General features: G+C 48.7%; 102 protein-coding genes and 2 tRNA genes (1 of these 104 running past the window's edge). 89 read left to right on the top strand and 15 right to left on the bottom strand.

Going from position 1 to position 115,343, the window contains the following annotated elements; all coding sequences use genetic code 11:
- From DW642_RS05285 to holA, 3 genes are all read left to right on the top strand, one after another.
- Nucleotides 1-855: the 3' portion of a GerMN domain-containing protein gene (locus DW642_RS05285; protein ID WP_055227346.1), read on the top strand. 69 nt of this gene lie to the left of the window's left edge; the window shows 855 of its 924 coding nt (coding positions 70-924); the start codon falls outside the window, past its left edge; its stop codon occupies nt 853-855.
- Complete coding sequence (locus DW642_RS05280; RefSeq protein WP_117509510.1) at nt 852-3,125, top strand: DNA internalization-related competence protein ComEC/Rec2; 2,274 nt, start codon at nt 852-854, stop codon at nt 3,123-3,125. Before DW642_RS05285 ends, DW642_RS05280 begins: the two co-directional genes overlap by 4 nt.
- 71 nt (nt 3,126-3,196) lie before the next feature.
- Nucleotides 3,197-4,180, top strand: a complete 984-nt coding sequence (holA, locus tag DW642_RS05275; RefSeq protein ID WP_117509509.1) for a DNA polymerase III subunit delta — start codon at nt 3,197-3,199, stop codon at nt 4,178-4,180.
- A 169-nt stretch (nt 4,181-4,349) separates the two neighbouring features.
- On the opposite strand, the gene rpsT is transcribed toward holA, so the two are convergent.
- A complete protein-coding gene (gene rpsT, locus DW642_RS05270) occupies nt 4,350-4,613 on the bottom strand; it encodes a 30S ribosomal protein S20 (protein WP_022462214.1) in 264 nt (87 codons plus the stop codon).
- 181 nt (nt 4,614-4,794) lie between these two features.
- On the opposite strand from rpsT, the gene gpr reads away from it, so the two are divergent.
- From gpr to DW642_RS05180, 18 genes are all read left to right on the top strand, one after another.
- The gene (gene gpr, locus DW642_RS05265) at nt 4,795-5,682 is read left to right on the top strand and encodes a GPR endopeptidase (protein ID WP_055218620.1); all 888 of its coding nucleotides are present in this window, start codon (nt 4,795-4,797) and stop codon (nt 5,680-5,682) included.
- Nucleotides 5,683-5,705: 23 nt separating this feature from the next.
- A complete protein-coding gene (locus tag DW642_RS05260) occupies nt 5,706-7,112 on the top strand; it encodes a stage II sporulation protein P (protein WP_242991128.1) in 1,407 nt (468 codons plus the stop codon).
- Nucleotides 7,113-7,223: 111 nt separating this feature from the next.
- Complete coding sequence (gene lepA / locus DW642_RS05255) at nt 7,224-9,038, top strand: translation elongation factor 4 (protein ID WP_117509508.1); 1,815 nt, start codon at nt 7,224-7,226, stop codon at nt 9,036-9,038.
- A gap of 88 nt (nt 9,039-9,126) precedes the next feature.
- Nucleotides 9,127-10,260, top strand: a complete 1,134-nt coding sequence (hemW, locus tag DW642_RS05250) for a radical SAM family heme chaperone HemW (RefSeq protein ID WP_117509507.1) — start codon at nt 9,127-9,129, stop codon at nt 10,258-10,260.
- 124 nt (nt 10,261-10,384) lie between these two features.
- Nucleotides 10,385-13,213, top strand: coding sequence for an excinuclease ABC subunit UvrA (gene uvrA, locus DW642_RS05245; protein WP_117509506.1), 2,829 nt, complete (start codon nt 10,385-10,387; stop codon nt 13,211-13,213).
- A 168-nt stretch (nt 13,214-13,381) separates the two neighbouring features.
- On the top strand, nt 13,382-14,380 hold the full coding sequence (locus DW642_RS05240) for a rod shape-determining protein (protein ID WP_117509505.1): 999 nt from the start codon (nt 13,382-13,384) through the stop codon (nt 14,378-14,380).
- 6 nt (nt 14,381-14,386) lie between these two features.
- Nucleotides 14,387-16,642 (top strand): SF1B family DNA helicase RecD2, encoded by a 2,256-nt coding sequence (gene recD2 / locus DW642_RS05235; RefSeq protein ID WP_117509504.1) that lies wholly within the window; start codon nt 14,387-14,389, stop codon nt 16,640-16,642.
- Nucleotides 16,643-16,708: 66 nt separating this feature from the next.
- Complete coding sequence (locus tag DW642_RS05230) at nt 16,709-17,428, top strand: ComF family protein (protein ID WP_158554980.1); 720 nt, start codon at nt 16,709-16,711, stop codon at nt 17,426-17,428.
- Nucleotides 17,429-17,517: 89 nt separating this feature from the next.
- The gene (locus tag DW642_RS05225) at nt 17,518-17,949 is read left to right on the top strand and encodes a hypothetical protein (RefSeq protein ID WP_117509502.1); all 432 of its coding nucleotides are present in this window, start codon (nt 17,518-17,520) and stop codon (nt 17,947-17,949) included.
- The gene (locus DW642_RS05220; RefSeq protein ID WP_117509501.1) at nt 17,946-19,106 is read left to right on the top strand and encodes a hypothetical protein; all 1,161 of its coding nucleotides are present in this window, start codon (nt 17,946-17,948) and stop codon (nt 19,104-19,106) included. Before DW642_RS05225 ends, DW642_RS05220 begins: the two co-directional genes overlap by 4 nt.
- A gap of 56 nt (nt 19,107-19,162) precedes the next feature.
- The gene (gene cdaA, locus DW642_RS05215) at nt 19,163-20,050 is read left to right on the top strand and encodes a diadenylate cyclase CdaA (RefSeq protein WP_330410111.1); all 888 of its coding nucleotides are present in this window, start codon (nt 19,163-19,165) and stop codon (nt 20,048-20,050) included.
- Nucleotides 20,047-21,363 (top strand): CdaR family protein, encoded by a 1,317-nt coding sequence (locus DW642_RS05210; RefSeq protein ID WP_158554979.1) that lies wholly within the window; start codon nt 20,047-20,049, stop codon nt 21,361-21,363. The genes cdaA and DW642_RS05210 overlap by 4 nt, the downstream gene beginning before the upstream one ends.
- Nucleotides 21,364-21,374: 11 nt before the next feature.
- Nucleotides 21,375-21,647: an HPr family phosphocarrier protein gene (locus tag DW642_RS05205; RefSeq protein WP_022462230.1), complete on the top strand. Its 273-nt coding sequence runs from the start codon at nt 21,375-21,377 to the stop codon at nt 21,645-21,647.
- A 12-nt stretch (nt 21,648-21,659) separates the two neighbouring features.
- Nucleotides 21,660-22,760: a UDP-galactopyranose mutase gene (glf, locus tag DW642_RS05200; RefSeq protein ID WP_117509499.1), complete on the top strand. Its 1,101-nt coding sequence runs from the start codon at nt 21,660-21,662 to the stop codon at nt 22,758-22,760.
- A gap of 127 nt (nt 22,761-22,887) precedes the next feature.
- Nucleotides 22,888-23,988, top strand: a complete 1,101-nt coding sequence (locus DW642_RS05195; protein WP_158554978.1) for an LCP family protein — start codon at nt 22,888-22,890, stop codon at nt 23,986-23,988.
- A gap of 191 nt (nt 23,989-24,179) precedes the next feature.
- Nucleotides 24,180-26,783, top strand: a complete 2,604-nt coding sequence (locus tag DW642_RS05190) for a L,D-transpeptidase family protein (protein WP_117509497.1) — start codon at nt 24,180-24,182, stop codon at nt 26,781-26,783.
- A gap of 111 nt (nt 26,784-26,894) precedes the next feature.
- Nucleotides 26,895-27,776: an ATP-dependent sacrificial sulfur transferase LarE gene (larE, locus tag DW642_RS05185; protein WP_330410110.1), complete on the top strand. Its 882-nt coding sequence runs from the start codon at nt 26,895-26,897 to the stop codon at nt 27,774-27,776.
- Nucleotides 27,773-28,285 carry a dihydrofolate reductase gene (locus DW642_RS05180; protein ID WP_055218639.1) on the top strand — a complete coding sequence of 171 codons (513 nt, stop codon included), beginning with the start codon at nt 27,773-27,775 and terminating at the stop codon, nt 28,283-28,285. Before larE ends, DW642_RS05180 begins: the two co-directional genes overlap by 4 nt.
- A gap of 81 nt (nt 28,286-28,366) precedes the next feature.
- Here DW642_RS05180 and DW642_RS05175 read toward each other — a convergent pair whose 3' ends face one another.
- Nucleotides 28,367-29,515 (bottom strand): toxic anion resistance protein, encoded by a 1,149-nt coding sequence (locus DW642_RS05175; protein ID WP_117509496.1) that lies wholly within the window; start codon nt 29,513-29,515, stop codon nt 28,367-28,369.
- Between the two features lie 73 nt (nt 29,516-29,588).
- The gene (locus DW642_RS05170; protein ID WP_117509495.1) at nt 29,589-30,941 is read right to left on the bottom strand and encodes a 5-bromo-4-chloroindolyl phosphate hydrolysis family protein; all 1,353 of its coding nucleotides are present in this window, start codon (nt 30,939-30,941) and stop codon (nt 29,589-29,591) included.
- Between the two features lie 246 nt (nt 30,942-31,187).
- Between DW642_RS05170 and DW642_RS05165 the strand changes: the two genes are divergently transcribed.
- Genes DW642_RS05165 through DW642_RS05155 form a run of 3 tightly spaced genes read left to right on the top strand, consistent with a single transcriptional unit; the run spans nt 31,188 to nt 35,139 of the window.
- The gene (locus DW642_RS05165; protein ID WP_117509494.1) at nt 31,188-32,306 is read left to right on the top strand and encodes a DUF362 domain-containing protein; all 1,119 of its coding nucleotides are present in this window, start codon (nt 31,188-31,190) and stop codon (nt 32,304-32,306) included.
- Between the two features lie 18 nt (nt 32,307-32,324).
- Nucleotides 32,325-33,317 carry an alpha/beta hydrolase gene (locus DW642_RS05160; RefSeq protein WP_117509493.1) on the top strand — a complete coding sequence of 331 codons (993 nt, stop codon included), beginning with the start codon at nt 32,325-32,327 and terminating at the stop codon, nt 33,315-33,317.
- A 13-nt stretch (nt 33,318-33,330) separates the two neighbouring features.
- Entirely contained in the window at nt 33,331-35,139 is a 1,809-nt protein-coding gene (locus tag DW642_RS05155) for a DUF6320 domain-containing protein (protein WP_117509492.1), read from the top strand.
- Nucleotides 35,140-35,258: 119 nt separating this feature from the next.
- Here DW642_RS05155 and DW642_RS05150 read toward each other — a convergent pair whose 3' ends face one another.
- Nucleotides 35,259-35,690: a MerR family transcriptional regulator gene (locus DW642_RS05150; protein ID WP_055227315.1), complete on the bottom strand. Its 432-nt coding sequence runs from the start codon at nt 35,688-35,690 to the stop codon at nt 35,259-35,261.
- Between the two features lie 244 nt (nt 35,691-35,934).
- On the opposite strand from DW642_RS05150, the gene DW642_RS05145 reads away from it, so the two are divergent.
- From DW642_RS05145 to DW642_RS05105, 9 genes are all read left to right on the top strand, one after another.
- Entirely contained in the window at nt 35,935-36,903 is a 969-nt protein-coding gene (locus DW642_RS05145; protein WP_022462067.1) for an AraC family transcriptional regulator, read from the top strand.
- 319 nt (nt 36,904-37,222) lie between these two features.
- Nucleotides 37,223-39,220 carry a beta-galactosidase gene (locus tag DW642_RS05140; RefSeq protein WP_158554977.1) on the top strand — a complete coding sequence of 666 codons (1,998 nt, stop codon included), beginning with the start codon at nt 37,223-37,225 and terminating at the stop codon, nt 39,218-39,220.
- Nucleotides 39,221-39,244: 24 nt separating this feature from the next.
- Nucleotides 39,245-40,897, top strand: a complete 1,653-nt coding sequence (locus DW642_RS05135) for a sensor histidine kinase (RefSeq protein WP_117509490.1) — start codon at nt 39,245-39,247, stop codon at nt 40,895-40,897.
- Between the two features lie 16 nt (nt 40,898-40,913).
- A complete protein-coding gene (locus DW642_RS05130; RefSeq protein ID WP_117509489.1) occupies nt 40,914-41,648 on the top strand; it encodes a response regulator transcription factor in 735 nt (244 codons plus the stop codon).
- A 95-nt stretch (nt 41,649-41,743) separates the two neighbouring features.
- Nucleotides 41,744-43,291 (top strand): ABC transporter substrate-binding protein, encoded by a 1,548-nt coding sequence (locus DW642_RS05125; protein WP_022462071.1) that lies wholly within the window; start codon nt 41,744-41,746, stop codon nt 43,289-43,291.
- Between the two features lie 71 nt (nt 43,292-43,362).
- On the top strand, nt 43,363-44,283 hold the full coding sequence (locus tag DW642_RS05120; RefSeq protein WP_022462072.1) for an ABC transporter permease: 921 nt from the start codon (nt 43,363-43,365) through the stop codon (nt 44,281-44,283).
- A 19-nt stretch (nt 44,284-44,302) separates the two neighbouring features.
- Nucleotides 44,303-45,196 carry a carbohydrate ABC transporter permease gene (locus DW642_RS05115; protein ID WP_022462073.1) on the top strand — a complete coding sequence of 298 codons (894 nt, stop codon included), beginning with the start codon at nt 44,303-44,305 and terminating at the stop codon, nt 45,194-45,196.
- A 21-nt stretch (nt 45,197-45,217) separates the two neighbouring features.
- Nucleotides 45,218-47,533, top strand: coding sequence for a beta-glucosidase family protein (locus DW642_RS05110; RefSeq protein WP_117509488.1), 2,316 nt, complete (start codon nt 45,218-45,220; stop codon nt 47,531-47,533).
- Nucleotides 47,530-48,894: an alpha-L-fucosidase gene (locus DW642_RS05105; RefSeq protein WP_022462075.1), complete on the top strand. Its 1,365-nt coding sequence runs from the start codon at nt 47,530-47,532 to the stop codon at nt 48,892-48,894. Before DW642_RS05110 ends, DW642_RS05105 begins: the two co-directional genes overlap by 4 nt.
- An 82-nt stretch (nt 48,895-48,976) precedes the next feature.
- Here the strand turns inward: DW642_RS05105 and DW642_RS05100 are convergent, their stop codons facing one another.
- From DW642_RS05100 to uxuA, 4 genes are all read right to left on the bottom strand, one after another.
- On the bottom strand, nt 48,977-50,230 hold the full coding sequence (locus DW642_RS05100) for an HlyC/CorC family transporter (RefSeq protein ID WP_117509487.1): 1,254 nt from the start codon (nt 50,228-50,230) through the stop codon (nt 48,977-48,979).
- A gap of 238 nt (nt 50,231-50,468) precedes the next feature.
- Entirely contained in the window at nt 50,469-51,863 is a 1,395-nt protein-coding gene (uxaC, locus tag DW642_RS05095) for a glucuronate isomerase (RefSeq protein WP_117509486.1), read from the bottom strand.
- Nucleotides 51,864-51,880: 17 nt separating this feature from the next.
- Nucleotides 51,881-53,515 (bottom strand): mannitol dehydrogenase family protein, encoded by a 1,635-nt coding sequence (locus DW642_RS05090; RefSeq protein ID WP_117509485.1) that lies wholly within the window; start codon nt 53,513-53,515, stop codon nt 51,881-51,883.
- 15 nt (nt 53,516-53,530) lie between these two features.
- Nucleotides 53,531-54,607 carry a mannonate dehydratase gene (gene uxuA, locus DW642_RS05085; RefSeq protein WP_117509484.1) on the bottom strand — a complete coding sequence of 359 codons (1,077 nt, stop codon included), beginning with the start codon at nt 54,605-54,607 and terminating at the stop codon, nt 53,531-53,533.
- A gap of 678 nt (nt 54,608-55,285) precedes the next feature.
- On the opposite strand from uxuA, the gene DW642_RS05080 reads away from it, so the two are divergent.
- From DW642_RS05080 to DW642_RS05035, 9 genes are all read left to right on the top strand, one after another.
- Nucleotides 55,286-56,524, top strand: a complete 1,239-nt coding sequence (locus DW642_RS05080) for a glutathione S-transferase C-terminal domain-containing protein (RefSeq protein WP_117509483.1) — start codon at nt 55,286-55,288, stop codon at nt 56,522-56,524.
- A gap of 102 nt (nt 56,525-56,626) precedes the next feature.
- Nucleotides 56,627-57,550: a transporter substrate-binding domain-containing protein gene (locus tag DW642_RS05075; protein WP_117509482.1), complete on the top strand. Its 924-nt coding sequence runs from the start codon at nt 56,627-56,629 to the stop codon at nt 57,548-57,550.
- 95 nt (nt 57,551-57,645) lie between these two features.
- On the top strand, nt 57,646-58,146 hold the full coding sequence (locus tag DW642_RS05070) for a GNAT family N-acetyltransferase (RefSeq protein ID WP_117509481.1): 501 nt from the start codon (nt 57,646-57,648) through the stop codon (nt 58,144-58,146).
- 15 nt (nt 58,147-58,161) lie between these two features.
- Nucleotides 58,162-58,914 (top strand): amino acid ABC transporter permease, encoded by a 753-nt coding sequence (locus tag DW642_RS05065; RefSeq protein WP_117509480.1) that lies wholly within the window; start codon nt 58,162-58,164, stop codon nt 58,912-58,914.
- Entirely contained in the window at nt 58,901-59,659 is a 759-nt protein-coding gene (locus tag DW642_RS05060) for an amino acid ABC transporter ATP-binding protein (protein WP_022462084.1), read from the top strand. Before DW642_RS05065 ends, DW642_RS05060 begins: the two co-directional genes overlap by 14 nt.
- 35 nt (nt 59,660-59,694) lie before the next feature.
- The gene (locus DW642_RS05055) at nt 59,695-60,813 is read left to right on the top strand and encodes a M20/M25/M40 family metallo-hydrolase (RefSeq protein WP_117509479.1); all 1,119 of its coding nucleotides are present in this window, start codon (nt 59,695-59,697) and stop codon (nt 60,811-60,813) included.
- A gap of 356 nt (nt 60,814-61,169) precedes the next feature.
- On the top strand, nt 61,170-62,144 hold the full coding sequence (locus tag DW642_RS05045) for a 1-aminocyclopropane-1-carboxylate deaminase/D-cysteine desulfhydrase (RefSeq protein WP_117509477.1): 975 nt from the start codon (nt 61,170-61,172) through the stop codon (nt 62,142-62,144).
- A complete protein-coding gene (locus DW642_RS05040; RefSeq protein ID WP_117509476.1) occupies nt 62,141-63,088 on the top strand; it encodes a glycosyltransferase family 2 protein in 948 nt (315 codons plus the stop codon). The genes DW642_RS05045 and DW642_RS05040 overlap by 4 nt, the downstream gene beginning before the upstream one ends.
- Nucleotides 63,085-64,305: an ATP-binding protein gene (locus DW642_RS05035; protein ID WP_117509475.1), complete on the top strand. Its 1,221-nt coding sequence runs from the start codon at nt 63,085-63,087 to the stop codon at nt 64,303-64,305. Before DW642_RS05040 ends, DW642_RS05035 begins: the two co-directional genes overlap by 4 nt.
- A 95-nt stretch (nt 64,306-64,400) precedes the next feature.
- Here the strand turns inward: DW642_RS05035 and DW642_RS05030 are convergent, their stop codons facing one another.
- Together DW642_RS05030 and DW642_RS05025 are read right to left on the bottom strand one after the other, a co-directional pair.
- Nucleotides 64,401-64,718, bottom strand: coding sequence for a hypothetical protein (locus tag DW642_RS05030; protein WP_226906320.1), 318 nt, complete (start codon nt 64,716-64,718; stop codon nt 64,401-64,403).
- A 45-nt stretch (nt 64,719-64,763) separates the two neighbouring features.
- Nucleotides 64,764-64,991: a hypothetical protein gene (locus DW642_RS05025; protein WP_117509474.1), complete on the bottom strand. Its 228-nt coding sequence runs from the start codon at nt 64,989-64,991 to the stop codon at nt 64,764-64,766.
- Between the two features lie 150 nt (nt 64,992-65,141).
- Here DW642_RS05025 and DW642_RS05020 point away from each other — a divergent pair, with 150 nt between their 5' ends.
- The 9 genes from DW642_RS05020 (at nt 65,142) to DW642_RS04980 (ending at nt 73,389) form a co-directional block, all read left to right on the top strand.
- Entirely contained in the window at nt 65,142-65,597 is a 456-nt protein-coding gene (locus DW642_RS05020) for a putative ABC transporter permease (RefSeq protein ID WP_158554976.1), read from the top strand.
- A gap of 28 nt (nt 65,598-65,625) precedes the next feature.
- Entirely contained in the window at nt 65,626-67,575 is a 1,950-nt protein-coding gene (locus DW642_RS05015) for a fructose-1,6-bisphosphatase (protein WP_117509472.1), read from the top strand.
- A gap of 100 nt (nt 67,576-67,675) precedes the next feature.
- A complete protein-coding gene (locus tag DW642_RS05010; protein WP_022462093.1) occupies nt 67,676-68,725 on the top strand; it encodes an L-threonylcarbamoyladenylate synthase in 1,050 nt (349 codons plus the stop codon).
- Between the two features lie 2 nt (nt 68,726-68,727).
- Entirely contained in the window at nt 68,728-69,186 is a 459-nt protein-coding gene (locus DW642_RS05005; protein WP_055218690.1) for an arsenate reductase/protein-tyrosine-phosphatase family protein, read from the top strand.
- A complete protein-coding gene (gene rpiB, locus DW642_RS05000; RefSeq protein ID WP_055218692.1) occupies nt 69,183-69,626 on the top strand; it encodes a ribose 5-phosphate isomerase B in 444 nt (147 codons plus the stop codon). The genes DW642_RS05005 and rpiB overlap by 4 nt, the downstream gene beginning before the upstream one ends.
- 24 nt (nt 69,627-69,650) lie before the next feature.
- Nucleotides 69,651-70,280: a uracil phosphoribosyltransferase gene (gene upp / locus DW642_RS04995; protein WP_117509471.1), complete on the top strand. Its 630-nt coding sequence runs from the start codon at nt 69,651-69,653 to the stop codon at nt 70,278-70,280.
- Between the two features lie 43 nt (nt 70,281-70,323).
- The gene (locus DW642_RS04990; RefSeq protein ID WP_022462096.1) at nt 70,324-70,812 is read left to right on the top strand and encodes a deoxycytidylate deaminase; all 489 of its coding nucleotides are present in this window, start codon (nt 70,324-70,326) and stop codon (nt 70,810-70,812) included.
- Nucleotides 70,813-70,906: 94 nt separating this feature from the next.
- Nucleotides 70,907-71,806 (top strand): AraC family transcriptional regulator, encoded by a 900-nt coding sequence (locus DW642_RS04985; protein WP_055227269.1) that lies wholly within the window; start codon nt 70,907-70,909, stop codon nt 71,804-71,806.
- A gap of 113 nt (nt 71,807-71,919) precedes the next feature.
- A complete protein-coding gene (locus tag DW642_RS04980) occupies nt 71,920-73,389 on the top strand; it encodes a glycoside hydrolase family 30 protein (RefSeq protein WP_117509470.1) in 1,470 nt (489 codons plus the stop codon).
- 75 nt (nt 73,390-73,464) lie between these two features.
- On the opposite strand, the gene DW642_RS04975 is transcribed toward DW642_RS04980, so the two are convergent.
- Nucleotides 73,465-74,874 (bottom strand): AI-2E family transporter, encoded by a 1,410-nt coding sequence (locus DW642_RS04975; RefSeq protein WP_158554975.1) that lies wholly within the window; start codon nt 74,872-74,874, stop codon nt 73,465-73,467.
- Nucleotides 74,875-75,015: 141 nt separating this feature from the next.
- On the opposite strand from DW642_RS04975, the gene DW642_RS04970 reads away from it, so the two are divergent.
- Nucleotides 75,016-76,344, top strand: coding sequence for a CCA tRNA nucleotidyltransferase (locus tag DW642_RS04970; protein ID WP_117509468.1), 1,329 nt, complete (start codon nt 75,016-75,018; stop codon nt 76,342-76,344).
- Between the two features lie 72 nt (nt 76,345-76,416).
- Here DW642_RS04970 and DW642_RS04965 read toward each other — a convergent pair whose 3' ends face one another.
- Complete coding sequence (locus tag DW642_RS04965) at nt 76,417-78,282, bottom strand: beta-N-acetylhexosaminidase (protein ID WP_117509467.1); 1,866 nt, start codon at nt 78,280-78,282, stop codon at nt 76,417-76,419.
- A 248-nt stretch (nt 78,283-78,530) separates the two neighbouring features.
- Here DW642_RS04965 and DW642_RS04960 point away from each other — a divergent pair, with 248 nt between their 5' ends.
- The 11 genes from DW642_RS04960 to DW642_RS04910 all read left to right on the top strand — a co-directional run bounded on the left by DW642_RS04960 (nt 78,531) and on the right by DW642_RS04910 (nt 89,383).
- Nucleotides 78,531-79,508, top strand: coding sequence for a phosphotransferase (locus DW642_RS04960; RefSeq protein WP_117509466.1), 978 nt, complete (start codon nt 78,531-78,533; stop codon nt 79,506-79,508).
- 241 nt (nt 79,509-79,749) lie between these two features.
- Complete coding sequence (locus DW642_RS04955) at nt 79,750-80,022, top strand: HU family DNA-binding protein (RefSeq protein WP_022462103.1); 273 nt, start codon at nt 79,750-79,752, stop codon at nt 80,020-80,022.
- Between the two features lie 10 nt (nt 80,023-80,032).
- Nucleotides 80,033-80,272 (top strand): RNA-binding S4 domain-containing protein, encoded by a 240-nt coding sequence (locus DW642_RS04950; protein ID WP_022462104.1) that lies wholly within the window; start codon nt 80,033-80,035, stop codon nt 80,270-80,272.
- 87 nt (nt 80,273-80,359) lie between these two features.
- The gene (yabP, locus tag DW642_RS04945) at nt 80,360-80,638 is read left to right on the top strand and encodes a sporulation protein YabP (RefSeq protein ID WP_330410109.1); all 279 of its coding nucleotides are present in this window, start codon (nt 80,360-80,362) and stop codon (nt 80,636-80,638) included.
- A 2-nt stretch (nt 80,639-80,640) separates the two neighbouring features.
- Nucleotides 80,641-81,048 carry a spore cortex biosynthesis protein YabQ gene (gene yabQ / locus DW642_RS04940; protein WP_117509465.1) on the top strand — a complete coding sequence of 136 codons (408 nt, stop codon included), beginning with the start codon at nt 80,641-80,643 and terminating at the stop codon, nt 81,046-81,048.
- A 100-nt stretch (nt 81,049-81,148) separates the two neighbouring features.
- Complete coding sequence (locus DW642_RS04935) at nt 81,149-81,478, top strand: FtsB family cell division protein (RefSeq protein ID WP_022462107.1); 330 nt, start codon at nt 81,149-81,151, stop codon at nt 81,476-81,478.
- Nucleotides 81,479-81,552: 74 nt separating this feature from the next.
- On the top strand, nt 81,553-83,034 hold the full coding sequence (locus DW642_RS04930) for a SpoIIE family protein phosphatase (RefSeq protein WP_055218705.1): 1,482 nt from the start codon (nt 81,553-81,555) through the stop codon (nt 83,032-83,034).
- A gap of 15 nt (nt 83,035-83,049) precedes the next feature.
- Nucleotides 83,050-84,471 (top strand): tRNA lysidine(34) synthetase TilS, encoded by a 1,422-nt coding sequence (tilS, locus tag DW642_RS04925; protein ID WP_055227252.1) that lies wholly within the window; start codon nt 83,050-83,052, stop codon nt 84,469-84,471.
- Complete coding sequence (gene hpt / locus DW642_RS04920; RefSeq protein ID WP_022462110.1) at nt 84,468-85,004, top strand: hypoxanthine phosphoribosyltransferase; 537 nt, start codon at nt 84,468-84,470, stop codon at nt 85,002-85,004. The genes tilS and hpt overlap by 4 nt, the downstream gene beginning before the upstream one ends.
- Before the next feature lie 9 nt (nt 85,005-85,013).
- Entirely contained in the window at nt 85,014-86,876 is a 1,863-nt protein-coding gene (ftsH, locus tag DW642_RS04915) for an ATP-dependent zinc metalloprotease FtsH (RefSeq protein WP_117509464.1), read from the top strand.
- 416 nt (nt 86,877-87,292) lie between these two features.
- A complete protein-coding gene (locus DW642_RS04910; RefSeq protein WP_117509463.1) occupies nt 87,293-89,383 on the top strand; it encodes an alpha-glycosidase in 2,091 nt (696 codons plus the stop codon).
- A 126-nt stretch (nt 89,384-89,509) separates the two neighbouring features.
- On the opposite strand, the gene DW642_RS04905 is transcribed toward DW642_RS04910, so the two are convergent.
- Together DW642_RS04905 and DW642_RS04900 are read right to left on the bottom strand one after the other, a co-directional pair.
- A tRNA-Leu gene (locus DW642_RS04905) sits at nt 89,510-89,595 on the bottom strand.
- A gap of 3 nt (nt 89,596-89,598) precedes the next feature.
- Nucleotides 89,599-89,680: transfer RNA gene (locus tag DW642_RS04900), tRNA-Tyr, on the bottom strand.
- Nucleotides 89,681-89,860: 180 nt separating this feature from the next.
- Here DW642_RS04900 and DW642_RS04895 point away from each other — a divergent pair.
- The 16 genes from DW642_RS04895 (at nt 89,861) to guaA (ending at nt 104,871) form a co-directional block, all read left to right on the top strand.
- Nucleotides 89,861-90,670 (top strand): FAD binding domain-containing protein, encoded by an 810-nt coding sequence (locus DW642_RS04895; RefSeq protein ID WP_117509462.1) that lies wholly within the window; start codon nt 89,861-89,863, stop codon nt 90,668-90,670.
- Nucleotides 90,670-91,140 (top strand): (2Fe-2S)-binding protein, encoded by a 471-nt coding sequence (locus tag DW642_RS04890; protein WP_022462114.1) that lies wholly within the window; start codon nt 90,670-90,672, stop codon nt 91,138-91,140. Before DW642_RS04895 ends, DW642_RS04890 begins: the two co-directional genes overlap by 1 nt.
- Nucleotides 91,137-93,476: a xanthine dehydrogenase family protein molybdopterin-binding subunit gene (locus tag DW642_RS04885; protein ID WP_117509461.1), complete on the top strand. Its 2,340-nt coding sequence runs from the start codon at nt 91,137-91,139 to the stop codon at nt 93,474-93,476. Before DW642_RS04890 ends, DW642_RS04885 begins: the two co-directional genes overlap by 4 nt.
- A complete protein-coding gene (locus DW642_RS04880) occupies nt 93,467-94,084 on the top strand; it encodes a nucleotidyltransferase family protein (RefSeq protein WP_117509460.1) in 618 nt (205 codons plus the stop codon). Before DW642_RS04885 ends, DW642_RS04880 begins: the two co-directional genes overlap by 10 nt.
- A 96-nt stretch (nt 94,085-94,180) precedes the next feature.
- Nucleotides 94,181-94,762 (top strand): xanthine phosphoribosyltransferase, encoded by a 582-nt coding sequence (locus tag DW642_RS04875; RefSeq protein ID WP_055218716.1) that lies wholly within the window; start codon nt 94,181-94,183, stop codon nt 94,760-94,762.
- A gap of 12 nt (nt 94,763-94,774) precedes the next feature.
- The gene (locus DW642_RS04870; protein ID WP_022462118.1) at nt 94,775-95,026 is read left to right on the top strand and encodes a hypothetical protein; all 252 of its coding nucleotides are present in this window, start codon (nt 94,775-94,777) and stop codon (nt 95,024-95,026) included.
- 185 nt (nt 95,027-95,211) lie between these two features.
- Entirely contained in the window at nt 95,212-95,892 is a 681-nt protein-coding gene (locus DW642_RS04865; RefSeq protein WP_147326099.1) for an ATP-binding response regulator, read from the top strand.
- A 225-nt stretch (nt 95,893-96,117) separates the two neighbouring features.
- Nucleotides 96,118-97,215, top strand: a complete 1,098-nt coding sequence (locus tag DW642_RS04860; protein WP_055227238.1) for a glycoside hydrolase family 172 protein — start codon at nt 96,118-96,120, stop codon at nt 97,213-97,215.
- Nucleotides 97,216-97,493: 278 nt separating this feature from the next.
- Nucleotides 97,494-98,267, top strand: a complete 774-nt coding sequence (locus DW642_RS04855) for a polyphosphate polymerase domain-containing protein (RefSeq protein ID WP_117509458.1) — start codon at nt 97,494-97,496, stop codon at nt 98,265-98,267.
- Nucleotides 98,268-98,553: 286 nt separating this feature from the next.
- Complete coding sequence (locus tag DW642_RS16755; RefSeq protein WP_330410108.1) at nt 98,554-98,787, top strand: hypothetical protein; 234 nt, start codon at nt 98,554-98,556, stop codon at nt 98,785-98,787.
- The gene (locus DW642_RS16750) at nt 98,759-99,007 is read left to right on the top strand and encodes a hypothetical protein (protein WP_330410107.1); all 249 of its coding nucleotides are present in this window, start codon (nt 98,759-98,761) and stop codon (nt 99,005-99,007) included. The genes DW642_RS16755 and DW642_RS16750 overlap by 29 nt, the downstream gene beginning before the upstream one ends.
- The gene (locus tag DW642_RS04845) at nt 99,007-101,040 is read left to right on the top strand and encodes a carbohydrate-binding domain-containing protein (RefSeq protein ID WP_117509457.1); all 2,034 of its coding nucleotides are present in this window, start codon (nt 99,007-99,009) and stop codon (nt 101,038-101,040) included. Before DW642_RS16750 ends, DW642_RS04845 begins: the two co-directional genes overlap by 1 nt.
- Nucleotides 101,041-101,190: 150 nt before the next feature.
- A complete protein-coding gene (locus tag DW642_RS04840) occupies nt 101,191-101,691 on the top strand; it encodes a GreA/GreB family elongation factor (protein WP_022462124.1) in 501 nt (166 codons plus the stop codon).
- Between the two features lie 28 nt (nt 101,692-101,719).
- Nucleotides 101,720-102,199, top strand: coding sequence for an S-ribosylhomocysteine lyase (locus DW642_RS04835; RefSeq protein WP_022462125.1), 480 nt, complete (start codon nt 101,720-101,722; stop codon nt 102,197-102,199).
- A 90-nt stretch (nt 102,200-102,289) separates the two neighbouring features.
- On the top strand, nt 102,290-103,168 hold the full coding sequence (locus tag DW642_RS04830; protein ID WP_117509456.1) for an aldose 1-epimerase family protein: 879 nt from the start codon (nt 102,290-102,292) through the stop codon (nt 103,166-103,168).
- Between the two features lie 158 nt (nt 103,169-103,326).
- The gene (gene guaA / locus DW642_RS04820; RefSeq protein WP_117509454.1) at nt 103,327-104,871 is read left to right on the top strand and encodes a glutamine-hydrolyzing GMP synthase; all 1,545 of its coding nucleotides are present in this window, start codon (nt 103,327-103,329) and stop codon (nt 104,869-104,871) included.
- 190 nt (nt 104,872-105,061) lie between these two features.
- Here guaA and DW642_RS04815 read toward each other — a convergent pair whose 3' ends face one another.
- Complete coding sequence (locus DW642_RS04815) at nt 105,062-105,589, bottom strand: helix-turn-helix domain-containing protein (RefSeq protein WP_117509453.1); 528 nt, start codon at nt 105,587-105,589, stop codon at nt 105,062-105,064.
- Between the two features lie 322 nt (nt 105,590-105,911).
- Between DW642_RS04815 and DW642_RS04810 the strand changes: the two genes are divergently transcribed.
- The 10 genes from DW642_RS04810 (at nt 105,912) to DW642_RS04765 (ending at nt 115,082) form a co-directional block, all read left to right on the top strand.
- Nucleotides 105,912-106,091 carry a DNA-binding protein gene (locus DW642_RS04810; protein ID WP_117509452.1) on the top strand — a complete coding sequence of 60 codons (180 nt, stop codon included), beginning with the start codon at nt 105,912-105,914 and terminating at the stop codon, nt 106,089-106,091.
- A gap of 20 nt (nt 106,092-106,111) precedes the next feature.
- Nucleotides 106,112-107,212, top strand: a complete 1,101-nt coding sequence (locus DW642_RS04805) for a site-specific integrase (protein WP_117509451.1) — start codon at nt 106,112-106,114, stop codon at nt 107,210-107,212.
- Nucleotides 107,196-107,519 (top strand): plasmid mobilization protein, encoded by a 324-nt coding sequence (locus DW642_RS04800; protein WP_117509450.1) that lies wholly within the window; start codon nt 107,196-107,198, stop codon nt 107,517-107,519. Before DW642_RS04805 ends, DW642_RS04800 begins: the two co-directional genes overlap by 17 nt.
- Nucleotides 107,516-108,646: an AAA family ATPase gene (locus DW642_RS04795; RefSeq protein WP_117509449.1), complete on the top strand. Its 1,131-nt coding sequence runs from the start codon at nt 107,516-107,518 to the stop codon at nt 108,644-108,646. The genes DW642_RS04800 and DW642_RS04795 overlap by 4 nt, the downstream gene beginning before the upstream one ends.
- A 100-nt stretch (nt 108,647-108,746) precedes the next feature.
- Nucleotides 108,747-108,980, top strand: a complete 234-nt coding sequence (locus tag DW642_RS04790) for a complexin-2 (protein ID WP_117509448.1) — start codon at nt 108,747-108,749, stop codon at nt 108,978-108,980.
- Between the two features lie 105 nt (nt 108,981-109,085).
- Nucleotides 109,086-109,289 carry a hypothetical protein gene (locus DW642_RS04785; protein ID WP_242991127.1) on the top strand — a complete coding sequence of 68 codons (204 nt, stop codon included), beginning with the start codon at nt 109,086-109,088 and terminating at the stop codon, nt 109,287-109,289.
- Between the two features lie 170 nt (nt 109,290-109,459).
- Nucleotides 109,460-110,752: a plasmid recombination protein gene (locus tag DW642_RS04780; protein WP_117509605.1), complete on the top strand. Its 1,293-nt coding sequence runs from the start codon at nt 109,460-109,462 to the stop codon at nt 110,750-110,752.
- A gap of 188 nt (nt 110,753-110,940) precedes the next feature.
- Entirely contained in the window at nt 110,941-112,077 is a 1,137-nt protein-coding gene (locus DW642_RS04775) for a penicillin-binding transpeptidase domain-containing protein (RefSeq protein WP_117509446.1), read from the top strand.
- A 436-nt stretch (nt 112,078-112,513) separates the two neighbouring features.
- The gene (locus DW642_RS04770) at nt 112,514-113,860 is read left to right on the top strand and encodes a reverse transcriptase/maturase family protein (protein ID WP_117509445.1); all 1,347 of its coding nucleotides are present in this window, start codon (nt 112,514-112,516) and stop codon (nt 113,858-113,860) included.
- A 97-nt stretch (nt 113,861-113,957) separates the two neighbouring features.
- Complete coding sequence (locus DW642_RS04765; protein WP_117509444.1) at nt 113,958-115,082, top strand: DUF6602 domain-containing protein; 1,125 nt, start codon at nt 113,958-113,960, stop codon at nt 115,080-115,082.
- The last annotated feature ends 261 nt before the right edge of the window (nt 115,083-115,343 follow it).

Below are 115,343 nucleotides of genomic sequence, written 5' to 3'. Positions count from 1 at the left end.
AGCCAGAAGGAGTCGGCGTATCACCTGTACTGCCTAGACAAAACCGGCACAACACTGGTGCAGGAGCCGTATGAACCAAAAGAAGGAACGGATCAGAAACTGATCAAGGAGCTGGTTGACGCGCTGCAGGAGAAACCTGCCAAGGACGGAAACCAGGCACTTCTTTCCAATGGGATTTCCATCAAGACATATACGCTGGAGAACGGGCTCCTTACGCTGAACTTAAGTGGAGAGTACGGAGAGCTTGCGCGGCCGCAGGAGGTTTTGGTGCGTGCAGGACTGGTGCGTACCTTTGTGCAGGTTCCGGAGGTGGAGCGCGTGACGCTTCTGATTGACGGGGATCCGTTAAAGGATTCCAAAGGACGCGAGATCGGAACGATGACGGCGGACAGCTTTCTGGAAAATTCCGGAAGGGAAATTTATCAGTATCAGTATGCGACGCTGACACTGTATTTTGCAAATGAAGCAGGCGATCATCTTGTGAAGGAGACGCGGCGGGTGCCGTACAGCACGAACATTCCGCTGGAGCGGGTCGTGGTGGAGCAGCTGATGAAGGGACCGAAAGAAGACGGCCATTATGCAGTGCTGCCGGATACGATGAATGTCTTAAGTGTCACGACATCCGATCGGATTGCCTATGTGAATTTTGACAAATCTTTTAAGGATTCTGCGCTTTCGAGTGTGGCGGAGCAGATTCCGATTTATGCGGTGGTGGATTCCATCACGGCGAACTGTAAGGTGGATAAGGTGCAGTTTTCCATCAACGGAGAGAGCGATGTAACCTTCCGTGAAACGATGAAACTCAATCAGTTCTACGAGGAAGACCTGTCTTATCTGGAGGAAAAAGATACATGAGAAAACGGCCCATGTGCCTGGCGTGTCTTGGATTCATGCTGGTGCTTGTGCTGCTGCGGATTGCGGGCGTGCCTCTTGGCACGCCTTTTTCTGACCCCAAATACGAAAACAAAGCGCAGCAGGGCAGGAAGGTGTGGATTGCAGGGACAATTGAAACGTATGAGAAAAAGAGCAGCAACAACGGGTATGTGCTGCGCGGGGAGGGAAGCAAAGGGAAAATTTATCTGCTCGCAAAGCGGGGAGATCTGCCGGTCGGAGCCGCTGTGCGGGTGTACGGAACTGTAAAAAAGCCGGAAAGCCCGCGCAATCCGGGGATGTTTGATGAGAAAACATATTATGAGGGAAAAGGCTGTGCGTTCTACGTGATTTCGGAGCGGGAGGAAGTTGTGGATGTCGGGCGGTGGAATCTCGGCGAAGCGCTCCGGCTGGAGCGGGAGCGGTGCTGTGCCGTTTTAAAAGAAATGATGCCGGAGGAGGAGGCAGGTGTGCTTTCTGCGATGCTGCTCGGGGAACGGTCGGAACTCACGGAGGAGACGTATCTGGCGTATCAGCAGAGCGGTCTGCTGCACCTGATTTCCGTTTCCGGCATGCATCTGATGCTGCTCGGCATGGCACTCCGACGGCTGCTGATGGCGCTGCATCTGCCGAAAACTCCCGCGTCTCTGGCGGCGGCCGCCGGTATGGTGCTGTATGGCATGTTTACCGGCAGCGGAACGGCGACCGTGCGTGCAGTGGTGATGTTTGCAGTGCGGATGGGAGCTGTCGCAGTGGGAAGGACGTATGATTCCTTAAGTGCGCTCTCTCTTGCGGCAATTCTGATGCTGGCAGAAAACCCCTCGTATCTGGAGCAGAGCGGGTTCTGGCTTTCGTTTGGAGCAGTAACAGCCATTTCCGGGGTTTATCCGGTTCTGGCGGGGGAGAAGGCGGAACGGAAGAGACGCGGGGAAAAAACGGGGCTGGAAAAACTTGCGGCGAAAGGGAAAGAGGCTGCGATGGTGTACCTTTCCCTGCAGCTTGTCATGATCCCGCTGCAGGCGTGGTATTTTTATGAGATTCCGCTCTTTGCGTTTCTGCCGAATCTGTTTGCAGGAGCTGTCATGACGGCGGTGCTGCTGACGGGTGCTGCGGGGCTTCTGGCGGGACTGGCAAGCGTGAAAGCGGGAAGTGTTGTTCTGCTTCCGGCGCGGTTCCTGCTCACACTTCTGCGGCAGATGACAGCGGCGGTCGCACAGATTCCGGGAAATGTGTGGATCTGCGGTCAGCCGGAAAAATGGCAGATGGCAGGATATGGAATCATTCTGACCGGTCTGCTGGTGATACTGTATGTGCGAAAACGAAAACGGGAGATGAATCCGGATGGGGCAAAACGAAAAGGTGCGCAGGCACGAAGGCGGGAGCGGATGCTCTTTGGTATTACCATGTTTTTTGCCTGTGTTCTGCTTTTTTACCGTCCCCGGGAAACGTTTTCCATTACAGCGCTTGACGTCGGCCAGGGCGATTCGCTGGTGGTGGAGAGCGGCCGTTTTGTGATGCTGAATGACGGCGGGAGCAGCAGTGCGTCTGCGATCGGGGAAAAAAGGATTCTCCCATATCTGAAACAGCGCGGCATTGCCGCTCTTGATGCCGTTGTTATCACGCACCCGGACGCAGATCACACGAACGGAATCCTCGAACTGCTGGAGCTGATCGGGGAGCAGAAAACGGCGCTTCGCATCCGCCATCTGTTCCTGCCTGTGTGGATGAAAGGAAGCGAAAAAGAAAATCCTTTTATTTTAGCCGCACAAAAAGCGGGAATTATGGTAGAATATCTAAAAAAGGGAGACGAGATCCGTGCAGGAGAACTCACCGTATCGGTACTTCATCCGGGAGCGGGCGAAGACTATACGGGAGAGGAAAACGCCGGAAGTGTTGTATTACAGCTTTCCTGCGGTGCCTGCCGCGCACTTCTGACGGGAGATCTGGAGGGAAGCGGAGAAGAAGAGGTCCTGGGGGCGGCAGAGCGGTGCCAGATTTTAAAGGTGGCGCACCACGGCTCGAGAAATTCAACGAGCGAGGCATTTCTGAACCGCATACAGCCGCAGATCAGCCTGATTTCCTGCGCGTGGCCGGGACGGTACGGCCATCCGCACCGGGAGCTGCTGGAGCGGCTTCGTGCCTGCAAAAGCCATATCTACGGAACACCGGTGGATGGAGCCGTGACAGTACAGCTGAAGCGTGACCGCCTGGCGGTTCATGGATACCGGTCGGATGTGGAATTTCCCGTCTCCTGAATGGTCAAAAGCTCCGGCTGCTGCGGCACTGCGCAAACGTGCTTCTGCCGGAACGAAAGAAAGAGGATGGAATGAAAAGCATTTTAGAAGATATCAAAACGCAGAATTTTAAGCAGGCCTACCTGCTCTACGGAGAAGAAGCCTATCTGAAGCATCAGTATAAAAACAAGCTGAAAAACGCACTGCTGCCGGAGGACGACACGATGAATTTCTCCCGCTTTGAGGGAAAAGGAACCGAGATTCCCAAAGTGATTGACCTTGCGGAGACGATGCCGTTTTTTGCGGACCGCCGTGTGATTCTGCTGGAAAATACAGGATTTTTCAAAAACAAAGCCGACGCGCTGGCAGACTACATGGGATCCCTGCCGGATTATCTGGTGCTGATCTTCGTGGAGGAGGAAGTCGATAAGCGGAACCGTATGTACAAGGCGGTGCAGAAGCAGGGAAGAGCAGTGGAATTTGCTCGTCAGGACGAAAAGACGCTGATGACCTGGGTACTCGGCATGATGAAAAAAGAGGGAAAAAAGATCACGCGCCAGGATATGGAAGATTTTCTGGAAAAGACGGGCGCGGATATGGGAAATATCTCGCAGGAGCTGGAAAAACTGCTCAGCTATACGATGGGAAGAGATGTGATCACGCGGGCGGATATCGAGGCAGTCTGCACAACGCAGATTACGAACCGGATTTTCGAGATGATCCGCGCGGTAACGGAGAAGAAGCAGCGGAAAGCGCTCGATCTGTATCAGGATCTGCTGGCTTTAAAGGAGCCGCCGATGCGGATTCTCTTTCTGCTGGCACGCCAGTTCAATCTGCTGCTGCAGGTCAAAGAGCTGCTGGCAGAGCACTGCGATCAGGCGACGATCGCAAAACGGACGGGACTGCAGAGCTTCGTTGTGCGGAACTATATTCCCATGTCGCGCCAGTATGCGGCGGAGGAATTAAAAGCGGCGGTCAATGACTGCGTGCAGATGGAAGAGGACGTGAAGACGGGAAAAATTTCCGATCTGCTGAGCGTGGAGCTGCTGATTACGAAATACAGCAGGGCGGCGTAAGAGCAGAGTTTTCTAAAAAGAACAAGGCGTATCGGCCAGTTTTCCTGTACCGGTACGCCTTGTTCTGTGTTTATCAAAAGATCTGTCGCGGCGCACTCTTTTGGTAAGCATAAAAAAAGAACCCAGCCACATGACGGTATGACTAAGTTCTCTTTGGTTTATATCTTTATTATGCGATTGAGTTTACAGCTTTGCTCAGATTGGATACTTTTCTGGCAGCGTTGTTTTTATGATAAACGCCCTTAGAAGCAGCCTTGTCGATGGTAGAGATCGCATTTACTAATGCAGCAGCAGCAGCCTCTTTATCGTTTGCAGCAACAGCAGCATCTACTTTTTTCATAGAAGTCTTAACTGCAGAACGGATTGCTTTGTTGCGGTCTGCCTTTGTCTGATTTACCAGGATTCTTTTCTTTGCGGATTTAATGTTAGCCAAACTGTACACCTCCAATATTTTTAAAATTAATGTGATTTAAGGGATGTTATTCAATGGAACAGACACGGGCGCTCCACTGAAACATGCTTTATTATCCTATAATATTTCGCATGTTTTGTCAATACATATTTTTGAAAAAAATGCAAAAACTACAACAAAAATACAGGAGAAGGAGAAAAGTATGATAGGAAAGTATAGGATGCGGACAGACCTGGCGATGGAGAATCAGGAAAAATTTGAGAGGGACCATGTGGAGATCTCCGGGGTCGAGATTGAGAAGAAGAAAAGAAAGGCGGAAATTCAGACAACCATTGTGAAAATCACATCGGAGCAGGGTGCAAAAATGATGGGAAAGCCGAAAGGGACGTATGTGACGATCGAAGCGCCGCTGCTTTTGACGGCAGACGAGGAGGAGAGCCGGAAAGCGGCGGAGGAGTTTTCCCACTGTCTGATGGAAATGGTGCCGGAAGCGTGCGGATCCGTTCTTGTGGCCGGCCTCGGCAACCGCGGCATCACGCCGGATGCGCTCGGGCCGGAGACGGTGGAGCAGCTTAACGTTACGCGCCATCTGGTGCGCACCTACGGAAAGAAGGGCCGGGAAGTGAGTGCCCTTGCTCCCGGCGTTATGGCACAGACGGGCATGGAGGCAGTGGAAATCCTGCGCGGAACGGCAGAACAGACCCATCCAGATGTGATTCTCGCCGTGGATGCCCTTGCCGCATGCAGTATTCACCGGCTGAACTGTACGATCCAGCTTGCCGACACCGGAATCTGGCCGGGCTCGGGCGTCGGAAACCACCGCAATGCCTTAAATCAGGAGACGCTTGGCGTGCCGGTCATCGGAATCGGTGTGCCGACCGTTGTAGGGGCAGGAACGATCGTCCACGATGCCGTCGCAGGTGTTCTGGAATCGCTGGAGGAGTCCGAGATGGATGAATTTCTGGGAGAAGTCATTTCACCGGCGCTCGAAAGCCTTTACGTGACGACAAAAGAGATCGACGAGATGGTCCGCCGCCTGGCCGGGGTTCTTGCGGCAGGTATGAATCAGGCATTTTCCGGGGAACTGTAACATATCATGAATATGGTGATAATATGTGGAATGCCAGGCGAAATGGACGATGGTTCGGATGGGGATGTCTTTTCCTGTCCTGCAGTATACTGCTGTTCCGCAGTGCAGCGGTTCTCCGGAAAAATCATTTCTTAGAGGGGAAAGTTCTGCTGCAGCGGGCGGCAGCACAGGCGGAGCAGTTATCCGTGGATGTGATGATGCCGCTTCTTTTTTATGACGGAAAAGAGGACGGAAGGGGATGGATGGAAAATCTCCTCGCGGCAGTGCGGGATCAGATACCGGCGCTTCGGGAGGGAAGCACGGCAGAAAATACGCTGTCTGCCGGGACAGAAGCAGCGGAAACGGATACGGCGAAGCAGGATTCGAATCCGGGACCGGGAGCAGAAAGAGGGCAGACAGAATCGAAGGAGCAGGGAACTGAGGAAGATCAAAAGGATGGAACTCAAAAAGATGAAACTCAAAAAGATGGAATGGAAATCACGGAGGCGGAGCAGACGGAAACAGGAATCACAGAACCGGCAGCCGGAGAGTCGGCATCAACGGCAGAACCCGAAGCGCCGCAGTCTGTCCCGGAGGAGACCATCGAAACCGGCGGCGCACCGCGTGAGATTCTCTACCCGGAGGCCGACACGATTCAGGAGACAATTTCCCCTGACCTTCTTGCTGACCCGCAGGCGCTCCTGAACCGCTTCTTCGTTGTCGATCCCAACACTTCGGTCCTGCCGGGCGAGATCGACGGCAGCACCCTGCTCGGAAAAGACCTGACCCTGCCGGAAAATGCCGAAGGCCCGCAGATTCTGATCTATCATACCCATTCGCAGGAAACCTTCGCCGATTCCCGTCCGGGAGAAAGAGCGGACACGGTAATCGGCCTCGGTGATGATCTGCAGGAGCTTCTGGAAAAGCAGTACGGATACGAAGTGCTTCATATTACAGAGGCATTTGACATGAAAGAAGGCTGTCTCGAGCGGAGCCGCGCCTACAACTACGCGGAGCCGGTCATCGCAGCGGCGCTGGAAGAACACCCGTCCATTCAGGTCGTGATCGACCTGCACCGGGACGGGGTCAATGGTTCAAAACGTCTTGTGACAGAAATCAACGGAAAGCCGACCGCGCAGATCATGTTTTTCAACGGCCTTTCCCGCACGAAAGAAAGCGGCGAACTGACAAGCCTGCCAAATCCGTATCAGGCGGAAAACCTTGCATTTTCCTTTCAGATGGAGTATGAGGCAAAACAGTATTATCCCGGCTTTTCGCGCTGTATCTATTTAAAAGGCTACCGCTACAACCTCCATCTCCGCCCGAGATCTGTTCTTCTCGAGGTTGGTGCGCAGACGAATACGGTCGAGGAGGTGAAAAATGCAATGGGGCCGTTTGCGGATATCCTGCATAAGGTTCTGTCGGGCAAAAGTCCGGCATCAGGCGGATAAATTTATCTTGCTTTTTTGAGTGGAATTTCGTATCATACAAAATAGACAGATTGCGGGAGTACGAAATATGAAGCAATCTGGTATCGTAGGGAAAAAGCAGGAGGAAAAAACTTGTCAGGAATAGATCAGAGTAAAATTCGTAATTTTTGTATTATTGCCCATATCGACCATGGAAAATCAACCCTTGCGGACCGTATTATTCAGAAAACAGGCCTTTTGACCGAGCGTGAGATGCAGGATCAGGTGCTGGACAATATGGATCTGGAGCGTGAGCGCGGCATCACGATCAAGGCACAGGCAGTCCGTACCGTATACAAAGCGGCCGACGGCGAGGAGTACATTTTAAACATGATTGACACCCCGGGCCATGTTGACTTCAACTATGAGGTTTCCCGAAGCCTTGCCGCATGCGACGGCGCGCTGCTCGTTGTCGATGCATCGCAGGGTATCGAGGCGCAGACCCTTGCCAACGTCTACCTCGCCCTTGACCATGACCTGGATGTGTTCCCTGTCATCAACAAAGTAGACCTTCCAAGCGCCGAGCCGGACCGTGTAATTGCAGAGATCGAGGATGTCATCGGACTGGAAGCGCAGGATGCTCCGCGGATTTCCGCAAAAACCGGCCTGAACGTGGACGAGGTGCTCGAGCAGATCGTACAGAAAATTCCGGCACCGGAAGGTGATCCGACGGAACCGTTAAAAGCACTGATTTTCGACTCCGTCTACGATGCATACCGCGGCGTCATCATTTCCTGCCGTGTGATGGAAGGAAGCGTGAAAAAAGGAACGAGAATCCGCATGATGGCGACAGGCGCTGTCGAGGAAGTTGTCGAGGTCGGCTACTTCGGCGCAGGCCGTCTGATCCCGTGCGACGAGCTCTCCGCCGGAATGGTAGGCTATATCACCGCCAGCATCAAAAACGTGCGCGACACCCGCGTGGGTGATACCGTGACCGATGCTGACCATCCATGTGCAGAAGCACTGCCGGGCTACAAAAAAGTCAACCCGATGGTATACTGCGGCATGTACCCGGCCGACGGCGCACAGTACGGCGATCTGCGCGACGCGCTGGAAAAACTGCAGTTAAACGATGCATCCCTCTTCTACGAGCCGGAGACATCGGCAGCACTGGGCTTTGGCTTCCGCTGCGGTTTCCTTGGACTGCTTCACCTGGAAATTATTCAGGAGCGCCTGGAGCGTGAGTACAATCTGGATCTCGTGACGACCGCACCGAGCGTTATCTATAAGGTTCACAAAACCGACGGAACCGTCATTGACCTGACCAACCCGTCGAATCTGCCGGACCCGTCCGAGATTGATTATATGGAAGAGCCGCTGGTAAAAGCAGAGATTATGGTGACGACCGACTACATTGGACCGATCATGGAGCTCTGCCAGCAGAGACGAGGCCAGTATCAGGGAATGGAATACATGGAGACGACGCGTGCGATGCTTCATTACCATCTCCCGCTGAATGAGATTATCTACGATTTCTTTGATGCTTTAAAATCCCGCTCCAAAGGTTACGCGTCATTCGACTACGAGCTGCTCGGCTATGAGAGAAGCGAGCTTGTAAAACTCGATATCCTCGTCAATAAAGAAGAAGTGGATGCGCTGTCCTTCATCGTATTCGAGGGATCTGCCTACGAGCGCGGAAGAAAGATGTGCGAGAAGCTCAAAGAAGAGATTCCGCGGCAGCTCTTCGAAATCCCGATCCAGGCGGCTGTCGGATCGAAGATTATCGCCAGAGAAACCGTCCGCGCGATGCGCAAAGACGTCCTCGCCAAGTGCTACGGCGGCGATATTTCCCGAAAGAAGAAGCTGCTGGAGAAGCAGAAGGAAGGTAAGAAGCGGATGCGCCAGGTAGGAAACGTGGAGATTCCGCAGAAAGCCTTTATGAGCGTGCTGAAACTGGATGAAAATTAAGAAATAAAAATGAGACCGGCCTGTCGGCGCCGCCTGCTGTTGCGGGAGCGCAGGGGCCGGTCTTTCGATCGTACGGAGGAAAAGCAGAATGAATAAAAAAAGAAAACCACTGGAACTCTATGTGCATATCCCGTTCTGCATCCGGAAATGCGCCTACTGTGATTTTGTCTCGGGACCGGGTACGAAGGCAATGCAGAAGGAGTATGAAGAGGCTCTGCTGGCAGAAATCGATGCGGCGGAAGAGGCGGCGGAAAGGGAAGTAATTACTGTCTTTTTCGGCGGCGGAACACCATCCGCGGTAGAGGCCGGAATGCTCGCCCGTGTGATGGAAAAACTGCGGAGCAAGTACGTTTTTTCAGAGGATGCCGAGATCACGCTGGAGGCCAATCCGGGAACGCTGGATGTGGAAAAACTGAAATGTTACAGGAAGAGCGGCTTCAACCGGATCAGTATCGGCTGTCAGTCGGTTCACGATGAGGAGCTGAGACGGCTGGGAAGAATCCACACGTTTGCGGAATTTCAGGAGAGTTTTGCACTGGCACGGGATGCCGGGTTTGCGAATATCAACGTGGATCTGATGTCAGGTCTGCCGGAGCAGAGTGAAAAGAAATGGGAAGAGAGTCTTCGGACGATCGCGGAGCTTTCTCCGGAGCACATTTCCGCCTACAGCCTGATCGTGGAGCCGGGAACCCCGTTTGCGGAGCAGAAACTGGATCTGCCGGATGAGGACACAGAACGCGAAATGTATGCCAGAACGGCGGAAATCCTCGCAGAATACGGCTTTTTCCAGTATGAGATTTCCAATTATGCAAAGCCGGGCTTCGCATGCCGCCACAATATCGGCTACTGGAAAAGGACGGATTATCTGGGGTTCGGGCCTTCCGCGGCATCGTTATTCGGAAACCGCCGGTGGACGAACACGGCAGATCGATCTTTGTATCTGAAAGCGTGCGGAGCACTGGAAAAGATCCGTGAGGATGAGGAAATTCTTTCCCAGCAGGATGCCATGGAAGAATTTATGTTTCTCGGCCTTCGAATGACACAAGGGATCTCGACGGCGGAGTTTGAGGAGCAGTTTGGAAAGGAGATCCATGCCGTATACGGCGGGGTTCTGAAGAAATACGAAGCGATGCATCTTTTACAGGAACACAGCGGGCGTCTGGCTCTGACACGCGATGGGATTTCCGTCAGCAATGTGATTCTGGCAGATTTTCTGCTGTAAAAAGATGATAAAGAAATAGAACAAATGTTTGCATAACGCACGGCGGTGTGCTATAATGGGAGAAAACGAGACAAGATTCCTGTCCCTGTCCGGACAGGGATTCCAATTAATAAGAGGAACAGTTATGGCAGAGAAAAAAGAGTTTATCAGAATACGGGGAGCCAGGGAGAACAACCTGAAAGCACTGAATGTCGATATCCCCAGAAACCAGTTTGTTGTATTTACGGGCCTCAGCGGTTCAGGAAAGAGTTCGCTTGCGTTTGACACGATCTATGCGGAGGGCCAGCGGCGGTACATGGAGAGCCTTTCCTCCTACGCGCGCCAGTTCTTAGGACAGATGGAAAAACCGAATGTGGACAGCATCGAAGGCCTGCCGCCTGCTATTTCGATCGATCAGAAATCGACGAACCGGAACCCGCGTTCCACCGTCGGAACCGTGACGGAGATTTACGATTACTTCCGTCTTCTGTACGCGAGAATCGGTATTCCGCACTGTCCGAAGTGCGGAAAAGTCATCAGCCGCCAGTCGGTGGACCAGATGGTCGATCAGATCATGGCACTCCCGGAGCGGACGAAAATCCAGCTTCTCGCGCCGGTTGTGCGCGGCCGCAAGGGAAGACACGAAAAGGTGCTCGAACAGGCAAAACGCAGCGGCTATGTCCGCGTGATGATCGACGGCAGCCAGTATGAGCTGTCCGAGGAGATCACGCTGGATAAGAACCTGAAACACAACATTTCCATTATTGTGGACCGTCTTGTAGTCAAACCGGACATTGAGAAACGTCTGACGGATTCCGTCGAGAACGTACTGGATCTGGCGGACGGCCTTCTGGTGGTCGACACGATGGACGGAAATCAGCTCAACTTCAGCCAGAGCTTTTCCTGCCCGGACTGCGGCATCAGCATGGAGGAGATTGAGCCGAGAAGCTTTTCCTTCAACAACCCGTTCGGCGCCTGCCCGAGCTGTGCCGGCCTTGGCTACAAGATGGAGTTCGACGAGGATCTGATGATTCCGGACAAGACCGTATCCATCGCAGACGGAGCCATCACCGTGCTCGGCTGGCAGTCCTGCACGGACAAATCGAGCTATACGAGAGCCATTCTCGATGCGCTCGCAGAGGAGTACGATTTTTCCCTTTCCACTCCGTTCTGTGAATATCCGAAAAAAATCCACGATATCCTGATTTACGGAACGAACGGAAAATCCGTCAAGGTGCATTACCGCGGTCAGCGCGGCGTCGGTGTGTACGATGTGGCTTTTGAGGGGCTGATCAAAAATGTAGAGCGCCGCTACCGTGAGACCGGATCGGATTCTACAAAACAGGAATACGAAACCTTCATGCGTGTGACCCCGTGCCAGGCGTGCCATGGCCAGCGTCTGAAACCGACGTCGCTTGGTGTGACGGTCGGAGATAAAAATATTTTTGAAGTAACATCCCTTTCCATCGACAATCTGCAGAAGTTTATGCAGAACCTCGAACTCTCCGAACAGCAGCTGCTGATCGGAAAGCAGATTTTAAAAGAGATCCGTGCGCGTGTGAGCTTCCTTGCGGATGTCGGATTAAACTATCTGACCCTGGCGCGCGGAACGGCATCGCTGTCCGGCGGTGAGGCGCAGAGAATCCGTCTGGCAACGCAGATCGGCTCCGGCCTTGTCGGTGTCGCCTATATTCTCGACGAGCCGAGCATCGGTCTTCACCAGAGAGACAACGACAAACTTCTCGCGACGCTGAAACATCTGCGTGACCTCGGAAACAGCCTGATCGTCGTGGAGCACGACGAGGATACGATGCGCGCCGCTGACTGCGTTGTCGATATCGGCCCGGGAGCCGGTGAGCACGGCGGAGAGCTGGTGGCGATCGGAACAGCGGAAGATCTGATGAAAAATCCGAATTCCATCACCGGAAAATACTTAAGCGGAGAGCTGAAAATTCCGGTTCCGTCTGAGCGCAGAAAGCCGACGGGCTGGCTGAAGGTAGTCGGAGCAAAAGAGCACAATCTGAAAAATATCAACGTGAATTTCCCGCTCGGTGTCATGACCTGCGTGACCGGAGTCTCCGGATCGGGAAAGAGTTCCCTTGTCAATGAAATTCTGTACAAACGGCTGGCAAGAGATCTGAACCGTGCGCGGACGATTCCGGGTGCACACAAAGACATCATCGGTATGGAACAGCTCGATAAGGTCATCGACATCGACCAGTCCCCGATCGGAAGAACACCGCGTTCCAATCCGGCAACGTACACAGGTCTGTTCGATCAGATCCGCGACCTGTTTGCGGCAACGCAGGATGCCAAGGCGCGCGGCTACAAGAAGGGAAGATTCAGTTTTAATGTGAAGGGCGGCCGATGCGAGGCCTGCGGCGGCGACGGTATCCTGAAGATCGAAATGCACTTCCTGCCGGATGTCTATGTGCCGTGTGAGGTCTGCCATGGAAAACGGTACAACCGTGAGACACTGGAAGTAAAATACAAAGGAAAGAGCATCTACGATGTGCTGAATATGACGGTCGAGGAGGCACTGGAATTCTTCAGGCCGGTACCGTCGATTTTCCGGAAATTACAGACCCTGTACGATGTCGGCCTTTCCTACATCCGACTCGGCCAGCCGTCCACCACGCTGTCCGGTGGAGAAGCGCAGCGTATCAAGCTCGCAGCAGAGCTGAGCCGCCGCGGCACGGGAAAAACGATCTACATTCTCGACGAGCCGACGACGGGACTTCATTTTGCGGATGTCCACAAACTGGTGGAGATTCTGCACCGCCTGTCCGAGGGCGGAAATACCGTCGTTGTTATCGAACACAATCTGGATGTCATCAAGACGGCGGACTATATTATTGATATCGGACCGGAGGGCGGAGACGGCGGCGGAACCGTGATTGCGTGCGGAACGCCGGAGGAAGTGGCCAAGAGCCCGGTATCCTACACCGGAAAATATGTCGAAAAATATCTCTAAAAAATCCTTTCCATTTTAAAAGGGATTGTATATAATAAGAAGCGGGTTGGGTTCAGAACACATTCGATCCTTTTGTGTTTCGGGTGTTTTGAACCCGAACTTATTCTATACAAATTTCAAACAGATTAAAATAAAGAAAAATAAAAGAGAACAGGAAAGGGGATTACTATGGCTGCAACGACCGATATCGGAATTGATCTGGGGACGTCCAGCATCCTGGTCTATGCCAAGGGAAAAGGCATTGTATTAAAGGAGCCGTCCGTAGTTGCGTATGATAAAGATGCAGATAAAGTACGGGCAATTGGAGAAGAAGCGCGTCAGATGATTGGACGGACACCGGGCAATATTATGGCGGTCCGGCCCATGCGGCAGGGCGTGATCACGGACTTTCTGATCACCGAGCGCATGCTGCGCTACTTTATCCAGAAGGCAATGGGAAGAAGAGCATTCCGGAAACCGAGAATCAGCATCTGTGTGCCGTCCGGTGTGACGGAAGTAGAGCGGAAGGCTGTGGAGGAGGCAACGTACCAGGCGGGAGCCCGGGAAGTGCTGATCGTGCCGGAGCCGGTGGCAGCGGCAATCGGATCCGGAATTGACATTACGAAACCATGCGGAAATATGATCGTGGACATCGGCGGAGGCACGACGGATATCGCTGTGATCTCGCTTGCGGGAACCGTTGTTTCTAATTCGGTCAAGATTTCCAGTGAGACATTTGACCAGGATATCATCCGCTATGTACGGAAAACATACAACGTATTTATCGGAGAACAGACCGCAGAGGCAGTGAAAATCCGGATTGGTTCCGCTTATCCGCGGGCCGAGGAGAAAACGATGGAGATCAAGGGAAGAAACGTCATCACCGGACTTCCGGCGACGATTACGGTTTCCTCCGACGAAATCCGAGGTGCCCTTGTCCAGACGACAAACCAGATTGCGGACGCGATCTGTGCCGTGCTGGAAAAAACGCCGCCGGAACTGGCATCCGATGTTTCCGACCGCGGCATTATCCTGACCGGAGGCGGCAGTCTCCTTGCCGGAATGGACGAGCTGATCCAGGAGCGGACCGGCATTAATACCGTGACAGCAGAAAATCCGGCGAGCGTCGTTGCGCTTGGAACCGGCCAGTACCGCGAAGTGATGAATGAATTTGAAAGCCAGTTTTGATAAAAGATGAGTGAAAAAGAAAAAGTAGAAGGCTACGTAGAACACATTATTTTCCGAAATGAGGAGAACGGCTATACCGTCCTGAATCTGAGCATGAAGGGGCGCGAGCTGACATGCGTCGGCACGCTTCCGATGATCGGAGAGGGCGAGCTGATCGAGGCTTCCGGAGATTATATTGAACATGCTGCCTATGGAAAGCAGTTCCGCATTGAATCCTATGAGACAAAAGTTCCACAGGATTCTGTTGCATTGGAGCGGTATCTCGGTTCCGGTGCGATCAAAGGAGTCGGTGCGGCGCTGGCGGCAAGAATTGTGCGCCGCTTCGGTGACGATACGCTTCGGATCATCGAGGAAGAGCCGGAGCGCCTCGCGGAGGTAAAGGGAATCAGCGAGCGGAAAGCGCGTGAAATTGCACAGCAGGTGGCAGAAAAAGCCGAAATGCAGAATGCGATGATTTTCCTCTCGGGATATGGCATTGCACTGAATCTCGGTGCAAAGATTTATCAGCAGTACGGGGACAATGTGTACCGGATTTTAAAGGAAAACCCGTATAAAATGGCGGAAGATATCGCAGGCGTGGGATTTCGGACGGCGGATGAGATTGCCGGAAAAATCGGGATTGCCGTGGACAGCGAATTCCGCATCAAGAGCGGTCTTTCGTATGTGCTGAATCAGGCGACGGCAGAAGGCCATGTCTATCTGCCGGAACCGGTGCTGCTTCGGAGAGGGCAGGAACTTCTCGGCGTAGAACCGGAGCGGATGCAGAAATCTCTGCAGGATATGGCAATCGACAAAAAAGCGGTCATCCGCGAGCTCCCGGCCGAACGGGAAGGGGATGAGCCGCTGCGGATTGTGTACGCCAGCCAGTATTATTATCTGGAACTGAGTACGGCGCGCATGCTGCATGAGCTGAATATTACATGCGAGGAAGACCGTGAGGCAATCGAAAAGCGGATCGGAAAGATCGAGAAAAAATATCAGATCGAGCTGGATGAGATGCAGAAGACGGCAGTCGTTGAGGCGGCATACAGCGGTCTTATGATCCTGACCGGAGGTCCCGGAACCGGAAAAACGACGACCATCAATGCGATGATCCATTATTTTGAGGCAGAAGGCCTCGACATTTTCCTGGCAGCGCCGACCGGAAGAGCGGCGAAACGAATGACAGAGGCAACTGGCTGTGAGGCATGCACGATCCATCGTCTTCTGGAACTGACGGGAAATGTGGATGATTCCTCGGCAAATGTGCATTTTGAGCGGAACGCAGATAATCCGCTCGACGCGGATGTCATCATCATTGATGAGATGTCGATGGTTGATATCCACCTGATGCATGCCCTTCTTTCCGCGATTGTGCCGGGAACAAGGCTGATCCTGGTGGGAGACCAGAACCAGCTTCCAAGTGTCGGCCCGGGCAGTGTCCTCCGGGATCTGATCCGTTCGGAATGCTTTCCGATTGTCTGCCTGACACACATTTTCCGGCAGGCATCCCAGAGCGATATTGTTGTCAATGCACATAAGATCCATAATGGGGAAGAGGTTATACTGGACAATAAGAGCAAAGATTTCTTCTTTTTGAAACGGTACGATGTCAACGTGATCTGGAAAGTGCTGGTGACGCTGGTGTCCCAGAAACTGCCGCGTTATGTGGATGCCCGCCCGCAGGATATCCAGATTCTGACTCCGATGCGGAAAGGTGCACTCGGCGTGGAAAATCTGAATCAGATTCTGCAGAAATACCTGAACCCGCCCGCACCGGACAAAGCCGAGCGGGAAAATGGAGGTAATATCCTCCGCGAGGGCGACAAGGTCATGCAGATCCGCAACAATTACCAGATGGAGTGGGAAATCCGCGGCATCAACGGAATCGTGGCGGAGCGCGGTATGGGTGTATTCAACGGAGACCTCGGCATGATCCGGAGTATCAACCCGTATACCGAGGTGATCACCGTGGAGTTTGAGGAAGGAAAATTCGCAGACTATACGTTCAAACAGGCGGACGAGCTGGAGCTCGCCTACGCCACAACGATACATAAAGCGCAGGGAAGCGAGTACCCGGCGGTTGTGATTCCGCTGCTCGGCGGCCCGCGCATGCTGATGACGCGGAATCTTTTGTATACGGCCGTGACGAGAGCCAGAAAGTGCGTCACCATCGTCGGAAGTGATGTGACATTCCAGGCAATGATCGGAAATCATATCGAGGCGAACCGGTATACAACGCTCGCCAGAAGAATCTGGGAAATGCAGGAAGAAAACGCGTAAACACGTTTTTCCGGGGCATGGATGCGGCTGCATCCGGCAGAGTGGATAAGGGAAAGCGCAGGTTACATGAAAGAAAAAAATAAAACAGGAAACTGGCTTTTAAACGCAGTTTATCCGAGACGATGTCCCATCTGTGACGGACTGCTGTCACGTGAGGAACTGTATCTATGCCGGAATTGTGTGGAAAAGATCCATCCGATTCTGGGCGCGCGGTGCAAAAAATGCGGGAAACCCGTGGGCAGTGAGGAAGAGTTCTGCCGGGACTGCAGCAGAACGAGGCACAGCTTCGACCGCGGTTTTGCGCCGTACGGTTACCACGGGGAACTTGAGGCTTCCCTGATGCGGTTCAAATATCATGAACGGCAGGAATACGCCGGATTTTATGCTCACGCGGCGTTTTTCTATGTGGGAAAGCAGATCCAGAGAAGAAATCCGGAGGTGCTCGTTCCGGTGCCGCTTCATCCGGCAAGACAGCGGCAGCGCGGCTACAATCAGGCGGAGGTATTTGCAGAAAAGCTGGCAGAAGAAATGGAACTTCCCATGAATGCCCGCCTGATCCGCCGTGTGAAAAAAACAAAACGCCAGAAAGAGCTTGGTCCCGCCGAGCGGCGGAAAAACCTGGAGGGAGCTTTTGCATTGGCAAAGCCGGGACAGATGAAATACTGCCGGATTCTTCTGGTAGATGACATTTTCACAACGGGAAGCACGGTTGATGCCATTGCGTCACTGTTGAAAGTGAATGGAGCAGAACAGGTGGATTTTGTTTGTGCGGCAATTGTAAAATAGTGTGTGAATATTTTGAGAATAGCTTTCCAATATCGGAAACATATGGTAAAATAAACATAATTTAGAACGGGAAGAGGAGACCAAGAGGCATGTTGGACGAAAAAAGGATTCGTCAGATGACAAAACTGGCTTTTTTCGAAAAAAAAGAAGAAAAAAATGCCTTACGAATCGGCCGCTATTTTCGGAGTGATTACATCGGAAAAGAGCTTCTGAAAAATTTTTTTCTGGCTTCCATCGGATACATTCTGGTACTTGCGGTTGCAGTCTTATATCATATTGAATGGTTGGTGGACGAGATAGACACAATCGACCTGCAGTTTGCAGCAGGGTGTCTGATCGCGTCCTATCTGTGTTTTCTGGCAGTCTATTCCATTGCCGTGTATGTGATCAGCACGATCCGTTACCAGGGAGCACAGAAAAAGCTGAAATGGTATGGAAAAGAGCTGGATGACCTGCAGAACATATATGAGGAACAGGAAAAAAGCGGGAAGAAATCCGGGCGCAGGAGGAAGGAAACATGACAGTATTGATCGAACTGAAAGAAAAATTAAAAGAGTTTTACGGCTCCTGCAGCGGAATCGTACTTCCGATTGTGAAATTTCTGCTCGCTCTTGCTGTATTTCGTGGTATTAATTCCAATCTCGGCTATCTGAAGATGCTGAACAGCATGTATGTGGTATTGATTCTGTCACTGATCTGCGCCATCCTGCCATTGAATGGAATGGTTTTCCTTGCAATGCTGGTGATCATCGGCCACTGCTTTGCACTTCACATGGTAGTCGCGGGTCTTGCGGCGCTGGTTCTGCTGGTGCTCTGGTTTCTATATCTTCGCTTTGTGCCGAAGGATGCGCCGGCACTCCTTTTGACACCGCTCGCATTCTGGCTTCACGTGCCATCTGCCGTTCCGGTTGCCTATGGTCTTGCCGGCACGCCGCTCTCTGCATTTTCAGCAGCCTGCGGTGTCGTTGTCTACTATATGTGCGACATGATTCACGGAAAAATGGAGCCGCTGCTTTATGCGGCGGAAGCACCGGAGATCACGGCAGTCGTACAGGAATTTTTCAACGGCCTCTTCCGCAATGAGGAAATGCTGCTGGTTCTGATCGCCTGCGCACTGACCGTACTTCTTGTCAATGCAATCCGCCACAGCAGTGCGGACTATGCATGGCAGATTTCCATTGTGGCAGGTTCGGTTGCCTATGCGGTTATTATGATTGCCGGAAGCCTGGCACTGGACGTACAGATTGCACTCCCGATGGTTCTGATCGGGGCGGCGGCCGGCTGTCTGGTTGGATTTGTTCTGGAGTTTTTCCTGTTCGGTGCAGACTACACCCGGACAGAATACCTGGAATATGATGACGACGATTATTATTACTACGTAAAAGCCGTTCCAAAATTCAATGTGACAAAGGCACAGCGCTGTGTGACTTATATTCGGAATGAAAAGAAAAAAGAACCGGATCTGACAGACGAGGAACTCGATGCTCTGGCAAATCTTGGACATACAGAAGAATCCGGGAACAGCAGGGATCTTGATGAGATCGAGGAAAAAGAAGAAATAGAAGAAATAAACGAAACAGAAGAAATTCAGGAAGAAGAAATTCCGCCGCTGGACGAGGGCGATTATCAGGATGTGGATTATAAGAGCATGCTGGAGGACACCTTAAAGGATCTTTAAAAGAATTTTGAAAATCAGAAGAAAACCGGCCGGGGGAAAAGAAAGGAAGTGACAGTGTGCGTGGCGTGTGGAACTGGATTGTCACAAGAACGGCAGACTACGGGCTGCCAAAACAAATTGAACTGATTGATATTGTGCAGATTCTGCTCATTGCATTTTTCGTCTATCACCTGATCCGCTGGCTGCAGAATACAAAGGCCTATACGCTGATGAAAGGTATTTTTCTGATTGGTGTCTTTGTCATCATTGCAAACGTGCTGAAAATGCAGACGATTCTGTGGCTGTTCGGAAACATCGGCGGGGCGGCGATCACAGCGGTTGTAATTATCTTTCAGCCGGAGCTTCGAAGAGTGGTCGAGCAGATTGGAGAAAAGAATCCGCTGTCTGCCATTTCTTTTGCGAGCGGCCAGGAGGAAAATGAACGGTTCAGTGACAAAACCATCAATGAACTGGTAAGGGCCAGTTTTGAAATGGGAGAAGTAAAGACCGGAGCGCTGATCGTCATCGAAAAGACCATCACCCTGGAGGAATATGAAAAGACCGGAATCCCGATTGACGGCGTTCTGACCAGCCAGCTGCTGATCAATATTTTCGAACACAATACGCCGCTGCACGACGGAGCCGTGATTGTACGGAACAACCGTGTCACGGCAGCAACATGTTACCTGCCGCTGTCCGACAACATGGATCTGAACAAGAATCTTGGAACACGCCACCGTGCAGGTGTCGGCATCAGTGAGGTGACGGATTCCTTTACGATTATTGTCTCCGAGGAAACCGGAAATGTGTCGTATGCTTCCGGCGGAGAACTCCACACGGCAGTAACACCGAGCGACCTTCGGGAGCAGCTTCACAAAATCCAGAAGCTCGCGAAAAAACCGGAAGAGAAGAAAGGATGGCATATCCGCGGAATGCGTCAGAAAGTGGAGGGAGAGAAGAAATGAAAAAGAAAATTCTGAAAAAGCTTCTGAACAATCTCCCTTTGAAAATTCTTTCTATCCTGATTGCCATTGTAATCTGGTACGTTGTGGTCAGTGTGAATGACCCGATTGTGAAAGAGCGCTTTGATGTCCCCGTGCAGGTGACCAATGAAGCCTACATCGCAGCCGGAAAGAAAACATACCAGATTGCGGAGGAATACCAGACGGTCACGGTTACTGTCACGGACAACAACTCGGTTGTCAGCCGGCTGAAGGCATCGGATATCACCGTCACGGCCGATCTGACCCAGATTGTGACGATGGATACAAACCCGGTTTATGTGCCGATCAAGGCAGCGTGCTCCATGGTAAAACAGGAAAAACTGAGCACAGTGACAGCAACGATCCCTGTGGAAATCGAGGATGTGGACAGCGAAAAATTCCCGATCACAATTGACGCAGGAAATACGAAACCGGCAAAAGATTACGAAGTGGGAACGATGACTTCCGATCCGGAGAGCATCACCATTTCCGGCCCGACGTCCCTGATCAATAAGATCAGCAGTGTGGTGGCAAAAGTAGATGTAACCAATATGCGGAATTCCGGAACCGTCACGGCGGATCTGATGATTATTGATAAAAACCAGGATGAGATGCCGGAATCCCAGATGGAATTTTTGAATTTCGACAGCGGCTCCCCGCAGGTGGATGTGGATATTGAACTGTGGCGCCGTGTATCCGGTATTAAGCTGAGTGCACTGTACAGCGGAACTCCGGCAGACGGCTATCAGATTAAAAATATCTATACCACGCCGGAGGAAATCACCGTTGCCGGATCCGAGGAGGCACTTGCAAAGCTGGCGGATGAAGGCAATACGATTGAAATTCCGGAAGACTATACCTCCGTTGCAGGACAGCGCTCCGATGTGGAGACGACGGTTGACTTAAGCGATGTTCTCGCCGATGTGACAGATCTGAAAGTATCTTCCAGTTCGTCTGCATCCGTTACCGTTCACGTAACGGTTATGCCGAATGAGAGCAGGGAATTTGAACTTGATGTCGATCAGATCGAGACGGGCAATCTTCAGTCCACTTATACCGTTCTGTATGATCAGACACAGCTTGCAATCCGCATTAAAGCATCGGACAAAAATCTGGCCAAATTAGATACTTCCCAGATCAACGCATCCATAGATCTGAATGGAATGGGTGTCGGGGATTACGAGGTACCGGTAAAAATCACACTGCCGGATGGCTATGAGCTCGTAGACAGTGTCAAGACAACGATTCATATCAAAGAAAAAGCAGTAGCAAATAAAACGACAGGAACAAATTAGGAGGGAAACCAATGGTAAGCGGAAAAGTGACCGTGAAAAATCCAACCGGCCTTCATCTTCGCCCGGCCGGAACCCTGTGCAAACAGGCGATGCAGTTTAAATCATCTATTACATTCCACTACGGAGATGGAAATACAGCAAATGCAAAGAGCGTCTTAAGCGTCCTTGGCGCATGCGTCAAATGCGGAGACGAAATCGAGCTGTTCTGCGAGGGAGAGGACGAGGAGGAAGCTCTGCAGTTCCTTGTCAATTCCATCCGGACGGGACTTGGGGAAGAACTGTAAGGAGAAAGAACAATGAAGAAATATGATTATGTTCTGGTTGGCGCCGGTCTGTATTCCGGAGTGATTGCTTATCTTGCCGGTCAGACAGGGAAAAGCTGTCTTGTACTGGAACGAAGAGATCATACAGGCGGAAATATTTACTGCGAAGAAATCGATGGAATTCATGTACACAAGTATGGAGCGCATATTTTCCATACTTCGAATAAAGAGGTGTGGCAGTTTGTCAATTCGCTGGCAGAATTCAACCGTTATACAAACTCGCCGATTGCCAACTACAAAGGCGAAATTTATAATATGCCGTTCAATATGAATACCTTCAGTAAAATGTGGGGAATCCGCACACCGGAAGAGGCGAAAACAATCATCGAAGAGCAGAGAAAAGCTGTTCCGGGAGAGCCGAAAAATCTGGAAGAGCAGGCGATCAAACTGGTTGGAAAAGATATTTATAAAAAGCTGGTTAAGGGTTATACAGAAAAGCAGTGGGGAAGAGACTGCAGTGAGCTGCCGAGCTTTATCATCAAACGGCTTCCGGTGCGCTTTACGTATGACAACAACTATTTCAATGACCTTTATCAGGGAATTCCGATTGGAGGCTATAACGTTCTGACAGAGCGGCTTTTTGAAAAAGCGGATGTACAGACAGGTGTTGATTTTCTGGAAGATAAAGAAAAGTACCTGGCGATGGGTGAGACGGTGATTTACACCGGAGCGATTGATGCGTTTTACGATTATGCACTTGGCAAGCTGGAATACCGTACGGTGCGCTTTGAAACAGAAGTGCTGGATACCGACAATTATCAGGGCGTAGCTGTAGTAAACTACACCGATCGGGAGACACCGTATACGCGTGTGATCGAACACAAGCATTTCGAATTCGGAACCCAGAAAAAGACCGTCATTTCCAGAGAGTATTCCACCGACTGGAAAGAGGGGATGGAGCCGTACTACCCGGTGAATGATGCCAGAAACCAGGAACTTTATCAGAAATATGCCGCACTTGCGGAAAAAGAAGAGAAGGTTATCTTTGGCGGAAGACTTGGAGAATACAAGTATTACGATATGGACAAAGTCATTGAGGCTGCACTGAACCAGTGGGAGAAAATGCAGCGGTAGGAAAAAAACTGCAAACGGAAATCAATCAAAACGGACTGCACACTTGACAGCAGTCCGTTTTTTGACTATATTATAAACGATATCCGGCTGGAAAATACCGGAAAATAAGAAAATGAAAGAGGTCGTTATGAGAAAAGAATATGATGACGAGGATGAAATCCCGGAAAGACACCATTCCTCAGGAAAGAAAAAGAAGAAATTCGGCTGGGTTAATGTGCTCACCATCCTTCTCGTAGTTGTACTGGTTGTGCTCGTCGGTGCTTATGCTGTAATCAATCACTATTACAGCAAGAGTAACTACGTAAGCGACGATAAAATCACGATCAATAAATCCACAGAGGTTGAGACAGAAAGTACCGGGTTGACTGATGAGGAGACGGATGCCCTGCAGTCTGAGATTTTAAATGAGACACAGGACATTGAACTTCCAAACAACAGCAATGTATACAACATTCTGCTGATCGGTGTTGACCGTCGTGACAAAACGTGGTATGGAAACTCAGATTCCATGATTCTGTTATCCGTCAACAAAGATACAAAGCAGATTCACATGACATCCTTTATGCGTGACCTGTATGCAAATATTCCGGATGTCGGTGTAAAGAAGCTGAACGCAGCCTGCGCATACGGCGGCGGCCCGCTGGTTGTCCGTACCATTGAAGACAACTACAAGCTGCCGATTGATAACTACGCAAGCGTTGACTTTGATTCCATGATCGATATCATTGATGCCGTCGGCGGAATCGAGCTTTCCCCGAGTGATGATGAGGTACGTGTGGCAAACAACTATATCAACGAAATGTGCAAGCTTCGCAATGCAGATGCATCCGCACATCAGTATACGTCAAGCGGCGATCAGCACGTGGACGGTTATCAGGCGGTTGCATATGCACGAATTCGTTACGTCGGAAACTCGGATTATCAGAGAACCGAGCGCCAGAGAGAGGTATTAAGCAAAATGATGCAGGAGATGAAATCTTCCAGCGTAACAGAACTGAGCGCGCTGGCAGATACCATTCTTCCGAGTGTCACCCATAACATCGACCAGTCTACACTGATGACGCTGATCGGCGAGCTGCCGACGATCCTCTCCTATGAGATTGTACAGAGCCGTGTACCATACGATGATCTGTACTCCAGCAAGGGTGAGATGCTTGTTCCGGATTTCTCGGCAACCATTTCCAGACTTCAGACAGAAATCTACGGATCTACTACCGTAAACGAATAAAAAAGAAACAAATGAAAAACCTCCTGTATCCGGCAAGAAAACCGGAGCCGGGAGGTTTTTTCTGCCCGAAAAACCGGAAAAAACCATAAGAAATTTGTAAGGTATTTTACCGGCGGATAACTTGAAATAGATGGAAAAATGTAGTAAGCTATAAATTGTATAAGAGTAAAAAAATGGGAGGATGAATAAGAATGAAAAGAAAGTTTCTGGCCGCAGCCGTACTTGGCGTCATGGTAAGTGTTACACCAGCCGGTGCATATGCAGCTTCTACAGAAACCAGTCCATTACCGGTAAATTCGGAAAGTGATACTGTAGCTCAGGCCGAAGACGAAGAAACGACTCCGACTCCGGCGCCAACTGAGACCCCAGAGGTTACACCGAGTGAGACTCCGGCTCCAACCGAAGCACCGACCGCAACACCAACTGAGACCCCTTCCGAGACACCGACGCCGAGCGCAACTCCGGCTCCGGAAGTAAGTAATCTGAAGGAAGGCTGGAACAGCGTTGAAAAAGATGGAAAGAAACAGTTTCAGTACGGAGTTCTGGATGAGAATAATAAGGTGGTAGCTGCTACCGGACCAATAGAAATCGACGGCGTCGATTATGCGTTTGACGAAAATGGCTATATGCTGACCGGTGAAGTAGAGCTGACGGATGAAGATGGAAAAACCGGAATCTACTACTTTGAGACAGAAGGGGAAGATCCTGCAAAAGATGAACTTGGTTCGAGACAGCAGGGTATTTGTGAAGGAAAAGTATTTGCACCGGAACTGAAAAAAAATGAACTTGTTACCATCAAATTTGAGGATGGCAGTGTGGATGATTACTATGCCGATGAAGAAGGCTATGCAGTCTGGAGCACAACTCAGAAAGTAGGAGATGTAACATATCTGTTTGGCAATGATGGAACCCGCGTAAAAGAGGCAGGTTTCCAGACTGTTGTTGATGAAAACAATGTAACGCATACCTATTATCTGAATGCAGAAGACAGCACTGTATCTCTTGGAAATCACAATGCGTATCAGCAGGGAGATCGTACGGTAAGCTGGTTGACGGTTGGCTCTAACTGGTACTTAGTGGATGCGGAAACAGGGGAACTTCTTTCAGGATGGCAAAAGGTAGATACAGCAATCTACTATATGAAACCAGCTTCCTTTGATGCAAACGGAAATTTGAAAGATGGAAGTTTCGAGATGGAAACCGGTAATCAGAAAAATAAATCCGGCTGGGCACAGATTGATGGAAAATGGTACAGCTTCTGCAGCTGGGGCGGCGTACGGACAGGCTGGTTCAATTACGATGGAAATAAATATTATCTCCATGAAGACGGTCATATGGAAGACAACGCGCTGAATGTGAACGGAACCATGTATCTCTTCAAGAGCTGGGGCGGCATGTGTGTCAACGATGTTGGAAGCTATAATGGAAATTATTATTACGTTGGTGCTGACGGAGCCGTTTCGACGACAACAGGATGGAAAAAAATTAAAACCAGCACGCAGACAATCTGGTACTGGGCAACGGCAGACGGCGGAAAACTGCTGACGAATTCCTGGCTGGATTACAATGGAAACAGCTATTATCTGAAAGCCGATGGAAAAATGGCTTTTAATGAGTGGCTGGATAACACCTATTACTTCCGCAGCTGGGGTGCGGCCTACAAAAACGCATGGGCAAAAGTCAACAATGTATGGTATTATTTTGACGGAAACGGAAAGAAATATACCAGCGGCTGGCTGACCTACAAAGGAAATAAGTATTATCTGAAATCCGATGGAACCATGCTTGCCAATGAATGGCTCGATGGAAAATACTACTTCAAGAGCTGGGGTGGTATGTATAAAAACGAATGGGGCAAGTCCGGCGATACCTGGTACTGGTTTAATGCAGATGGAACCAAACGGACGCAAAAAGGCTGGTTCCTCTATGATAAAAATTATTATTATCTGGATAAAGATGGAAAAATGCTGACCGGCTGGGTTTACCATGACGGTAACTATTATTACATGAAGAGCTGGGGCGGCATGGCACATGACGAGTGGATTCTTCATGATAAGAACTGGTACTACTTCAAGAGCTGGGGCGGCATGTACCATGATCAGTGGCTGACACTGAACGGTTCTCAGTATTATTTCCGCAGCTGGGGCGGAAGATATCAGAACTGCACAGCTACGATCAATGGAAAACAGTACAAATTCGATGCTTCCGGACGCAGAATCACGGAAGGATGGGAGTACATCGGAAAATACCGCCGTTACCGCAAAGCAGACGGTTCTCTGATGGAGGATGTGACAAGCATCTTCAATCCGTCATCCAAATACATCACAGTAGACAGAACCCGCGGACGTGTCACCATTTACGGCTATAACAGTGCAACCGGTTCTTACGATACCCCGATCAAATCAATGATCTGCTCCGTAGGAAATCCAATCAGTTACACTGCAGCAGGAACATATAAAATCGGCTGGCAGTTGAAAAAGAAGCAAATGAGAGGTGAAGATTATGTGTGCTGGGCACCATATGTATCACAGATTTATGACGCTGTTTACTTCCATGGCGTAGCAAGCAGCACACCGGATCTGAATATGATCTCTGCCGTAGACTTCAATTCCCTGGGATCACCGATGTCACATGGTTGTGTCAGACTGACTGCAATCGATGCAAAATGGATTTATGATAACGTCAGCAGCGGAACAACGGTCCGCATTGGCGACAATCTGGATTATCCGCTGACAAACCCGACCCGTTATACCTGGACAGGCGGTGCTTTCGGAAGCGATCCGACATATCGATAAAAAATAGAACAGGAATACCTGTATGAGAAAATCCATCGGGGCAGCAGTGCCGCCGATGGATTTTCTGATAAGAAGACATCGGCCATTTTACAGGAAAGGAAGACAGATACGATGGAATTACAGGAAAAGAAAAAGAACCGGACAGAACAGAAAACAGATATGCAGAATAAGGAAAAGGCATTGCTTACCCAACTTGACGAGATTGCAAAACAGGATCTCTGTCTGGCATTCTCCGGCGGTGTGGACAGCAGTCTGCTGCTGAAGCTTGTCATGGATGCATCTGCAAAATATGGAACAAAGGTTTATGCAGTAACCTTTCAGACACGGCTGCATCCGCCCTGCGACCTGGAGACAGCGACAAGAGTAGCAAAGGAGGTTGGCGCTGTTCATGAGGTCCTTTTTGTTGATGAGCTGGAGCAGGAGGCAATCCGTTACAATCCGGAAAACCGCTGCTATCTCTGTAAGCACTATCTATTTGGGAAACTTCTGGAATTTGCCCGCGATCACGGTGTCACCCAGGTACTCGACGGAACAAATGAGGATGACCTTCATGTCTACCGGCCGGGGCGAAAAGCGCTGAGAGAATATGGTGTCATCAGCCCGCTTGCAGCGTGTCATGTGACAAAAACAGAGGTAAAAGCACTTGCTGCAAAGTACGGCGTTTCCGTAGCACACCGTCCATCCACTCCATGTATGGCGACACGCCTTCCCTACGGGGCAGAAATTAACTATGACGTTCTGGATCGGATTGCGGACGGCGAAGCATGGCTTCATACGCTGTTCGGTGCGGAAGAGAATCTCCGTCTGCGTGTACATGGCGATGTGGTGCGTCTTGAAATCTCACCGGAGCGTATGGGGGAAGTGCTTGAGAAGAGAGAAGAAATGATTGCATATCTGAAAAAGCTCGGCTTTTCTTACCTGACGATGGATCTGGAAGGGTTCCGTTCCGGCAGTATGGATGAGAAAATAACACAGAAAGAGGAAACAAAATGAAAGCAATTTTAAGTGCGGACCGCAAATGGGGTCTGGGATATCAGGGACGGCTGCTGGTAAGTATTCCGTCTGATCTGCGGTTCTTCCGTGAAACTACGATGGGACACGTTGTCGTGATGGGAAGAAAGACACTTGCTACACTACCGGCAGGGCAGCCCTTAAAAGGCAGAACGAATATTATTTTAAGCCGTGATCCGGAATGGACTGTCCGCGGCGCAACCGTTGTCCACAGTATCAAAGAGCTGATGGAAGTATTAAAGCCGTATGAGGACGACGATATTTATGTTGCGGGCGGCGGAGAAATTTACCGTCAGCTTCTCCCATACTGTGATACGGCATACGTCACACGAATTGACATGACGTATCAGGCGGATACCTTCTTTGAGGATCTTGACGAATCACCGGATTGGGAGATGGTAGAAGAGGGCGATGAGCAGACCTGCTTTGATATTGAATTTTATTTCACGGAATACCGAAGAAAGAATGAAAAGGCAGAACGCCCGAGATAAGGGTAAGACAGGACGTAAAAAACGGAGAAACCACAGAAAAAGCGGTTTCTCCGTTTTTTTTCATATAGGATACAAAAAGTATCAGTGCTGTCCGCCTGCAGAAAGCTCCAGCATTTTTTTCTTAATATCATTTTCGAGCTGTACCAGCTCAACTTCAGCGGCGGCACGTTTCTGGCGGCCGTCCTCCTGAATCTTCATCACTTCATCGAGGGTAGAGATCAGGCTCTGGTTCGTCTGTTTTAAGGTTTCCATATCGACGATACCGCGCTCAGATTCTTTTGCAGTCTCGATCGTTGCCATCTTCAGATTCTCCGCATTCTTTTTCAGAAGCTCATTTGTCATATCCGAAACCTGGCGCTGTGCTTTGGCAGCCTCAGTCGAGTGATGAACGCCGAGTGCAATGATCATCTGGTTTTTCCAGAGCGGAATGGTGTTGACGAGTGTGGATTGGATCTTTTCGGCCATTACAGAATCGCTGTTCTGAAGCATGCGGATCTGCGGCGCTGTCTGGATCGAAACCATACGGGTCAGTTCCAGATCATACAGTTTCTTCTCAAATCGGTTGCAGAGATCTTCGAGATCCTTGGCAGCCTGTGCATCTTCGGCCTTTCCGGTCATCTGCGCTTTATTCTGCAGATCACGGAGTTCTGTGGAACGTACCAGCTCCAGCTTTTTCTTTCCAGCGAGAATGTACATGGTCAGCTCTTTAAAATAATTCAGGTTCTGTGCATACATCTGATCCAGAATGGCAATGTCTTTCAGAAGCTGCCGCTGGTGGCCGTCGAGCACGTCACAGATTTTATTGACATTCACCTCTGCCTTGTCATACTTCGCTTTCATTGCATTGATTTTGTTCGTGCTTTTCTTAAAGAAAGAGAATGGTCCCTTTTCTTCTTCTGCGTCAAACGTTTTCAGCTCTGTCACAACAGAGGTGAGCAGATCGCCGATTTCCCCGAGATCTTTGCTTCTGACGTTCTCCAGCGTTTTCTCGGAGAAGTCTGCCATTTTCTTCTGTGCACCGGCACCGTACTGCAGAATGCCGTTTGTATTGGCAAGATCAATCTGGGAAACAAAGGCATCCACCATGGCTTTCTGTTCGTCGGACAGAACAGAATCATCCATGACCTCTTTCTTTTCTTCCGGCTGCTGTACCGGAAGTTCCGGTTCCGGCTCCGGAGTGCCGAAACTTAAGCTTGGAATTTCAGTGGTGTCCTTTACAAAATCATTCATGTTTTCTATTCTCCTTTTCTTCGGTACGGAAACGTAACCGGTGATTTGATTTCAATTGTATAGCTTTGAATAGTTACATGTGAAGCGGCTCAATATCCTGCGTTGACGGACCTGCCTGATTTGTCAGTCCCTCCTGCGCCAGCATCGTCTGCAGAACAGAGATATCAGAAGAAATATCCCATGCCGTTGTCTGGAACAGATCATCAAGCAGCTTTTCGAATGCGGCATTGATGGTATCCAGTGTGTCCTCGATTTCCTTCTTGGTTCGGAGGATATTGTCGCTTTGAATTGGTTCGTTCTCAAAGGAACGGTAAGCGTCGAGCAGCTTCCAGGTTGTCGGCATATAGTAATCCATAAATTTCCGCAGGGCGGCGGCTTCTTTTGGGCGCTTTTTTGCCTCCTCGAGAATCCGGGTAACAACCGTTTCGAGACGGCTCAGCTTGGCTGTGATGACTTCACCCGGCAGATCCAGGTTGCACTGATGGATCTTCTGAATATACGATTCACATTCTTCCAGCATCTGCTGGTATTCCGGCGTTACACCGGAGGCCTCCAGCTGTTCACGTGCTTTCTGCTCAGCAATCTGCTGTTCCTTCTGGCTGGCGAGCATTGCGCGGTACTGGTCGTAGCAGTCATTTGTTACCATCAGACAGGTACCATTCTCGTCGAGGTGGCCCTGGCGCAGCATGGATTTATCAATCATGGTCGTAATATCGGTCAGAAGCTCACCTTTCTCACAGTGCATACTGTCGCAGAGTTCTTTCGTGGAAATATATTCCTTTGTGCCGATCAGCGTACAGATCTGGCGGAAATGGCGGACCAGACGCCGGTTTTTACTTCCCTTTTTCAGAAGAATGCCGCCGCCGATGGTAAATGCGGCAAAAATAAGAGAAGGAATCAGCGCGCTGTTGTCTGGACCTGCAAATAAGGAATAGAGACTAAGCGCTGTGCAGCAGCCGAACAGTCCGGTGACACCCCAGCCGGCGGCCGTCTGAAATCCGCCGACAAGTGCAAGATCGGTGGATGGCATAAAGCGCTCGCGCAGTACACGGCGTTCTTGTATGCGGCTGTTCCATTCCGTATTCTGGGAGGTCTGCCAGGTATGGGAAGGTTTGGGAACCGGGTTCGCGCTCTTACCCGGCATCGTGCCTCCCGGCCCGTAGGAATAGTGATGCGGTCCGGTCTGCTGCGCTGTATTATTATGGGAAGAATGCTGGCTGCTGTAGGAAGTATCTGCGGAATAGCCGCGGGACGGCTCCTGTGTGCCATTTGCACGGAATGGTCCCTTCCGGTTTGGGTAGACAAACTGGTTGATGGTGTCTGAAATCTTCCGGTTTAATTCCTGAAAATCCTGAGAATTTACAGCGTTATCCACAAGCTTTCCAATACTGTCGCCGACATCCTTTAAATCATCTTCAAAACTCATGACAGTTCCTTTCTGATGAGGTACTTTTTCTGTGTACCGTTTTCCATTTATTATACAATGCGATTGGAAATCTTACAAGCATACAGTGCTTAATTTTCTATGAAGCTGGAGCTGACGGGAATGGTTACAGTTCACAGGAAATGATTTTGTTTTTGGATGAGTTGAAAGAAAGCAGTAACTATTATATACTAAAGAATATCGAATGTCAGAAAAAATCAAATCAGAATAAAGGGGCCGCAATACTAAATGAATAAAAACGAAATTATCCAGATACAGGGAATGGAATATAAAGAAATGACAAAACAGCTTTTGAACGAATGTGCCTTAGCTACGCTCATTCCTTCGAGGGTCAGTCTCATCGGTATTAAGCCAAATCTGGTAGCACCTGTCCCAGCGGAGTTTGGAGGGACGACACATCCGGAGGTGGTTGCGGGGATCATCGAATATCTTCAGGAAAACGGATTTACCAACCTTCAAATCATGGAAGGTTCCTGGGTCGGGGATAAGACAGAGGAATCGTTTGAGGTCTGTGGATACCGTATGCTTTCGGAACAGTACGGCGTTCCGCTTATCGATGCGCAGAAGGAAAAAAGCATGCCGGTGCAGTGTGGTGATATGGAACTTCAAATTTGCGAATGTGCGAAAAAGGTGGATTTTATGATCAATGTCCCGGTCATGAAAGGCCATTGCCAGACTAAAATTACCTGCGCACTGAAAAACATGAAAGGTCTCTTGCCGAATAAAGAAAAACGTCATTTTCATGCCATGGGACTTCATCGGCCAATTGCGCATCTGGGGCTTGGGATTCATCAGGATTTTATTTTGGTGGATAATATCTGCGGAGACCTTGACTTTGAGGATGGCGGTAATCCGTTTATTATGAATCGCCTTTTCGCTGGGTTAGATCCGGTGTTGATCGATGCATATGTCTGCGCGGAACTGCATTATAAGCCAGAAGATGTCCCGTATGTCAAAATGGCAGAAGAGTTGGGCGTGGGCAGCGCTGATCTCACACGGCTTTCAATCCGCCAAATTGGCGAAATTGGTGAAAAAAGAGTGATTCCGGAAAAACGGAAGATCGTGGAACTGCAGGATGCCGTAGAGGAAGTTGAGTCCTGCAGTGCCTGCTACGGCTATCTGATCCCGGCGCTCGACCGGCTGAAGGAGGAAGGACTGCTGCAGGAACTCCACGAAAAAATCTGCATCGGGCAGGGATACCGGGGAAAGAGCGGGGCGCTTGGTGTGGGAAGTTGTACTTCAGGGTTTAAATACAATCTGAAAGGCTGCCCACCGACCGATGAGCAGATGTATGAATTTTTGAAGCAGTACATTGCAGCTAGACGAAAAACAGAAGCAGAAAAATAGCAACAGAGGAGAGAGCGAATGAAAAAAGCAGTCAAAGCCATTTTAAATGTATTGTCCTACGGCGGAATTGAAGTAGAATCCGCCCGTCGGCTTGCCGATATCAAGAAGCTGGATCCGATCCGTATTTTTCTGCGAAAATTGGATATGGAAATATATAATGGGGACTACAAGGTTCCGATTCGGCTGTTCTTCCCGGATGAAAAAATGGAGGAGCATGGTGCAAAAGAAGCGATTCTGTTCTTCCATGGCGGCGGCTGGACAACCGAGAGTGTGGAGACATACGACCGTGTCTGCGCGCGCATGGCGCAGTCGACGGGGCAGATTGTTGTATCGGTAGAATACCGTCTTGCACCGGAGCATCGTTTCCCGACAGGCTTAGAAGACTGCTACGCCGCCGCCCAGGCAATGCTGCGCGGGGAGATTCTGCCGGAGGTAACGCCGGAAAATGTCACGATCATGGGCGACAGCGCAGGAGGAAATCTTGCGGCTGCGGTCTGCCTGATGGCGAGGGACAAAAAAGAACTGCTGCCGGGGAAACAGATTTTGATTTATCCGGCGGTGAATTCCTGTTACACAGAGAAATCACCGTACAAATCCGTGAAAACCAATGGAACCGGATACCTTCTGACCAGTGTCAAAATGGAAGATTATGTAATTCTGTATCAGCGGACCGAAGAAGACCGCAAAAATCCGTACTTTGCACCGGTACTGGCAGAAAATCTGCAGGGACTGCCGGATACGCTGGTACTGACGGCGCAGTACGATCCGCTGCGTGATGAGGGCGAGGATTATGCGAAAAAGCTGAAAAAGGCTGGCAATCTGGTTGAACATCATCGGATCAAGGGCGCATTGCACGGCTATTTTGCGCTTGGCATTGAACACCTATATGTGCAGGAAAGTTTTCAGTATATGAATGCATTTTTAAGGAAAGAAAAACAGCAGAAAAATGCAGACGAAGAACTGGAAAACATAGCAGCAGTGAAGAAACAATTGACACACGGGAAGGCGTAAGGAGGCATAGAAAATGAAGAAAGAACATTCTTCGCGCTGGAGAAAGCTGGACAACGCGGCACAGGCATTTCCGGCGGCCACCGGAAAAAAGGATACGAGAGTCTTCCGGTTTTACTGCCAGCTGAAAGAGGACATCCAGGCGGATCTGCTGCAGAAAGCGCTGGAGCAGACAATGGAGCATTACCCGGTGTTTTCCATGGTACTGCGGAAAGGTCTTTTCTGGTTTTATCTGGAGCAGCGCGATCTGCCAGCAAAAGTAGAAGAGGAAAAGCGTCCGCCGTGCAGTGAGATTTACGTACCCGACCACAAAACGCTTCTTTTCCAGGTTTCTTACTATAAAACCCGAATCAATTTCGAAGTATTCCATGCCCTGACAGACGGCACCGGTGCGATGCTGTTTCTGAAAGAACTGGTGAGCAATTATCTGATCCTGCGCCATCCAGAGGAAACATTTTCCAAGGTCAGAGAAGATATGCTGACGGAAACGGATTTCGAGGAGGACAGCTTTTCCCAGTATTACACCGGAAAGAAAAATGAAAAAGAAAAAAGCCGCCCGGCATACCAGATCAAAGGCGAGTATCTGGAGCAGGAGGAGATGGAAATTACTGAGATTCTGCTTTCCGCGGAAGCAGTTCATAAGTGCGCAAAAGCACATGGCGTGTCGGTGACGGCGTACCTTGCGGCGGCGCTGGTATATGCGGTATATGAAGAAATCCCGAAAAGCAGGCTGAAAAAGCCGGTTTCTCTGATGGTTCCAGCCAATCTCCGCAACTTTTTCCCATCCGCATCGATGACGAATTTCTGGAGCTGGATCGAGATTGCCTGTGATCTTGGGCCGGAGGCATCGTTTGAGGATGCCCTGCAGATCACGGGAGCCGCGATGCAGAAAGAGGCGCTGAAGCAGGAGATTTCCACACGTATGAACGATCTGGTGCGGATTGAGCGGAATCCGGTGCTGCGCGCCGTGCCGCTGGAAATCAAAAATCTGGCGCTGATGGCGGGCACGACGCTCGGCGGACGAAGCATTACGACCGTCTATTCCAATATCGGCCGGATTCAGATGCCGCCGGAGTATGAAACATATATTGAGCGGTTCGGATTTTTCACCAGCACCGACAAAGTACAGATGTGTTCCTGTTCCTACGGTGACAGCATGGTGCTTGGAATCACATCTAAAATCGCTGATTCCAATATTGAACGGAACCTGATGCATCTGCTGCAGAAAGAGGGCATCGCCTGTGAACAGGAGGAAAATGATTTTCCGGGACAGAAAGAACAGCCGCACGGGACGGCCAAACTGGGATTGAAAATTTTTTCTTTCACCTGCATCGCGGCTGTCGTACTCTGCTGGATGATGAATTTCCTTGCAACGCCGCAGATGTGGTGGGCAGGTTATGCGACAGCGGGTGTGTTCTGCGCCTGGCTTCTGATCCGGGTGGGATATCAGAAACGGAAAAATCCACTCAAAAACAGTATGTGGCAATTGATCTTTATTATGATCGGTGCGATTCTGTGGGATTATGCGACGGGCTGGATCGGCTGGTCTGTCGATTTCGCAATTCCGCTCGCCGTTCTTATGAATGGCGCGACGATGCAGATTCTGGCAAGAGCGTACAAAATGGAGGTCAGTGAATATCTTTTTTATCTGATGCAGTCCGGAGCAGCAGGAATCGTTCCGGCGATTTTGTGGCTGACGGGAACTGTCCGCATTACCTGGCCGTCCGTGATCTGCGTGGGCCTTAGTGTGCTGTATCTGATCGGGCTGTTTTTTTTCCGCGGAAAAGATTTTATGCGGGAAATGCAGAAAAAATTCCGGGTATGAAGGGAAAAGGTGATAGAAAAAATAAGAAGAGCAGGTAAGAAAAGTGGATGTTGGTCCCTTTTCTTACCTGCTCTTTTGAAACTTGTGTGTGTCTGCGGCGGAAAAGCCTGGAGAGATATCTACTGCGCCTTCTCCTCACAGCCGCAGGAATCCCACGACGGCATTTCATCCCCATTTTTAATCGCATCGCGAACCGCGCTGTAATACCGCACTTTCTGCTGAATATGCTCGAGATCAGATTCCATGCGCTCGATTTTCTCGCGTGTATTCTGCTCATGTTCCTTGAGAATGGCAACCATCTGGTCAATATTTCCCGGGATATCGTTCTCAAGCCGGAAAAACTCCTGAATCCCCGCAATCGGAAGCCCGGTGCGTTTGAAGCAGAGAATTGCGGTCATGCAGTCAATGTGCTGCTGGGTGTAAATTCGTTTCTTACTTTCGGTATGAATAACATCCGTCAAAAGTCCGATCTCCTCATAATAACGAAGCGTAGAGGCCGGAAGTCCAAAACGCTCGGACATTTCACGAATGGTGTAGGTCTGCTGTTCCATGAAAAAACCTCCTTGAACGATAGAGTTTGAATAGTAGAATAACTTCTTAAAGTATACTTTAAGAAAGTGAAATTGTAAAGAGAGAATCTTCGTTACGTTTCACTTGGCAGTGCAGCACTTGCTGTTTTGATGCGTAGGAAAGGAATATTTATCAGAAAGTGAGAAGAAAAAGTACATTGCTTATTTGCACAAGAATGGAATATAATAGAAAGCAGAAAAAACGTGAAAAATGTGAGGAATAATCGTGAAACAGGAAATTATAGCAGACCTGTCCCGGATTACGGAGGAGGAACAGGCGATTCTGGACGGCAAGACGGAAGTGGAAAAGGAGCGGTATTCGAGCGGGCAGAAGTTTGTGATGGATGCGGGAAAGCTGCTGGAGCGGGGAAAATTGATTGATATTCGGCCGCACACGCGGTTTATTCGTTTTCCGGCGCACAGCCACAATTATGTCGAGATGATCTACATGTGCCAGGGAAGCACCGTGCACACCATCAACGGGGACCGGATCGAGCTGAAAACGGGTGAGCTGCTGATTCTGAATCAGAATGCAGTGCAGGAAATTGAACCGGCAGGGCGTGACGATATCGCGGTCAACTTTCTGATTCTGCCGGAGTTTTTTGACCAGACGCTGCGAATGATCGGGGCAGAGGAGAATCAGTTAAAGGATTTTATCGTCGGCTGTCTGAAAAGCGGGGAGGTACCGCTCTGTTATCTGCATTACAGAATCGCGGATGTCCTTCCGGTGCAGAATCTGATCGAAAATCTCGTCTGGACGCTCTTACATCACCAGAGCAATAAGCGGAGCATCAATCAGATTACGATGGGCCTTTTATTCCTGCAACTCATGAACTACACCGAACGCGTGCAGGTGGGAGAGCAGTATTTTGAACAGGAGATGCTGCTCGGCGTATACCGCTATATCGAGGAACATTACCGGGAGGGCAGTCTTTCGGAACTGGCGGAAGAACTGCACTACGATTTTTACACCTTAAGCCGCATGATCCGCCGCCTGACCGGGAAAAACTACACTGAACTTGTCCAGAACAAACGCCTCACCCAGGCCGCGTATCTGCTGGAAACGACAGGACTTTCCGTGGCAGACATCGGCGAGCGGGTCGGGTATGAGAACATGAGTTATTTTCATCGGATTTTTAAAGAGCGCTATGGAATATCGCCGAAGAAGTACCGGGTGGAGAAGAAAATAGAATAGAAATAGAAAAATCCACAGGGGGATAAGGGCTCTGTGGATTTTTTTGCTGTTATCCTATTTTAGCGGGAAACAAATCCTCATAAAGATAATTCTGCTTTTATAATAGATTTGTCCAGCATAGTAAGATGTTGGGCATTCGAAAAAGAAAAAGCAGAGAAAGAGTGGAAAAATAGACAACTTTAGAATATAATTGACTAAGAAAAAATGGAAAAACAGGAAAAACTCGATAAAATTATATTTTACGTCGTAATTGTCATAGGAATTTTAATGATTTTGCTGCAAAATGGAGGTAAGAAAAAACAGAAACGGAGTGAATAAAATGAGTTTATATATCGGGACAAATTATCATCCGCATGATTGGCCGAAAGAGCGGTGGGAAAAGGATTTTCAATTGATGAAAGAGGCTGGATTTGATACAGTACGGCTGGGACATCTGTGCTGGGACAGCTATGAGCCGGAGGATGGCGTTTATACCTTCGAATGGTTTGATCAGGTTATGGAGTTATGCGTAAAATACAAATTGAATGTAATACTGGATGTGTCGATGCATCCGGCACCGATCTGGGTTCATAAACTTTGCCCGGGATGCAATGTAGGAGGAAAAAATGGAGCTCCACAGGCACCGCTGCGCCGATATATGGACGATGTTTCTGATCCAGAGTATCAGAAGTATGCACTGCGGTTTGCTGAAAAAATCGTTTCCCGTTATAAAAATCATCCGGCGCTGTTTGCGTTTGGACTGTGCAATGAGCTGGGAGCAGGCTATCCATCCTATTCTGAAGCGTCGAAGAAGAGATTTCAGAAATGGCTGGAAAAGAAATATAAAACAATAAAAGCACTAAATCATGCCTGGGCAACCCAGCGCTGGAGCCGAAAGCTTTCATCTTTCGAAGACGTTGCAATGCAGGTAAATGAATACGAAATCGGGGCACCGGAGGCATGGCTGGATATGCGGCGCTTCTTTTCCGATGGTATCGCAGATTTTATTACAGAACTGGCAGAAACGGTAGAACAAAATGCGCCGGGAAAGGCTCATACATCGAACCATTTTGCAGAATATGAGACGCTTGGATTTGATTATTTGAAGGCAGCATCTGGATTTGTTGACTATCCTGGCATCGGTTTTTATCCTGGCTATGGAAACAGGGAGAGTATGGAATTCTGGAAAACGGGTTCCTGGTACATGAAACGGATTGCTGAAACTGGAAAACCAATGTGGTGCATTGAATTTGTGACAGGTGGTTTCGGGATTCATCATGCGGCAATGGGGATGAACAGAATGTATGCGTTCTGGTGTCTGCTGCATCGGATGCAGATGATGCTGGGATGGACCTGGCGAAGCATGCTGAATGGCGAAGAACAATATCTGACCGGTATGCTGAATCATGATGGAAGACCGAATGAAAATTATCGGGAATACCAGTGGATTGCATCGGATTTTCGGAAGCTGGAAAAATACGGATTTCCATATCTGCCGCAGCCAGAGATTGCTGTTTCTTACAGTTATGACAGTGAGCTTATGGCTGCGTATGCAAAAATGCAGTATCGAATGCCATACAGCAACAACCTTGCCATCGCGCATCGGATTCTGGAAGAGAGAAACCTGGATTATAATGTTGTAGATTTGCATCAAATGACAGAACAATATCAGATTCTGATTATTCCGGGTGAAATTGTAATGGATCACGAGCAGGAAAACACGGTGCGGGAATTTGTAAAAAATGGCGGTACGGCAATTATGACAGGGTATTCTGCATGGGTAAAAGAAACCGGTCAGGTATTTGACACGTCGAGACCAGGAAACCTGACTGATGTATTTGGAATAGAAATTGTTGGATATCAGAGAACCGCAGGTATGGAAGTTTCTGAAAAAGAAGAGCAGAAGCTTCGCAGAAATCCGGCAAACGGAAGAGAACTTCTGAAAGTGAGAGAAAAATGGATTGATGTGGATTATTATGAGCAGATCGAAGCAACAGATGCAGAAGTCCTGCAGCGTGAGGAGACACATCAGATTCCAGCTATAACCAGAAATCGGTATGGAAAAGGAGCGGCGTATTATTTGTTTTGTGAAACAGAGCCGGAACTTTTAGGCGAGGTTCTTGATGAATGCTGCAGGGAAAAAAGTATGCAGTCCGTGGTTACACCGCAGGGAGTAATTGGAAGAAAAATAGCGGAAAACCAGTATTTTTATGTGAATCTGACGGGAAAGGAGCAGAAAATAGAGCTTCCAGAGAATGGATATGGGGTGCTGCAGGAGAAAAAGATGGAAGATACCTGCACGCTGCAGGCGTTTGATGGTGAACTGGTGATTTGTTAAAGAAGATTGCATGAGGAAAAGAAAATGAAAAAAACAGAGGACAAGTCAGTTATTTACAAGTCACTCTGGATCATGGGGACAGTTATGATTTTAGCTGTCCTCATTATTGAGCTTGTAAGTATTTTTCTGATTCAGAGAGACAGAAGAAAGACGGAGAGGCTATTTTCTAATACGATAGAGAGCTACGGCCAGTTCTGGGAGGATAAATTTGCATCAACTTCAAAAGCGCTTCTGCTGATGAGCGGAACGGATTCAACACCATATTATCAGCAGCTGTGTATTTCGAAAGATCCGCTAACGGTGGAAACTGCTAAAGTACAGCAGCAGAAAATCATGATCGAAATGGGAGAACGGTATGGAAGGGAAATGATGCTGTTTGTCTATGTGCCGGAACGAAATATTTATTTTGTAAGCACAGAGGAAGGGACAACTTATGCCTATCAGAGAGCGTTTAAAGAGAAAATCATTTCTTATATCGCGAACCAATATCAGGAACCAGAGAAAAACTGGATTTTTATGGAATTTGATGGACATCAGTACCTGGCGCGTATTTATTCGGCTGAAAATGGATACATTGGAGCTGCATTTTCTTTGGAAAGAATTGTATCTGGTTTTGTCGGAGAACGAAAAGATCTTTGCGTAGAAGTGCGGGATAATGAGACAGGAGAAGTAAAAATACACCAGGGGACAAGAAAAAGCGGAATTAGTACAACTTGTGTTTATCCACTGAAATATACAAATGCACAGATTTATGTCAGTATGGATGAAGGAATGCTGGACCCGGGAGGAACGTTCGGAACGCTTCTGCTAATGGGAGTCATGATGCTTGCAATTGCCAGCATTCTGATGGCAATTGGTCTGCAGGGAAAAACAGTCTTTGCGCCATTAGAACAGCTTCGAAGAGCCATGGAGCAGTACAGTACCGGGGATTTGGACGTACGTCTGCCGGAGCGGGAAAATGTATCTCAGATCGGACAGCTCTATCAGACCTTTAATCATATGGCAGATCAGATTCAGATTTTAAGAATTGATGTTTATGAAAAAGAGCTGGAGCGGCAGAGGGCGCGAAGCCGTTTCCTGCAGGTGCAGATTCAGCCGCATTTTTATACCAATATTTTAAATCTGATTCATGGAATGGCACAGATTCAGGATTTTGAAGAAATTCAGAAACTCTGCCGGGTATCAGCTGCATATTTCCGTTATCTGATGGGGCAGAAAGGAACCTTTGTACCATTGAAAGAAGAACTTCGATGTCTGATAAGCTATGTTGAAATTCAGCACTGCCGTTATAAAGATATGCTGGAAATTCAGGTAAACGTAGAACCGGAAATGGAGGATGAAATGATTCTTCCACTGGTGATTCAGACTTTTGTTGGAAACAGTGTAAAACATAATATTATGCTGGTTCCGCATCTGGAAATCGAGCTGACAGTAAAAAGAGAAGGCGAGCATGATCTGCTGATTCTGATCGAAGATAATGGTTTAGGATTTAAGAAAGAAATTCTTGATAAAATTAATCGGAATGAGTCAATTGAAGAAGAAGGAGAACATATCGGAATACAGAATGTGAAGGAACGTATCCGTGAATTTTATGGGGAGGCGTATGAATTAAAAATTACAAGTCAGCCGGGATATAGTGAAATTCGCATTTTACTGCCGAGAATAGAAAAACAGTAGAAAGAAGGGAGCAAAAATGAATCTGCTGCTGGTAGATGATGAAATTGCCATGCTGCATATTATGGAGAAGGCAATTGACTGGAAAAAGAAGGGAATTCAAAAGGTTTTTACGGCCTACAATACGGATCTTGCACGGGACATTATCAGTAGTTCCAAAATTGATCTTGTGATCTGCGATATTGAAATGCCAAAAGAGAATGGTCTGAGTCTGATTCAATGGATTCAGGATATGTATCCTGAAATTATCAATATTATTCTGACTGGGTACCCGGATTTTAATTATGCGAGAAGTGCAATTTCCCTTGGGGTTTACCGGTATTTACTGAAACCGATTGCATTTGATGAACTGGAAGAAACAATTGCTTCAGCAGTGGAAAAGCTGGAGGAGTATAAAACAAAAAACAAACCGGAAGCAGATCCGGAGATGGCAGATGCGGTCAATACGATTAAAAAGTATCTGGAAAGCCATTACAGTGAAGTGATTACACGAAAGAAGATTGAAGAATTGGTGCATCTGAACCAGGATCATATCAACCGGGAGTTTAAGAAACAGACAGGATATACACTGATGGAGTATGTACAGCATTATCGAATTTTGATGGCAAAGAAAATGCTGCGGGAGACGACGCTGTCGATTTCTGAAATCAGTATTCGGACAGGCTATGATTCGCCGGCCTATTTTTCTAAAATATTTAAAAAACAGACCGAACGTACACCATTGGAATATCGTGCGGCAAAAGCAAAAGGATAAGTCGTTTTTGTTATAAAACGGGTCGGGATTGAAATTGAGAGAGAAGTGGAAGTGCGGTAAGATAAAACCATCAAAAAACACGGGAGGTAACACAAATGAGAAAGAAAATGGCAGCAGCAGTTTTGATGGCGGCAATGACCGCATCACTTCTTGCAGGATGTGGGGACAGCAAGAGTTCGGACAGCACAAAGGCAGATTCTGCGCAGACAACAGCATCGAACCAAAGTGAAGCAGGAGATAGTACATCCGATCTGAAGGATGGAAAAACAGAAGAACTTCTGATGGTATGGCCAGGATCTAATGCATCACCGGCAGATATGCAGGCCGTAGAGGATGCAATGAATGAGATCATCGGAGAAAAGGTAGATGCAAAAGTAAAACTTCAGATTATTGAATGGGGTGCTTATAACGACCAGACGAACCTGATGCTTTCGAGCGGTGAAAAACTGGATATGGTATTTCTGATGTCCAATATTCGTGAAGATGGACAGAGAGGACAGCTCTATCCAATCAATGATCTGATAGAGACGTATGCACCGGATGCATACAGTGCAATGGAACGTTATATTGAAGCATGCTATTTCGACGGTAATCTGTATGGACTGCCGACGTATCGTGACCTTGCATCCCAGGCAGGATTTATGTGCCGGGCAGACATTCTGGAAGAGCTTGGATATAAAGCGGAAGATATCAAAAACTTTGATGATATCGAGGAAGTACTGAAAAAATGCCAGGAAGTACATCCGGAACTTTATCCGATGATTCCGTCGGATCTGAACAATGGATGTTTCCTGAACTATGTAAAAGGAGAGTTTGATGTTGTAACTTCAGGTGTCGGCGTTGATATCGATGATGATGCATCCGATGGAATCACCGTTATTAATACGTATGACACAGAAAAGTACAAAGAGATGGCTGAAAAAGCATATGACTGGAACCAGAAAGGCTATTTTATGCCAGATTCTACAACGAATACAACAACCCGTCAGGATCTGTTCCGTGCCAATACAGCGTTCAGCTATTATGGAAACCAGCATCCGGGAACTGCAACACAGGAAACAATGAACTCCGGTAAAGAAATCGTTTCGATTCCGATTGGAAGAAGCACTATCAGTACCTCCTCTGTTAACTTCTGCCAGTGGGCAATTCCGGCACAGTGCGAGAACCCGAAAAAAGCTCTTGCAGTCCTGAATCTGCTGTACTCAGACTCCGACTTCCAGAATCTGTTCCGATATGGAATTGAAGGCAAAGATTATGTTGTATCGGATGGAATTGCATCTTATCCAGATGGAGTAACTTCTGATTCGGTAGGCTGGGGCAACGAGCTGTGGCTCTGTGGTAATGGTTCTGTTGGCTATGCATGGGAAACTGATCCGGAAAATGTATACGAGAAATTTACGGAATACAATGATACTGCACAGGAATCTCCGCTGTATGGATTCATTTATGACACGACAAATGTAAAAAATGAAATTACAGCAATTACAAACGTAACAGATAAATATAAAGCAATCATCGAAAACGGCGATGCAGATCCAAGTACGACACTGCCGCAGTTCAATGAAGAACTGAAATCAGCAGGTATCGACAATATTATCGAAGATATGCAGAAACAGGTAGACGAATGGCTTGCAAATAAATAAACAAGGCAGACAGGGTCGGACGATGAGAATCGGCCGGCCCTGGCTTTTGAGACAGAAAAAGAGGGATTTCTATGGGAAAAAAGAAAACATGGAAAAATATAAAAAGAGCATTTCCATTATATATAATGGTAGCGCCGGGATTTTTATATCTTTTAATTAATAACTATGTGCCGATGACCGGTATCATCATTGCTTTTAAACATTTGAATTTTGCAAAAGGAATTTTGCACAGTGACTGGGCGGGGCTTTCCAACTTTGAATATCTGTTTAAAACACCGGATGCAGCACTGATTACAAGAAACACATTATTATACAATTTTGCATTTATTGTCGTTAATACGACGGTATCTATTCTGATTGCAATTTTACTGAGTGAATTAAGAAGCAAGACAAAAGTGAAAATTTTTCAGTCTGCTGTTCTGATTCCATCTTTGATTTCGATTATCATTGTCAGCTATCTGGTATATGCGTTCTTAAGCGGACGTACTGGCTTTGTTAATGGACTGCTGACTTCTCTTGGAAAAGAAAATATCTCATTTTACACCGAGTCAAAATACTGGCCATTCATCCTGATTTTTGTAAACTGCTGGAAGGGAGCCGGATATTCATCCATTATTTATCTGGCAGCGATTCTTGGAATTGACCAGGAAATGTATGAGGCAGCTGAGATTGACGGAGCAACAAGATGGCATAAAATCAAATGTATTACCCTTCCGCTGCTGAAATCTACAGTAGTCACAATGACACTGCTGTCCATCGGAAGAATTTTCTATTCTGATTTTGGTCTGTTTTATCAGGTACCAATGAACTCGGGAGCGCTGATCAATGCAACCAACACGATTGATACTTACGTATATCGAGGACTGATTGAGCTGGGTGACATCAGTATGTCATCGGCAGCCTGTGTATATCAGTCGCTGATGGGATTTGCACTTGTCATGATTGCAAACTGGCTTACAAAACGTTACAGCAGTGAGAATGCACTGTTCTGACAGAAAAGAGGACAAAATTATGGTAGGAAAACAGGAACGGCGTTATCAGAGAATGATCACGGTAGTTCTGGCATTGATTTCACTGATTATGGTGATTCCGCTGGTGCTTCTGGTGGTTGCATCGTTTACAAGCAACAATGAGATTGTGCTGCATGGATATTCTTTCTTCCCAAAAGAACTGAGTCTGGAAGCATACAGGTACATTTGGAACGAGAGGGCACAGGTTTTCCATGCATATGGAATCACCATTCTGGTAACCGCGATTGGAACAACGATTGGCGTGATGATGACACTTTTGTATGCGTATGTACTGGCACATGAGAAATTTCCTGGAAAAACATTTCTTGCATTTTATCTGTTTTTCACGATGCTGTTTAATGGTGGACTGGTACCGACCTATATTATGTATACCCGCTACCTGCACATGAAAAATACGATTCCGGCATTAATTATACCGGGTCTGCTGATGAGTGCTTTTAATGTGATTCTGACAAGAACGTATATTCAGTCAAATGTACCGGCGGCATTAAGTGAGGCTGCCAAAATTGATGGTGCAACAGAGTTTCAGGTATTCCGCAAAGTAGTTCTTCCTATGTGTAAACCGATCATTGCAACGGTCGGATTATTTGCCGGACTTGGTTATTGGAATGACTGGACGAATGGATTATACTATATTACAGATACTAACAAATTCAGCATTCAGCAGCTTTTGAATAATATGATTAAAAACATCGAATTTCTTTCCAAAAATGCGAACAGTAATATCAACCTGGCCAGCGTAGGAGGGGGAATCCCGCAGGAGACCGTGCGTATGGCAATCGCCATCGTCGGACTGCTTCCGATTCTGATCGTATTCCCATTCGTACAGAAATATTTTGTAAAAGGAATTTCTATTGGAGCTGTAAAAGGCTGAGAAAAAATTGGGGGAAAGCAAATGAAAATAAAAGAGATGGAAACAGAAAAACTGATTTCGCTTCTCTGCGGCGATCAGTTTATGAATACAAAAGCACTGCCGGAATACGATATTCCATCCCTGGAAATGAGCGATGGACCGATGGGGCTTCGCTATCAGAAAAAGGATAAGGATTCTCTTGGCATTAATCGAAGTGAACCGGCGACCTGTCTGCCGGCGGGAGTAGCAGTAGCGGCATCCTGGAACCCGGATGTAGCAGAGCAGGTAGGAACAATCATTGGATCAGAGGCGGCTGCGTACGGAGTGGATCTGGTGCTGGGACCGGCGGTTAATTTGGAACGGAATCCCCTCTGCGGAAGAAATGTGGAATATCTTTCCGAGGATCCGCTTCTTGCAGGAAGACTGGGAGGTGCCTATATCCGCGGCGTGCAGTCACAGCAGGTCGGCGCATGTATCAAGCACTTTGCTGCAAATAATCAGGAGACCGAACGGGAATATCTGAATGTAATCTGTGAGGAAGATGTCCTGCGGGATCTGTATTTAAAAGCATTTGAAATTGCAATCCGTGAGGGAAAACCGGCAGCGGTCATGACGAGCCTTTCGAAGATCAATGGAACATACTGTGCAGAAAACCGCTGGCTGTTCGATATTCTTCGAAAAGAATGGGGATTTGACGGACTGGTCATGACGGACTGGTTCGGACTGGACGATCGGGTGAAATCGGCAGAGGCAGGACTGGATCTTGAAATGCCGGGAACGGATGGAAAAAGCACTGCTTATATGGTGGAGCAGTGGAAACAGGGCAGACTGGACGAACACGTGATCCGTGAGCGGGCAGAATGCATCATACGAAATGCGAGAAAGTGGAAGATTCCGAAAACGAAAAAGACAGAGGAAGAACGAGAGCTGCTTTTAAAAGAAAATCATGAAAAAGTCTGCGCAGCAGCAGAAGAAGCCATTGTTCTGCTGAAAAATAAAGAGGATATTCTGCCGCAGCAGCAGGGCAGAAAGCTGGCGGTTATTGGAGAATATGCGAGAGAACCTCTGTTTCAGGCGGAGGGCTCCGGAAAAGTAGAAGGAGCAGGAAAAGAAGACGCCTGGGAATGTGCAGAAAAATGGAACGGAGCAGATAATACACCGTTTGCGATGGGATATCGCAGGAACAATGCGGGAAGTGAAGCGGAGCAGCAAAAACTCCGGGATGAGGCGGTGAAAACAGCAGCGGATGCAGATGCGGTTCTGTTTTTCCTTGCTATGGATTTTGGTTTTGAAGGAGAAGGAAATGACCGTGTGCAATATGAACTGCCGGAATACCAGGTGGCTCTTTTAAAAGAAATTGCTGCAGTTAATTCGAATGTAATTGCGGTTGTGATGAACGGCGGAGCCGTTGCCATGCCGTGGGCCGACGAAGTAAAGGCAATTCTGGAATGCTTCTACGGCGGTCAGGGGATTGGAAGAGCGATTGTGAAAGTGATAAGCGGAGAGGTGAATCCGTCCGGACATATGCCTGTGTCAGTTCCGGCGTTCCGGGAACAGATTATCTCGGATGAAAATTTTGCAGAGCAGACGGAGCAGGTGACGTACCGCGAGGGTATGTTTATGGGCTACCGAGGATACGAGACGAAAAAAATTCCGGTGCAGTTTCCGTTTGGATTCGGACTTTCGTATACAACATTTGAAATTACGGAGTGCAGCGTGGAGCAGGAGAAAATCACAGATTGTGAGAAAACAGTTCTGCGTGGAAAAATTAAAAATACGGGCAACAGAAAAGGGGCTCAGGTCGTTCAGCTCTATGTGAAAAATCCAAGAGCATGGAAAGCAAGGCCAGCCAGGGAACTTCGCGATTTTCAGAAAATCATACTGGAGGCGGGAGAAGAAAAAGAGTTTGTATTTTCTATTTCACGTGAACTGTTTGAACTCTACGATGAACGCGTTGATGAGCGGACGGTACCGCAGGGAATGTATGGACTTGAGCTTGGATTTTCAGTACAGGATATCCGTGCAGCACAGAAGATCGAAGTAACACCGGTTTTTCCAGTACCAAAACAGATCCAGGGATGGGATAAAACGGAGCGTCTGCTGGAAACGAAGGCTGGGGAACAGATTTTTGAAGAGCTGTATCGTAAAATTACAGAAAAAGCAGGAGGAATCTTCGCGCAGCGTCTGAAAGAAGAGAAAAATGTAAGAGAAATGCTTCTTTCTCAGCCCATTCGTATCGTTCACCTGATGATCTGGAATGAGATGACAGATTCAGAATTAATTGCTATATTGGAAAAGGTAAATCAAGAACTGTATCATGACTACCGGGAAAAGATGCGGAGTTTGGAGAAAAAATGAAAACAATAGAAGAAATGAAATCCTTTCCGGCGGCAAGAAAAAATTACAGACCGGAAAAGGTAGAAAAACTGTCGGAAGAACAGATGAAATGGTTCCGGGATGCAAAGTTTGGCATGTTTATTCACTGGGGAGTATATTCGATGCTCGGAAAAGGGGAATGGGTGCTGATGAATGAGCATCTGGATGTGCGGAAGTATGAGACACTGAAGGATGACTTTCTTGCAGAAAATTTTGATGCGGAACAGTGGGCCAAAAATGCAAAGGCAGCGGGGATGAAGTACATGGTGCTGACAACACGCCACCACGATGGCTTTTGCCTGTTCGATTCGAAATGCAGTGATTTTACCGCAATGAAAGGAGCTGCACATCGGGATTTTGTTAAAGAATATGTGGAGGCGTGCCGGAAAGAAGGAATGAAAGTTGGCTTTTATTATTCTCCTCTCGACTGGCGCTTTCCAGGATATTTCATGCCGGATCTTTACTGGGAGAGTGCAGAGGCACTGAAAAAACAGTGCCATGATCAGCTGATGGAGCTGATGAGTAATTATGGAAAGATTGATCTGCTCTGGTTCGACGGTGAGTGGCTTGCACTTGGAGGAATGGACTGGAATGGAGAAAGAGGCTGGTACAGGAAAGATGACTGGCAGACCAGTGAATATATGAGGGTCAATTATTTCTGGGAGTCGGAGAAACTGATAAATGAAATTCGACAGCTGCAGCCGGATATTATGATCAATAACCGCGGCGGCTGGGAAGGCGATTTCCATGTGCGGGAACGCAGAATCGACGGGATGCGGACGGACAAGCCGTGGGACAGCAACGACTGTATTGCGGATTCCTGGGGCTATATCCCGGGCAGACCAGTGCTGCCGCTGCGCCAGCTGATTCAGAATCTGGTTTCAATCGCTGTGCGGGACGGCAATTATCTGCTGAATATCGGCCCGGACGGAACGGGAAAAATGGATGAGGAGCAGGTAGAACGCCTGCGCCAGGCCGGAGAATGGCTTTCGAAATACGGCGAAACGCTGTACGGCCTGCGCGGCGGCCCTGTGATTGCGGACCGCTGGGGCGGAACGACGTACCGCGACAATATTGTTTATGTGCATATTCTGGAATGGGAAAAAGATCAGATCACGTTTGAAATTCCGGGGAATACAATGGAAAAATGGGAAGTGATTTCCGGCGGAAAAGCAGAACTGACGGAAGAAAACGGAACCTTTTCGATCTCCGTCCCGATTCCGGAGCGCGACAGCATTGATACCATTCTGAAACTTACCTTTGCAGAACCGATTGTATGGGAGGGCTGCAAAGGACGGGAAAATGATGTGTATGGACTTGCGGACGGTCTGAAAGAAGAATAGAGGATACAAAAAAACGGATCGAGTATCTGACTTTAAAATCAGATGTTCGATCCGTTTTTTGCGTGTAAATCGTATCAATTACTTACTGTTCATTTTCATCCTTCGGCAGCCGCACGATCCGTACCTTGTCGACTCTCCGGTCTGCCATTTTCAGTACGGTTACGTCGAGGCCATCCGAGACGAAATGATCGCCTTCCTTTGGCACGCGCTCGAGGATCCCCATGATCCATCCGCTGACCGTAAAGACGTCAAATTCTTTGTCAATATCGAGCTCTTCATACACCTTGTCGATGCTTGCCGTTCCGGTCACGAGGTATTCGTTTTCGGAAACTTTCTGGATTTCCTGTACAACCGCATCATGCTCATCCCAGATTTCGCCGACGAGCTCTTCGAGGATATCTTCCATGGTGATGATACCGTCGGTGCCGCCGAATTCATCAATGATAATGGCAATATGCGATTTCTTCGCCTGCATTTTTTTCAGCAGCGGGCCGACCTTCGTATTCTCGGTTACAAAGAGCGCCGGGCGGATGATGCTGCTTAGCGGTTTGTTGGTGTGGTAAATGTGGTTGTGGAAATCCTTCTGATACACAATTCCCACAATGTGGTCGATATCATCATCATACACCGGCAGCCGGGAAAATCCGGTGTCGGAGAAAGTCTTAGCGATCTCGGATTTCGTCGCATCGAGCGGAATGCCGATGACGTTGACACGCGGAGTAAAGATCTCTGCGGCCTCCATCTCCATGAAGCCGATTGCATTCTGAATCAGATCGCCTTCCTGGTCGTCGATGTCGCCCTCCTGGGTCGCCTCCTCGACGATGGTCATCAGTTCCTCATCGGTGATGCCGTGGTTTTCCGAGGATTTGAAGATGCGGGAGAGCAGCTTCTTCCACTGGGAAAAGAAAAACGTCACCGGGGTCAGCACGATCATCAGAATGTGGAGAAACGGTGCGGAAAATTTGGCGATCGTCTCCGGAGATTCTTTTGCAATGCTTTTCGGGGAAACTTCGCCGAAGATCAGGACCACGATAGTGGTTACGATCGTGGAAACCGTCGCACCGGAGTCGCCGCCGAGAAGCTTGATAAAAAGCACCGTGGCAAGGGAGCTGAGTCCGATGTTGACGATGTTGTTGCCGACGAGAATCGTGGAGAGCAGCTTGTCAAAGTTCTCCAGCAGCTTTAACACCAGTTCCGCCCGCTTGTCGCCTTTTTCTGCCATATTTTTCATGCGGATGCGGTTCAGCGAGGTGAAAGAAGTCTCCGTCGCCGAAAAGTAGGCTGAGAGCATGACGCAGATAAGAATGATGATGAGTGACACAATGTCGCTGTTCATTTGTTTTTCCTTTCTTAGGAAACCGGGACACGATGCAAAAAATGTACAAAAAGACATAACCTATCTTGAATCTGGCGGAATCAAAGATAGATTATGTCTCCGTTTATCAAATGATGAAAATAAAGCATCGTCGAGGCATACTGCCTGAGTCGTCCATGTTTCTGTAATCCTTTCGTTGATCAGTAATCCCTTTTATTGTACGGTATGTGGGAATAATTGTCAATAAGACATGCGAAAATCACAGGAAATACGAAACCGCATTGTTGTAGCTGATATTTTCCACCATCTCTTTCAGAAACTCCAGGTTCGCCGGGTACTCCCCGTTTTCCACCCAGTTTCCGATTTGATTGCAGAGAATCCGGCGGAAATATTCGTGGCGCGGGAAGGAGAGGAAGCTGCGGGAGTCGGTCAGCATGCCGATGAAGGTGGAGAGCATGCCGATGCTGGAAAGCGTCGCAAGCTGGGATTCCATGCCGGATTTGTGATCGTTGAACCACCATGCGGTACCGAACTGCACTTTTGAGCGGATGCCAGGCGCAGCAAAGTTTCCGGCCATGCTTGCAAGCATCGGGTTGTCGCCCGGGTTCAGGGAGTAGAGCACGGTTTTCGGCAGTGCGTCATCCTCGTCCATATCGTTTAAGAAAGCACCGAGCATCGGGGCAAAGGCGAAATCGTTCATGCTGTCAAAACCGGTATCGGCACCAAGTGCACGGAACATCCGCTTCGAGTTGTTGCGGAGCGCTTTGATATGAAGCTGCATGGCGATATTGTGCTTGTGATACAGCCGTCCGAGGTTCGTCAGAAGGAAGCCCTTGTACATGCCGAGCTCTTTTTCAGTGAGAGCACCGCCGTTCATGCGATTTTCAAATACATCATTCGCCTCAGCAGCCGTGCATGGCACATAGAAGCAGTCCTCAAGGCTGTGGTCGCTGACAACGCAGCCGGCGGAGAGGAAGAAGTCGAGGCGGCAGGAGAGGGCATGCACCATATCCTCTGCGGATGCAATCGTCCTGCCGGCGGCAGCGGCAAGCTTTTCCACGTATTCCGGGAAATCCGGCTTTTCGAGATGAACGGCGCGGTCCGGGCGGAAGGACGGCAGAACGCGGCAGGCAAAGTATTCCTTTTGTAATGCCAGATGGCAGTGCAGATCATCTGCAGGATCGTCGGTGGTGCACAGATGCGACACATGCTGGTTCAGAATCAGATTGCGCACGGTAAACTCCTTCGTCTGCAGTTTTGCATTCGCCTCATCCCAGATCTCCTTCGCTGTTGCGCGGGAGAGCGGTGTCGTGATGCCGAAGTACCGCTGCAGCTCCAGATGTGTCCAGTGGTATAAAGGATTGCCGATCGCGTTCTCAATCGTCTCGGCAAACGCCAGATATTTGTCGTAATCATCGGCGTTTCCGGTGATCAGATCCTCCGAAAAGCCCATCGCACGCATGGCACGCCATTTATAATGATCTCCGCCGAGCCAGACGCGTGTCAGATTCTCCATCTGGCGGTCTTCGAGAATCTCCTGTGGATTCAGATGGTTGTGATAGTCAAAAATGGGCATTTTTTCAGCCGCCTCGTGGTACAGTGTTTTCGCCGTATCGGTCTGCAGCAGAAAGTCAGCGTCCATAAAAGGTTTCATATGGAAATACCTCCCTTTTAGAATTGAGCAGTCAGCGCAGCAAGCGTATCTGCCACAGCGCCAGGTCCCTGAAGCATCGAGACAAAAGCATTCAGCACACGGTCAGAAAGTCCGGCGAAAATCAGATCCACACCGAAAATCGAAGCATCGGAGAGCAGCGGAGCCAGCGTTTTGGAAAGCGCCTCACGGTCAGCCGGTGCGCCGAGTTTCAGATCCTGCACATACGGGCGGACCGTGGCAAGCAGCGGATCCGGGCTCAGATCAAATGCATCGCCGTTGTCATCCACGCCCATCAGATACCGCAGCCATCCCGCAAATACAGCCGGAATTGCCTGAAGATCCGAGAGTGACAGCTCCGGAGAAGCAAGATACGATTTGATCGTCTCACCGAACCGGATCGACAGCTTCTGTGACGTATCGGTTGCAATTCGCTGCGGCGTATCCGGCATAAACGGATTCGGGATGCGGATGTTCAGCACTTCATCGATAAACTGCTTCGGAGAGAGAATACCAGGATCGGTGACAACCGGAAGTCCTTCGATATATCCGATGCGCTCCACGAGCTTTTTCAGTACCGGATTTTTCATCTCCTCACTGATCAGTTCGTAGTCCAGCAGGCAGCCGAACACAGCGAGTGCGGTGTGCAGCGGGTTCAGGCAGGTGCAGACCTTCATGCGCTCTGTTTTGTTGACAGTTTCCCGGTCGGTAAAGATCCATCCGCTCTTTTCCATCGGCGGCCGTCCGTTCGGGAAATGATCTTCGACTACGAGGTACTGGCATTCCTCTGCATTGACGAACGGAGCAACGTAGGTGTGGCGGGAGGTGACGATCGGCTGTGCATCAGCGAGGCCGTTCTCCTCGAGTATCTTTTCGATGGAACCATCCGGCCGCGGGGTGATCTTGTCGATCATGGTCCACGGGAAGCTGACTTTTTCCGGGTTCTGCAGATAGGAGAGGAAGCCTGGCTGTACCAGCTTGTTTTCTTCCCATGCAGAAGCATAGGCTGTCAGGGCAAGGGAAAGTTTTTCGCCATTGTGGGAGCAGTTGTCGGTGCTGACCATCGCAAACGGTTTTTCACCTGCAAGAAATCTTTCATATAAAAGAGAAGCAACTTTTCCCATATAGCTGGTAACGGAAGAAGGTCCGGCAGCAAAATCGGCAGCAACAGACGGCAGCAGTTCGCCCGCACCGCTTTTCAGGGAATATCCCTTTTCGGTGATCGTAAACGTCGCCATCTGCAGGGAATCCTTGGTAAAGATTTCTTTTAACCGGGCAAAATCCGGAGAATCTGCCGTATCGGCAGCCAGCGATTCTGCGATGCTTCCAACAACGGTTTTCTCGACAGAACCATCGGCTTTTAAGGTCACCAGAATGCTTAAATTATCGTGCGGCTGGTACATATCACGGATGATTTCTGTATCGAAGCCCTCCGCAACGATGACACCGCGGTCAAAGGTACCGTTGTTCAGCAGTTCCTGTGCTGTATTTGCCTGGAAGGCACGGAAAATATTTCCGGCTCCGAAATGCACCCAGCACGGAGATTCTTTCGTGCGGGTGATCATTGCTTCGCGGTCATAGGATGGAAGCGCATAGCCTGCGGCTTCCCACGCTTTGTGATCTGCCAGTCCGGCAGCTGTTAAGTTAAGAGACATCAGTAAAAACCTCCTTTAAATTCCACGTTTGTGACTCTTGTCAATAGCTTCCCAGAGTCCGTTTAAATAAGTCGCGCCGAGTGCGCGGTCATACAGTCCATAGCCCGGCATTGCCTTCTCGCCCCAGATCATACGTCCGTGGTCCGGGCGGATCGGGCCGTCGAAGCCGATGTCGTACAGCGCTTTCATGATCTCATACATATCGAAGCTGCCGTCAGAGGAAAGGTGTGCGGCCTCCTCGAAATCCTGCTGGCTGTGGAATTTCAGATTGCGGACGTGAGCGAAGTGGATGCGGCCCTTTAAGGAACGGATCATATCCGGCAGATCGTTCTCCAGGTTTGTTCCGTAGGAACCCGAGCAGAAGGTCACGCCGTTGTGCGGGTCATCGACCATCTTCATCATGCGCAGAATGTTTTCTTTATTAATGATGATTCTCGGAAGACCGAAGACACTCCATGCCGGGTCGTCCGGGTGAATGGCCATTTTGATGTCGTACTCGTTGCAGACCGGCATGATGCGTTCGAGGAAGTATTTGAGGTTGGCAAACAGTTTCTCATCATCCACATCGCGGTAAGCGTCAAAGAGCTCTTTCACTTTTGCCATGCGCTCTGGCTCCCAGCCAGGAAGAATTGCGCCGTTTGCATCACCTGCGATAGATTCAAACATTTTTTCCGGAACAAGTGCGTCTACGGCGGACTGTTTGTAGGCAAGTACGGTCGAGCCGTCCGGACGGACGCGTGCGAGTTCTGTTCTGGTCCAGTCGAAGACCGGCATGAAGTTATAGCAGACAAGGTGAATGTCTTCCTCGCCGAGGTGCTTTAACGTTTCAATATAATTATCGATGTACTGCTCACGGTCCGGGCTGCCGATTTTGATGGCGTCGTGGATGTTGACGCTCTCGATGCCGGAGATGTGAAGTCCAGAGGCCTCAACCTCTTCTTTTAACGCGTGAATCGCTTCGCGTGTCCACACCTCGCCCGGGGTAGTGTCGTACAGGGTTGTGATGACTCCGGTTACGCCCGGAATCTGGCGGATCTGCTCTAAGGTAACGGTATCAAATTTGGAACCATACCAGCGAAATGTCATTTCCATAAGAAAAACTCTCCTTTATTTTGTAATGTACTCTCGGAATCTTTCTGCACTTGCCTTTGCGGCTGGCGGAAAATCATCTCACAAAAACAAGCACAGAAAGATTCCGAGAGTACATTGTATTTTGCAAGTGGTGTTCTTTGCTTTTTATTGTATCGTTTCTTAAGAAAAAAGCCATGGCAAGAATTGTTGAGCACATTGCAAAAGTTGCGGCGGTTGGCCGGGAAAAAGCAAAATCAGCCTACAGGTGTGATAAGTAATATCTTTCTGATGTGACTAACCAATAGGAAAAACCTATAAGCGATTCATCGAAATAACAATTACCAAAAGGCGTTTTAGGGGTTGCACATAGAAAAAATATGCATTATAATATGCCATGTAATCGAGAAACACATTAAACATATCGACTTAGTAGGAAAGGAGAACAGCAAATGAAAAAAACAGACAACAGACGAATGCAGGAGAACAGAATGATGGAGATGTGTTGTTGCTGTTGCTGCAGCTCCAATCAGAATAAAGAAAAATAAGAAACATTCGCAGGCAGAAAAAGCATAGCAGAAATTGCATGTGCGGGCAGGCCGGAACGAATGCCTGCTATTTTTTTAACCTTTTTTAAAAGAAATGCGAATGAACAACATAAGAATAGATAATAAACAGACATAGAAAACGGAGGACAAAAACATGAGCGGATGCGGATGCAGCTTCACCCCAGTTGAAAATAAAGAAACCGAAGAAATCAAATACACCGATGCACTGGCAGAACAGTTTGCAGCAGAAGTCGGAGTAGACCCAAGACCAAATGAAACCCTTGTAGAGATCGATGAGCGCGGCGCTTTCATCCGTCAGCCAAATGCATTTATCCAGCCATTCGGCGATAAAGAAGGCGGCCTGAAAGCAGAAGCAAACCGCTTCGGGATCTACTGGGCAACCGGATGCAACTGGTCCAACCGTCCGATCATCGTGCGGGAGCTTTTAGGACTGCAGGATGTGATCTCGGAGACGAGAGTTTCTCCATCCGGCGAGACAAACCGTTACGGACATGCATTCGGACAGTATCTGGATTTCAAGGATCCGGCGACAGGCGCTTACTTCTTAAGTGAGTTCTATAAAAGAGCAAACCCGGACTTCAAAGGAAGAGCAACGACACCGACCCTGGTGGATGTCAAAGAGAAAAAGGCTGTGAACAACGATTATCACCGCCTTACGAACTATCTCGAAGTGCAGTTCCGTCCATTCCAGCCAAAAGATGCGCCGGACCTGTACCCGAAAAAATTCCGGAAAGAGATCGATGAGTTTAACGACTGGCTCTTCCCGCATGTCAACAACGGCCATTACCGCATGGCATTCTGCCAGTCACCGGAAGCATACGATGAGGCATACGAAGATTTCTATGAATCCCTCGATAAGCTGGACAAACGGCTGGAGACGAACCGTTTCCTGTTCGGCGACTACATCACCGACAGCGATGTCCGCGCTTACGTCACTCTGATCCGTTGGGATGTCAGCTACTTCCACAACGTAGGACCGGTGAAGAAACCGATTCGTGATTACAAAAATATCTGGGGCTACTTAAAAGAGCTGTATGCGATCCCGGCCTTCCGTCACGGAAGCGATCCGCAGGTGGTGGCACTTTCGAGACCTGGAAAGAAATTAGGAGAGGTTCTCTTCCGCGGATACAACGAACGAATCCTTGCAAAAGTAGATTTCGAGAAGCTGATGGAAGACGATGGATCGAGAAGAACACTCAGCAAAACACCGGATGAAGTATTCCTTCGCCATCCGGAGGGAGAGACCTACGAGGATTACGCAGGAGAAATCTCAAAAACCATCTGGAACAGCCCGAAATGGGAAGACAGAAACCCGAAGAACGGCGTACTTTCCGTGGATGCATCGATTAATCCGCTGAAAGGACTTTTATAAAGAGATAAGACAGAAGAATCCGGAGCGCTCTGGTGGAACACTCTCAGGCAGCCGGGGTGCGGCCGGAACTGAAAAGAACGAGGAAATGAGGAGGATTTTATTATGAAAAAGACAAAGAAATTCTGGGCAGTATTGGCAGCGGCGGGCCTTTTGGCAGCAAGCTTTGCAGGATGCGGAAGCAATGCATCAGCAAATGCAGGAAGCAGCAGCGGTTCCGCAGCATCATCTTCCGCAGAAGGCAGCTCCGCATCGGATTCCGGTGAGAAAAAAGTGATCAAAGCTGTAACAAGCGGCACACTGGCACCGTACTTTTACGTAAATGATGACAACGAGCTGACCGGTGTCGATATCGATATCGTAAAAGAAGTGTTCAACCGCCTTCCGCAGTATGAACTGAAAATTGAGCAGGCAGATGCACTGCAGGGTGTGCTGAGCGGTCAGTACGACATCGCAGTCAACAACTATGGATATACCGATGAGAGAGCAGAATCCTACTACTTCTCTTTACCATATAAAACCAGCTTCAACGAATACATTCAGAGAACCGGCGATGAGCCGCTGACTTCTCTTACCGATCTGGCAGACCGCGGATACAAAATTGAGCTGAGTGCAGGAAGCCTTACCGCAAATGCACTGGAAAAATGGAATACAGACAACCCGGATCACCAGATCAATATCGTATATTCCAATGCAAACTTCCAGGTCCGCTACCAGCATATCGTAGATGGAACCGCTGATGTGGCAATCGACGACGGACCGATCATCGACAACCTGCTTCCGCAGTTCGGACTGGAAGATCAGCTGGAAGCAAACGAGATCGACGAGGAGACCGAAGATTTCCTGTTCCCGCAGAACAATACCTACTTCCTGTTTGGAAAGAACGAAGAGGGCGCAGCACTCCGCGAGGATGTTGACAAAGCCTTAAAAGAGATGAAAGAAGACGGAACTCTTTCCAAGATCACAACCGAGTATCTCGGCGTGGACACCAGCCCGGACGAGAAATACTTTGATGAGACACCAAACTAGAATATCGTTTTCGAAATAAAAACAGAAGAGATTACAAAACAGACGGGAAGCGGATCGAGAACATCCGTTTCCCGATTCTAAAAGGAGCGAAAAACATGGCAGAAATTTACCGGGTAGAAAAGGGAAGCGAAGAGTGGAAATACAAAGCATATGATTACGTCAGAACCGATGCGTTCTGCTGCGGACAGAACATTCCGATTGAACTGGAATTCGGACAGGACGAGAGCAAAGATGATCTGCAGGCGATTCTGCTGACAGAAGATCACAAGCCGGTAGCCGGCTGCCGCATCGCATTTCCGGCGGAAAAGACAGGAAAAATCGAGCGTGTCTGTGTTGTCAGAGAAAAACAGAAAAGCGGATACGGCCGCGTGCTGATCGAAGCCGCTGAGAAATGGCTGAAAGAATACGGTGTCGATCACATCGTCATCACGAGCCAGGACCGCGCCGCAGGATTTTATGAGAAATTAGGCTACAAACTGAATCCGGACGCTGACCTGTCGGTATACGACCACCATGCACCGAAGAAAGACGAAGAGCCGAAAAAGCCGAAGAAAAATCTTGGCTTTACCTGTGTACTGGTAGAAAAATACGTGTAAGAGAGGAAAAAAATCATGGGAAAATTATTTGACGTTTCACTGGTATTTTCATCCATACCAGAATTGCTGACAAAGCTGCCGATCACGCTGGAACTGGCCGTGGTTTCTATGCTGATCGGACTGGGACTGGGACTTGTGATGGCGATCATCAAAATGAAAAAAATCAGAGTGCTGACGCAGATTACGAATCTTCTGATTTCACTGCTCCGCGGCACGCCGGTCATCGTACAGCTGTACGTTGCGTTCTTTGGTATTCCCATGATGTTCAAGGCAATCAACCAGCAGTTCGGAACGAATCTGGCGGTTGCCAATATTTCCGGTTTCGTCTATGCGATGATCGCTCTGGGACTGAACCAGTCGGGCTTTATGGCTGAGATTATCCGTTCGGCCCTGCAGTCCGTTGACCTGGGCCAGATCGAAGCAGCACATGCACTCGGCATGACGTATCCGCAGACACTGCGCCGCATCATTCTGCCGGAGGCCTTTGAGGTTGCGCTTCCGACCCTTGGAAACTCTTTTATCAGTATCATCAAAGGAACGTCTCTTGCCTTTACCTGCGCCGTTGTCGAGATTACCGCACAGGGCCAGATTATTGGAGGAAGAACGTATCGCTACTTTGAAGTTTACGTTTCACTGGCCATCATTTACTGGCTGGTAACACTGGTGATCGAGCAGATCATCCGCGTAATTGAAAATAAAATCCGGATTCCGGACCAGGTAGAGCTGGCGTCCGCAAACGGGGAGGGTAAGAAAAATGATAAAAATTGATCATTTATCAAAAAAATATAACGACAACGTGGTGCTCGACGACATCAGCCTCGAGATCAAACAGGGAGATGTTGTGGGAATCATCGGTCCTTCCGGAACCGGAAAATCAACGCTTCTGCGCTGCGTCAACCGCCTTGAGACACCGGAGAAGGGAACGGTGACGATCGGGGACAAGGTGATCGGCCTTTCCGAGCGGAAACCGAAAGAGCTTCTGTATTTAAGACAGAACACAGGAATGGTGTTCCAGCGGTTCAATCTGTTTGAGAAGAAAACCGCACTGGAAAATGTGATGGAAGGCCTGATTGTTGTCAAGAAGATGAAAAAAGACGAGGCCAGAGCCATTGCATTAGAAGAACTGAAACTGGTCGGCATGGAGAAATGGGCAAACCACTATCCGAAACATATGTCCGGCGGACAGCAGCAGAGGGTGGCGCTCGCAAGAGCCCTCGCCATGAAACCGCAGATTCTGCTGCTCGACGAGCCGACTTCAGCCCTTGACCCGGAGCTGGTTGGAGAGGTTCTGGATGTTATTAAAAAAGTTGCGGCACAGGGATATACAATGCTTCTGGTTTCCCATGAGATGAACTTTATCCGCCATGTGTCGAACCGTGTGATCTTCCTTGATAAAGGACACGTAGTAGAAGACGGAACACCGAAAGAAGTATTCGAGCATCCGCAGAATCAGAGAACACGGGAGTTCTTCAGCAAGATGCATATTATGGCGCAGCCTGAGTATGTTATTTAAATTGCGGACATAGCCAAAGAGTAGGAGAAAATATTATGATAGATGAGAAAAGAATTGCTGATTTTTTTGCGGAGCTGGTATCCATCGATTCGCCGTCCTTGGAGGAGCGCGAGATGGCGGACACTCTGAAAGCAAAATTCGCCGAAATCGGAGTGAATTTTACAGAAGATCATACACAGGAGCAGACCGGTTCGAATGCGGGCAATCTGTTTGCACGTATCCCGGGCAGTATTGACGGTGCGCCGGTTCTCTTTGCCGCCCACATGGACACGGTGGAGCCCGCAAAAGGGAAAAAGGCTGTTTTCCACGATGACGGAACCGTAACGAGCGACGGCACAACTGTTCTCGGCGCCGATGATCTGGCCGGTGTGACCGCGATCTATGAGGCGGTGCGCCACATCACTGCGGCAGGAGCGCCGCACAGCCCGATCGAAATCCTGATTTCAACCGGTGAGGAGCTGTACTGCAAAGGTGCGAATGCCTTCGATTACAGCCAGGTGCAGGCAAAAGAAGCGTACGTTCTGGACCTGAGCGGAGCAATCGGCGCGGCAGCCTATGCAGCTCCGACCCTTGTATCTTTTAAAGCAGAAATCCAGGGAAAAGCCGCCCATGCAGGTTTTCACCCGGAGGACGGCATCAACAGCATCCAGGCGGCTGCACGTGCAGTCGCACAGCTTCCGCAGGGCCACGTGGCAGAGAGCACCACAGCCAACATCGGAAAAATCGGCGGCGGTTCCGGCACCAATATCGTTTCGGAGAGCTGCCTTGTCGAAGGCGAAATCCGCAGCCTGAACCACGAGACGGCGATGGGACTTCTGGCGACATATCAGAAAACCTTCCAGCAGGAGGCAGACGCCATCGGTGCCAAACTTGTCTGGGAAGAAAAGCTGAACATTCATGCCTATGAGACACCGCTGACGGGCGTGGCCGCAAAACACTATGAGAGCGCCGTTGCCAAAGAGGGTCTGACCGCCGCATTCGAAAAAACCTTCGGCGGCAGCGACAACAACGTCTTCGCCCAGCACGGCATCGAGGGCCTCGTCATTGCAACATCGATGAACCAGGTACATAGCTGTGCCGAGTACACGAAAATCCCGGAGATTGCCCAGGTAGCACGGATTGTGGAGAATCTTGCAGCACTGCTGGAAGACTGAGACGATCCCGGATGAAAAAACAGAATACAAAAATCCCCAAAGCCCGCCGGCAAATGTGAAAACAAAAACCGGCGGGCTTTTCCTGTTTCCGGCACGGCTTGCCACGCAGAGAAAAATAGTCTATAATAGGGAAAAGCTTCCGGTGCATGCCGGAATTTAACACCAGTAGACAAGAAGTCCCCCGCTTCTAAAGCGGTGGGATGAATTGTTAAAAGAAACATAACGGCAGTGGCGGGCGGAGAAAAATCGGTATCCTCCACTGACATGAGGCAAGTCACAGTCGAACTATTTTCGACATGTCAGACTCCGTGAAAATACCGACTGTGAGTTGAATCAAGAATAAAAGAGGAAAAACAATGATACATACACCAATTCAGAAACTGGAATTTCCAAACGACAGAAATGTCCGACTGTACTGCAAGAGAGAGGATCTTCTCCCGTTTTCCTTGGGCGGAAATAAAGTGCGGATCGGACGCGCCTTTTTCCGTGACATGCAGGAGAAAAACAAAGACTGCATGATCATCTACGGAAACAGCAGATCCAACCTCTGCCGCGTGCTGGCCAATCTGTGCTGTGCCGAGAAAATTCCATGCTATATGATCTGTTCTTCTGAAGAAAACGAAGAACACCCGATCGAAACCAACAACAGCCGTCTGATGAAATGGCTCGGAGCCGAAGTCATTCCGTGCAGAAAAACAGAGATTGCACAGACCGTCGAGAAGACGATGAACCGTTTGACAGAAGAGGGATATCACCCATATTATATTTTCGGGGATAAATTCGGAACGGGCAATGAAGGCACACCGGTACAGGCCTACGTGGACGGCTACCGCGAGATTCTTGCGTGGGAGAAAGAACAGAACATTTCTTTTTCTCATATCTTTGCAGCATCCGGAACCGGCTCGACCCAGTGCGGCCTGGTAAGCGGAAAACTGCTCGAGCAGGGAACGGAGCAGATCATCGGCCTTTCGATTTCATCCCGCGAGTACGACCGAGCCATCCGCATCATGGAGAGCGGCATTTCCGATTATTTTGCGAAGAATCATCTCGTGCTGCCGGAAGGATGGGAGAGTGAACTTCATCTGGAAATGGGATACCGCCAGGGCGGATACGGCCAGTACGATGAGCGGATTTTACAGGTGATCCGGGAAGAGTTCTGCCGGAACGGCCTTCCGCTGGATCCGACGTACACCGGAAAGGCATTCTGGGGAATGAAGCAGTACATAGAAGAACATCAGTTACAGGACTGCGATGTGCTTTTTATCCATACCGGAGGCACGCCGCTGTTCTATGACTGCATTCTGAACGATACCGATGGAGGAAAAAAATGAAACTGATTTCAATAGTCATCCCATGCTACAATTCCGAGGCAACGATCCGGAAAGTTGTAGAGATGGTGATGGAAGAATTCAAGAAAATGGACGGATATGACTGCGAATTTGTCCTGGTGAACGACGGTTCCCCGAAAGACAATACGTATGGGGAGATCAAGAAGCTCGGTGAGCAGTATCAGAATGTCAAGGGCATCAACCTGCTGCGCAATTTCGGCCAGCACAATGCGCTGATGGCGGCACTCCACTACACCGAAGGAGATTTTATTCTCGGCATGGACGATGACATGCAGACACATCCGTCCCAGATCAGCAAACTGATCCACAAGATGGAAGAAGGATACGATCTGGTTTACGGCTGCTATCCGAAACGGAAAAATTCGTTCCTGAAAAATGTCACCAGCAAACTGAACGAAGTTTCCTCCCGGATTCTTCTCGGACGGCCAAAAGACATCGTTTCCAGCAATTTCTGGATGATTACCCGCCAGATCAAGGACGAGGTGGTAAAATACGACAGCTTCAATCCCTATATTGACGGCATTTTCTACCGCACGACACACAAAATCGGAAATGTAGAGGTGGAGCATTTCAAACGTGCAGTGGGAACTTCCAACTATACGTTAAAGAAATTGATCAAATTGTGGCTTGCCTACTGGAACTATTCTGTAATTCCGCTTCGCATATCGTCCGTTCTCGGCGGAGTTTCTGCAGCCGGCGGTTTTCTGGCAGCCATCATGATTGCCATCCGAAAGCTCATCAATCCGACCGTGATGGTTGGCTGGTCTTCGACGATCTGCGCCATCGTTGTTTTTTCCGGATTGATTCTGATGGTGCTCGGCATCATCGGAGAATACCTCGGAAAGATGATTCTGATTCTGAACCGCACGCCGCAGTATATTGTGCGGGAAACCATTAACGTATCTGATGAGGAAGAAAAAAAGTGAAAAAAATCATGATTTTAGGTGCCGGTATTTACCAGGTGCCGCTGATCCGGACTGCACGCAGAATGGGTCTTTACACGATCGTAGTGAGTATTCCCGGCGATTATCCGGGTTTTGCACTTGCAGATAAAATTTATGAACTGAATACGCGGGATAAAGAAGCGATTCTTGCGGCGGCGGAAAAAGAACAGATCGACGGAATCTGTACATCGGGAACCGATGTGGCCGTCAGCACAATCGGCTATGTCTGTGAAAAGATGCATCTGTCCGGCATTCCGTATGAGGCGGCGGAAATTCTGACCGATAAGGCAAAGATGAAAGACGCATTCCGGCAGGGCGGCGTTTCCGCGGCAGACGGGATGCGGGTAAGAAGCGCAGAGGAGGCACAAAAAGCCGCAGAACAGCTTGGATACCCGGTTGTCGTAAAACGGGTGGACAGTTCAGGAAGCCGCGGAATTACCGTGGTGGAGCATTCCGGACAGATCGAAGAAGCGTATGAAAATGCGAGAAACGGTTCGGCAAGAGATTATGTGCTGGTTGAAAAATTCCTCCGCGGAACGGAGATCGGCGTGGATGGATTTGTGCAGAACCACAAACTGGTCTTTCTGGCACCGCACACGAAATTTGTATACCGCGGTGCACACACGACCGTTCCGGTCGGCCACGCATTTCCGTATGGATGCAGCGGGGCACTGCGGGAAGAAATTGCCCGCCAGATGCAGCTGGCCGTCACCGCATCCGGTGCCGATCAGTGCTCCGTCAATGCGGATGTCTTTGTGGACGGAGAGAAGGTCTGGATCATTGAAATGGGCGGAAGAACCGGGGCAACCTGCATTCCGGAACTGATTTCAACGTATTACGGATTTGATTTTTATGAGCAGATGATCAAAAGCGCCCTCGGGGAAGAAACGGATTTTCAGCAGACGGAAAGCTGCCCGTGCATGGCAAAACTGCTGCTGAGTCCGGTAAGCGGAACCATCACACAAATCGACCGGGATCAGGTCGAACGTCTGCGTCAGGAAGGGCTGGAGCTTGTCCTGGATTATCCGGAGGGGCATGAAGTTTCTGCCATGGCAGATGGAACTGACCGGATCGGCCATGTGATTGTAAAGACGGACCGGGAAGCGGAACTGGATGAGCAGATGAAGCGGGTGTACCGCTGTATCTGGATTGATGGAAAAAATCTGGAGACAATCTGGGAAGAGAAAACAGCAAAATAAAAAACCCGGAATCTTTTCAAGACCTCAGAAGAGGAGCGAAAGGATTCCGGGTTTTGCGTTGCCAGGCATATCAATATCCGGTGGACCAATTTTGATTACACTGTTTTTACAGGCTTCATCATCATCCGATAGTAGACTGGAATCAGCAGTGCAACCGCACCGAACCAGGCAAACGGTGTGCGTCCGTTCTGCATACTCTGAATCGAGGTGCGGTAGACGGCGAGAAGGCCGAGCAGGAAGTAGAACGGCGCTTCGATCGTCAGGAATGCATCGGAGTAATGGTAAGAATCCGTGATTTCGCTCGAAAAGCTTGGTGAGCAGGTGCATCTGTCCCGCGAGGTCTGCTGCCGCCGCTTCCGGAAAATGACGGGAAAGACGGTGACGCAGTATCTCGAGGAATATCGTGTGTCCAAAAGCCTGCCGCTCGTCGAAAGCGGCTTTTTGCCACGAAAAATATGTTACATCTGTTTGATTGCCTGCAGCATTTCAAGATCCGAAGCAGTCACCTTGATATTGGAAACCATCGTTCGGCCGTCCGGTTTTTTCACCGTGACTTCGAGAATCGTTCCCTCCTCGATCTGCGAGGATGCGAGATCGCTCATGAATTTTACGAACTTCGGGTGGTTTTGGGCGAAACGGTTTCTCAGATTTTTTAATTCCATTAACTTTATTGGGTTAAATGCCATTCTTTTTTCTGTCCTTTCTATTCGAAACTTCTTTCGAAACATGAAAGTATTGTAACATGGAAAAGAAAAAATGCAAGCGGATAAAAAGAGAAAAGACAGAGATACTGGGAATAAGAGAAAAGATTCTCAATTAGAATGGGAGAAAAACGAATGAAAGCGAAGAAGTATCTGCTGTTTTTTCTTTTGGGCTACTGTATTTATATTGCCATCGAAGTCACCTACCGGGGTTACAGCTTCCGCCTGATGGGCATTGCCGGAGGAATGTCCCTTGCAGGAATCGGAATGCTGGAAGACGCCGGGCTGCGCCGCTTTCCGCTGGCGTTTCAGATGATGGTATCCGCCGTCCTGATTACGGCCATTGAACTGTATTCGGGGATGTTTTCCCTGAGGGTGCTGCATTACCGCATGTGGGACTATGGTACGCTGCCGTTTTCCATCTGCGAAGGATTAATCTGCCCGTGTTTTTTCGGGATCTGGTATCTGCTCTCGGCGGTTGGGATTTTTCTTACGGACTATGTGAGCTATTATATCTTCCATGAGGGGACGCACCCGGTGTATCGAAAGAAGAAAAAGGGTTGTGCCGAAGGGGAGTTCGTTATAAAATAAGAAAAAACAACCCAGGCAGGAGGTCCTCATGGAAAACGAAAAAAATTATCTGGAATATCTCGCAGAATTGTACCCGACCATCGAAAAAGCAGCGACCGAAATCATCAATCTGCAGTCCGTTATCAACCTTCCCAAAGGCACGGAGCATTTCCTTTCGGATATTCATGGCGAATACGAAGCCTTTTCTCATGTACTCCGCAACGGTTCCGGTGCCGTGCGAAAGAAGATTGACGATGTCTTCGGCCACACGCTCGGCATTTCGGAAAAACGTGCGCTTGCAACCCTTATCTATTACCCGAGAGAGCGCCTGGAGATGGAGAAAAAGCAGCAGGAGGACATCGATGACTGGTACAAGGTCATGCTGTACCGCCTGATCGACGTCTGCAAAATCGTTTCTTCCAAATACACCCGTGCCAAAGTGCGGAAAGCCCTGCCGGCGGATTATGGCTATATCATCGAGGAGCTGATCACCGAAAAGCCGGAGGTGCTCGACAAAGAAGCATACTACGAGGCGATCATCCAGACTATCCTCGAAATCGGAAGCGCCGAGAACTTCATCATTGCCGTGGCAGAGCTGATTCAGCGGCTCGTTGTTGATCATCTCCACATCATCGGCGACATCTTTGACCGCGGTCCGGAGCCGTATAAAATCATGGACTGCCTGATGAATTACCATTCCCTCGATATCCAGTGGGGCAACCACGATGTGCTCTGGATGGGCGCTGCGACCGGCCAGCCGGCGTGCGTGGCCAGCACGATCCGCATCTGCCTCCACTACGGCAATCTCGATGTGCTGGAGGACGGCTACGGCATCAATATGCTTCCGCTTGCCACCTTTGCTCTCGAGACGTACGGCGATGATCCGTGCGAATGCTTTGCCGCAAAAGGCGGCGAGGACAGCGGAAATTCCCAGCAGATGCTGGAGCGCCGCATGCACAAGGCCATCACCGTAATGCAGTTAAAGCTCGAGAACCGTCTGATCCGTGAGAACCCGGAGTACGGCATGGAAAACCGCCGTCTGCTGGAAAAGATCGATTACCAGAACGGAACGGTGACGATTGGGGAGAAAACGTATGCTCTGCGCGACAAGAGCTTTCCGACGATCGACCCGGCGCATCCGGACGAGCTGACAGAAAAAGAGGCAGAAGTGCTCGATAAGCTGATCTTCGCCTTCCGAAACAGCGAAAAACTGCAGGCGCACGTCGATTTCCTGCTCAAAAAAGGAAGCCTCTACCGCGTCTACAATGGAAATCTGCTGTACCACGGCTGCATGCCGATGAATGAGGACGGCACCTTAAAAGAGGTACAGGTCGACGGAAAGAAATACAAGGGAAAAGCACTGTACGATATTCTCGAGCACAACGTGCGCCGCGCATTTGTAAGCCGCGATCCGAAAAAACGGGAGCAGGGCCGCAATACGCTGTGGTATCTGTGGACTGCGCCGAATTCCCCGCTGTACGGCCGCGACAAGATGACAACATTTGAGCGGTATTTCCTCGCAGAAAAAGAGACCTGGACCGAGGTGAAAAACGCGTATTACCGCCTGATCGAGAAAGAGGAGACGGCGGACCGGATCTTACAGGAGTTCGGGCTTGCCGGTGAAAATGTACATATTATCAACGGCCACGTCCCGGTACACCAGAGTGCCGGTGAAAGCCCGGTCAAATGCGGCGGCAAGGTGCTGATCATCGACGGCGGCTTCTGCAGGGCGTACCACAAAGAAACCGGCATCGCGGGTTACACGCTGATTTACAACTCGTACGGCCTCAGCCTCACCGCGCACGAGCCGTTTGAATCGACAGAAAAAGCAATCCAGGAGGAGAAGGATATTGTCTCCCGCCAGGTGGCGGTGCGGTACAACATGAAGCGCCAGTTAGTCGGCGATACGGATCAGGGACGGCAGATCCGGCAGCGCATCCGTGAATTAAAGGAACTGATCGAGGCGTACCGCACGGCTCAGTTAAAAGAGCTTCTTTAAATCAAGGGTTTTCAACTGCGCCGGAAAATGGTATAATCAAAACAGTGTGCGCAGATGGAAACACTGTGCGCTGGAACAGATGGAAAGAAGGAAGAAACATATGAGGGCATGGATTGCCAGGATGACAGAAGATAACATAGATCAGAGCGCGATCGAAAAAGCAGGAGAGATTCTGAAAAACGGCGGTCTGGCGGCATTCCCGACCGAGACCGTATATGGTCTTGGCGGAAATGCGCTGGATGCCAAAGCTTCCGAGAAAATTTATGCGGCAAAGGGCCGTCCGTCGGACAACCCGCTGATCGTCCACATCGGAAGAATGGAGGACCTCGAAACCGTAGCGGCAAACGTGCCGGAGAGTGCACGCAAACTGGCAGCTGCATGCTGGCCGGGACCGCTGACGATGATTTTTGAGAAAACAAATGCCGTTCCGCTCGAGACGACGGGAGGCCTTACCTCCGTAGCCGTGCGCTACCCGAGCAACAAAGTGGCAAACGCACTGATCTTAGCCGGAGGCGGCTTCATCGCAGCGCCGAGCGCCAATACATCAGGCCGGCCGAGCCCGACGAAAGCCGAGCATGTGATCGAGGACCTGGGGGACAAAATTGACTGTATCATCGACGGAGGAGACGCCGAGATCGGCCTCGAATCCACCATCGTCGATTTTACAGAGGAGATTCCGACGATTCTCCGCCCGGGCTATTACAACAAAGAGATGCTGGAAAAAGTGCTTGGAACCGTGCGTGTCGATCCGGGAATCCTTGCGGAGGACAGCCATGTGCGTCCGAAGGCACCGGGCATGCGCTACAAACATTATGCGCCGAAGGCAGACCTTACGATTATCCAGGGCGAGATGGAACGGGTGATTCCGGAAATCAACCGCCTTGCCGCAGAACAGGAAAAGGCAGGAAAGAAAGTGGGCGTAATCTGCACCGATGAGACGCGGGAGCAGTACACCACAGGAGATATCAAGAGCATCGGGCTGCGCGCCGAAGATGAGACGATCGCGCATCACCTGTTTGCGATTCTGCGCGACTTCGATGAGGACGGCGTGGAAGTGATTTATTCCGAGGCTTTCGACACCCCGCGTATGGGGCAGGCGATCATGAACCGCCTGTTAAAAGCCGCAGGCCACAAAGTAGCAGAGGTATAACAGTGAAACATTACAGCAGGATTTTATTTGTGGACGCGGACGATACCGCGCGCGCACCGATGGCGAAGGCGATTCTGCAGAGCAAAGAGCTTCCGTGGCCGATGGAAATTGGTTCCCGCGGGCTTGTCGTTCTGTTTCCGCAGCCGGTCAACCAGAAGGTAGAGGCAGTGCTTGCGCGCAACGGGCTTTCGGCCAAAGACCACACCACCACACCGCTTACCGCGGAGGACATCAACGACGACACGCTGCTTCTTGTGATGGAGGACAGTCAGAGGGAAAAGATCCGTGAGGACTTCCCGGATGCGCCCCATCTGCAGACGATCGCCGGATTTCTGCGGCTGGCAGGAGACATCCCCGCCCTTTACGGGGAACCGCTTACCGAATACGGAAAATGTTATGAAGCGCTGGAATTCCTGATTGAAGGTGTTCTTGCGCGGCTGAAAGAGGAGGAAGAACAATGATAGCTTTAGGATGCGACCACGGCGGATATGAGCTGATGCAGGAGGTAAAAGCATATCTGGACAAACAGGGACTGGAATATCAGGACTTCGGATGCTACAGCAACGAGGCAGTTGATTATCCGGTTTACGCCAGAAAAGTAGGCCATGCGATCCAGAACGGAACGTGTGATAAGGGAATCCTGATCTGCGGAACCGGAATCGGCATTTCTATCACGGCAAACAAAATGGAAGGAATCCGTGCAGCACTCTGCACCGACTGCTTCTGCGCAGAGGCAACCCGCCTGCACAACGATGCCAACGTACTGGCGATGGGAGGACGCGTTGTAGGCCCTGGCCTTGCAATCAAAATCGTAGAAACCTTCCTGAACACTCCATTTTCCGGAGAAGAGCGTCACGAACGCCGGATTCATTTGATTGAGCATGAAGGCGAAAATGAATAAATTTTAAACAAAGGAGAAGGGAAAATGGCAAGAACAGTCATCATGGATCACCCGCTGATCCAGCACAAAATCGGTATTATCAGAAAGAAAGACACAAGCTCCAAGGAGTTCCGCGAGATGATCAGCGAGATTGCAATGCTGATGTGCTACGAGGCAACCAGAGAGCTGCCGCTCACAGACGTTGAAATTGAAACCCCGATCTGCAAAACAACCGTAAAAGAGCTCGAAGGAAAGAAAATGGCAGTTGTGCCGATCCTCCGTGCCGGTCTTGGTATGGTAGAAGGTATGCTGGCTATGATTCCGGCAGCAAAAATCGGACACATCGGTCTGTACCGTGATCCGGAAACCCTGGCACCGGTTGAGTATTACTGCAAACTTCCGTCAGACATCGCAAGCCGTGAAGTATTTGTAACCGACCCGATGCTGGCAACCGGCGGTTCTGCAACGGCAGCCATCACCATGCTGAAAGAAAAAGGCGCAAAGAAGATCCACTTCATGTGCATCATCGCATCTCCGGAAGGAATCGAGAAAATGCATGAGATTCACCCGGATGTCGATGTTTTCGTCGGAGCACTGGATGACCATCTGAACGAGCACGGCTACATTGTACCAGGCCTCGGCGATGCCGGAGACCGTATCTTCGGTACGAAATAAGAGCGGAAGCAAAGTACGTTAAGAAAACACAGGGGAAATGGGTATGAGCGATAAACGAGAGGATTATATTTCCTGGGATGAATATTTCATGGCAGTTGCCCAGCTTGCCGGTATGCGCTCGAAGGATCCGCACACACAGGTGGGAGCCTGCATTGTGAGCGAGGACAACAAGATTCTGTCCATGGGATACAACGGTTTCCCGAGAGGCTGCTCGGACGACGAGTTCCCGTGGGGAAAGACAAGTGAAAATCCGCTGGAAAACAAGTATCTTTACACAACGCACAGTGAACTGAACGCCATCCTGAATTACCGCGGCGGAAGCCTCGAGGGAGCCAAGCTGTATGTGACATTGTTCCCATGCAACGAGTGCTGCAAGGCGATTATCCAGGCGGGAATCAAAACGGTGATCTACGACTGCGACAAGTACGCGGACACCCCGTCCGTGATCGCATCGAAACGGATGATGAAGGCGTCCGGAGTCACTTTTCAGAAATACCACCGCACAGGGCGGGAAATTACCATGTCCCTGTAGCAGAAAAGATAATAGAAGGAGCGCGCCTGAACGAACAGAAAGTTCAGACGCGCTTCGTCTGTATACACGAAAAGACAAGAAACGGGAGGGCACCATGGAGAGCAATTTCGAATGGATTACGGCAAACGGGGATATCGGCATCCGCTTTTTCCACAGCATCGACGACGGCGGCTACAGCAACCCGCCGCACTGGCACAACGATCTGGAGATCATTTATCTTCTGGAAGGCCGTCTGAAAGTGCGTTTCGGTGACGGCGGCGAGCGGCAGATCGGGGCAGATGAACTTCTCGTCATCAACTCCGGCACGATCCACGCCGTGACAGCCTATCCGAATCAGGCCATCGTCCTGCAGGTTCCGTATGAGATGCTGCTGCAGTACATGGAGCATTACGATCAGCTTTACTTTGTTGTGGATGAAAGACCGGCCAGTGAGGCGGAAAAACAAAAACTCGCAGAATTCAAAGCAGTTCTCCGGGAGATGGACGAGGTGTACGGTGCGCAGAAAGAAGGGTATCAGTTAAAATTCGACAGCCTTCTTCTTGAAGCGCTGTACCGCTTACTGGTGGACTATGCGGTGCGGATCGGAAAAGAACACATTCCGCAGAATCAGAAGGCCGTACAGCAGATCCGCGAGGTCATGCGGTATATTGAGGAGCATTACGCCAAAAAGCTGACGGTGGCGCAGGTCGCGGAGCACTTTGGTTATACGCCGAATTATCTGTCGAAGCTTCTGAAACGGTACCTCGGTCTGACGGTCTACCAGTATCTGTATGAAATCCGGCTCGACCGGATCTGCCGCGACCTGCAGCATCCCGAGGCGCGGATCATGGAACTTCTGCCGAAACACGGCTGCGAAAACTACAAGTCGGTGTCGCGTCTGTTTAAGGAGCGGTACGGCTGCAGCATGAAGGAAATGCAGAAGCGGTATGAAAAGGAAAAAGGAGACCGCCCGATGGGCCAGTGGGTAAGAATCAGAAAAGCGGAAATGCCCTAATTTTCTGCCGAAAAAGGCACTAAACAAGAAGAAGAGAGCATGGTATAGTGGAAGCATGAAACAGCGGATTTTCAGTAAATGCCGCAAAACATGTGAAAAATGGAGTGTGGAAAATGAAAGCAAAACAGATTACAACGTACCATGTAAAAGGGGAAGCAAAAACCTGGGAAAAAGCGCTGGTACCGGAAGACGAGTCCAAGAGCGTAAAAATGATTGAGTCGAACGTCATCAACCTGTATCCGGACTTTGCGTTCCAGACCATCGAGGGCTTCGGCGGCGCCATGACCGAGAGCAGCGCATACCTGCTGTCCCGTATGGATGAGGAAACACAGAATCAGGCATTACAGGATATTTTCGGACCGGACGGCCTTCATGCAAGATTTGTCCGCGTGCCGATCGACAGCTGTGACTATTCCCTTGAGGAGTATCAGGCAGTCGCAGACCCGATCGCAGACCCGGATCTGGCAACCTTCTCGATCGACCGCGACCGCAAATATGTCCTTCCGATGCTGAAAAAAGCCATCGAAATCTCCGCAGAGCCGATCAGTGTTCTGATGAGCCCGTGGTCTCCGCCGTATCAGTGGAAAACTGCACCGAAGATCGCAAAGAATGATGCTGCTGTTTACGGTGCAATGGGAATGCCGGTTCCGGAAGAGATTCCGCAGAGAAACCACGGCGGCAGCCTGAAACCGGAGTATTACGGAAGCTGGGCAAAATACGTCGTAAAATATCTGCAGGCATACCTCGATGAGGGAATCCCGGTGACGATGCTGAGCCTGCAGAACGAGACCGTAGCGGCTACCACCTGGGACAGCTGCGTATGGACACCGGAAGAGTCCAAAACCTACCTGAAAGATTATCTGTATCCGGAGATGAAAAAAGCAGGCCTGACGGACAAGATCGGCATCTTCATCTGGGATCACAACAAAGAGCGTATGATCGAGCACGTTCTGACCGTCCTTGACGAGGAGACCATGGACATGGTAGCCGGTATCGCATTCCACTGGTATTCCGGCGACCACTTCGAGGCTGTTGAGCTGATGAAACAGAAATACCCGGACAAAACCTTCATGCTTTCCGAGTGCTGTGCCCTTCACATGCCGGGCAGAATAGGTTTTGGCGGCGGTGGTTTCGGACCGGTGAACTTCCAGACACCAGAGTACGTCGATTACCTTGACGCCGCAGATTATGCACATGATATGATCGGAAACCTGAACGCCGGCATGAACCGCTGGATCGACTGGAACTTCCTCGTAGACAAAGACGGCGGCCCGCGCCACGTACCGATGGGATTCACCTCAGGTCTGATTGTGGATGATGATTTCCATTACCGCAAACCGATCATGTACCACTACATCGGCCATATTTCCAAATATATTGCTCCGGGTGCAAAACGCATCGGCTGGAGCAAATACGGAGCAAACCTGGATGTAACGGCCGCAGTCAATCCAGACGGAAGCTACGTTGTGATCCTGCTGAACCGCACAAAAGAGGATTCCGGCTGCTTCCTGCGTGTCAACGGACATATCATGCGTGTCGATCTTCCGGCAGAGACACTCAGCACGGTTGTAATCGAGAAATAAAAAGCAAAAATAAAAAAATGCCTTCTGTGCAGAATGGAAACAGTCTGCACAGAAGGCATTTTTGTAAGATACGATTTATTTTTGATCGGAATCGGAAGAATCTGAGTTTTTCTCTTCGGTCGAAGGCTTTGCCGGTGTATACGGCGCATCAACCGGAGACTCTTCCGTGGCCAGTTTTGTTAGCGCTTTGCGCAGCCGGTAGCCCGGGAAGTGGAAGACTTCGGCCTCGTCGATCTTCTTTTTCTGATATGGGATCGCCTGTCTCGTTTCCGGATCAATGTGGTCCATGTGGAAGTAAAATGCATCGTCATCCGGCAGGTGATGTTTTTCAAGACGACGGTTGGCGAAGTTGCGGCAGACCGTGCAGATAATGGCACAGACCGGAACGGCGATGATCATGCCAAAGACACCCCAGAAGCCGCCGCCGATCAGAATCGAGATGATGATAAGGAAGCTGGACACACCGGTCGTCTCGCCGAGGATTTTCGGTCCTAAGAAGTTTCCGTCAAACTGCTGCAGGAGAACGACGAAAATCAGGAAATACAGTGCCTGCAGAGGGTCGATCAGAAGGATCAGCAGAAGACACGGAACGGCGCCGAGGAACGGGCCGAAAAACGGAATGATATTCGTCACACCGATGATTACGCTGACCAGCAGTGCGTACGGGGTGCCGATCAGGCTCGTCACAAGATAGCAGATGGCACCGATGATGATCGAATCGATGACTTTTCCAACGAGGAATCCGCTGAATTCCTGGTTCACATACTGGCAGTCGCGGATCACGGCATTTCCGTGATCCAGACCGAGCAGCGCGTAGACTGCTTTTTTCAGCTTGGCAATGTAGCTTTCCTTGTTGTACAGCATGTAGATCGCAACGATCGCGCCAAGCAGAATGTTTTTGAAAAACGTAACCATGTTGACGAGCTGTCCGGAGAGGTTCAGAAGGAACGTACGGAGCATCGGCATCAGGTCATTGGTCAGCCAGTTGGAAAGCTTTGCGGAGAACATGGAGATGTACTGGTCTGCCGTCTGCTGCATCTCCGGGTAATTCGCCAGCACTTTTGTGGCAAAATCCTGAATGTTGTTTGCGTAGTTGGAGAAGTTGGAGACAATGTTTGTGATACTTGAGAACAGCTCCGGGATCAGGGTCGCAATGAGTCCGTACAGCGCGAAAAGCATGGCGACGTACGTCAGAAGAATCAAAAGCGCCCGCACAAGCTTTTTGCAGCGTACCGACTGTGTTTTTCCGTGCCGGGCAAAGAGTCTGGCGATGATCCGCTGTTCTATGAAGTTAATGATCGGGCTGATCACATAGGCGAGAATCAGGGCTGCAATCAGGGGGGAGAGAATGTCGAGGACATTGTGAAAGGCGGTCCGCACAGAAGTCTGGTGGAAGAGCAGGTAGTAAAAAATCATGGACGCTGCAAGTACCAGAAAGGCAGTAACGCCGGCCCGGACATATTTTCGGTAACGATCCAGTTTCATAAAAATGTAAATCCCCTTTCGAATTTTATTAACCTCTATTATACACATGCAATCCCCAAAATACAACCGCAACCACACTTGCGGGAAAAAAAGGAAACTGCTATACTGGAAAAGCAGATTTAGAAAAAGGAGATAACAAATTTGAAGATAAAAATGCCGCCAAGCGTAAATATGGTAATCGATTCCCTGCATGCGAAAGGCTTCGAGGCGTACGCGGTCGGAGGCTGTGTGCGCGATACGATTCTTGCGCGGGAGCCGGACGACTGGGATATTACAACCTCTGCTTCCCCACAGCAGGTAAAAGAAATTTTTGACCGCACCGTGGATACGGGACTGGAGCACGGAACGGTAACAGTTCTGGCCGGAAGCGGCGCGCACGAGGTCACGACGTACCGCATCGACGGAGAGTATGAGGACGGCCGCCATCCGAAAGAAGTGGTCTTTACCTCCAGCCTTGCCGAGGATCTGCGCCGCCGTGATTTTACGATCAATGCGATGGCATACAACAACGAAGAGGGGCTTGTGGATCTGTTCGATGGAATCAGGGATTTACAGCGCAAAGTCATCCGCTGTGTCGGAAATCCGACCGAGCGGTTCAGTGAGGATGCACTGCGGATCCTGCGCGCCCTCCGCTTTTCCGCACAGCTCGGCTTCAAACTCGATCCGGTAACACTGGATGCCATCATAGCACTCGCGCCGACGCTTGAAAAAATCAGCGCCGAGCGGATCCGTGTGGAACTGAATAAACTGCTGATCTCGAAGCGGCCGGAGTACATGGAGGCCGTCTATGAGGCGGGTATTACAAAGATTGTGCTGCCGGAGTTTGATGAACTGATGAAAACACCGCAGAACAATCCGCACCACTGCTATAATGTCGGTGAGCACACGATTGCCGCTCTGCAGCACGTTCCGGCAGATCCGATTCTGCGCTGGACGATGCTGCTCCACGATATTGCAAAACCGGCGTGCCGCACAACGGATGAGGCCGGCATCGATCATTTTAAAGGCCACGCACCGGCGGGGGAGAAAATGGCGAAAGCGATTCTGCGCCGTCTGAAATTCGACAACGAAACCATCCGCCAGGTCGCAGCATTGATCCGCTGGCATGACTGCCGCATGGCTCCGGAGAAACCGGTGATCCGCCGTATTCTGAACAAACTCGGCCCGGAGCTGTTCGAAAAACTGATGATCGTGCAGGAAGCCGATACGATGGCCAAAAGCCTGTACCAGCGGGAGAAAACCCTGGAACGGATCGAAAAGGTAAGGGAGTGCGTCAGAGAAATTCTCGATAACGGCGACTGCTTTACGTTGAAAATGCTGGCCGTTTCCGGCAAAGATCTGATGGAACTCGGTGTCCCAAAAGGCCCGAAAATCGGCGAATGCCTGAACGCGGCGCTGGAAGAAGTGATGAAAGATCCGGCGAAGAATACAAAAGAATACCTGACAGAGTACGTAAAAACACTGCTGTAAAGCCAAAACGGCAAGCAAGAGAGCCGGGGACAGAACAATCCGTCCCCGGCTCTCTTTTGTTTTTTGCTGGTTTTATACGTTCAGATCACGCAGCAGATCCGCATACCAGCAGAACACATGGGCAATGCGGTACAGTTCGCTCTCCTTGGAGACGGTGCGCCACAGCTCTTTATAGCTGTGCAGCCACCGTTCGAGATCTCCGGCGAGTGCAAAACAGTCTTCTTTCTCCGGCAGAGTGCCCTCGGAAAGAAGGGAAGCGCGCAGGAACGGCAGCAGGCGGTTCAGCACTTTCAGGCCGTCTGCGGTGAGCAGGTACGCATAGATCATCGGACGGTTCTCCGGGCGGACGGTGCCGGCTTTCTCGTACAGAACGGCGCAGAGCGCGTCGATTGAAGCATTTGCTGCATCCGCATCGCCTTCCGCGCAGGAGCGGAGCAGTTCGGCAGCCTCTTCTTTGTCCTGATGCAGTTCGAGTGCTTCCTGTACCATAACGGCAGTGCGCCACGGATACGCATCCTGATGGCAGAGAAGATCGAGCACGGAAACGAGTTTTCCGGAAGCATCACCAAATTCCAGCACGGAAATCTGGCGGTTGATTTCCTCCTCCGGCAGAATGTCTGCATTCCAGGAGAACGCCGCGCCGTAGATCATGCCGATGCGGGAGAAGTCCGGGTGATTGATGTGGCCGTAATCGCCCCAGTCAGTGTTCAGAAGTCCCATCGCATGGCATTCGTGGCCGTAGCGCGCCATTCTGGAAATGTTTTCATACGCCTCATGATACTTGTTGATGAGCTGGTTCCATCCCTGTACGCCCGGGCACACATACAGATGCTCGGCACCGGAATTGGCAAGGCGGGTCAGACGCTCCGATGAAACATTTGACGCATAATCCCAGTGGAGGCAGATCAGGTTCTTCGGCAGGAGATGATAAGCTTCCGGCTCCTGGCTGATGACATCACTCCAGAACATCGGCGTGCGGCCGGATTCAGTGATATAGTTGGCAAGCTCTGTCACAAACTCGGTGTAGATGACGGTGGTTCCCTTTTCCTCGGCGAGTGCGCGGGAAGCCCCTTTTCCAAGGTCAAACGTTTCATCCGCGCAGAGATTGAAATACTTCGAGGAGAAGAGCTGCATATATTCGGAAAGAATGTGTTTGGCAAGGGAGAGGCTCTCCGGGTTTGTGATATCGAGCGTATGGTGCGCCTGGCGGTCATAGAAGGAGAACGGAGCCGAAGCAGAGCCTTCCAGTTCGCACAGATGTGCATACGATTTCGTGCAGAGCAGCTTGTACAGATGGCCGAAGCTTGCAAGCGACGGAACGAGATCAATGCCAAGTCCCTTGCAGTAGCGGTCCAGCTCGAGGATGTCCTCTGCAGTGAGCGGCGTATCGTCGCGCCACATCTCGGTCAGATCGTCGAAGAGATAGCTGTGCTCGATGTAGAGCTGAAGCTGATTGATTTTATAGAAGCTCAAGGTGTCGGCAAGCTGTTTCAGATAGGAAAGCGTCGGAACACGTCCGCGGGTCGCATCGTGGTAGAAGCCGCGGTTTTCCATGGCCGGTTTGTCGGAGATCAGGACGGTTGGAAGAACAGCACCTGCCTGGCGGATCATCTGACGGAGTGTCTGCACGCCGTAGAGAACGCCGCTTTCCAGAGATCCGCAGATCGTGATGTTTTCCGGTGTGACAGCGAGGGTATAAGCCTCACGGGATAATTCCGGAGAGGCAGTCAGATAGATCAGGTGTGATCCCACCGGCTGATGACGGCGGCAGATGGCAGGACGGAATCCCGTCTGTGTCTCAATCTCCTGCTGCAGAAGCTGTGCTGCAGAAAAAAGCTCAGCCGGGCTCTCGGAATCGAGAAAAATGCGGCTGTCATAGTGAATTGTAAAGGTGCCCTCTCCGTAGGAAAGGGAAGATGGCTGTGGTAAGAAAATCATAAAAACCCTCCTTAAAATAAAATGATTTTAGAGAACCCCATAACAGGTGTTTTTCATCCTGTCAAGTTTGGAATATTTTACCATGCGGTGAAATTAAAAACAATAAAATAAGAGAAAAAGAAAACACTTTCAACATTGCTTTTGGGATGAAAGAAAAAACAGAAACCAGTATGCATGGCACAGGGCGGATACGCATACATTGAATCGTGACCCCAAAAACGATCACAACAGGGAAAGGAGTCAGGCTCTTGTATGATTATGGATTGAGTGTGCTGTCCCATTACGGTCTTACGGCTTCCGGCACAATGCGGGTGCGGGGCGCTTTATTGTGCCACACCGAACAGGGGGATAAGCTGATCAGCGAGTTCGGGACGGCGGCAGAAAAACTGGAGCAGCGGTATCTTCTACAGTGCCGCATCACGGAGTCGGGGCTCCTGCGGTGCGATCAGATTCTGCGGAACGAAGAGGGAGCGCTTGCAACGCGCGGGGACGACGGAGGAACGTACATTGTGCGGAACTGGTACCCGGGCCGGGAATGTGAGACGGGAAACAGTGAGGATCTTATCCGCGCCTCGGACGCGCTGGCGCGGCTACATACGGCAGCTCATCTGCCGGTGAAAATGGAATACCGGAGGGAATCCATCGTGGAGGAGTGCATCCGCCACAATGTGGAAATTCGAAAGATCCGAAAGTATTTGCAGACAAAAAAGAAGAAAAATGAGTTTGAAAAACTGCTGCTGGCAAGCGCCGGTCCGTATCTGGAACAGGGAGAGCGGGCGGCCGCGGAAATGAAAGCTTCTTCCTATGAAAAACTGCGGCAGCGGGCGGACGAAGAAGGCGCCGTCTGCCACGGGGAATTCAGCCAGCACAATATTCTGCTGGAAAACGGCAGAGGCGAAACGGCGGTCAATTTCGACAAGTGGAACTTCGATCTCCAGGTGGCAGATCTTGGCTATTTTATGCGGAAAATTCTGGAAAAACACGGCTGGAGCGAGCGCGCGGCAGAACGGATCTTAAACGCCTACAGCGCCAGACGGCCGCTCGATGAGGGGGAAATCGAGACACTCCGCCTCTATCTTTCCTATCCGTGGAAATACTGGAAACTGGCAAACCGCTACTACGGAAGCAGAAAATCGTGGATATCCGGGCGGAATACGGAGAAACTAAAAACACTCAATGCGCAGCAGGCAGACTGGTTGCGGTTTGTTAAGGGATCCTTCTTTTAACCGTGCGGTGGAAAAGAGTCTGTTTTGGGCAGAAATCGCCATAAAACCGCTGGTATGGGGGACTTTTTTCTTGACAAGAGAGACGCATTAGTATATAAATATATACAGCTACGCGAAAAAGCCGGTCAACGTAACAGACTGATCATCCGGAAGAAAAACAGCCGGCAGGGCAGGTCGTGTGTATCAGCGGGCCCGCGTACCATGTAAAAAACAAATGTAAGATACAGGAGGAGTAAAACTCATGAACAAAACAGAATTAGTTGCAGCTATGGCTGAGCAGACAAATTTATCCAAAAAAGATGCAGAGGCTGCTTTAAAAGCATTTATCGATGTAGTATCTGAAGAATTAAAGAAAGGTGAGAAAGTTCAGCTGGTAGGCTTTGGTACCTTCGAAGTATCCGAAAGAGCAGCAAGAGAAGGAAGAAATCCGCAGACTGGCGAGACCATGGAAATCAAAGCTTCCAAAACTCCGAAATTCAAAGCAGGAAAAGCTTTAAAGGACATGATGAACTAAGTAAAAATCTATGCGCTTAGATAAATTTTTAAAAGTATCAAGACTGATCAAGCGGCGTACCGTAGCCAATGAAGCCTGTGATGCAGGCCGTGTCCTCGTCAACGACAGACCGGCAAAAGCATCCGCACAGGTCAAGGCAGGAGATGTACTGGAAATTCAGTTCGGAAGTAAATCCGTCAGGGTAGAAGTGCTGAATGTGCAGGAAACCGTGAAAAAAGAAGAAGCACAGGAGCTTTACCGCTACTTATAAGAAGTGCGGCAGGATTCATGTGCAGCGAATAAAAAGAGAAAACCTTCATATAATGGGTGTATAGACCATTGTATGGAGGTTTTTTGTATGGGGGAGATGAACGAACAGGCGCACCGCCTTTTGCTGGAACAGCGGAAAACACTTTCTCTTGGCGGCGTGCAGGATGTGAAAAGCTTTGATGAGAACGAAGTTCTGCTCGTGACCGTCTGCGGTGTTCTTACCATCCGCGGAAAAGAGCTGCATGTGGGCCGCCTGGAGCTGGAAAAGGGAGAGGCGGATATCGAAGGCAGCATCGACAGCCTGGTCTATACGGAACATGGGCCGCTGCAGAAGAAGGGGTCTGCGCTTGCGCGGCTGTTCCGGTAAAAATGAGTGCGTATGTCACCCGGGAGCTGATTCTGTTCGCCTGTTCCATCTGGCAGGGGGCAGTCCTGGGGTTCTGGTATGATCTGATCAAGACAGCGCGGAAACTGATCCGCCACAGCCATGCGGCGGTATCTGCAGAGGACCTCTGCTACTGGATTGCGGCAGCGCTGTATCTGTTTGTACGGATTTACGGAGAGAACAGCGGCATTCTCCGCGGGTATCTGTTTGGCGGCATCCTTGGGGGCGCTGCATTGTACCACGCATCGTTTGGACGCTTTCTTCCGGAACTTCTGGCAAAGGGAATCAAAAAAGCAGGGCGAATCCTCGCTTTTCCAGGAAAATGGCTGGTAAAAAGTATGAAAAAACGGAGAAAAAGGTTGAAATTTCATGGGAAGAACGGTAAGATGTAACTACACATGTAAGAACAAAAGAAACAAGTCTGCGGACGAAAAACAACAGATAGTTTGGCTGCAGACGGTTGGAAAATAGAAAGCAAGGGTAAAGAAAAGAATGAAAGAAAGGGAAGAAAAGAATTCTGGCCGAAAGAAAAAAGTCAGAAAGAAGAGCCGTACAACAGAGTTCTCAATTACCGTAGTCCTGTGCTGCCTGGTTGCAGTCCTTACCGTAAAGGGAATCAGCCTTCAGCAGAAGGTCAATGCAAATGCATCCCGTCTTTCCAGTCTGGACAGCCAGATTGAAGAGGAGAAGCAGCGCACCGATGATATTACCGCCTTGAAAGAATACATGCAGACCGATGAGTACATAGAAAAAACGGCAAGAGAAAAACTTGGCATGGTAAAGGATAATGAGATTTTATTTAAAGAATCCCAGTCGAAATAAACAAAACAGATAAAGAAAGGGCATGATTTCGCAGTCCCCTTTGAAGTCCAGAACAAAGAGAGGAGGAGCGGAACATGCCGGAGTGGATCATTGCCATGTTCCTGATCGGCGCATTGCTGTCAGCAGGGGACATGGCTAAAATTTTTTTGGAAGCCAGAAGAAGCCGCCGGGAAGCGGCCGTCTATGACAATCATCCGCAGAAGCTGCAGATGGAACACTACGCCGATTCGTTCCGCGTTCTGGCAGAGAGCTTTTACCAGATGCCGTCAAAAAGTGTGATGCCGGAGACGGGCCGGGTGGACAAGATTCTGGAAAAAGAACAGCAGGAAGTCTGTAGCCGCTGTGCGAAGGCGTCGTGGTGCTGGGAGCAGTACGGAAACCTGACGCGCGAGCGGTGCCAGGAACTTCTTCAGACAATCGCCGACGGGGATGAGGACGAGATCAGCCGTGCAAAAGGCGAATGGAACGCCTCCTGCCTGAACGGATCCCGCTTTCTGGAACTGTTCTGGAACCGCTACCAGCAGGAACGCCAGACGGCGCTCTGGTCGGGGCGTGTGGCGGAGAGCCGCCGCGTGGTGGCAGAACAGTTAAGTGAAGTCGCCGGGATTATGGACCGCGCCGCGTGTGATCTGTACAGCCTCAACAGTCTGCCGGACGAGCTCTCGGAAAAAATCTGCCGCCAGATGAAGAAAAACGGGGCTTTCGTCCAGAAAATCTGGCTCCAGGAGCGGCCGAAAGAGCATTTACAGATCTATATGACGGTCAAAGCGGGCCGTCACTGCCGGATCACGCTTCGCCAGACGGCGGAACTGATCGGTTCCCTGTGCGGAATCCCGATGGTTGCGGTACGCGACGGGGCACAGGTCTTAAGCGGAGAATACCAGACGGTGCTGTTTCAGGAGGATGTGAAATTCCAGGTTCTCTACGGTGTGGGACGCATCACCAAGGAGCAGGAGAGTATCTCCGGGGATAATTACAGTGTGCTCTGCGAAAACGGCCAGTTTGTCCTCTGCCTGTCGGACGGCATGGGTTCCGGGATCGAGGCAAACAGGGAGAGCGAGACGGTGGTGGAGCTGTTTGAACAGTTCCTGCGCGCCGGATTCCCGCGGATCATGGCGGCACGGATGATCAATTCGATGCTTCTGCTGCAGCCAAAGGAAGGGATGTTTTCCACGTTTGATGTTGCTTCGATTAATCTCTACACAGGCGTCTGCAGCTTTTTGAAAGGAGGTGCATCGCCGACGTTCCTTAGGCGGGATACGTGGGTGGAGGTTGTGGAGTCGACCAGTCTTGCCGCAGGTCTCGTTTCCCAGACGGATTTTGATACCACAACGAAAAAGCTGTACGACGGTGATTACCTTGTGATGATGACGGACGGAGTGCTGGACGCGCTGCCCGGGGACAGGACGGAGCAGATGAAGCAGCTTCTTCTCGAAGTGAAAAACAGCGAGCCGCGGGAATTTGCCCGGGAGCTTTTGGAACGCGTGCTGCGCCTCGGCGGCTGCCGCGCACGGGATGATATGACGGTTCTGGTCGCCAGAATCTGGAAAAAATAGGAGTAAAAACGAAGGATGCGAGAGAAAGTAAGAGCCTTTATGGAACAGTATCATATGGTAACGGCAGGCGAACGCGTGCTGCTCGGCCTTTCCGGCGGCGCGGATTCCGTCTGCCTGTTTCATCTGCTGCGGGAACTGCAGGAGCCGCTTGGCTTTTCGCTGCTGGCTGTCCACGTCAACCATAATCTGCGCGGCGCGGAAGCCGGGCGGGATGCGGCATTTGCAGAAAATCTGTGCCGGGAATATGATGTTCCGTTCTATCTCTATTCCTGTCCCGTGGAGAAGATCGCAAAAGAAAAGCATCTCTCGACGGAGGAGGCGGGACGCGCGGCGCGGCAGGAAGTTTTTGCAGCGTGCGCAAAGGAGCAGAGGGCAGTGAAAATTGCGCTCGCCCATCACCAGGATGACGTTGCGGAGACGATGCTGCATCACCTGGCACGGGGAACGTCGCTGGCCGGACTTGCCTCCTTACGCCCCGTGCGGGGGAATGTGATCCGTCCGCTTCTCTGCGTCGGACGAAAAGAGATCCGGCAGGAACTGGAAAGCCGTAAGTGTTCCTGGTGTGAGGACAGCACGAATGCAGAGGATGCTTACACGAGGAACGGAATCCGCCACCATGTGCTGCCGTATCTGACCGAAGAGGTCAATCCGCGTGCCGCCGCGCATATGGCACAGACATCGCTGGACCTGCTGGAAACGGAGGAATATCTGGAGCAGCAGACGGATCAGCTGATGGAGCGGTATGCATCCGCAGAGAAAAATGCGGTTGTGCTGCGTGATGCGGTGAGCAGCGAAGCGCCTCTTCTGCAGCGCTACGTGATCCGGCGCGTTCTGGAACAGCTGGCGGGAAAACGGAAGGATCTTACCAGGGAGCATCTGGAATCTGTGCGGGAACTTTTTGAAAAGCAGGTCGGAAAAAGTGTCTGCCTGCCGTATGGAATCACCGCCGTGCGCGGATACGAGACGCTCCGCCTGGAAAAGCAGGGAGTGCATTTAAAAGAAGAACGGAAAAGGAAAAGCGGCGAAGAAGTTCCAATTCCGGTTCCGGCCGGGTGGGAAGAGGAAAAAAGTCTCGCATTTGCAGAAAATCCAGTCACGATTGTGAAAAAAACATCGGTTTTTCCCGAAAGAATTGAAGAAAAAAAGTATACGAAATGCTTTGACTGTGATAAAATAAAAGACGGTCTTGTCCTCCGCACGAGAAGAAGCGGAGATTATCTGAGAGTAACCGCAAAAGGCGGGAAAAAGAAACTAAAAGATTATATGATTGATGCCAAGATACCGAAAGAGGAGCGGGATTCCATTCTGCTGCTCGCCGACGGACCGGAGATCTGGTGGGTCGTGGGGTATCGCAGAGGAGAGAGCGGCCGTGTCGGGGAAGACACGAAAGCAGTTCTGCAGATACAGATTGGCGTTGGTAAGGAGGAAAACAGATGAAAGAGACAATCAGAGTATTATTAAGCGAAGAAGAAGTAGACAGACGAATTAAAGAAGTAGCAGACCAGATCAACCGCGATTACGCAGGAAAAGAAGTGCACCTGATCTGCGTTTTAAAAGGCGGCGTATTCTTTATGTGCGAGCTGGCAAAACGCATCACAGTGCCGGTAAGCCTTGACTTTATGTCCGTATCAAGTTACGGCGATGACACCAAGTCCAGCGGAGTTGTCCGTATTGTAAAAGACCTGGATCAGCCGCTGGAAGGAAAAGACGTTCTGATCGTGGAGGATATCATCGATTCCGGAAGAACGCTTTACTATCTGATCGACATCCTGAAAAAGAGAAATCCGAAATCCGTACACCTGTGTACTCTGCTCGACAAGCCGGAGCGCAGAGTGCGCGATGTCAAAGTAGATTATACCTGCTTTAATATCCCGGACGAGTTCGTCGTAGGCTACGGTCTGGATTACGCACAGAAATATCGGAATCTTCCATACATCGGAGTAGTGGAGTTTCACGAAGACGAGGAGTAAAAAGAAAATATGAACAGACAGCGCAGTGGATTTGGACTCTACGCGGCGTTTATGGTGATTATCGTGCTTGCCATGTTCTATATCACCGGAAAAATCAGCGCAGGCAGCAGCCCAAGTCAGCAGAAATTTGAAACCGCCGTAAAAGACGGCAAAGTGACATCCGCGCAGATTGTCCAGAACAAAGAAGTGCCGACCGGCTCCGTCGTGGTACAGGAGCAGGGCGGTGACAGTTATACGGTCAATGTGACCGACGTAAACGCAGCTATCAGCCTTCTGGAGGATGCTGATGTAACGTACACCGTGCAGAATGTCCAGAGAGACAGCATTTTCATGACATCCGTCCTGCCGGCCCTGCTGCTCGGTATGATCCTTCTTTTCGGCATGTCGATGATGAACCGCTCCATGGGCGGCGGTGGAGGCGGCGGAAACAAAATGATGAATTTTGGAAAAAGCAACGCCCATATGTCCACCGACAAAGACAAAAAAGTCCTGTTCCGCGATGTTGCGGGCTTAAAAGAGGAAAAAGAAGACCTTGTTGAGGTGGTCGATTTCCTGAAAGCACCGGAGAAATATACACAGGTCGGCGCAAGAATCCCGAAAGGAGTTCTTCTTGTGGGCCCTCCTGGAACCGGTAAAACCCTTCTGGCGAAAGCTGTTGCAGGAGAGGCAGGCGTGCCGTTCTTCAGCATTTCCGGATCGGATTTCGTGGAAATGTTCGTCGGCGTCGGCGCTTCCCGTGTCCGCGACCTGTTTGAGGAAGGAAAAAAACATGCGCCGTGCATCATCTTCATCGATGAGATCGACGCCGTGGCAAGACGAAGAGGCACCGGCATGGGCGGCGGCCACGATGAGAGAGAGCAGACATTAAACCAGCTTCTCGTTGAGATGGATGGTTTCGGCGTCAATGAGGGCATCATCGTGATGGCAGCGACGAACCGTGTCGATATCCTGGATCCGGCGATTCTCCGTCCGGGCCGTTTTGACCGCCGCGTGGTTGTAGGACCGCCGGATGTCATGGGCCGTGAGGAAATCCTGAAAGTCCATGCAAAGAACAAACCGCTGGCCGAGGATGTGGATCTGAAACAGATCGCGCAGACGACCGCAGGCTTCACCGGCGCAGAGCTGGAGAACCTGCTGAACGAGGCAGCAATCATGGCGGCAAAGGACCGCAGAAGATTTGTGCGCCAGGCCGATATCAAGTCTGCTTTCATCAAAGTGGGCATCGGTGCGGAGAAGCGCAGTAAAGTCATTTCGGATAAAGAAAAACGGATCACCGCATACCATGAGACAGGCCATGCGATCCTGTTCCATATGCTGCCGGATATGGAGGCGGTTTACACGATCTCCATTATCCCGACAGGTCCTGGCGCAGCGGGCTACACGATGCCGCAGCCGGAGAATGACGATATGTTCCAGACGAGAGGCAAAATGATGCAGTACATCACCGTATGCCTCGGCGGCCGTGTGGCAGAGGAGTTGATCTTCGACGATATCACAACGGGCGCATCCCAGGATATCAAACAGGCGACGGCTACCGCGCGTTCCATGATTACGAAGTACGGTATGTCTGAGAACCTTGGTCTTGTCGCTTACGATTCCGACTCGGATGAGGTCTTCATCGGCCGCGACTGGGGCCATACGAAGAGCTACAGCGAGAATGTAGCCGCAGCCATCGATGAGGAAGTCCGCCAGATGATCGAGAAATGCCACGATCAGGCGAAACAGATTATTCTGGAGCATTCCTATGTGCTGCATGAGTGTGCAAAGCAGCTGATGGAAAAAGAGAAGCTGAGCCGTGCTGAATTCGAAGCCATTTTTGAGCAGGAAGCACAGATGACAGGAACAGCACCGGAAGTTTCTGGAGAAATCTGATATCTTTTTATTTGCAATAGAAAACCTGCAGAGAACAAAAAAGTTTTTTGCAGGTTTTTTCTGTGATTTTACGGGCGTTTGTGCAAATTAAAACAGAAAATCCGAAACGCCGGAAAAATTCATCGTTATTTTGAATAAGAATCAAATGAAAAAAAATCGCGATTTGTGCAGACTTTTCGAGGGACGTATGGTACTATAATAACTGTAAAAACCCCCCAATACATTATATAGTTTTTGCTACACCCCATAAGAGAAATACCTTCTCCAAAAGAGCCAGCGTACCCCGCTGGCTCTTTTACTATATAAAAATCCAATAAACACAATCGTTACATGTGTTCAGAAAAAGGTTGTATTACATGGCGGTGTGGGGTAAAATATAAGGAATGAATGATTGAGAAAGACAGAGGCGTTAGTTCATGGATAAAACAAGAATGCAGCAGTATATGTCACAGATGCGGGCGATGTTCAACAAGCATGCGCTCTACAGCGATGAATCCCCGCAGTATCAGATTCCGTTTGAGCCGAACCCGGGCGACACGGTGAAGATCCGGTTCCGTACCCTGAAAAATAATGTAGATGCGGTTTATTTCATCAGCGGTTCCACCCGTGCACAGATGCAGGTCGGTTTGGTCCGGAACGGTTTTGATTATTACGAGATCGAGATTCCGGTCGGAAATGAGCCGATCCGCTATTTTTTTGAGATTCAGGCAGGCCGCGTGGTCTGTTATTACAACAAGCTCGGTGTCACAAGAGAGCTGCAGGAGATGTACTCTTTCGGCATTATCCCGGGCTTCCATACGCCGGACTGGGCGAAGGGCGCTGTCATGTATCAGATTTTTGTGGACCGCTTCTGCAACGGAGATCCGTCCAACGATGTGCTGACGGGAGAGTACAGCTACATCGGTGAGCAGGTCAACAAGGTGGATGACTGGAACCGCTTCCCGGAGCAGATGGATGTCCGCAATTTCTACGGCGGCGATCTGCAGGGCGTCATTGACAAGATGGATTATCTGCAGGATCTCGGTGTGCAGGTCATTTATCTGAATCCGGTGTTTGTTTCGCCGTCGAACCATAAGTATGATATTCAGGATTATGACTATATTGATCCGCATTTCGGAAAGATTGTCTCCGACGAAGGCGATCTGCTCTGGCCGGGCGACAAGGACAATACGCGGGCAACGCGGTATATTGACCGTGTGACGAACAAGGCGAACCTGGAGGCGAGCAATGAACTGTTTATCCACCTGGTGGAGGAGGCGCACAAGCGCGGCATGAAGGTGATTCTGGACGGCGTTTTCAACCACTGTGGTTCGTTTAACAAGTGGCTGGACCGCGAGCGGATTTATGAGGCCGGAAAGGGCTATGAGCCGGGCGCGTATGTGGCGCAGGACAGTCCGTATCACACGTTTTTTAAGTTTTATAATGAGCATAACTGGCCGTACAATGAGTTTTATGACGGCTGGTGGGGCCATGATACGCTGCCGAAGCTGAACTACGAGGGTTCGGAGAAGCTGATGGAGGATATTATGCGCATCGGCGCGAAGTGGGTTTCTCCGCCGTTTAATGCGGACGGCTGGCGGCTGGATGTGGCCGCTGACTTAGGACACAGCCCGGAGTTTAACCACAAGTTCTGGAAGGAGTTCCGGCGCGTTGTGAAGGAGGCGAATCCGGAGGCAATTATTCTGGCTGAGCACTACGGCGATGCGATGAGCTGGCTGCAGGGCGACGAGTGGGATACGGTGATGAACTATGATGCGTTTATGGAGCCGGTTTCCTGGTTCCTCACGGGTATGGAGAAGCACAGTGATGAGTTTAACCAGGGACTTCTCGGAAACAGTGAGAGTTTTATCGGGGCGATGACGTATCATATGCCGGCGTTTTATGCGCCTTCGCTGTATACGGCGATGAATGAGCTGGATAATCATGATCATTCGCGGTTCCTCACGAGAACGAATCATCGTGTGGGGCGTGTGGCGAATGTTGGGCCGTATGCGGCTGCGGAGAATACGAATAAGGCGGTGCTGCGCGAGGCGGTTGTGATTCAGATGACGTGGCCGGGGGCGCCGACGCTGTATTATGGGGATGAGGCCGGCCAGGTTGGGTTTACGGATCCGGATAACCGGAGGACGTATCCCTGGGGACAGGAGGATCAGGAGCTGATCCGATTCTATAAAGAAATGATTGCGGTGCATCGGAGATTTCCGGTGCTGGCGATGGGATCGCTGAAATTTTTGTGCCATGATTATAATGTGCTTTCTTATGGACGGTTTAATCAGGAGGAGCAGGTGATTGTGATAATTAATAACCGGAATGAGAGGGTGCATGTGGAGATTCCGGTGTGGCTTACCGGGATTAACCGGAGTTCGGTGGCGAAGCTGACGCAGGTGTTTGCGACGGATGCGGTGGGATTTTCTTCGGAGGAGAAAGAAATCGAGGCACCGGCGGGCATACTGGAGATGGATTTGCTGCCGTTATCGGGAGTGGTACTGCATAGATGCGAGGAGTGACGGACGCCTCGCCGCCGCATCACGCAAGACCGAACGGGCGGCGGCGAGGCTGGTAGTGGGGACGGGAGATTGAAAAATAGAAATGGAAAAAGAGCTCCGATTCGTATGAATCAGAGCTCTTAATCGTGCCGCAAACCGGGATCGAACCGGTACGGGTATCACTACCCACGGGATTTTAAGTCCCGGGCGTCTGCCAGTTCCGCCACTGCGGCATATGGACGGAGATGGATTCGAACCATCGAAGCAATTTGCAGCAGATTTACAGTCTGTCCCCTTTGGCCACTCGGGAATCCGTCCATGTATTTTGTTTTGTGTCAGAATGACTTCCGACATTGAATGATTATACTGGATGTGGAGGGAAAATGCAAGGGTTTTTTTGAAAAAAATAGAAAAAAGTTGAAAGGGGGGAGCAGGTCGGGTATAATATCAAATATATGGGCTTCTATATTGAGTAAAAATGGAGGATATAGGGTAAGTATGATTAAGATTAAGGATTATGTCCGGGTGGGGTCGCTGGAGGAGGCGTATGAGCTGAATCAGAAGAGAAGCGCCTGTATCCTGGGTGGGATGCTCTGGACGAAGATGGGGCAGAGGCAGGTGCAGACGGCGATTGATTTGTCCGGGCTGGGACTGGATCAGATTGAAGAGTCCGAGGAGGAGTTTTCGATTGGATGTATGGTGACGCTGCGGCAGATGGAGGAGCATGAGGGGCTGAATGCTTATACCGACGGTGCGGCACGGGAGAGTGTGCGGAGTATTGTCGGAGTGCAGTTCCGGAATCTGGCTACGGTGGGAGGCAGTATTTTCGGCAGATTTGGATTTTCGGATGTGCTGACGCTGTTTCTGGCGCTGGATACGGAGGTGGAGCTGGTTCATGCGGGACGGATGCCGCTGGCGGAGTTTGCCTGTTCAAAGAGAGACAGGGATGTGCTGGTAAGGCTGATTGTGAAGAAGCATGAGGGTGTTACGGTTTATCAGAGTCATCGAAATTCCAGAACGGATTTCCCGGTGCTGACGTGTGCGGTTCGGGTGGAAGACGGAAAAGGATGTGCGGTGCTTGGGGCAAGACCGGCGAAGGCGGCACGTGTAGAGCTTCCGGCAGAGCTGGCGGAAAAGCTGGCGGCTGGAAAGGCATCTGCGGAGGAGCTGAAAGCGGCGGCTTCGGAGATTTCTGATCAGCTTACGTATGGCAGTAATATGCGCGGAAGTGCAGAGTATCGTCATCATCTGGGACGGGTGCTGCTGCGCAGATGTATGGAAGAAATTCAGAAGAAGGAGGAGCAGTGATGAAGATTTCGATGATCTTAAATGGAAAGAAGACGGAAGCGGAAATTGATGCAGACATGCTCCTGATCGATTTTGTGAGAAGCCAGGGATGCTACAGTGTGAAGCGCGGCTGTGAGACGTCGAACTGCGGGCTGTGTACGGTTTTTCTGGAGGGAAAACCGGTGCTGTCGTGTTCGGTGCTTGCGGCGCGGGCGAATGGATGTAAGGTGGATACGCTGGAAGGCCTGCAGGAGGAAGCAGAAGAATTTGGTTCCTTTATTGCCGGACAGGGCGCCGAGCAGTGCGGGTTCTGCAATCCGGGGATGATTATGAATGCGATTGCGCTGTTCCGGGAAAATCCGGATCCGAGTGAGGAAGAAATTAAAGAATATCTGGCGGGAAATCTCTGCCGCTGTTCCGGATATGAAGGACAGCTTCGGGGAATTTTGAATTTCCTTGCCTGGAAAAAGCAGCAGGGAGGTGCGTCATGAGCAGAGAAAATCATATCTATGAACCGGACTGGTCGGGAAGAACCGATCAGCTCTGCAGTGTGAATAAGCCGGTGATCAAAAAGGATGCCCTCGCGCTGGTAACCGGAAAGCCGGTTTATGTAGATGATCTGGCGCCGAAGGATTGTCTGATTGTCAAGGTACTGCGGAGTCCGCATGCCAATGCAATCGTAAAATCCGTGAAAAAGACGGCAGCAGAGCGTGTTCCGGGCATTGAGGCGATTTATACCTGGGAGGATGTGCCGAAACAGCGTTTTACAATGGCAGGACAGACTTACCCGGAACCAAGCCCGTATGACCGTCTGATCCTCGATCAGCATGTGCGCTACGTGGGAGATCCGGTGGCGATTATTGCCGGAAAAGATGAAAAATGCGTGGACCGTGCGCGGAAGCTCCTGAAAGTAGAGTACGAAGTGCTTCCGGCCATTCTGGATTTTCATCAGTCCAAGGATAATGAACTGCTGGTGCATCCGGAGGAAAGCTGGAAATCGCTCTGTCCGGTCGGTGCGGACAATCAGAGAAATCTCTGTGCAAGTGCGGAAGATCACAACGGAGATGTGGAAGCCGTGCTCGCAGAGTGCGATGAGGTCGTAGAGCATACGTATCATGTACGCGCAGCCCAGCAGGCGATGATGGAGACATTCCGGACATACTGCTTTATGGATACCTACGGACGGCTGAATGTGCTGAGCTCGACCCAGATCGTTTACCATGCGCGCCGCATTCTGTCCAATGCACTCGGCATTCCGAAATCGAAGATCCGTGTTTCCAAGCCGAGAATCGGCGGCGGATTCGGAGCGAAGCAGACGGTGGTTGCCGAAATTTTCCCGGCGTTTGTAACCTGGAAAACCGGAAAACCGTCGAAAATGATCTTTACGAGAGAAGAGTCCCAGACAGCATCCACACCGCGCCATGAGATGGAAGTAACGATCCGCCTCGGTGCGATGAAGGACGGAAGAATCCGTGCGATCGATCTGTATACACTTTCCAACACGGGTGCATACGGCGAGCATGGACCGACAACGGTCGGCCTTTCCGGCCACAAATCGATTCCGATGTATGGATCTCTTGAGGCTTACCGGTTTGCGTATGATGTTGTGTATTCCAACGTAATGTCAGCCGGTGCTTACCGCGGATACGGTGCGACGCAGGGTATCTTTGCCGTAGAATCTGCTGTCAGTGAGATGGCAGCGCGTCTTGGCATCGATCCGATCCGGATCCGGGAGCAGAACATGGTCAGTGAGGGACAGTTCATGCCGGCTTACTATGGCGAAACGGCAAACAGCTGTGCGCTTGACCAGTGCGTGGAGCGTGCGAAAGAGATGATCGGCTGGGATGAGAAATATCCGTGCCGTGATATGGGAAATGGAAAGGTGCGCAGCGTCGGCATTGCGATGGCGATGCAGGGCTCCTGTATTTCCAATCTCGATGTCGGATCGGCAACGATCAAAGTCAACGACGACGGCGGCTACACGATGCTGATCGCAGCGGCCGATATGGGAACCGGCTGCGATACGATTCTGTCCCAGATGGCGGCAGAGTGTCTGGAGTGTGATGTGGATGACATTACCGTTGTCGGCGCAGATACCGATACGTCCCCGTATGACTCCGGTTCCTATGCATCGAGTACGACGTATATTACCGGAAAAGCGGTGGAAAAAGCCTGCATGACGCTTCGGAAACGAATCTGTGCCCTGGCGGCAGAGCGGATGAACGTGCCGGAAGATGAGACAGAATTTACCGGTACCGGCGTCGTGCATGAAAAGAGCGGAAGCAGCATGACGATGGAAGAAATCGCAACAGCGGCCATGTGCAATAACGGCATCGCGCTGGAAGCGACGGAAAGCAACTGCTCTCCGGTATCGCCGCCGCCTTATATGGCTGGTGCGGTCGAGATCGAGCTGGATAAAGAGACCGGCGAGGTCAGGATTCTCGATTATGCCGCCGTTGTCGACTGCGGAACCGTCATCAACCCGAACCTTGCGCGCGTACAGGTCGAGGGCGGTCTGGTGCAGGGCATCGGCATGACGCTGTTTGAAAATATCCAGTACACGGACAAGGGTCAGATGATCAATAATTCGTTTATGCAGTATAAAGTGCCGACCCGCCTCGATATGGGCAGGCTGCGCGTCGAGTTTCGGAGCAGCTACGAGCCGACCGGTCCGTTCGGTGCAAAATCGATCGGCGAGATCGTCATCAACACACCGGCTCCGGCGCTGGCACATGCAATCTACAATGCGACGGGTCTGTGGTTCCGCGAACTGCCGATCACGAGCGAGCAGATTGCAATGGGAATTGCGGAAAAAGAATGCGAGTAACGATACTTTATCTGGCAGCCGGGAACAGCAGACGGTTCGGGGAAAATAAGCTGCTCTATCCGCTGGATGGAAAGGCGGTGTACCGCCATCTGCTGGACCGGCTGGCCCAAATTGCCGGAAGGCATGAGAACTGGGAACTGCTGGTTGTGACGCAGTATGAAAGGATTCTGGAGGAGCTTGCGCCGCTGGTAAAAGCCGGGCGTCTGCAGACGGTGTTTTCGCCGGACAGCGAAAAAGGAATTTCCTATACAATCCGCGCGGGAATCGAGGCGGCGGAGAAGCAAAATGCCGATGCCTGTGCGTGTTTTGCGGCGGATCAGCCGTACCTGAAGGAAGAGACGGCGGAGCGCTTTCTGGAATCCATGGAGATGCAGAAGGCTCCACTTGGCTGCGTTTTCTGCGGCGGCGAGAGCGGCAATCCGGCGTGGTTCTCAAAACCTTATTTTTCAGAACTAAAAGAACTTTCCGGCGACCGAGGCGGGAAAAAGGTGCTGAAACGGCACTGGGAATCGGTAATTCCGTTCCTGGTCGAAGCCGCGTGGGAATTAAAGGATCTGGACCGGAAAGAGGATCTCTGCTGCAGAGACACCGGCGGCTGCCATGAATAAAATTTGAGACAGTGCGAAATTTGATGGATTTGGACTTGCATTTCCAGTGAGAAGTAAGTACAATGGGTATAATAAAAATTCGGGAGGCTTCAAAAAATGCAGTTATTGGAAGACAGAATCCGCAAAGACGGAAAAGTACGCGAGGGAAATGTCCTGAAGGTGGACAGCTTTTTAAATCATCAGATGGACGTCAATCTGTTCCGGGAAATCGGAAAAGAGTTTCAGCGCCGTTTTGCGGGAGAGGAGATCACGAAAATTCTGACCATCGAGGCATCTGGAATCGGAATTGCCTGTGTTGTGGCTGAAATTTTTAATGTTCCGGTTGTGTTTGCAAAGAAAACACAGACCAAAAATATCGCCGGCGATGTTTATACCACAAAAGTAGAATCTTTCACCCATGGAAGAGTTTATGATATCATTGTTTCCAAAGAATTTCTGGGAAAAGGAGACAAAGTTCTCCTGATCGATGATTTCCTGGCAAACGGAAAAGCGCTGGAAGGACTGGCAACCCTGGTACAGGATTCCGGTGCAGAGCTCGTAGGAGCAGGCGTTGTCATCGAAAAAGGGTTCCAGATCGGAGGAAAACTGCTGCGTGACCGCGGCATTCATCTGGAATCTCTTGCCATCGTCGATGGTATGGATGATAAAACCGGGGAAATTACCTTCCGGAAACAGTAAGGAGGCGTCAAAATGGCAAATCTGATTGCAAGAATTGCCGTTCTTCTGGTTCTGGCGGCCGCAGGAATGGTGCTGGCCGACAGAAAAGAAAAAATTGATCTCAGTGTGTCACTGCTGCTGTTTCTGGCGGCAGTCAATGTGACCTCTTTTTTCAGCCTGAAAGATAACAGGATTGTAGTTGTCATGATTCTGACGGTATATTTTCTGTTGTACGCAGGCGCAAAAGAGCTGCTGCGGAGACGGGCAGAGAAAAAAAGAAAATGAATGCAAACCGAACATCCGGCTGCGAGCACCCATGCAAAAGTGCCGGTCGGATGTTTTTGAATTTTTCTGTAAATTCAAAAAGCCCTCCGGGCAGGATCGCACTGCGGCGGAGGGGGAATTATGTCGCTGAAGCGACCCGCCGCCGGCGGAGAATCCTGAAAATTACCAAAATAAGGAGAACCGATATGAGACTGCTGCTGGCAGAAGATGAAAAAGAGATGGCGCACGCGCTGGAAGCAGTGTTTACACATAACCATTATTCTGTAGATGTTGTTTATAATGGAATTGATGCTGCGGACTGGGCAGAGAGCGGAAACTATGACGGCATGATCCTGGATATTATGATGCCGGGAAAAAGCGGGCTGGAGGTCTTAAGAGAGTGGACGGAGAGCATTCATCACCAGATTGAGCGTCTGAACAGTCTTGTAACACAGCTTCTGACGCTTGCAAAAATGGAGGAAGGTGGCGGAGAACTGGAGCTGAAAACATGGAATGCGTCAGAAACCATCATGGATGCCGTAACGTCCTTTGAAGCCTCTGTGGTTACGAAACAGATCGCGTTGCAGAGCGATATTGCAGAAGAAGTCCATATGGAAGGGGATGCCGCAAGAATTCACCAGCTCGTTTCTCTTCTTGTGGATAACGCCGTTAAATACACTCCGGAGGGTGGAAAAATCCACATTTTCTGGCGAAAAAACGGCAAAAAAGCAGAATTTTCGGTGCAGAATACCTGCGATACACTGCCGGAAGGTGATCTCAACCGCCTCTTTGGCCGCTTCTACCGTGCGGATGCGTCGCGGGCCAGGGGAAAGAGGCGGCTATGGAATCGGCCTTTCCGTGGCTGCTGCAATTGTAAAGGCACATAAGGGAAAAATCACCGCAGAGCGGACACGAGATGGCATCTGTTTTAAAGCAGTCTTTCCGGCAAAAGGATGAAAGAAACAAAATTCCGGAAAAACGGAAAAATGACGGCAGGGCAGGAAAGGCAGACACACAAAAAAGCAGAAATCAAAAGCTTCCAAGAGAGAAAAAACAAAAGAAAACAAAAGAAAACAAAAGAAAACAAAAGAAAACAAAAGGAGGAATATATGATGTTTGATTGTGGTTTACAAAACATTTTCCAGCTGAAAAGCGGACAGTCCCGTTCTATTAACTGGGAAAACCGGAATGGAGAAAAAGGAAAAGGCGGCATGGCATCCAGCGATCTTGGTCCGTCCAGAAAAGGTTCCCCGTGTATCCCGAAAATAGAAGCAGGAGAGACCGTAACACTTGGTGAGATCCAGGGAGAAGGCATCATTCAGCACATCTGGATCACCGTCACAGACCGTACCAGTGAACGTAACCGTTATGTTCTGCGGGATCTTGTTCTGCGCATGTACTGGGATGACGAAGAAGATCCATCCGTGGAATGCCCGCTTGGCGATTTCTTCTGCTGCGGCTTCGGTGTTTCCTACCAGGTAAACTCAGTCCCGATTGCTGTCAATCCGACCCGTGGTTTCAACAGCTATTTCCCGATGCCGTTCCGTAAAAACGCCCGTATTACCATTGAAAATCAGTGTGATGAGCCGATTCCGGCCTTCTTTTATCAGATCGACTATTGCCTGACAACGGTTCCGGAAGATGCTGCCTATTTCCATGCCCAGTGGCGTCGTCAGCGCATAACGGAAAAGGCAAAAGACTACGTTGTCCTCGACAACATCAAAGGGAAAGGCCAGTACGTTGGAACGTATCTTGCACTTACCAGCCTCGAACGCTACTGGTACGGAGAAGGTGAGATGAAATTCTACATCGATGGAGACAAGGATTATCCAACCATCTGCGGAACCGGAACAGAAGATTACTTCGGTGGTGCCTGGAGCTTTGCAACACAGCAAAATGGCCAAACCGTTGAAAATCAGTACTGCACTCCGTATCTTGGATATCCTTACTACTCTACCCACGATACCTTCCTTCATAATGATTACCACAATGATGATCAGATGCCACAGCGCAGCTTCTACCGCTGGCACCTTCTTGATCCTATCCTTTTTGAGAAGGATCTTAAGGTAACCCTTCAGCAGATTGGCGTCAGTCATGGAGGTCTCTTTGAACGTCAGGATGATGTCGCTACCACAGCTTACTGGTACCAGACGCATCCTCATGTACCATTCGCGCCACTCATGTCCAGAAAAGAGCGCTGGCCAAGATGATTTTTGACGCTTTTCCTATTTTATATGTTTCATGACGTTGCATAGCGGCTGCAAGAGTCCGTTCCGAACAAATTCGCTTCCAACGAATTTGTCCGGAAAAGGGCTCTTTCTTTTTTTATATGGTATTCAAAAAGCGATCCGGATTACAGAGGTCCGTCTTTTCACAAATCTTTCACATTTTCCGTCCATTCTTTAAGGTTCCTTTAAAGTTTCCTCATTATACTTAAAAATGTAAAAAACATTTCCGGAAGTAAATCAAACGAAAGGATCAATCGATTATGATACAAAGCCAACAGATTCCCATGACCTTCCAACGGTATGAAACAAAATACATGCTTTCCCCGATCATGGCCCGCAAGCTTCGCAAGAGCCTTCCGGGTCATCTGCAGATGGATGAATACGGCCTTGATACCATCTGCAGCCTCTATTACGATACCCCGGATCACCAGCCCATCCGCCGTTCGCTGGAAAAACCCGTCTACAAAGAAAAACTGCGACTCCGCAGTTATGGTCCGGCCAAAGAGACCAGCCCCATATACGTAGAACTAAAGAAAAAATATGAAGGAATCGTCTACAAACGCCGCGAGCGCATGATATTATCAGAAGCGGTTCCCTATCTTGCGGGAAAATCAGAACCGGGCTTCGACAGCCAGATTCTCCACGAAATCACTTGGTTTCGCAACTACTACCGGGGGCTTGCTCCCGCTATGTACATCGCCTACGACCGCATCGCCTGCTTCGGCACGGAAGACAGGAACTTTCGTGTTACCTTCGACACCAATATCCGATGGCGTACCGACAATCTGTGTCTTGACGGTCCAACGGAAGGAACCAGGCTTTTAGAACCAGGCTGGTATCTCATGGAGGTGAAATCACCAGGTGCTGTGCCCCTATGGTTCAGCAAAATTCTGGATGATCTTGCAATCTATCCGGCATCATTTTCTAAATACGGCTTTGCCTATCAGATCGAAAATCAGAAAGTATCAGAAGAAAAAGCTTTCATACCATTCACAGATATCCGGCAAACCGTATCAAAAACAGCATTCCGTTAGCTGAATCAGGTAAGTCCTCTGCGGCCATTGCGAAAAGCAAGAAGCAGTGGGTGGACTCACAGCTTGCGAAAAGCCTTTTTCAAACATAATCTGCTTCACAAAAAAGAAAATGTAACTATTCAGAGCCATGCAAAATAGAAGAAAAATCGCGAATCATGCTTGCATGAATGAGCGGTTTTTCTGGAACTTCATATGGCGAGAAGTAACATCGCGATGTAGCGTAAGCGGAATCGAGATGGGGCTCTGAATAGACAAGAAAATAAAAAAATTCTGGGAGGAATTTGCTATGCTTAACGCAATATTCAGTTCCGTTTTTACAGAAACAACCGCCGCCTTCACCTTTGGTCAGTTCCTTGCCTGCACAGCAGTGTCTCTGATTCTGGGACTGTTGATCGCTGCTGTTTACAGGTACAAAAGCGAATGCACCAAAAGCTTTGCTGTCACGCTTGTTCTGATGCCTGTGATCGTACAGAGGGTGATCATGCTCGTCAATGGAAATCTTGGAACCGGAGTCCCTTGATTATACCAGTGTTTTTGACGATATCTTTGCCAGGTATCTGACCCGTTGCGAGCTTGTACAGGTAAAAACCACGAATATGGGAAGTCTTTTCAAGCTGGAGTATCGCATCGTATTCCGCGAGGAAGGCGAAGAGAAAAACATGATTGACCAGCTCCGCTGCAGAAACGGAAACCTTGAAATCCTGTGTAGTCGTGCGCAGACCGGAAGGGAGGAATTATAATGAATCGAAACAGAAAGAAAAAAAACAGAAAAAAAGAGACCGGCGCAGTCGTCAGCCTGCTTCTTGCATCATCGCTGGCCTTCGGCGGATGCGGCACAGCAGTGACATCAGCCAGTTTTGTCAATACCGAATCCGCCAGTACAGAGTCAACCGGCGAAACATCTGCCGACAACGCGGCGGCCACATCAGAGAGCACAGCTTCGGAAAATGCAATGGAAAGTGCTTCCGATATTAATTTTGACCTGGAACTGACCGAATCCACTATCGACACCGAATTCACAGACCGTGAGAAGAGCGGAAGCTATAAAGCATTAGAAGCCGTAAAAATTACACTTAATAAGACGACAGCTACCGTCTCCGGCAGCGGAGCCAAAGCAGACGGCAGCACAATTACCATCACGGAAGAAGGTGTTTACGTCGTAAGCGGAACACTTGAGGATGGCCAGATTATCGTAGACGCATCCGATTCCGACAAGGTTCAGATCGTACTCGATGGAGTCCATATCAACTGTGAGACAAATGCTGCCATCTACGTTCGCGAAGCGGACAAAGTTTTCATCACGCTTGCTGAAAACAGCAGCAACACGCTTGGCGGTGGAAACGAGTACACTCAGATTGACGACAACACGGTAGACGGCGTTATCTTCTCCAAATCAGATCTTGTCTGCAACGGGACAGGAAGTCTGACCATCGAGGCAGACTACAAGCACGGGATTGTATCCAAAGATGACCTTGTGATTACCGGCGGAACCTACAAAATCGCCGCTGCGGACAACGGGATCACAGCCAAAGATCAGATTAAAATTCTGGATGGAAGCTTTGATATTGATGCTGCAAACAGTGCGGTCAAAGCGAAGAATACGGATGACACAGAGCTTGGAAATATCTATATTGCCGGTGGAATTTTTACGATCGAGGCGGAACAGGACGGCTTCCATGCAACCGGCAGCATTGTTGTCGATGACGGAACCATCACCGTAAACTCCGGTGATGACGGTTTCCATGCGGATCTCGACACCGTCATTCATAGCGGAACGATCCTTGTTGAAAAAAGCTACGAAGGACTGGAAGGAAAACGCGTTGTGGTCAATGGTGGTGACATTACCATAAACGCCAGCGACGATGGCATCAATGCCGCAAATTCCGGCGACGATGGCGCCAACGCCATAAATCCTGGCGCCAATGCGGCCGGTTCCGGTGACGATGACAGCAATGCCGCAAGCTCAAACAACGATAGCAGTGCTGCCGTAAACTCCGGTGATGATAGCAGCATATCCGGTGCGGCAGACGGAAAGGAACCTCCGCAAATGCCGCCTGATACAGAAAACGGCAGCGATATGCAGCCATCGCAGGACTTCGATCCGGAGAACGCTCCGTCTGGCGGAAATGCGCCGCAGAACTTCGATCCGGGGAATGCTCCGTCTGACGGCGATGCTCCACAGAAGATGCAGGGAGGCCCCGGCGGCGAAGGCAACTCTGAGCTTTACATTAAAATTACCGGCGGAACCCTGACCGTATCCGCCGATGGTGATGGTCTTGATTCCAACGGCAGTCTTCTCGTGACCGGCGGAACTACGATTGTGTACGGGCCGACCAGCGATGGTGACAGTGCCCTCGATTACGACGGAAGTGCAATTGTGACCGGCGGAACTTTAGCTGCTATCGGCAGTGCCGGCATGACGGAAAGCTTCGACGAAGCTTCCACCCAGCCCGTTATCACCTATTACAGTACGGAAACCCAGTCCGCTGACACTACCATCACACTGACAGACAGCGATGGAAGTGCCCTCTTCACGGTTACACCTGAAAAAGCCTACGCCAGCATCGTTTTGACCTGCCCCGAAATGAAACTGGACGCAACGTATACTCTGACTGCCGGTACCGACAACGAAGAGATCACCCTCACGGACATCATCACCACCGCCGGAACCCGGTCTGTTAAAACGATGAGCGATCCCGAAGGTGGAAAAATGCCAAATAACAGCGACAACAAAGGAACTCCGCCTTCAAAACCAAGCGACACGGCTGAGTGAACCGTTATAGTTCATTCAGCACCGGAACATTTGCTGTTCCGGTGCGTAAGAAAGTGATTCTACTCATGATTCTACCGTGGCTGTCTTCCTACTTCCAATTTGCCGTATTCTGTGCTAAAATAACCTCACAAGAAAAGAGGTAGAAAAATCATGTATGATAAACTGACCGAAAACGATATTAAAAAAATGCAGGAAGAAATCGACTACCGCAAACTGGTTGTCCGTCCAAAAGAACTCGAGGCTGTAAAAGAAGCCCGTGCCCAGGGCGATCTCAGCGAAAACTTTGAATACAAAGCTGCCAAACAGGACAAAAACCGCAACGAAAGCCGCATCCGCTATCTGGAAAAAATGATCAAAACCGCTCACGTTATTTCAGATACCTCAAAGGACGACGAAGTCGGCATCAACAATACCGTCCAGGTTTACATCGAAGAAGATGATGAGACAGAAACCTACAAACTTGTCACCACCGTTCGTGGTAATTCTCTCAAAGGATACGTCAGTATCGACTCGCCATTAGGAAAAGCCATTCTGGGTCATAAAGTCGGCGACCGCGTCACTGTAAAAGTAAGCGATGCCTATAGTTATGATCTCATCATCAAATCCATCGAAAACACTGCGGATACCGATGATGAACTCCGCAGCTATTAAAGGACAGAAAGAAAGGAAAATACCAGTGATGGAAAAAATTGCAAGCTTTACGATCGACCATATCAAACTTAAACCAGGCATTTACGTTTCAAGAAAAGATCATGTGGGTGACAGCGTTATCACAACCTTTGACCTGCGCATGACATCTCCAAACGATGAGCCTGTTATGAATACTGCTGAAGTCCACACCATTGAGCATCTTGGCGCAACGTTCCTTCGCAATCACGAAGAATGGAAAGATAAAACTGTATATTTTGGTCCAATGGGCTGCCGTACAGGATTTTACCTGCTGCTGGCCGGTGATTACAGCTCGAAAGATATCGTTTCACTCGTAATAGAAATGTATGAATTTATCCGCGATTTCAAGGGCGAAGTCCCGGGTGCATCTCCGAAAGACTGCGGAAACTATCTGGATATGAATCTGTCCATGGCAAACTACCTTGGCAAAAAATACCTGGATGAGGTTTTGTACGGAATTGATGAATCCCGTCTCGTCTATCCGGAATAAATTCTAAAAATGGTAACTATTCAGCGCCATGCAATTTCGCATGGCTCTGAATAGTTACAAAAAATGAAAGAAAACAGGGGGAAACAGAGTATGAGAACCATGGAAAACGAAAAACTGCGTGTGCAGATCAGCGATCACGGTGCAGAACTTTGCAGTATCTACGATAAGGAAGCTGACCGTGAGGCAGTCTGGATCGGAGATCCGGCCTTCTGGAACCGCCACGCACCGGTTTTGTTCCCGTTTGTCGGAAAAGTAAACGGTGGATTCTATACCCACAAAGGTATCAAATACCCGATGGGCCAGCATGGCTTTGCACGTGACAAAGAGTTTGCGTGCATGGAAAATACAGAAAATAAAACCGTACATCGTCTGGTATCGACCGATGAGACAAAAAAAGTCTATCCGTTCGACTTTGCTTTTACCGTAACCCAGAAACTTTCAGGCAGAACCGTGACTGTTATCTGGGAGGTAGAAAATACCGGAGAGGAAGACCTTTATTTTTCTGTCGGAGGGCATCCGGCATTTATGATTCCGGAGCAGTACGACATTGTCTTCAACAAAGATCTTCGGAACCATGGCGAGACAGAGCTTGAATATGTTTTGATTGATCCAGAAACAGCAGGTGTTGATGCGGCACATCCACGGAAACTGTCATTAATCAACGGAAAAATCCCATATACCAGAACCCTTTTCGACGAGGATGCTCTGATCTTCGACAATACGCAGGTAGAGCGCGTTGGCGTGGAAGTAGATGGGAAACCGTACGTTACCCTCACCTGTAAAGGCTTCCCAAGCGTTGGTGTATGGTCCAAGCCAAAAGCAGACGCTCCGTTTGTTTGTCTCGAGCCATGGATCGGCCGCTGTGACAACGTTGGCTTTGATGGTGAATTAAAAGACAAATATGGTGAACAGCACCTGAAGGCAGGAGAAAGTTTTCAGGCAAGCTACACCATCGCCATTGGCGAATAAACCAGGTAAAAGAGAAAAAACTCTAAAGTATGGGGAAAAGAACACGTTTCCTATGCTTCGGGGGTTGAAATTTTACGGTTTCTTTACTATAATTAGCATCAAGCCCAAAAACGCATGTGGTTTGGCATGCACAGAAGAAAAAACAGGAGGGAACGTTTTTGAAAAGAGAAACGGTTATCGTACTTGATTTTGGCGGTCAGTACAATCAGTTAATTGCAAGACGTGTACGTGAGTGTAACGTTTACTGTGAGATTTATTCTTACAAAACAGATATTGAAAAGATTAAAGAAATTCAGCCGAAAGGTATTATCTTTACCGGCGGCCCGAACAGCGCATATCTGCCGGATTCCCCGACCTATACAAAAGAAATTTTCGAACTTGGAATTCCGATCCTCGGCATTTGCTACGGATCACAGCTGATGATGCATCTGCTGGGCGGAAAAGTAGAAGTAGCTCCGGTCAGAGAATATGGAAAAATTGAGGTAACCGTAGATACCAGTTCCGCACTGTTCGAAAATGTATCTGAAAAAACAATCTGCTGGATGAGCCACAACGACTATATTTCCAAAGCAGCCCCGGGCTTTGAAATCATTGCCCATACGGAGGACTGTCCGGTAGCAGCCGTTGCAAACGTAGAGAAAAAGCTCTATGCAACCCAGTTCCATCCGGAAGTTCTTCATACCAAAGAAGGAAAGAAGATGCTTTCCAACTTTGTATACAATGTATGTAAATGTGCCGGTGACTGGCACATGGATTCCTTCGTAGAAGAGTCTATCAAAGCTATCCGCGAAAAAGTTGGCAACGGAAAAGTACTCTGTGCCCTTTCCGGCGGCGTTGATTCCTCTGTTGCAGCCGTTATGCTCTCCAAAGCAGTTGGAAATCAGCTCACCTGCGTTTTTGTTGACCACGGTCTGCTGCGTAAAAACGAAGGCGATGAAGTAGAGGCTGTATTCGGACCGGAGGGTCCGTATGACCTGAATTTTATCCGTGTTAATGCACAGGAGCGTTTCTATGCCAAATTAAAAGGCGTAGAAGAGCCGGAGAAAAAACGTAAAATTATCGGTGAAGAATTTATCCGTGTCTTCGAAGAAGAGGCAAAGAAAATCGGTGCCGTAGACTTCCTTGTACAGGGAACCATCTACCCGGACGTTGTAGAGAGCGGTGTCGGCGGAGAATCCACCGTTATCAAATCTCACCATAATGTCGGAGGACTGCCGGATTACGTAGATTTCAAAGAAATCATCGAGCCATTGCGCAACCTCTTCAAAGATGAAGTAAGAAAAGCCGGTCTGGAACTCGGCATTCCGGAATATCTTGTATTCCGTCAGCCATTCCCGGGTCCGGGTCTTGGTATTCGTATCATCGGTGAAGTAACCGCCGAGAAAGTGAAAATGGTTCAGGACGCCGACGCAATCTGGCGTGAAGAAATCGACAAAGCCGGCATCGCTTACGAAATCGGCCAGTACTTCGCAGCACTGACCAACATGCGTTCCGTTGGAGTCATGGGAGATGAAAGAACGTATGATTATGCCATCGCCCTCCGTGCCGTAACCACTACCGATTTCATGACAGCCGAAAGCGCAGAAATTCCGTGGGATGTCATCGGAAAAACAACGAGCAGAATTGTAAACGAAGTAAAACACATCAATCGCGTTATGTATGATTGCACAGGAAAACCACCGGCAACCATTGAATTTGAATGATGAAATGGACTTTAAGAACCTAGTATTCATGCGGGTTTCAAGCAAATTTGTTTAAGCGTTGGCAACGATTTGGCAACATTTAGAGTATCACTCACTGAATAACAGAATACTTCAATAACAGAAAACCTTACTGATTTTCAGAAATAAAGCTGAAAGTCGGTAAGGTTTTTGTACGTTTCGAGGTTGAAAATTAGTCGGATTCGGGGTTCAAGTCCTGTAAGATAAGGTCGCTGAGTTCTTGTGAGGGAATGACCTTTCTCCATTGTTTTGAGGTGTCTAATTCAGGATATTTGTACCGCCACTGGTCGTATTCTTCTTTGGTTATCTCGCCCTGTTCCAGACGGGCAGCCTGTTCCTGCCATGCATGGAACATATCAAACATAGTGGTGTAGGTTGTTCCGGCAGATTTATCTAACCGCAGACACACTTCTCCGTCAATCTCTCCGATTTTTAAGCCATACATATCTTCCAACGCAAAAAGCGTGTGCATAAGTCCGATATAACTGTCTATTTCCGGCACAGTGATTGCACGAGGACTTACATCGAGGAGATGTGCCATTTCTTTTACAAGGTCTTGTTTCGGTGTTCTGGATTCTGATTCGTATTGTGCCATACGGACATCAGAGGTCTTTCCCAGAAAACCGAGGAGTTCGCCTAATTGTTTCTGTGTCATGCCTTTCCGGTTGCGGAAAAAGCGGATTCTTTTGCCAATTGCCATAATAAAACCTCCGATACTAAACATTTCTGTTGAAGTTAGTATAACATGATGAAATAGGAATAGCAAGCGGGACTTAAATAAAAAAAGTTAAGATTTTTCTGCAAACCACTTGACTTAACGGAATTTATTTAGTATCATAAAAACAGAACTTAAACAAAAAGAGTTAAAATTGAATGACCGTTCAAACCGAACAAACGCCATGACCTTTAAAAAAGAAGCGAGCGTTCCTTATGTAGAGGGACTGGCACAGCGCCGAAAAGGGTTGCCTGTCAGAACGGGAAGGAGAGAACGGCAGGAATTTTAGGGAAAGGAGAGGATATAGATGGCAGAAAAATCATTTATGACGGTGGAAGAAGTGGCAACAGAATTAAGGGTATCAAAGTCCAAAGCCTATCAGGTTGTAAGGGAATTGAACACAGAATTGCAGAAACAAGGGTATATGACAGTAGCGGGGCGTGTAAATACTACTTTCTTTCATAAGAAGGTCTGTTACAGCGATTAAGTTGGAAGGAGATGATGGAAATGGCTGTATATAAAGACAATGCTACGGGAACGTGGAGGGTAATTTATCGTTTCACGAATTGGAAAGGGGAACGGAAACAGACACAGAAACGTGGGTTTGCAACAAAAAGAGAAGCACAAGCCTGGGAACATGAGGTTATGCTGAAACAGAACTCCAAACTGGATATGACATTTGCCAGCTTTTTTGAACTTTATGAGGCAGATAAAAAGCAGCGTGTCAAGGAAAGTACATGGGAATCTAAAAGCCATGTAATACGCACAAAGATTTTACCTTATTTTGGAAATCGGAAGATTGCAGAGATTGAAGCAAAAGACATTATTGCATGGCAGAATGAACTCATGGCGTATCAGGATGAGAAAGGTAAGCCCTATTCAGCAGATTATCTGAAGACAATACACGCACAGCTTACAGCAATTTTTAACCATGCTGTAAACTTTTATAATCTGCCTTACAATCCGGCAAGACGGGCTGGCACAATGGGAAATGAAATTCCAAAGGAGATGGACTTCTGGACAAAAGAGGAATATCTAAAATTTTCAGAAGCCATGATGGATAAGCCACGTTCCTTTTATGCTTTTGAAATGCTTTACTGGTGCGGTATCCGTTCCGGTGAGCTGTTGGCTCTTACTGCTGCTGATTTTGATTTCCAGAAGCAGACGGTCACAATCAGCAAGACGTACCACCGTTCCAAAGGGCGTGATATTATTACAAGCCCTAAAACAGCGAAAAGCAACCGTACCGTAAAAATGCCCCCGTTTCTCTGCGAAGAAATGCAGGAGTATATCAAAATGCTCTATGACATCAAACCAGATGAACGGCTGTTTACGGTTACAAAATCTTATCTCAACCATGAGATGGAGCGAGGTGCAAAACAGGCGGGAGTGAAAAAGATTCGGGTGCATGATATTCGGCATAGCCATGTATCGTTGCTGATAAATATAGGATTTTCAGTGCTGGCGATTGGGGAACGAGTAGGACACGAAGCAGAAAAAATCACTTACAGGTATGCACATTTATTTCCAACTGTTCAGACAGAAATGGCAGAAAAGTTGGAAATGGAGCGAATGGAAAAGGAGGACAGCAATGGAAAGAAGTCTTGATTATAAAGGGCGTTGGAGAAACCATACTGTAGCATTTCGGGTATCAGATGAAGAAGCGAAGCTGCTTAATGATTTGGTAGCATTGTCTGGTTTGACAAAGCAGGAATATATCATAAGACGACTGACGTGCAGGGACGTGGTTGTACAGGGGAATCCGAGAGTTTATAAGGCATTAAAAAATCAGATGGCAGCTATTCACGAGGAATTAAAGCGACTGGAAACAGTAAGCCCGGATAATGATGAACTGCTCTATACGTTACAGGTAATTGCAATTACGTTAGAGGGATTGAAAGGAGAAGATGAATGATAGAAAAAATGAAAACGACTGCTCCCGTATCATCTGTTGGCGCAGATGGGGTGCAGCCGAATGTAAAAAATCACAATGAAATTATAGCAAATTCACAGGAACAAATCAATCAGCAAGCCATCAAAAACCCAGAGAAATCTGGGGATGGCGGACTGCATATCATGTCCATGCCGGAATTGTATGACACTGTTTTTGTGCCGAGAGTACCGATTGTAGACGGTTTTCTCTATGGCGGCACATATCTTTTTGTAGGTGCGCCAAAGGTAGGAAAATCATTCTTCATGGCACAGCTTGCCTATCATGTGGCAATGGGGATTCCGTTGTGGGATTATCCGGTGCGGAAAGGAACAGTGCTGTATCTGGCATTGGAAGATGATTATGCAAGACTTCAACGCCGACTGTCCGGTATGTTTGGTGTAGAGTGTGCCGATAATCTGTATTTTGCAACACAGGCAAAGACCTTGAATGAGGGATTAGACAGGCAATTAGAAGGATTTTTGAAAGAGCATAAGGACGCAAGGCTGATTATTATTGATACGCTCCAGAAAGTGCGTGAAGTTGGCGGGGATAGATACAGCTATTCCAGCGATTATGAGATTGTGACAAAGCTGAAATCATTCAGCGATAAATATGGTATCTGCCTGCTGGTGGTTCATCATACACGCAAGCTGGAATCGGAGGACAGCTTTGATATGATTTCCGGCACAAATGGACTGTTGGGTGCGGCAGATGGGGCGTTTATCATGCACAAAAAGAAACGGACAGACAATGAAGCAGTGATGGATATTGTGGGGCGTGACCAGCCGGATCAGGAACTGACTATAGAATTTGACAGGGAGCGTTGTGTATGGAAATTCAAGAAAGCAGAAACAGAGTTGTGGAAACAGCCACCGAACCCTCTTTTAGAAGCAATCAATGTGTTTCTGACAGAGGACAGACAGGCGTGGGAGGGAACAGCGACAGAACTTGTAAAGCAACTGCCGGATATACAGATACAGGCGAATGTGCTTTCCAGAAGGCTGAATACTGTCAATAGCCAGCTGCTCAATGACTATGGGATTTTCTATGATAATAAGCGGGGGCATGAAAGAAAAATCATTCTGAAACGCCTTGAAGTAAAAGAATAAAAGCGACGATATGCGTCGGTTGCGACGGTATTTTTGATAGCAGGCTGGTGTGGAAAATATCGACGCTATCGACGCAAACTGACGCAGAAAGGGAGAGAAGATGAAGAATGTACAGATTCCTTATGAATTGTTTATGTTGCTGATCCGTCACTATCTGGTGGAGGATGATACTTGTTTGGATGAAATCCGGCAGGGATTAGAGAAGAAACTGGATTCTTTGGTGCAGCATGAACTATATGGGAAATTTAAGACTGCTCCAACACAGGAGGAACGGGAAAAAGCCAGACAGGAATATCTGGATAGACGTGGAGTGCTGGACAGTTTCCGCTGGTAGTGTTTCTTGATGAGAATAGACAGGGGCGTGTCACACCCCTGTGATAGCAGACAAAGAGAAAGGTGTGATTGGATGATAATTCAGCCGGAATGGGGAACTCGGAACGTGAATAAGTATTTTTACGAAAGTGAAGCCAGGAGGATTGCTGACCTCAATGAAATTTTCGGAGAGGTAGAGCTGACAGAAGATGAACAGCGGATACTGATATGGCTTGCCGGATGGGATGAATATACGATAGAAAATATGCTTTCAGCTATCCGAAAAGCTATGGTGGCAGAAGCAAAGCGGCTGAAAGCCGCCCGTCCGTAGGACAGAAAAGCTCCCGGCAGGGCGCAATGGCAGCTTTTGATGGACGGAACGGCTGTCAAAAGTGCCTTTGCGTTACTTTCGACGAAAGTAACAAAGCTATGTGCCGTATCCGGCACTGATTACCCCTAAACAGGGAGAAGGGATAAAGATTGAAGCGAACAATTAGTTTTATGACAGGAAAAGGTTCTGTTAATCATAACAGCAGAAAATTCCATGCAAAAAATATAGATTCGGAAAGAAGTTATCTGAATGTAGAATACTGTAACGAAGATGTCAAAGACGTGTATCACGAATTGTTTGATGAAGCTCTTGTTCGATACAACGAGAAGCAGACCAGAAGTGACCGTAAGATTGATGATTATTATGATAAAATTTGTTTCGGCAAACAGGAGAAACCGTTCCATGAAATCATTCTGCAAATTGGAGATAAAGACAATATGGGAGCGACAACAGAAAACGGACAGCTTGCTGCAAAGGTGCTTGATGAATATATGCGTGATTTTCAAAGACGGAATCCTACGCTACGGGTATTTTCTGCGTACTTGCACATGGATGAAGCGACACCGCATCTACATATTGATTTTGTACCATATACGACAGGAAGCAAAAGAGGACTCGATACAAGAGTTTCTTTGAAACAGGCGTTATCGGCTCTTGGGTTTAAAGGAGGCACCAGAAGCGAAACAGAATTAAATCAATGGGTACAGCATGAGAAAAAACAGCTTGCGGAAATTATGTTGGAACGTGGGATTGAATGGGAACAGAAAGGCACACATGAAAAGCATTTATCAGTTTTGGACTTTAAGAAAAAGGAACGGGCAAAGGAAGTTGCGGAGTTGGAAGCGAAAAAAGAAAGTTTGGAAGAACATAATGTTGCCATACTGGAAACCAGTGAAAAGTGGTTGGGAGAATTGGAAAATCTTGAACAGGAGATTCACTCCGCACAGGAAATTCGTGAGGAAGCAGATAAAAAAGTAGAAGTGGCTAAGAAAGAAGCAGCACGATATGAGAAAAAACTGGCGGAGATTGCTCCTATGGTAAAGGATATGGAACGATTTGCAGTTAAGTATTCGTATGATCCAGAGGAAGTGCTGCCGGAAGCAGGAACATTGGAAAGCGGAAAGTCTTATAGAGAGAAAAAAGCAAAACCACTGATTGGGAAAATCATAACAGTTCTGCGGGCTGTGTATCGGGAATATTTGAGTGTTTCTAACCGATTTGAAAAACTGCAAGATGCATATAACAGAGAGCAAGACAGAAATGAAAGGTTAAAGAACCGATTAGAAGAATTTTTAGGGGAAAATCGGGAACTTCGGACGATTGCAACGGATTTTGGTCGTGTAAGAACAGTTATGGGGGCTGAACAAGTAAATGCAGTTATTGACCGGGCAAAGCAACAGGAACAGATAGAAGCTGAACAGAAACGGGCTGTAAGGAGAAAACACAGTAGAGAAGTTCGGTGATTGAAAGAGGGCTGCTTAAAGCCCTCTTAACTGTCATGAAGTGAATCCTCGTCAGTTAGTCGAGAAAAGTGTAGCTATAAAGTTTACTCTTGATGGACTGATAGGGATTTGCTGGTTTTGCTTTACAGTGAAATGACTGGGAGATATAATGAAAACAATTACTTTATGACTAGATATAGGAGGACAATATGAAACGGTCTTTAAGTATAATATGTGTTTTTTTTATTGTATTTTTATTGAGTGGATGCGGAAAATCGTCATTTGATGGTAGCAGAACAGGGAATGATAGCCAGTTTGTTATGAAGTACAAAATTTTTAATACTACGGATGAGCAATCATTGTTCTTAGAATCGGGAGATACTATTAGGACGGAAGTTATAGTTGACAGTGGAAAATTGTCGATAAAAATTCAAAAAGATAGTGATACCCCGATTTATGAAAGAGATGATATAGTAACCTCTGAAAATTTTGATGTTGAAATTCAAGAGAGTGGAACATATAAGATTACAGTTATAGGAGAAAATACAAAAGGTGGTGTAAATTTTAAGAAAGTTGATGGAGAGAAAGCGGAACAGGAAGAAACACAACAAGGGATAAGTGAAAAGAAGATTGATTTAGGCGGGGCATTTCAGGAGATTAATGGCTGTGCGGTGATTTATTCGCCAGTACAAGAGGAATATTCATTTTTTAATGAAGATATGTGTCGGCAAGAAGTATCGCCCTATTCTACTTTTAAGATTATTTCAGCTTTATTAGGATTACAAAGAGGTGTTATTGTTGATGAATCGTCGACAATGGGGTATGACGGAACGGATTATGGAAATGCAGAATGGAATGGGGATTTAACATTAGAAGAAGCATTTGAGAAATCATGTATATGGTATTTTCGAGAAGTGATAGATTTAGTTGGTAGGGATAAAATGCAGGAAGAATTAAAGAATTTACAGTACGGGAATTGCGATATTTCGGAGTGGAATGGTAGCAATATCAATCCTTTGGAAAATCTAAATGGTTTTTGGTTAGATTCTTCGTTGAAAATTTCGCCGTTGGAACAAGTAGAAGTTTTGAGTAGGATATTTGAGGGACATAGTGATTACGATAGCAGAAATATAGAAATTTTGAAAAGAATAATGTTAGTGGATGAAAACGATTCCCAGAAAATTTATGGAAAAACAGGAAGTGGGAATGGAGAGGCATGGTTTGTTGGTTTTTCTGAATCAGATGGAGAACGGAAATACATTGCTATATATTTAAATGATAGTGAACATAGAGATCAGATTTCTGGAAATAAAGCTAAAGAAATGGCTTTGGAGATTCTGAAATAAATGGCTGTGCTTGTTGTGTTTTAGGGACATTGGAAACCTTGTTTCTCAAAGGATTATATTGCGTTATACTTCAAGAGTGTTTTGAGGGAGATAAATGACTGGTATATATTGACATAGGGGTAGTTATGAGTTATATTTAAAGTGCCTTATATATGAGATATAAGGGAAAGGAATTGTTGTCAATACCTGAAAGAGCTCTTTCAGATATGACTGGTGTTCTGGTTGCAAACTTATGAATAACCACATAAGAATGTTAATTAGAATCATCTCCTTCTTATCTATTCTAACATAGATATGTATTGAACGAATAATGGATAGCTGGCACCACATCAAAGCTGTCGAAAGACAAAATTGAATACCATGTTGAAAGAAGACCTATCAGTCAAGAGATGCTATCCCTCATGCTGGTAGGTCTTTCGCTAAATAGGAAGAGTGTATGGATTTATACGAATGGAAAACGAAAAATGCAAATGCAAGAAAATATGCGCATTTTGATGAAAAGGTTTCATTGGACAAAGTTTGGGATTATATCAGTGATCCGACTAACATTGTGAAACATGGATTTTATCCTTTTATACATTATGAAAAGAAATTTAATAAATTTACTAGGAAAGACGGAAGAGGTTATATAAAAGAAAAATCTAGGCACTTATGTTATTCTGCACATATTGATAGATATATATATTCTTATTATGGGTATCTTTTGAATCAAAAATATAATAAATACTTAGAAGAACGTAATATGAATTTGGCTGCGGTTGCATATAGAGATAATTTGCACAAAAATAATATTCATTTCGCAAAAAGAGCTTTTGATTGTATTAGAGAAACGAAAGAAAGTTTTGTAATAATAGGAGATTTTTCTCATTTTTTTGATTCTTTAGATCATGGCTATTTGAAAAAACGAATGTGTGATGTTTTAAAAGTTGATATGTTGTCATCGGATTTTTACGCAGTATTTAAAAATATAACAAAATATTCGATTTGGGAATTAACAGAGTTACTTAAACTAAATAATTTAACAGACACAGAAGAAGATATACAAATTTTAAATTCTAAACGTAAAGTTTTATCTGAAAAAGATTTTAAAAAGCATAAGAAAGAATTTATTATTAGACATAAAGAAAACTATGGGATACCACAAGGGTCGGCAATTAGTGCGGTATTAGCAAATGTATATATGATAGTAGTAGATGAGCAAATGTATAATTTAGCGAACAAATACAAGGGTCTGTATATGCGATATAGTGATGATTTTATTATTATTCTGCCTGGAATATCAGAAGATGATTTTAGGGAGATATTGAATAGTATAATAGATGAAATTAAACAAATTCCAAATTTAATTTTACAACCAGATAAAACACAAATATATAAATATAGAGATACAACATTAAAAAGTTGTAATGCATTGTTTTTAAAGGATGTGTTAAATGGAAAAAATGAGATTGATTATTTAGGATTTACATTTGACGGTAAAGAGATAACAATTAGGGATAAAACTATTTCGAAATATTATTACAGATTATATCGGAAACTTAAAACTATAGTGAAAAATGAAGGCTATACTCCTTCGGGAAAAAGAATAAGCTGTAAAAATTTATATGAGAAGTATACTGTTAAAGGGGCGCATTTAAAAGATTCAAATGGACATATTAAAGGAAATTTCATATCGTATGTTCAGCGTGCTCAAAAAGTTTTTGGAGAAAATGAACCTATAGACAGAAAAACAAGAAGACATATGCTGAAAATTCGTAGGATATTGGATGAAATTTTTTTATAGATTTGTGGAGGATTTTCGGATATTTATAGATAAAAGATTAAAAAAATTTATTATATATGTGGGTTGATCAAACAAACTGTAAGATATGGGGGATGTTATGCTTAAAGATATATTAATGTCAGTGTCTAAAAAAATGCAAATTGATTTTGAGGGAATAACGAGTAAAATACAGCATAATGGAGAAAAAGGAACGGCAAGGGAAAATATACTTGAAGAGTATTTGAAATGTTATATACCTGAAAAATATTGTTTTTCGAAAGGTACGATTGTAGATTGTAAGGATGTACAAAGTAGACAGGTGGATATAATTATACATGATAAATTTTTGACACCATACCTCGTAGATATGGATGGTACTAAAATTGTGCCGATTGAAAGTGTTTATGGGGTTGTTGAAGTTAAATCGACGTTGACCAAAGAAGAATTGAGGAAGTGTGTTAAAAATATTGAGAGTGTGAGAAAACTTGAGAAAAAGACAACTTCAGGCTACTCTTTTCCGACAGCGGGGATGGTATTTGCGTATGATTCCGATGCTTCTCTAGAAGCGGTATATAAAAATCTCAATGAATTGTCGGAGGATGTAGAGGTTGATAAAAGGATAAGTTGTATATGCGTGTTAAATAAAGGGGTTATTTTACCAGTGAATAAAAATGGACTGACAAATGTATCATTATTACCAGATGAAAATACAGTATACGGAATATTTAATAACGCAAATGATGCACTGCTTTTATTCTATTTGATTTTGACTCAAATACTAAATAGTATAACGATATTTCCACCGGATATGGTTGCATATGCACAGAGTACAGCCATATTAGATACTTCTTTTTCAATACCGGCAGATTATGTGCCAGACGACGGAACAATTAGTGTTATGGATAACATGGTAAGAATGTCTGAAATAAAGACTTTAAAGGAGTATGGGACAAGAATGCTTAGTGGCAAATTAAAAAAAGAGGAGTTTCTTGAGCATGTGTTCGGTACATATATACCGTCATTAAAAATGATGCATGGTTCTTTGGATTTAGTACCAATGAATTCTACTTTAAATTATTTTGGAAAGTTAATGAATAACAAGGTGATAATAGACGCATATAAAATTTATGAGCGTGGTACAAAGATTACATTGGTTGAAAAGAAAATTCTTGATGATTTAGAAAATTTTATGTATGCTATATATGACAGCCATAGAGAGGAAATGCTAAAAAATAACAAGTAGTATAAAAATTGTAATTGTCTGTATGGCAACATTTTGGCAACAGAAAATCAGTAAGCCAGAATAAATGATGTAATTGAAGTAAAAAACGGTGTGTATTTGCATAAAACTTAAACTAATATAGTTAATAACAACAAAGAACACGCCGAATTTGAATAACGGACAGAAATGCCGAAAGCCTGTATTTATGCGGGTTTCCGGCATTTGTTTTGTAAACGGTAGAATACGAGCACCTTGACAAATAGCAGACCGCTTTTGCGGTCT

The organism is Blautia sp. AM23-13AC (assembly GCF_003435675.1).
Taxonomy (GTDB): Bacteria; Bacillota; Clostridia; order Lachnospirales; family Lachnospiraceae; genus Fusicatenibacter; species Fusicatenibacter saccharivorans.
The sequence above is the reverse complement of the archived record's forward strand: the minus strand, read 5'-3'. Positions and strand labels throughout refer to the sequence as shown.

Coding starts and splice junctions, on each gene's coding strand:
- DW642_RS04885 (WP_117509461.1), top strand. CDS start 91,137: ATGAGCAGAGAAAATCATATCTATGAACCGGACTGGTCGGGAAGAACC.
- DW642_RS05280 (WP_117509510.1), top strand. CDS start 852: ATGAGAAAACGGCCCATGTGCCTGGCGTGTCTTGGATTCATGCTGGTG.
- DW642_RS04955 (WP_022462103.1), top strand. CDS start 79,750: ATGAACAAAACAGAATTAGTTGCAGCTATGGCTGAGCAGACAAATTTA.
- hpt (WP_022462110.1), top strand. CDS start 84,468: ATGAAAGAGACAATCAGAGTATTATTAAGCGAAGAAGAAGTAGACAGA.
- DW642_RS05080 (WP_117509483.1), top strand. CDS start 55,286: ATGAGCGGATGCGGATGCAGCTTCACCCCAGTTGAAAATAAAGAAACC.
- DW642_RS16750 (WP_330410107.1), top strand. CDS start 98,759: ATGGAAATCTTGGAACCGGAGTCCCTTGATTATACCAGTGTTTTTGAC.
- DW642_RS05260 (WP_242991128.1), top strand. CDS start 5,706: ATGTGGAATGCCAGGCGAAATGGACGATGGTTCGGATGGGGATGTCTT.
- ftsH (WP_117509464.1), top strand. CDS start 85,014: ATGAACAGACAGCGCAGTGGATTTGGACTCTACGCGGCGTTTATGGTG.
- DW642_RS05125 (WP_022462071.1), top strand. CDS start 41,744: ATGAGAAAGAAAATGGCAGCAGCAGTTTTGATGGCGGCAATGACCGCA.
- DW642_RS05230 (WP_158554980.1), top strand. CDS start 16,709: ATGAAAGAAAAAAATAAAACAGGAAACTGGCTTTTAAACGCAGTTTAT.
- DW642_RS04775 (WP_117509446.1), top strand. CDS start 110,941: ATGAAACGGTCTTTAAGTATAATATGTGTTTTTTTTATTGTATTTTTA.
- gpr (WP_055218620.1), top strand. CDS start 4,795: ATGATAGGAAAGTATAGGATGCGGACAGACCTGGCGATGGAGAATCAG.
- DW642_RS04890 (WP_022462114.1), top strand. CDS start 90,670: ATGAAGATTTCGATGATCTTAAATGGAAAGAAGACGGAAGCGGAAATT.
- DW642_RS04830 (WP_117509456.1), top strand. CDS start 102,290: ATGAGAACCATGGAAAACGAAAAACTGCGTGTGCAGATCAGCGATCAC.
- DW642_RS04790 (WP_117509448.1), top strand. CDS start 108,747: ATGAAGAATGTACAGATTCCTTATGAATTGTTTATGTTGCTGATCCGT.
- DW642_RS05210 (WP_158554979.1), top strand. CDS start 20,047: ATGAAAAAGAAAATTCTGAAAAAGCTTCTGAACAATCTCCCTTTGAAA.
- DW642_RS04950 (WP_022462104.1), top strand. CDS start 80,033: ATGCGCTTAGATAAATTTTTAAAAGTATCAAGACTGATCAAGCGGCGT.
- rpiB (WP_055218692.1), top strand. CDS start 69,183: ATGATAGCTTTAGGATGCGACCACGGCGGATATGAGCTGATGCAGGAG.
- DW642_RS04980 (WP_117509470.1), top strand. CDS start 71,920: ATGAAAGCAAAACAGATTACAACGTACCATGTAAAAGGGGAAGCAAAA.
- DW642_RS04855 (WP_117509458.1), top strand. CDS start 97,494: ATGATACAAAGCCAACAGATTCCCATGACCTTCCAACGGTATGAAACA.
- uvrA (WP_117509506.1), top strand. CDS start 10,385: ATGGCAGAGAAAAAAGAGTTTATCAGAATACGGGGAGCCAGGGAGAAC.
- DW642_RS05065 (WP_117509480.1), top strand. CDS start 58,162: ATGGGAAAATTATTTGACGTTTCACTGGTATTTTCATCCATACCAGAA.
- DW642_RS04800 (WP_117509450.1), top strand. CDS start 107,196: ATGGAAAGAAGTCTTGATTATAAAGGGCGTTGGAGAAACCATACTGTA.
- DW642_RS04765 (WP_117509444.1), top strand. CDS start 113,958: ATGCTTAAAGATATATTAATGTCAGTGTCTAAAAAAATGCAAATTGAT.
- DW642_RS16755 (WP_330410108.1), top strand. CDS start 98,554: ATGCTTAACGCAATATTCAGTTCCGTTTTTACAGAAACAACCGCCGCC.
- DW642_RS05130 (WP_117509489.1), top strand. CDS start 40,914: ATGAATCTGCTGCTGGTAGATGATGAAATTGCCATGCTGCATATTATG.
- DW642_RS05120 (WP_022462072.1), top strand. CDS start 43,363: ATGGGAAAAAAGAAAACATGGAAAAATATAAAAAGAGCATTTCCATTA.
- DW642_RS05150 (WP_055227315.1), bottom strand. CDS start 35,690: ATGGAACAGCAGACCTACACCATTCGTGAAATGTCCGAGCGTTTTGGA.
- DW642_RS04810 (WP_117509452.1), top strand. CDS start 105,912: ATGGCAGAAAAATCATTTATGACGGTGGAAGAAGTGGCAACAGAATTA.
- DW642_RS05160 (WP_117509493.1), top strand. CDS start 32,325: ATGAAAAAAGCAGTCAAAGCCATTTTAAATGTATTGTCCTACGGCGGA.
- DW642_RS04985 (WP_055227269.1), top strand. CDS start 70,907: ATGGAGAGCAATTTCGAATGGATTACGGCAAACGGGGATATCGGCATC.
- DW642_RS05070 (WP_117509481.1), top strand. CDS start 57,646: ATGGCAGAAATTTACCGGGTAGAAAAGGGAAGCGAAGAGTGGAAATAC.
- DW642_RS04780 (WP_117509605.1), top strand. CDS start 109,460: ATGACAGGAAAAGGTTCTGTTAATCATAACAGCAGAAAATTCCATGCA.
- yabP (WP_330410109.1), top strand. CDS start 80,360: ATGGGGGAGATGAACGAACAGGCGCACCGCCTTTTGCTGGAACAGCGG.
- DW642_RS04930 (WP_055218705.1), top strand. CDS start 81,553: ATGCCGGAGTGGATCATTGCCATGTTCCTGATCGGCGCATTGCTGTCA.
- DW642_RS05240 (WP_117509505.1), top strand. CDS start 13,382: ATGGCTGCAACGACCGATATCGGAATTGATCTGGGGACGTCCAGCATC.
- DW642_RS05015 (WP_117509472.1), top strand. CDS start 65,626: ATGGAAAACGAAAAAAATTATCTGGAATATCTCGCAGAATTGTACCCG.
- DW642_RS05075 (WP_117509482.1), top strand. CDS start 56,627: ATGAAAAAGACAAAGAAATTCTGGGCAGTATTGGCAGCGGCGGGCCTT.
- DW642_RS04770 (WP_117509445.1), top strand. CDS start 112,514: ATGGATTTATACGAATGGAAAACGAAAAATGCAAATGCAAGAAAATAT.
- DW642_RS04845 (WP_117509457.1), top strand. CDS start 99,007: ATGAATCGAAACAGAAAGAAAAAAAACAGAAAAAAAGAGACCGGCGCA.
- DW642_RS05020 (WP_158554976.1), top strand. CDS start 65,142: ATGAAAGCGAAGAAGTATCTGCTGTTTTTTCTTTTGGGCTACTGTATT.
- DW642_RS05105 (WP_022462075.1), top strand. CDS start 47,530: ATGAAAACAATAGAAGAAATGAAATCCTTTCCGGCGGCAAGAAAAAAT.
- DW642_RS05090 (WP_117509485.1), bottom strand. CDS start 53,515: ATGTCTCTTAACTTAACAGCTGCCGGACTGGCAGATCACAAAGCGTGG.
- DW642_RS04835 (WP_022462125.1), top strand. CDS start 101,720: ATGGAAAAAATTGCAAGCTTTACGATCGACCATATCAAACTTAAACCA.
- DW642_RS05040 (WP_117509476.1), top strand. CDS start 62,141: ATGAAACTGATTTCAATAGTCATCCCATGCTACAATTCCGAGGCAACG.
- DW642_RS05195 (WP_158554978.1), top strand. CDS start 22,888: ATGAGAAAAGAATATGATGACGAGGATGAAATCCCGGAAAGACACCAT.
- DW642_RS05225 (WP_117509502.1), top strand. CDS start 17,518: ATGTTGGACGAAAAAAGGATTCGTCAGATGACAAAACTGGCTTTTTTC.
- DW642_RS05110 (WP_117509488.1), top strand. CDS start 45,218: ATGAAAATAAAAGAGATGGAAACAGAAAAACTGATTTCGCTTCTCTGC.
- DW642_RS04895 (WP_117509462.1), top strand. CDS start 89,861: ATGATTAAGATTAAGGATTATGTCCGGGTGGGGTCGCTGGAGGAGGCG.
- holA (WP_117509509.1), top strand. CDS start 3,197: ATGAAAAGCATTTTAGAAGATATCAAAACGCAGAATTTTAAGCAGGCC.
- DW642_RS04975 (WP_158554975.1), bottom strand. CDS start 74,874: ATGAAACTGGATCGTTACCGAAAATATGTCCGGGCCGGCGTTACTGCC.
- DW642_RS04875 (WP_055218716.1), top strand. CDS start 94,181: ATGCAGTTATTGGAAGACAGAATCCGCAAAGACGGAAAAGTACGCGAG.
- DW642_RS05060 (WP_022462084.1), top strand. CDS start 58,901: ATGATAAAAATTGATCATTTATCAAAAAAATATAACGACAACGTGGTG.
- DW642_RS04815 (WP_117509453.1), bottom strand. CDS start 105,589: ATGGCAATTGGCAAAAGAATCCGCTTTTTCCGCAACCGGAAAGGCATG.
- DW642_RS04990 (WP_022462096.1), top strand. CDS start 70,324: ATGAGCGATAAACGAGAGGATTATATTTCCTGGGATGAATATTTCATG.
- DW642_RS05025 (WP_117509474.1), bottom strand. CDS start 64,991: ATGGCATTTAACCCAATAAAGTTAATGGAATTAAAAAATCTGAGAAAC.
- DW642_RS04795 (WP_117509449.1), top strand. CDS start 107,516: ATGATAGAAAAAATGAAAACGACTGCTCCCGTATCATCTGTTGGCGCA.
- DW642_RS04910 (WP_117509463.1), top strand. CDS start 87,293: ATGGATAAAACAAGAATGCAGCAGTATATGTCACAGATGCGGGCGATG.
- hemW (WP_117509507.1), top strand. CDS start 9,127: ATGAATAAAAAAAGAAAACCACTGGAACTCTATGTGCATATCCCGTTC.
- larE (WP_330410110.1), top strand. CDS start 26,895: ATGGAATTACAGGAAAAGAAAAAGAACCGGACAGAACAGAAAACAGAT.
- DW642_RS04870 (WP_022462118.1), top strand. CDS start 94,775: ATGGCAAATCTGATTGCAAGAATTGCCGTTCTTCTGGTTCTGGCGGCC.
- DW642_RS04965 (WP_117509467.1), bottom strand. CDS start 78,282: ATGATTTTCTTACCACAGCCATCTTCCCTTTCCTACGGAGAGGGCACC.
- recD2 (WP_117509504.1), top strand. CDS start 14,387: ATGAGTGAAAAAGAAAAAGTAGAAGGCTACGTAGAACACATTATTTTC.
- DW642_RS05100 (WP_117509487.1), bottom strand. CDS start 50,230: ATGAACAGCGACATTGTGTCACTCATCATCATTCTTATCTGCGTCATG.
- DW642_RS05115 (WP_022462073.1), top strand. CDS start 44,303: ATGGTAGGAAAACAGGAACGGCGTTATCAGAGAATGATCACGGTAGTT.
- DW642_RS04880 (WP_117509460.1), top strand. CDS start 93,467: ATGCGAGTAACGATACTTTATCTGGCAGCCGGGAACAGCAGACGGTTC.
- DW642_RS04935 (WP_022462107.1), top strand. CDS start 81,149: ATGAAAGAAAGGGAAGAAAAGAATTCTGGCCGAAAGAAAAAAGTCAGA.
- DW642_RS05135 (WP_117509490.1), top strand. CDS start 39,245: ATGAAAAAAACAGAGGACAAGTCAGTTATTTACAAGTCACTCTGGATC.
- tilS (WP_055227252.1), top strand. CDS start 83,050: ATGCGAGAGAAAGTAAGAGCCTTTATGGAACAGTATCATATGGTAACG.
- DW642_RS04865 (WP_147326099.1), top strand. CDS start 95,212: ATGAGACTGCTGCTGGCAGAAGATGAAAAAGAGATGGCGCACGCGCTG.
- DW642_RS05155 (WP_117509492.1), top strand. CDS start 33,331: ATGAAGAAAGAACATTCTTCGCGCTGGAGAAAGCTGGACAACGCGGCA.
- DW642_RS05165 (WP_117509494.1), top strand. CDS start 31,188: ATGAATAAAAACGAAATTATCCAGATACAGGGAATGGAATATAAAGAA.
- upp (WP_117509471.1), top strand. CDS start 69,651: ATGGCAAGAACAGTCATCATGGATCACCCGCTGATCCAGCACAAAATC.
- DW642_RS05170 (WP_117509495.1), bottom strand. CDS start 30,941: ATGAGTTTTGAAGATGATTTAAAGGATGTCGGCGACAGTATTGGAAAG.
- DW642_RS04840 (WP_022462124.1), top strand. CDS start 101,191: ATGTATGATAAACTGACCGAAAACGATATTAAAAAAATGCAGGAAGAA.
- uxaC (WP_117509486.1), bottom strand. CDS start 51,863: ATGAAACCTTTTATGGACGCTGACTTTCTGCTGCAGACCGATACGGCG.
- DW642_RS04860 (WP_055227238.1), top strand. CDS start 96,118: ATGTTTGATTGTGGTTTACAAAACATTTTCCAGCTGAAAAGCGGACAG.
- DW642_RS05140 (WP_158554977.1), top strand. CDS start 37,223: ATGAGTTTATATATCGGGACAAATTATCATCCGCATGATTGGCCGAAA.
- DW642_RS05055 (WP_117509479.1), top strand. CDS start 59,695: ATGATAGATGAGAAAAGAATTGCTGATTTTTTTGCGGAGCTGGTATCC.
- DW642_RS05180 (WP_055218639.1), top strand. CDS start 27,773: ATGAAAGCAATTTTAAGTGCGGACCGCAAATGGGGTCTGGGATATCAG.
- DW642_RS05220 (WP_117509501.1), top strand. CDS start 17,946: ATGACAGTATTGATCGAACTGAAAGAAAAATTAAAAGAGTTTTACGGC.
- DW642_RS05045 (WP_117509477.1), top strand. CDS start 61,170: ATGATACATACACCAATTCAGAAACTGGAATTTCCAAACGACAGAAAT.
- DW642_RS05175 (WP_117509496.1), bottom strand. CDS start 29,515: ATGAATGATTTTGTAAAGGACACCACTGAAATTCCAAGCTTAAGTTTC.
- DW642_RS05010 (WP_022462093.1), top strand. CDS start 67,676: ATGAGGGCATGGATTGCCAGGATGACAGAAGATAACATAGATCAGAGC.
- glf (WP_117509499.1), top strand. CDS start 21,660: ATGAAGAAATATGATTATGTTCTGGTTGGCGCCGGTCTGTATTCCGGA.
- yabQ (WP_117509465.1), top strand. CDS start 80,641: ATGAGTGCGTATGTCACCCGGGAGCTGATTCTGTTCGCCTGTTCCATC.
- DW642_RS04805 (WP_117509451.1), top strand. CDS start 106,112: ATGGCTGTATATAAAGACAATGCTACGGGAACGTGGAGGGTAATTTAT.
- uxuA (WP_117509484.1), bottom strand. CDS start 54,607: ATGGAAATGACATTTCGCTGGTATGGTTCCAAATTTGATACCGTTACC.
- DW642_RS05190 (WP_117509497.1), top strand. CDS start 24,180: ATGAAAAGAAAGTTTCTGGCCGCAGCCGTACTTGGCGTCATGGTAAGT.
- DW642_RS05205 (WP_022462230.1), top strand. CDS start 21,375: ATGGTAAGCGGAAAAGTGACCGTGAAAAATCCAACCGGCCTTCATCTT.